The organism is Alcanivorax sp. IL3, from assembly GCF_047495465.1.
In the GTDB taxonomy this organism is placed as follows: Bacteria; Pseudomonadota; Gammaproteobacteria; order Pseudomonadales; family Alcanivoracaceae; genus Alcanivorax; species Alcanivorax jadensis.
In genome coordinates, this window is sequence record NZ_CP179931.1 from 1,997,731 (window position 1) to 2,111,157 (window position 113,427).

The window sequence follows — 113,427 nt, forward strand, 5'->3', positions numbered from 1 at the left end:
ACGGGGATGCGGATTTGCTGGGCTTTGGGGTCAGTGCCATCAGCCAGATCGGCAATCTTTACGCGCAGAACATGAAATCATTAAGTCATTGGTCGGATGCCATTGATCAGCACCAGTCCACCATTGAACAGGGTTATCTCCTGGATCGCGATGACCAGATGCGCCGCGACCTTATCATGCGCCTGTTGTGCGACCTGTACGTGGACATGAATCTGTTCAGTGAGCAGTGGCAAATCAATTTCCCTGACTACTTTGTGGATGCCCTGGCTTCCTGGGTGGAGTTTGAGGATCAGGGGCTGGTGCGCGTGGACAAGCAGCGGCTGGTGATCACCGAGCAGGGCCGGCTGGTAAGCCGGGCCCTGGTGATGCCTTTTGATCGCTATACCCAGAACGAGGCCCAAAATCGCTTCAGTCGCATCATTTGAACTATATTCGCTTGTTGTTCACCCTACCCTATACTGTAAGGTGAAATTTGCATTACGCAGCCATCAACCGGAGTCACACCGTGTCTCAACATGTTTCCTGCAATGATTGCAGTCTCAGCCCTGTCTGCCTTCCACTGGCAGTGGCGCCGACACAGCTCGACGAGCTGGATCGCATCATTCATCGGGGCCGACCCCTGAAACGCGGCGAACATCTGTTTCGCGCCGCCGACGAGTTTCAGGCGGTCTACGCGGTCCGCTCCGGCGCCTTGAAAACTTATGTGCTCAGCGATGAAGGCGACGAGCAGGTCACCGGCTTTTATCTCCCCGGTGAAGTGCTTGGCATGGATGGCATTAGCACCGCCCACCACATGTCCAACGCCAAGGCACTGGAAACCGCCACGGTGTGCGAGATCCCATTCTCCAAACTGGAAATGCTGTCCCAGCGCATCCCGTCGCTGCAGCACCATTTCTTCAGCCTGATGAGTAACGAAATTCGCTCAGACCGTGAGCTGCATATGCTGCTCAGCAAGAAAAATGCGGATGACCGGGTGGCATCCCTGTTGATATCCATGTCAGCACGTCACCAACGCCGAGGGCTTAGCGAGCGGGCATTCCGTCTTCCCATGTCGCGCTATGACATCGCCAATTATCTGGGCCTGGCGGTGGAGACTGTCAGCCGTATCTTTACCCGCTTCCAGCAAAATGGCTGGTTACGCGTGGAGGGACGTGAAGTGGAGATCCTAAATCGGCGAAGCCTTTGTGGAGAGCAGAGTCTGGAAGTAAGCCTGTGACCGCCCCGGTACTGGCCATTCTCGACAGTGATCTGAAGGCTCCCCAGCCTGCGCTATACAAAGCCAGACAGGTGGCGGATTCCACCAAGGCGCCACTGCATGTTCTGGTCAATGCCTATTCCTCCGCTATGGTTCGCGCCGTTGGCGTTGACCATGAACGACAGGACGCCGCCCGCGCACAGATTCACAAAGCCTGGCAAAACAGGATCAGTGAATTAACCGATAGGGAGCGCTGTCAGCTTTCCATTCTGTGGCACAAAGACAGCATGGCCGCATTGCGTGAGAGCATCCTCGACCTGCAACCCGCCATGGTGGTTGTGCATACCAGTGAAGAAAGCGGCCTGCGCCGGCATCTTTTCACCCCGCGGGACTGGCAATTGATTCGCAAGGCGCCCTGCCCGGTGCTGTGTGTTCATGGCCGTCAGTGGCCCCATGCACCGAGAGTTCTGGCCGCCCTGGACCCGGGTACAGAAGAGCAGCCCCAGGATGCCCTGGCGGTTAACGTGCTCGGTGCGGCAAATCATTTTGCCGGCAATCTTGGTGGCACCCTGCGCGCTACTCATGTGCTTGATGAAATGGACGACAGCCTGATTCTGCTGGTGGGCGAAGCGATTCCCGATTACAGCGGCGGCATGGAAAAGGTGCGCCAGTTTTACCGTGATCGCTTTCAGGCATTTGGTGCCGCCCACGGCCTGGGGCCGGACCAGATGACAGTGCTGACCGGCCCGGTGGCGCCGACCCTGGCGAAATACTGTGACGAACATGATATGGACGTACTGGTGGTAGGCACCGTGCATCGTAACCTGCCGGAAAGGCTGTTACTGGGCGCCACAGCAGAATCCGTGATTACCCGTGCCAGCACGGATGTGCTGGTCATCAAACCCCAAGGTTTCCAGAGTCCCTGGCAAGCCTGATCAGGAGCATAACGTAATGACAGACAAGAAAGACTTTGCCGACAACATTCGCCAGAAACTGGAAGACTGGGATTATCAGCTGGATCGCCTGACCGCCCGGTTGGGGGACAAGCGTGAAGAGTGGCGTAGCGACGCGAAGCAAAAAATTGCGGAGATTCAGGATCGTCGCGACGAGCTGGAAGCCAAACTGGAAAAACTGGAGTCTCACGGCGAAGATGCCTGGGATGACATCAAAGCCGGCGTGGAACTGGCCTGGGATGGTTTGAAAACCGGCTTGCTTGCCGCCCGCAGCGAGTTTGAAGACAGAGACTGACCCCGTTTCAGGAGCGCCCCAGTGGCGCTCCTTCACCAGGTCTACTGCTCGGCCCGACGAAACACCGGCTTGTCCGGGGTCGACAGATCCGAAGCAAAGCAATAACCCGCCACATCGAAATTCTTCAGTTTGGCCGGGTCCTTGATGCCCTTCTTGATAATCCACGCCGCCATCAGGCCACGGGCCTTCTTGGCGTAAAAGCTGATCACCTTGTACTTGCCGTTTTTCTCATCCTGGAAGACCGGTTCAATGATGCGGCCATTGATCCCTTTCTTGTTCACCGACTTGAAATACTCATTGGATGCCAGATTGACGAGCACGTCGGTTTTCGCCGCTTTCATATCCTTGTTGAGCTGTTCAGTGATAATGTCGCCCCAGAACGTATAGAGATCCTTGCCGCGTGGGGTATCCAGTTTGGTACCCATTTCCAGGCGGTATGGTTGCATCAGGTCCAGCGGGCGTAGCACGCCATACAGTCCTGACAGCATTCGGAAGGACGTCTGGGCCTCCTTGAGCTGGTTGTCCGTGAAGGTGTCGATTTCCAGGCCGGTATACACATCGCCCTTGAAGGCAAACGCCGCGGGCCTGGCATTCTTCTTGTTGAAGGGTCGCTGCCACTGGGCAAACCGCTCCACATTCAAGTGCGCGATCTTGTCACTGACACCCATCAGGCTGCTGACATCCGCCGGAGAAAGCTGGCGTGCCCGCTCGATCAACACATCGCTATCATCCAGCAATCGGGGCTGGGTGGTTTTCAGCGTTGGCAATTCGCTCTCGTAATCCAGGGTTTTTGCTGGCGATACAACAATCAGCATGGCCTACTCCTTTACATATGACTCCCGGGATTATATGAATCAGGGGGAGCGAGGTCTGCAATTCTGGAGAATAAATGCGCCTATTACTGGTATTGACTGTCATTATCGCGGTTACCGTTCTGCTCTGGGGTAGCTGGCAATGGGGGCGTCGACCGTTTTATCTGGTGCTGAGCCTGGTACTGGCCGGCCTCATGGTACTCGGCATCGGTGTCTGGCAAGGCGGCCGTGACGATCAGGTGCGGCTTCCCCCTGATGGGATCGAGGTAACGCTGAAAGAATTCCTTGCCTCTGAATCCGGCGTGCGCCTGACCGGCAACCTGGCCAACCGCAGTGAAATGAATGTGGCAGCGGTAACGCTTCAGGCCCGCGCCCTGTCCTGCCCGAAGGCGGAGAATGACTGCACTGTGATCTACCAGCAGACCATTGATGTGCAAATGTACCTGCCCGCTGGTCAGGATTACCCCTTTGCAGTTGTCAGTCGTCATCCGAAAGAAGACACCCCGGTGGATCGCTGGGAACTGGAAGCGATCGACAAGCTGGCCTACCCGCAGTCGTAGACTGGCATCCTGCAGGGTGAATCGTCACAATGCGGCCTTCAAATTCCCAGGAGTCATTATGGCATCACTGATTCCCGGCCAGCTCACCCCGATTGGCGATCATGCCTGGCGGGTTCTGGCGCGCAACCCGGGCATGATGACCGGGCCTGGCACCAACAGTTATCTGTTTGGCAAGGATAGCCTGACGGTCATTGATCCCGGCCCCGAGGATCAGGAGCATCTGCAGGCTCTGCTGCAGGCTGCCCGCACCCTGGGAAAACCCATCGACCAGGTGGTGGTCACCCATACCCATCGAGACCATTCCCCAGGCGCTCTGGCATTGGTGGCAGCCACCGGGGCTCGTTGTCTGGGCCCCTCGGTACCCGATGACGGCCTGCAAGACGAGAGCTGGCAGGCAGACCGTCTGTTGGCCGAGGGAGACCGAGTGGATTGCGGCGGCGTTTCGCTACAGGTAATTGAAACCCCGGGCCATGTGGGCAACCACCTGTGCTACCTCAGTGATGATGGCATGCTGTTTACCGGCGATCACCTGATCCAGGGCTCCACCGTAGTGATCGCTCCTCCCTCCGGTTCCATGCAGGCCTACTTTGCTTCGCTACGCAAACTGCAGCAGCGCGGCATAACACGGATGGCTCCTGGTCATGGCGATCTGATCAGCGACCCGGAAGAAACCCTGACCCATACACTGGCGCATCGACAGAAACGCGAAGACAAGGTGCTGGACGCCCTCTCCGGTGACCCGCAAACCCTGGCAGAGTTGGTGAAGGTGGTCTATGACGACGTGCCGGAATTCCTGCACGGTGTAGCCCAATTTTCTCTGCAGGCCCACCTGATCAAGCTGGCCGAAGACGGCAAAGCCGAAGAAACCGATCAAGGCTGGCACAAAACCTGATTGCGCCAGCGAGGCGAGTTACGAGAAGCGAGTTTCGAAAGGCGAAAAACAAACCGGCGCTACGATTTTGATTTTCGTGACTCGCTTCTCGCTCCGCCCTCTTCGCATCTCAAGCGATGCTCCTACAGGAGCTCAGCCGAAGGCGGTTTTCGCGGTTAACTATGCACCGTTAACTGCCCTTCACAGCCACCCTTTACGCTTGAAAAACCAGTAAGGCGTCATGCCGGATAGCAGCATCAGGCATATTGCCATGGGATAGCCATAAACCATGTCCAGCTCCGGCATGATCTCGAAGTTCATGCCGTAGATACTGGCAATCATGGTGGGCGGCAGGAACACCACCGCGGCGATGGAAAAGATCTTGATGATCTGGTTCTGCTGGATATTGATGAACCCCTGTGCCGCATCCATCAAAAAGTTGATCTTGTCGAACAGGAAGGTGGTGTGTGACATCAAGGTGTCCAGGTCATGCTGCACCTCGGCACAGGTGCGACGGCGAACCTTGTCGGTGCGGACATAGCGCTGAATAAAGGAAATGGAACGCTGGGTATCCATCAGGCAAAGGCGAATCTTGCCGTTGGTATCCTCCAGCCGGGCCAGTTTTTCAATATCGTCTTCCAACTCTCCGTTCTCCTCCTCCAGCACGCTGTACCCCACTTGTTCCAGGTCACGGTGCACATCCTCGAGGGCATCAGCCAGGTTTTCCACTTTTTGCTCGAGAATACTCAAGAGGATATCTATCGGCTGCTTTGCCTTTACCCAACCTCGGCGTACGCGCAGTCGCAGTAGCCGGAAATCAGGCAACCGGGAATCCCGGAATGACAGCAGACGACCTTCCTGGACGACAAACGCCACCGTGGACGTACGAGCGCGACCCTCGGACTGAAACAGAAACAGGGAGTGGACATGCAGCCCCTGCTCATCGCTGAAGAAACGGGCGGACGCTTCGATTTCTTCCATGTCATCAGAGGCCGGCAGTTCCGCTTCCAGAAACTGTTGCACCAGCTCGCGTTCGTTTTCCTCCGAGTCCACCAGATCGATCCAGCTGGCATCATCAGCCAGAGTGGGCAGGATGCTTTCCGTGTCCTTTTCACGCAGAACACCGTTTTCGATGCGGAAGATATGCAGCATGATGTTTCCCTGATCACCATCGCCGGCAAGATACCGGCAGCAATTTGATATAGCACGGAGCTTATGACTGTCAACGATTCCGGGTCCGCAGCCGGCCAGAAAATGCCGGAAGCGATTACCCTGGCCGGTCAGGCCAGGTTATGGCTTTGGCACCATGCCCTGCCCGCTGCACAGCACCGGCTATTACAAGCAGATCTGAATGCGGCACTGGACTGGCAGCAGCCACGGATTCAGGTATTTGGTCGTTATCATACCGTACCACGGCTCACGGCCTGGCATGGCGATGCGGGCATTCCCTATCGCTACTCCGGTCACCAACATATGGCGGATGGCTGGCCGGACGTGTTGAAGCCGGTGCGCGATACCGTGAGCGAACTGTGCGGGCACCCGTTTAACTCGGTGCTGGCCAATCGCTATCGCAACGGCAAGGATTGCATGGGCTATCACAGTGACGACGAACCCGAGCTTGGCCCCGAGCCCTGGATTGCCTCTTACAGCCTGGGGGCAGAAAGGGATTTCGTGTTTCGCCCCCGTGGTGGAGGCCGCCAGTGTTTCTCGCTGGCACTACCGGATAACAGCCTGCTGCTCATGAGCCCGCAGGTGCAGCAGCAATTCCAGCATGCGCTACCGCGGCGACAACGGGTTCAGGGTGAGCGTCTCAACCTGACGTTTCGCAGAATCTTCAGCGGCATCAGCCCCAGAACGCGTAACTGAGCAGAATGGCGGCGATCAGTCCCGCCGCATCCGCTGCCAGACCACACCATAAGGCATAGCGGAAATCACGGATCCCCACGCTGCCGAAGTACACCGCGAGCACATAGAAGGTGGTTTCCGTGGAGCCCTGCATCACTGCAGCCATACGCGCGGCCAGGGAATCCACACCCTGAGTCTGCATCACATCCACCATGGCTGCCCGGGCCCCGGAGCCGCTCAGCGGTTTAAGGAACGCCACCGGGAGTGCGTCCACAAAGCGGGTGTCCCAGCCAATAGCGGCGGCCCCGAAACGAATGCCGTCCAGGAACAGGTCCAGCACCCCGCCCGCTCGCAACATGGCAATGGCCGCCAGCATGGCCACCAGGTAGGGGATCAGCCGCACCGCCAGGGTGAAGCCCTCCTTGGCGCCCTCCACAAAGGTGTCGTAGCTATCTACCCCACCCCGCCAGGCAGCAACAAAGAAAGCACTCAGCACCAGCAACAGAATGCCATTGCCAAGCAAGCTCGACAGCGTGTTGGCGAGCTCCGTGGGCGCCAGCCAAACAATGGTCCCCAGCGCGGCCAGCATGGCCAGCCAGATACCGGCCACCACCAGCAACAACGGATCGCGCAGAGATATACGCTGGACCCGGGCGGTGACCAGAATGCCCACCAGGGTGGATACCGTGGTGGCCATCAGCAAAGGCAGGTAGACAGCAGCCGGGTCACTGGCGCCCTGCTGGGCCCGGAACATCAGCACTGTCACCGGCACCAGGGTCACTGACGAGGTGTTGAGCACCAGGAACATGATCTGACTATCCGTGGCCCGTGTCGGCTGCGGATTACCCTGCTGCAGGCGCTCCATGGCCTTGAGTCCAAGCGGTGTGGCGGCATTGTCCAGGCCCAGCATGTTAGCGGCCAGGTTCATGGAAACCGGTGCGGATGCTTCAGGAGTGCGCCGAACCCCCGGCATCAAGCGGGCCAGAACCGGCTCCACCCAGGACGACAACCGTGCGGCCAGATTGCTGGCCTCGGCCATCTTGAATAGCCCGCTCCACAGTGCCAGTACCCCGATCAGGCCCAGGCTGACCTCAACGGCCAGGTCGGCCGCCGACCAAAGGGCATTGATCAAACGCCCCGGCGCCGCCATGTCACCACCAATGAGCTGGGTCACCGCTCCGGCGATACCCGCAAGGAAAAACAGGCTGAACAGTCTGTGCAAAGCATCCCCCGTACGCTAGGGTCGTGGTAATTTGTTGAAAATCCGTAATTTGGCGACTTTTATGACGGTGCAACTTCGCGCTTTCACGGTAGTCTACAGGTTTTAGAGAAATTCAACCGCGAATGACCGCTTTCGGGCCGTCGTCTATACTGCAGGTAAACCGTTTGAGAAACAGCATGTCACTAGTTCGTAAGTTCTTCCCTCTGGCACTGGCACTGGTCCTGCTGGGGGGCGCCATTCAGGGAGTGAGTGGCCTTCGTTCCGAGCCGGAGGTTCAGGGTGACCTGAAACCCACCAGCGACCAGCTGGATGCCGCTGCGGAAATTGCTGCCAACTTGAAGCACCACTATCGGCGGTTGGAGTTCGACAACTCCTTGTCCAGCCAGGTGCTGGACAGCTATCTCGAGGACCTGGACCCCAATCGCCAGTATTTCCTGGCCAGCGACATTCGCGAATTCGAGCGTTACCGCAACAAGCTTGATGACCAGCTAAGCGATGGCCAGCTGGAAGCCGGTTACACCATCTTTAATCGTTTCCAGGAACGCCTGGAAACCCGATTGGAGAAGCTGCTGGACACCATCGAGAACGATCTGGAATCATTGACCTTCGATGATGAGGAAACCGTGCTGGTGGATCGGGGTGAAGCGCCCTGGGCAGCGGACGAGGCGGCGCTGGACACCATCTGGCAACGCCAGCTGAAAAATGCAGTGCTTTCCATGCGGCTCAATGACAGCTCATTGGACGACATTCGTACCCGTCTGACTCGGCGCTATGAAAGCCAGCTCAAACGAATTAACCAGAACACCCCGGAGGATGTGTTTCAGGTCTATATCAATGCCCTGACACAGACCTTTGATCCGCATACCAACTACTTCACACCGCATAACTCGGAAAATTTCGACATCAGCATGAGCCGCTCCCTGGAAGGTATCGGGGCAGTGCTGCAATACGAAGACGGTTATACCAAGGTGGTACGTCTGGTTCCTGGCGGCCCTGCCGCCAAAAGCGGCCAGTTGAAACCGGCGGATCGGATCGTCGGGGTTTCTCAGGATGGCGAAGCACCGGAGCCGGTAATCGGCCTGCGCCTGGATGAAGTGGTGGATCAGATCCGTGGCCCCAAGGGGACCAAAGTCAATCTGGAGATCATCCCTGCCGGCAGTGCCAGCGAGCACGACACCCGCACTATCACCATCGAGCGCAACAAGGTGGTGCTGGAGGAACAGGCCGCCAAGAAGGATGTGATCACCATTGAGCGTGATGGCGAAACCATGAAACTGGGCATTATCGAAATTCCGGCGTTTTACCTGGATTTTGCCGCCTTCCACCGGGGTGACCCCAACTACACCAGCACCACCAGTGATGTGGCCAAACTGTTGGTGGAATTACGCAAGGAAAACATCGACGGCCTGGTAATTGATCTGCGCAACAATGGTGGCGGCTCCCTGCTGGAAGTTAACAAGCTGGTCAGCCTGTTTATCAATCGGGGCCCCACTGTGCAGGTGCGCGAGTCCAGTGGCCGCGTCAGTATCGAAGGCGACAAGTTTCCCGGAGTGCTGTATGCCGGCCCCATGGCGGTGATGGTCAACCGCTTCAGTGCTTCCGCCTCGGAGATTTTTGCCGGTGCCATGCAGGATTATGGCCGCGCCCTGATTGTCGGTGACCAGACCTACGGCAAAGGCACGGTACAGACCCTGCTGGATCTGAATCACGGCAAATTGAAGATGACCAATGCCAAGTTTTATCGGGTCTCCGGCTCCAGTAACCAGAATCTGGGCATCGTACCGGACGTGGATATGCCTTCGCTGATCGACAAGGATGAGGTGGGGGAAAGCTCCCTGCCCAACGCCCTGCCCTGGGATGAAATCAACTCGGCTAAATACCAGCGGGTGAGTGATATTGTTCCCTACCTGCCTCAGCTGCGTGAAAAGCACTCCAGCCGCATTGATAAGGACCCGGAGTTCATCTACGTGGAGTCCCTGCGCAGGCTTCTTGAGGAAAATCGAAACCGGGTTGAGCTGTCACTGAATGAGAAGAGTCGCACCGCAACACAGAAAGCGCTGGATAGCGAACGCCTTGCCATTGAGAACAGTCGCCGCAAATCCCGCGATGAAGAGCCGCTGGGCAGCATCAAGGAACTGCGTGATCTGGAGGAGCAGCGGGCGCTGGACCCGGAAAGTGATGAGGAGTCCATCGACGAAGATCCCTACGTACGGGAAACCGGGGAGATCCTGGTGGATTACATGAGCCTGATACGAGAGAACCAGGTGGCCCGGCAGGGCTGATCTTGGCTGCTGTAATAAAAAACCGGCTTTCGCCGGTTTTTTTTATTTTTCAGGCCAGAGCCTTGAAGCCCCAGCGAGCCGGGTTGTCCCCCAGCCCGGCTTTCAGTGTTCGCCGGCCCAGTTGGTGATTCAGGTTTTCCAGGGCTCGCTTGGCCGGGTCTGGCAGAAACCGCACACCGAAACTGGCGGCACTGACAGCGGTCTTTACCACTCGCACTGCTGTGGCGGCCGGAACACTGCTGTTGATGCTGAGATCATCCGCCACCTTGTCACCGATAAGATAGCGGCTGAAGCCCAGCAATACCTCATAGGACAAATTGAATGGCGGCTTGCCGGCCATGTCGCGCAATAGCGCCTTGGCGAGGGACTCGCTGTCCGCAGTGGGCTCGTACAGATGAGAGGTCAACTGCATGGCGAGGATTTCCTGCTCTTCCAGGGTGGTTGTCAGCAGTGCCTCGTCGACTCCGAGCAGGTAACCCGCATAACGCCAGAAATAGTGCATGGATTCATGCTCATGCCGACTGATCTGCAGGCCAAGACGCTTGAGCCCCCTGACCACCATGAAATCGAACTCCAGGATGGTGCCGGCCATGTCTTCCTGATTGATTGGCAGGTCGTATTTGGCATTGTCCCACCGGGGATTCCGGGCAAGAAACTGGCGAACTGCCGCGTGTAGCAGGCGCACTTCCATCAGCGTGCGGTGCCCCAGGCCACCCGGCCGGATACCGTCGTCGCCGACGATGTTGTGGAGCATCTGTCCGGTTTCGTAAATTCTGCGGGAAACGTCTTTCTGCAGGCGACCGGTGGCCACCAGTACCTGGGAGGGCTTGTTGTGCGCGTAACCCTCCACAAGGCTTGAACACATCAGCACCAGACCCTGCAGTGCGCCATTGCGTCGGTACATGCGCCGACCCAGCTCCATGGCGTCGAAATCCACCCAGGATGGCACCGTATGGCAGTGGTCTAGAAAGGCCTGAAAATCCCCACCCTCTTCCCTGGCCCGTTTTTCTACCTCGTCGAGCAGCCCGGAAGGCCGGGTGAATGTGATTTGCGCAGCACAGCGATCTGCCAGCGGGTCCTGCACCTGCCGCCAGGCATTCAGACGTTCATGGGAATAGCGATCCCACCAGACCCGTTCGCGGGGACTCTGCGGGCCTCGCTCGAAGCGGATCAGTTCCTGCGGTGTTGCCATCATTACCTCGCCATTGTTGTTATCTCGGAACTCATGAGTTCTGGGATAACGCTAGGCTGCCAAGGCTATACGGTCAACACACTAAACAGTGAAATCTGTTACCCCTTCGATAAGGGTGTTGATCAGCCATTGAGGCGCATCCAGAGGCAGGTCATGGCCTGCCTGGGGGTGGCATTTGATGGGTAGGTCCCAGGCCTGCGAAAGAGCCAGCGAGCAGGCCGGGCTGACCAGACGGTCCCCTGCCCCATTGATGATCAGCACTGGAACGCTTTCCGGTAAAGCGGCCGGGGCGCGAAAACGCATGGCAGCAAGTAGCTGTCTCAGGCTGTTACGCAGCGATACGGGTTGTTCGCGCGCATATTCCGCCCAGGTTTCTGCAAGCTGATGCAGAAACGCCGGCTCGCGCAGATTGGAGGTAATTTCCAGAATCGCGGTTTCCTTGCGTACCCGGTTACGACTGAACACCGCATCGCTGAGCAGGAGCCGGTAATTGGCCGGGCGCAAGCGACGCCAGAACGGGCTGTAACGGCTGGCACTAGTATTGATCAGGCCCGCAAAGGCCACTTCACGGGGGGCCTGACACAACCATTGCACAGCCACCATCGCTCCCAGTGATAAAGCGACCAGGTGATAGGGGCCCTGATGCCCCTGCGCGGTCAACTGGTCGCGTAGATGGACTACCATGGCAGCAATCCGAGTGGGGCTTTTCTCTTCACAGAAGTGGCCATTTCCGGGCAAATCCACCGTTACCACCCGATCCTGTGGCACACTGGCCTGAAACTGTTCAGGAAAGTCCTCCCAGTGTCTCTGCTCACGAACCAGGCCCCGCAACAACACCCAGGTTCTTCCCATGCTGACTTACCTCCCGAGATACAGACAAAATCAAACAGTGACTTTCGGTGCAGCCAATGACCCGATATCCAATACCGGCTAGAATGCCACCGGCGTTAAGGATGGCAAATGGAGTTTCTTCGCGACTATGACACGAAAAACCGTAAAACGGGTTAAGACCGGCTCGGTAGAGCGACGCTTTTCCATGGCCAAAGCCGGATTTCTGGCTGGTGCCAAGTATGCGACCGCCAGTGCCGGGTCCATCTTTACCCCAAAAGACCAGCGTGAGGCTCGCCGCAAGGAGAACCTGTCCGCCCGTGCCCAGGAGCTGGTGGATGAACTGGGCAGGCTCAAGGGCTCTGTGGTCAAGATCGGCCAGATGATGGCCCTGTTCGGCGAGCATTTCCTGCCCGAAGAAGTGACCACGGCGCTGCATACGCTGGAAAACCAGACCACCGCCCTGGAGTGGCCGTCCATTGAGCGCCACCTCAAGCGAGAGCTTGGCGAGGTCAAAATGGCGGAGCTTGAGATCGAGGAGACTCCGCTGGGAGCTGCCTCCCTGGCTCAGGTTCACAAGGCGATTCGCAAATCCGACGGCAAGGAGCTGGTGCTCAAGATCCAGTACCCCGGCGTTGCGGATGCCATTGATTCGGATATGCGCGCCCTCGTTCGCCTGCTCAAGCTTAGCCGGCTGGTACCGATGACCGAGCAATTCAATCTGTGGCTCGATGAAGTGCGCGAAATGCTCCAGCGGGAAGTGGATTACGATCTGGAAGCCCACACCACCCGCCATTTTCGACAGGTGCTGGCCGAAGATACCCGTTTTGTGGTGCCGGAAATCGTCACGGAGTACTCCAGCCACAACATCATGTGCATGACGTTCGAGCGTGGCATCAGCGTCACCGACCCGTCCGTGCTGAAGCTGTCCCAGGAGCGCCGCAACTTTATCGGTCGCGCTATTATGGAGCTGTGCTGTCGGGAAGTGTTCGAATGGAACAAGATGCAGACCGACCCGAATTTCGGTAACTATCTGCTGCGTTTTGGTGATAGCCCAGAGAACGACCAGATTGTGCTACTGGATTTCGGCGCCATTCGGGACTTTGATAACGAGGTGCTGGGTCCGGGCCGGGAAATGATTCGTGCCTCTTTCCATCACGACGGCGACCGCCTGGTCCGTGCCCTCAACGCCCTGGATTTTCTGTCTCGTGGCGCCCCGCGCCGGCTGCTGGATGATTTCTGTTCGCTGTGCTTTGAAGCCATTGAAGTGCTGCAGGACCCGGACCGCTACCCACCCCCGGCAGAAGTACTCAATGACAAAGGGGAATACTGCTGGGGCAACAGCGATCTGCCGAATCGCATCATGAATCGGGCCAGCCGCAATGCCTTGTCGGTGCACTTTGACGTGCCACCCAAGGAGTTTATCTTCCTGGCCCGCAAGCTACTCGGCGCCTACACCTTTTTGCACGTCATTGAGGCGGAAGTGCGGGGAAACACTATTCTCGAGCCTTTTATTCACATGCAGGAAGAGGCTGATGCGATCCTGGTTGATCAAAAAACCATCAGTCCGGTAGATTAATTGCTCAGAAAGTGACAAAAATGCGGTTTTATCACCCGCTTATCGGTGCGATAACGAATTGTCATTTGCCAAGGTGGCATAGCCACAATAAGGTTAGCACCCTGCTGAGAGCCTGTTTCAGGCCTTTGCGCCACCGACGAAGATCGTCGTCCGGTTTGCCTCACTGCAAAGATTGCAGTATCAGGTCCACCGGCGGTATTCGACCTTCGCAGTGTGATGGATGACAGTAACGGCCAGCCGGCCCCGCTTCTCCAGCACACTCGGGACGCAAGGGCCTGAGACAGGCTCTTGTCGGTCGGCTCCCATGAAGCGACCGTTTAACGAGGCTTTCAAGGCGCCGGGTTGCCAACTCTGCCGCCCTGATAGCTGATTATTTGCGAACCACAACGGGGGTAACGCAGGTGATTATCGGTGTTCCCAAGGAAATCTGCCCTGGCGAGCAGCGCGTTGCTATAACGCCTGCCAATGTCAGCGCACTGCTGAAAAAACAAGGTGTCGAGATCATCATCGAGCGTGGTGCCGGTGATATTGCCGGTTACCCGGACAGCGCATTTGAAGCTGCCGGAGCCAAGCTGGTTGATCGCGACGAGATCTTTACTTCCGCGCAGGTGGTACTGCAGGTGCAAACGCCTGGCAGCAACACCCAGAACGGCAATGAAGATCTGGAGAAATTCAAGCAAGGCCAGATCGTTATCGGTATGACCGATCCGCTGGCCAACCCGCAATTTGCCCAGACCCTGGCCGACAAGAAAGTCACCGGCCTGGCGCTGGAGCTGGTACCGCGGATCACCCGCGCCCAGGCCATGGATGTGCTCTCTTCTATGGCGATGATTGCTGGTTACAAATGCGTCCTGTTGGCCGCCAACGAATCCCAGCGCATGTTCCCCATGAACATGACCGCTGCCGGCACCATGAACGCCTCTCGCGTGTTCGTAATGGGTGCTGGTGTGGCAGGCCTGCAGGCCTGTGCTACCGCCAAACGCCTGGGTGCCGTGGTCGAAGCCTATGACGTGCGCCCCGCGGCCCGCGAACAGATCCTGTCTGTCGGCGCCAAGCCGGTAGAGCTGGACCTGGATACCGGTGAAGCCGAAGGCTCCGGTGGTTACGCCAAGGCTCAGGGCGAAGACTTCCTCAAGCGTCAGCGCGAGCTGATGACGGAAGTCATCAAGGAAATGGATGTGGTGATCACCACCGCTGCCGTTCCCGGCGCCAAGAGCCCGATTCTGGTCACCGAAGACATGGTCAAGGCCATGAAACCCGGCTCCATTATCGTGGATCTGGCCGCAGAACGTGGTGGCAACTGTGATCTGACCGAATCCGGCAAGACTGTTGTGAAGCACGGCGTTACCATCGTCGGCCCGGAGAACGTCCCCTCCTCCGTGGCGTTCCATGCCAGCCAGATGTTCGGCAAAAACATGGAAAACTTGCTCAACCTGCTGCTGGACGATAACGGCGATCTGCAATTGGACTTCGAAGACGAGATCGTTGCCGAAACCGTGGTCAGCCACAATGGCGACGTACCCCAGGCTCGCCTGCGTGACTTGCTCGGCCTGCCCGCTCTGGCGAAACCTGAGCCCGAGGCAGACGAATCCGCGGATGCGGACTCCGACGCCACCAAGGAGGAGGAGAAATAATGGATTTCGTAGCCCAACTAACCCTGTTTGTGCTGGCGATCTTCCTCGGTGTGGAACTGATCACCAAGGTTCCGCCCACCCTGCACACCCCACTGATGTCCGGTTCCAACGCGATTTCCGGTATTACCGTGGTGGGTGCCCTGATCGCCGCCGGTTCTGATTCCGGCATGCTGATCAATGTGCTGGGCTTTATCGCTGTGGTGCTGGCCACCATCAACGTGATTGGCGGCTTCATGGTCACCAATCGAATGCTGGCGATGTTCAAGAGGAAGTAATTCATGCAGAACTGGATTGATATCGCCTACTTGATCGCCGCCTGCCTGTTTGTGGTGGGCATCAAGGGGCTAACCAAGCCGAAAACTGCCGTGCGCGGGAACCTGCTGGCTGCCGCCGGTATGGGTGTTGCCGCCGTGGTCACCCTGCTCAACGAGCATATTGTTACTTATGAAGTCATCATCGCCGGCGTCGTGGTCGGCGGTCTGATTGGCGCTGTCATGGCCAAGAAGGTGCAGATGACTGCCATGCCGCAGATGATCGCTCTGCTGAACGGTTTTGGTGGTGGTGCGTCCTTTTCCGTGGCTTCCGCCGAGTTCTTCCGCGGCTCTGCCAACGACACGGTGTCCATCATTGCTACCGGCGCTGCCGTATTGATCGGTGCGGTCACCCTGACCGGTTCCCTGGTCGCGTTCGCCAAACTGCAGGAACTGATTGATGGCAAGCCCATGGGCTTCCCTGGCATGAAGCTGGTCAATGCTGTCCTGTTCATCGGCTCCATCGTCGGCATCGGTTACCTGGTTGCCAATCCGGGCAATGAGATGGTGTTCTGGGGTCTGGTGGCTGCGGCCATGGTCCTCGGCCTGTTGCTGGTACTGCCAATTGGTGGTGCAGACATGCCGGTGGTTATCGCCCTGCTGAACTCCTACTCTGGTGTGGCGGCATCCGCTGCCGGTTTTGTAATGGGCAACAGCGCCCTGATCATCACCGGTTCGCTGGTCGGCGCTTCTGGTCTGATCCTGACCAGTATCATGTGTAAAGCCATGAACCGCTCCCTCACCAACGTTCTGTTCGGTGTGATGGCGGAAGCTGGCGAAGCCATGGACGAAGACGAAGTCTATGCTGGCAAGGTGAAGTCTACCTCTGCAGACGAAGTTGCCATGATGCTGGAAACCGCACGTCGCGTTGTCATCGTGCCCGGCTTTGGTCTGGCCATGGCTCAGGCTCAGCATGCGGTCCGCGAAATGGCGGATACCATGGAAGCGATGGGTATCGAAGTCGAATACGCCATCCATCCGGTTGCTGGCCGTATGCCCGGTCACATGAACGTACTGTTGGCGGAAGCCGAAGTGCCCTACGACAAGCTCAAGGACATGGATACCATCAACCCCACCTTCGAGCAGACCGACGTAGCCATCGTGCTGGGCGCCAATGACGTGACCAACCCCATGGCCCGCGAAGACAAGGGCAGCCCGATTTACGGCATGCCTATCCTCAACGTAGACAAGGCCAAAACCGTGGTTGTGGTAAAACGCTCTCTGAGCGCCGGTTTTGCCGGCCTGCCCAACCCGCTGTTCGCCAAGGATAACACTCTTATGTTGTTCGGCGATGGCAAAGGCGCGGTGCTGGATATCACCACCGCCCTGAAAGAAGGCTGATCGGTAAGCGGATCAGGAAAAGGGGGAGCTTCGGCTCCCCTTTTTTGTTTCCGCCTGCGCTTTCTCTGTGGACTTGGGTCAACCTGAAAGGCGCCACCCATAAACAACGCCGCAACGGGTGGATCACGCATCCACGCTACCCAGTCATGCGGCGTTGCTTGTTTGCTTCCAGGCGACTACCCACAAAAAAGCCCGCCTCGTTGAGGCGGGCTTTTTTGTGTTGCTGCAGCGGAAACGTGCTCGCATTACTTGAACGTATAAACCAGGCCTACAGTCACCTGATGATCCGTCTCCTTGCTGCCTGCCGGCACCTTGGATTCATGCTCCAGCAGATGGCGCAGCCGCAGAGCAAAGTGGCTGTTGATCTTGCTGGTCAGGGAAGTCTCCATCCGGGTGCTGGTGGAGTCTTCACCGACTTCACTGCTGATTTCTTCCTGGAACTCGGCGCTTTCACTGATCTGCCAGTGATACTTCAGAGCCAGACGGGCAATGGCGCTTTCTTCTGTGTCTGCACAGTCGCTGTAGGAATCTTCCGGCTCCAGGCACTGGACGCGATAACCGGGACCCGCTTCTATGTCCAGGGTATGCGCTTCGCGTTCGATGACGCGGCGACCCAAACCGACAGCGTAGCTGGCCTGATAATGGAAACCGGAGAAGTTGTCCTTCTCGTAGGTCACCACGTTAAACAGATAATTACGGGATTCCTCACCAAGCTTGCGATCCAGCTTATAAGAGGCAAAGTAATTCTCATCGGTACGGTTATATTCATCCGTCTCCTGATCCCGCTCTCTCTCATTGTTGGCATCAGCTTTGAAGTGATGACGCCAAAACGCGCTGTCACGGCTGGCGTTAGCGTGGGCGTTAACCGAATCAGACTCGGTGTTGCCACGCTTGAATAGCAGGCCAACGGAAACATCCCCGGACCATTTGCTAGCTTCGCTGGTGCCTTCCTCGGCCGCTACTGAAACCGCCGGCAAGGCGGCGGCAATCAGCATGGCAGCGAGATACTTACTGCGCATGAATCTCTCCTCTACTCACTTTTGTCCAGATGTACATCCATCTGTGGAAACGGAATGCCGATACCAGATTCATCAAAACGGCGCTTCACGGTTTCCGTGGTGTCCCAGAGTACCGGCCAGTAGTCGCCGCTCTTGACCCAGGGGCGGCACAGGAAATTGACGGAGCTGTCGGCCAGCTCGCCCACCACGATAGTCGGTGCCGGATCCTTCAGGACGCGTTCATCAGCAGCCAGAACCTCTTCCAGCACTTTTTTCACCACGGAAAGGTCCGCATCGTAAGCAACCCCGAACACCATATCTACCCTGCGGGTGGGTAATTCGGAGTAATTGGTGATGTTACTGGACATGATTGACCCGTTTGGCACGGTAATTACCTTGTTGTCAGGGCTATTCATCACGGTAGCGAATATCCGTATTTCCTTCACGGTACCGGAGGTGCCACCGGCTTCCACATAGTGACCAACCCGGAACGGCTTGAACATGATCAGCATCACGCCGGCCGCAAAGTTACCCAGGGAGTCCTTCAGGGCCAAGCCAACAGCCAGGCCGGCAGCACCGAGGATAGCTACCAGTGAGGTGGTTTCCACGCCCAGCTGGTCCAGAGAGGCGATGATGACGAAAACGAATAACAGGACATGAATGATGTTGCCCAGAAACTTGGCCACTTCCGTGTCCAGCTTTTTATCCATCACTCGGCCTAGCCATGCAGCCAGCTTGCCCACAATCCACTTACCGACAATAAAGATGACCAGCGCTGCGATGATATTCCAGGCGTAGGGCATCAGGTTTTCGTTGGCAAAGGTTTCAAGTTGAGACAGATATTGATCCATTAAACGTACTCCTCATCCAGTGAGCGCGAATTATGCCCATTCCTGTGGCTGGCCCAAGATGCAGACACAGACAAGTGCAGAATTTTACAAAGGTTTCACCTGACAACAACGACGTAAACAACCCGCCCGCTGCCAGCTTGCTACACATAATGAAACCTTCGTGCTCTGGTGACCAGTCCCGGCGCACACTCGAGTCCATTTAGCTGCCAATACGTCTCCATGTCTGGGTATCTGCCGAGCTGGCCGGTATAATGCCCGGTCACATTTGCTGTCCTGTCGGAGTCTTCAATGTTCAAGAGCGTTCGTGCGCCCCTGACCGCCCAACTGCAACAACGCATCCTGATTCTGGATGGTGGCATGGGCACCATGATCCAGGGCTGCAAGTTCACCGAGGAAGACTTCCGGGGCAGCCGCTTTGCCGACTGGCCCAGTGACCTGAAAGGCAACAACGACCTGCTCTGCATGACCCAGCCGGAGCGGATCAAGGAATTGCACAAAGGCTATCTGGACGCTGGCGCTGACATCATCGAGACCAACTCCTTCAACGCCACCTCCATCGCCATGGCCGATTACGACATGCAGGATCTGGCGCGGGAGATCAATGTGGCGGCCGCCCGCGTGGCCCGACAGGCTGCTGACGAAGCCTCCACCCCGGACAAGCCGCGCTATGTGGCCGGCGTACTCGGCCCCACCAACCGTACCGCCAGTATCAGCCCGGACGTGAATGATCCCGGCTACCGCAACACCAATTTCGACAAACTGGTCGAAGCCTACCTGGAAGCACTGGATGGCCTGGTGGAAGGCGGTATCGACCTGATCCTCATTGAGACCATCTTCGATACCCTGAATGCCAAGGCTGCGGTATTCGCGGTGGATCAGTACTGTTACGAGAATGATCTGGACCTGCCGGTGATGCTCTCAGGCACCATCACCGACGCCTCCGGGCGGACCCTCACAGGCCAGACCACCGAGGCCTTCTACAACTCCCTGCGCCACGCGAGACCGATCAGCGTCGGGCTCAACTGTGCCCTGGGACCCATGGAGCTGCGCCCCTACATCGAAGAGCTATCCCGGATCTCCGAGACCTATGTGTCCGCCCACCCCAACGCCGGGCTACCCAATGAAATGGGTGAGTACGATCTGGACCCGGCCACCATGGCCAAAGAAATCCGTGGCTGGGCGGAAAAAGGCTTCCTCAACATCATCGGCGGCTGCTGTGGCACCACCCCGGAGCATATCGCTGCCATGGCTGAAGCCGTGGCGGATTTGCCGCCGCGCCAGCTTCCCGAGATTGAGGTAGCCTGCCGACTGTCCGGGCTGGAGCCATGCACCATCAGCAAGGATTCCTTGTTCGTCAATGTGGGCGAGCGCACCAATGTGACCGGCTCCAAGCGCTTCCTGCGCCTGATCAAGGAAGAGGATTACGACGCTGCTCTGGATGTGGCCCGCGATCAGGTGGAAAACGGCGCCCAGATCATCGACATCAACATGGACGAGGGGATGCTTGAATCCGCCGAGTGCATGGTGAAATTCCTCAACCTGGTGGCATCGGAACCGGAGATTTCCAAGGTGCCGATCATGATCGACTCCTCCAAGTGGGAGGTGATCGAGGCGGGTCTCAAATGCATCCAGGGCAAGGGGGTGGTGAACTCCATCTCCATGAAGGAAGGCGAAGAAGCCTTCCTGCATCAGGCGCGCCTGCTGCGTCGCTACGGCGCCGCCGTGATCGTCATGGCCTTTGATGAAGAAGGTCAGGCTGACACCCGCGAACGCAAGGTGGAAATCTGCACCCGCGCCTACAAACTGCTCACAGAAGAAGTGAACTTCCCGCCGGAAGACATCATCTTCGACCCGAATATCTTTGCCATCGGCACTGGCATCGAAGAGCACAACAACTATGCCGTGGACTTTATCGAAGCCGTAGGGGACATCAAACGCACCCTGCCCCACGCCATGATTTCCGGCGGGGTCTCCAATGTCAGTTTCTCCTTCCGTGGCAACGACACCGTGCGCGAAGCGATTCACGCGGTCTTCCTCTACTACGCCATCAAGAACGGCATGGACATGGGCATCGTCAATCCCAGCATGCTGGCGATTTATGCCGACATCCCCGAAGAACTGCGTAACGCTGTGGAAGACGTGGTGCTCAATCGCCGTGAGGACAGCACCGAGGTTCTGCTGGATCTGGCGGAGAAATACCGTGGCAGCGGTGCAGAGAAGGTCAAGAAGGAAGACTTGGCCTGGCGCGAATGGGAAGTGGAAAAGCGCCTGCAGCATGCCCTGGTCAAAGGCATCGCCGATTACGTGGAAGAAGACACCGAGCTGGCCCGGCAGAATGCGACCCGCCCCCTGCATGTAATCGAAGGCCCGCTCATGGATGGCATGAACGTGGTCGGTGATCTGTTTGGCGAGGGCAAGATGTTCCTGCCTCAGGTGGTCAAATCCGCCCGGGTGATGAAGAAAGCAGTGGCCTATCTGCTTCCCTACATGGAAAAGGAAAAGGAAGAGCTGGGCACCCAGGACGAAGCCAATGGCAAGATTCTGATGGCCACGGTGAAAGGCGATGTCCACGATATCGGCAAGAATATTGTTGGCGTAGTGCTGCAGTGTAATGGCTACGACGTGGTGGATATGGGCGTCATGGTGCCCTGCGAAAAAATCCTGGAAACCGCCAAGGCCGAGAAGGTGGATATCATCGGTCTGTCGGGCCTGATTACTCCGTCACTGGAAGAAATGGTCCATGTGGCCAGCGAAATGCAGCGACTGGGCATGAACCTGCCATTGATGATCGGCGGGGCCACCACCAGCCGCATCCATACCGCCGTGAAAATCGACCCGGCTTACCAGGAAGCGGTAGTTCACGTAGCCGACGCCTCCCGGGCCGTGGGTGTGGCCTCCAAGTTACTCTCCAAGACCGCCAAGGCCGACTATGTCGCGGAGCTGAAGGAAACCTACGAAGGCCTGCGTGTCCGTCGTAAACAGCAACAGGTAGATCGCAGCCTGATTTCCATCGAGCAGGCCCGACAGCATCGTTTCCAGCCAGACTGGTCCGGCTACACCCCGCCCGAGCCGAAGGTAAAAGGGCTGAAGGTTTTCGACGACTACCCGCTGGAAGATCTGGTTCAACGCATCGACTGGACACCCTTCTTCCGCTCCTGGGAGCTGGCTGGCAAGTTTCCACGCATTCTGGAAGACGAGGTGGTGGGCACGGAAGCCACCAAGCTCTACCGGGATGCCCAGGCCATGCTTGAGAAAATCGTTGAAGAAAAGTGGCTAACTGCCCGTGCTGTAATAGGTTTCTGGCCAGCAAACTCGGTCATGGACGACATCGAGCTGTACCGTAACCCGGGTGACAAGGAGGCGTTTATGACTCTCCACCACCTGCGCCAGCAGCTCGACCGGAGCAAGAATGACAAACCGGATTTCTGCCTTAGCGACTTTATCGCGCCCAGGGAAACCGGCCTCACCGACTGGCTGGGCGGCTTCGCCGTTACCGCAGGCAGCGGCATTGACGAACACGTGGCCCGCTTCGAGGCAGATCACGACGACTACTCCTCGATCATGATCAAGGCCCTGGCGGATCGTCTCGCCGAAGCCCTGGCCGAGCGCATGCACGAAAAAGTCCGCAAGGAATACTGGGGCTATGCCAATAACGAGGCGCTCAGCAATCAGGACATGATCAGCGAAAAATATCAGGGCATCCGCCCTGCCCCCGGTTACCCGGCCTGCCCGGACCACACCGAGAAAGCCCTGTTGTGGGAGCTGCTGGACCCGGAACAGAATGCCGGCATGACGCTGACGGAAAGCTACGCCATGCTGCCAGCCGCGGCTGTCTCCGGCTGGTACTTCTCACACCCGGAGGCCAAATACTTCGGCACTGGCAAGCTGGCCAAGGACCAGATGGACGACTATGCCGCCCGCAAGGGAATGACCCGCAAGGAAATTGAGCGGATGGTGCCACATCTGCTGGGTTATATGGACGAAGAACAGAGATGATTTGTACAAGGAGCGCCTCGAGAGGCGCTCCTCAACTGAGCTATTTCACCCGCGCTGATGCGGAAGCTCGAAACGGGCTTCCCATTCACTGGCATCGATGGATTCCTGGTAACCATGCCAGGTGGCATAGCCGAGCACCGGAAGCAGCACAGCAAGCCCCAGATAGGCCGTCAGCAGCCCCACCAGCAAACACACCCCGATTAGAAACGCCCACAGGAACAGCGCCAGCTTGTTGCGCAATACCGCATTAATGCTGGTAATCACCCCGGTCACCATATCCGTGCGACGATCCATGATCATCGGCAGCGAGAACACGCTGGCGGTAAAGATGATGGCGCAGAAAACCGCACCAACACTGCTGCCCACGCCGAAAAACAGCAGGATGTCATTCCAGTGCCATTCATTGACCGGGTAGAAGATGTAAATCAGGTTGGCCGCCCGCGCCCAGATCAGAAAGACCACAATCATTATCACGGTGTAGGTCAGCGCATCCCCCATGCAATGGCGGGCCTGACGCAGGCTTTCCCTGAGTGTCGGGGTCTGATTCTGCTGGATTTGAATACTGATATCGTAGAGGTTCAGGGCAAGGATCGGCCCGAGAAAAACAAAACCGGAAATCAGCCCCAGGTAGAGGCCCATATTGCCGAACCACCAGGTGGCAGCCGTGATCAGGTAACTGAGTCCGACCATGATAAACCCGTAGATCAGGCTCGGCCCCGGCGCGGCACGAAAGTCCTGCCAGCCCTTGCGCAACCAGCGCAAAGGCGCCGAAGGGGCAATGTTATGACAGGGAGCCACAAAGGGGCGGGTATCTTCTTCCTGATGATGGTTATCGTTGTTCATGACATGCCCGCGTGGTGAAACGATACCAGCTCAATCTTCGGCAATCTTCGCGGACACATCAAGGCTGCCATGGGTGGCATCCAGATGACCGGGCAGTTCATCCTGAACACTGTGCATCACATCGCTGGCGGACCAGATGGCAGGAATCCCATAGCTGACCGCCAGGCTGGCAGCACCATTGCAGGGATCTTTCTCGGCGATAACCAGACCACCAGCCTGAACCAGCCAGGGCAACCAGGCAGGCTCAACCTGGTCGACGACCACAATATCCCCGGGGCAGATCCGATTCAGGCTCCAGGCACTGCACACCCGTCGTATCGGCCCCTCTACCCTGCCCGGCACCAGCGGCAAGCCCCGCAGCAGCGGACTAAGGCGTTGACCGCCGCCAAAACCGTAACCAATCTGATCCATTTTCCAGTCCGGCGCACCCTGCAAGCCGTCATCCAGGTAACGCAGTTTGCGGTCGCCAATCACCTCGCGATTGGCACTGGCAGGCAATTGCTGCGCCATCCAGAGCTGCCACAGTTCATCGAAGTACAGAAAATAAATATCATCCGGATGTTGCAGCCGTCCCTGATTCACCGCCACAGCACCCATGGCGCGCAGCAGACTACGCAGCCGGTTGCCGATGGCAAAGCGCAGGCCACGAGCCTGACGGGCCAGTGACAACCAGCGTGCATCTTCCACTGAAGGCTCGGCACAGCTGGGCAGATCCCCTGTGGCGCTGGCATACAAACCATTCAGATTGCCTGCCTGGGCCGGGCTTTCGTTCAACGGCGCGTGCACCGGGTCAGCCCCCGGGCGCAGGCCGGTTTCCCTTAATGCCTCGGACCGCCCCTTCACCAGAGCGTCAATGGCGTCTTTCTCCGCGCCGGTAACCAGCATTTCCAGGGGGAAAGGTGCCGTGTAGGAGTGACTGCGGTCCGGCAAGGCCAGGTATCCGACTTCCCCCTCCACACCACTGAGCCGCTCGCCCATGCCATCAAGCTGCATGAAGGCTCGCCATAGCCCTTCCTGGGTAGCAGCCGGATGCTGCCAGCGTTTCAAGTCCCGGCTCACCCTGGCCAGCGTCAACTGATGCCGGTAAACAGTGAATCTGTCCACCAGGTTGCTGCCCGGCACCGTATCGGCACGGCTCTCAAGCTGTTGCCATGCCGGCGGCAGGAAGCGGCTGGCCCCGGCGTGCTGACTCTGCAGCTCACGGAAAAATGCACAGTTGGTGTACAGGTGACTGTGCTGGCGACGGTAGGGTTCGACCTTGGCCAGCGATTGCCAGCCCTCACGGGCCACCAGAGGCTCCCAGAAGGCGGTCTTCAGCCAGCGCCCTGCCAGGGTGTACCACAACGGCGTTTCCACCTGAGTGAACAATCCGTTCCCTGCCCGGCGCGTCCATGCCTCCTTGGGCATGGGGAGCGACCCCACCGGCAGGGTTTGCAACAGCCACAACTGCTGCCCATCAAAGACCCATTCGCCCGCCTGGGGGCGCTGGAAATTTTGTTTAAGCTGCTCATGGAGCTCTCGCAACAGTGGCGCGCCAACCTGGTCACCAAGAGCCAGCTCCTCGTGGGAAGCATGCACCAGGCGGCCGTCATCATCGAAAATCAGCCGTTGGCGCTCGCTGCTACCATCAAGGACCCCTTCTACCACCATGTGAGGAAGGTCCTGTCTTAATGGGTGGCGGGTGAAGAGCACGCCGGCGGCCTGCTGGCGCGGCAATGCCTGGATCACCACATGATCCGGTCCCTGTTTACGCTGGAAGATGCTGCGTAACGCCGCCGCAAGAGATTCATCGGAATCCAGATTGAGCAGACTTTCACGCTGGGAATCCGGATTCATCGGGCCTTGTTGCAGAACCCAATAACGTTCTTCGCTGAACATGCGCGGCAAGGCGCGCAGTTGTTGTGCCAGGGATTCCGGGGAGCTGTCCTGCACCACGTCCCGTTTCACCCGCCAGCTCGGCGGCACAGGCAGCCCCATGGCCGCCCAGCGCTGCAGGTTTTCGCTGCCCTGCGCGTCAGCAGTCAGTACTTCAATGCCCATGACCTGATTCTTGTTTGACGATATTTTTCGACAGCCGCAGCCCTAACCAGTACAACACCGGTATCAGCAACAGCGCCCCAATAGCGATTGCCGCGGCAATTCCCCCGAACAGTACCGGCGCCTTCATCAAGGTGCTCATCAGCGAATCCTGCCAGTAGAAGAACCACTCATTTTCGGCAGGAAATAGCCACACGTGTAACTGATAGAAAACCTGAGTCGGCCCGGCAACGGCCAACCACGCTATCACAGCCCCTACCCCGAAAACAGTTATCCCCATGCGCTGCCGCATGGGCGGTATCCCCAGGCGGATGCACAACAAGGCCAGCGGCAGCCACAGCAACGCCAGGGCCAGCATCAACCAGCGTCCGATATCAATCAGGTCTGCCACATCCTGCAAATGGCGGACCTCCGCGTCATGCAGCAACGGTATCGGTGCCCTGCCCGGTAGCGTGTAGTGAATGTCTGCCAGGCCTTCGCCCTGCTGGTGAACGGCATCGCGGATTTGCTCGAATGCCCGATGGTGTTGCTCGCTCGGCAATTGCTCAAAACCGTAACGGAAGCGATTCTGGGGACCGTATTCTTCTATGTGCGCGCCGATATCGAGCTGCTGATACCAGAAGCCATACCCATAATTTGCCTGACTGTACAGCGCCCAACTGATCAGCACGGAAAGCAATACAGCCGTGACAGCGTAGAAGAACCACACTAAAGTGGCAGCGATCGGGCATTTTTGTACTGTTTTTTTCATAGTACCCCACAAGCATAAACCAGAATAATAAACAGAGGACGTAGCGCCATGCGACCGCTCTTCATGTCGATAGCCCTTTTTTTGGGCGCCATCGCCATTACCGGCTGTACCACCACACTTCCCAACACCAATGATCGTTTTGCCAGGCAAGCTCTGGAAGCCGATTACTACCAGGTTCGCATCCCGACCCGGGACGGCAAAAAACTGGCTGCCACGGTATATCAACCGGAGCTGCAGAGTGGCCAGAGTGCGCCACTGGTGATTGCCACCCATGGCTTTGGCGGCTTCCGCGCCAAGCGGCCGCTATCCGTGTACGGCAAGGCCATTCTCACTGGTGAAGCCGCCATTGCCGCCTGGAAAGCCGGCTACTGGGTAGTCTTCTATGACCAGCGTGGCTGGGGCCAGTCCGATGGCCGTGTGCATATGATGGACCCGGATTATGAAGTGGCGGACCTGAGTCAAGTGATCGACTGGTCCCTGTCCCATCTGCCCGGCGTTCAACGCCTGGAAGACGGCAGCCCGGCCATCGGCATGATCGGCGAATCCTACGGTGCTGGCCTGCAAACTCTGGCGGCATTTACCGAGCCTCGTCTGAAAGCCCTGGTGCCGCTCACCGGTTGGTACGACATGAATAGTATCGCTCCCAATGGCGAATTTCGCACTGCCTGGGGCGCAGTATTACTTGGCTTTGGCGGAATCAATAGCGGTTTTGATATTGGCGAGATGTTTGCCGACCCCTGGCGCAGCGCCTTCGATGGCACTGTCAGCCGAGACATGCAGGCACTGATGTACGAACGCAGCGCTGCCAGTTTCTGCGACCAGGGCAAGACACCCTATGCCGATGCCCTCTTTATTCAGGGTTTCAGCGACAGCCTGTTTCCTTTCCAGCAGGCAGAAATGAACTACGACTGCTGGCAGGCACAGGGTCGCGATGCCCGGATCATCGGTATGGAAAGCGGCCACGTGATGCCCTGGCCAATTCAGAAATGGCGTGGCTGGTTACCCTTTTACCAAACCGACGACATGGTTCACTGTGGCGACTATAGCGAAACCACCGTGGACACCATTATCAACTGGTGGGACGAGAAACTGCGCGGCGAAGAACCCAGCGTACCGCAATACTGCATCAATGTTACCAGCGACCGGGGACTTGCCATGGAGGGCGAAGGCATTATGGATGGCGGAAGCCGCTATGCTCTCTCCCCTACCCGCGTGACCATTCCCCTGGCCGGTGCCTTTGAGTGGTTGATGGCCGGTTTCGATATCGGTAGTGACATGTTCCGTGCCATGTGGCCCGGTGCCGACCTGCGGGAATTGAAACCCAATGGCGGCTTCGGGCGCCCCAAATTTGTTCCCCTCTATGTGGCTCGCGGCGATGATGAAGTTCTGCTGGGCAAGCCACGCATTGAGCTGAACCTGGCCGGTACCTCCGGTGGTAAAAGCATGCCGGTGTTTGTGGGGGTCGGGATTCAGCACGCCAATCGCCGTCGGGTACACGTTGCCAGCGAACAACTGACCCCCCTGCCGGAAAAGGGCATCCACAACATGGAATTACCGGCGGTTAGCCAGCCGCTTGAAGACGGGGATCGTGTTGGCCTGATTATTTACGGATTTACGGCCCAGTTCCCGCTGAACTCCGCCTTCCTGGCCAGAAACGCCACGGTCAAAGGGGATATATGGTTACCGTTGACCCGTGAAGAGGCTATTTCGCTGGTACCGGAGCGACCTTTCTAACCGCAAAAGTCGGTGGGAGAAAGAGGGTGCGGGAATACATGACGTAGTAAATTCCACGCCCTCTCATTGATTGACCTGTACAGGCACCACGGCGGACCGTTGGCGCGCGAACTCGTCCGCCGCAAAGCCTTCCAGGCCATCCTCGAAATACAGGCTTACCGTAAACCGCAGCTCTTCCGGCTGCGGCCATCCATGCAGAGAATATCCCAGGTTAGGCCACTGGCCGGGGAACTGCTCGGGTTCAACAGCCAGCAAAGCGTCATCCTGATAAATTAGCGCCAACGGCGTTTCCATCAGTTCATCAGGGACGGTCAGATGAGTGAGCAAGGCAAAATCCCGCTTGCTGTCAAACAGGATCCAGTTGGCATTCATGGTCATGGTCTGATCTGCAAAGGCCTGATCATCCGCCTTGCCGTCAACAATGACCGGATTATCGACAAAATTTGCCGTATACACAGCGGCCCCTGACTGACCATTTCCATCCACCGTCACCGACACTTCCGGCTCTTTTAGTGTAGCCCGGTAAAGATCCGGAATTTTGGCGTAGGTGTGGGCTTCGTAATGAGAGGCATAACGCATGGCTTGCACCTGGATGGTCATGACGGGAATCCCGGCCAGCACCACCCGGGTGCGCAGGTGCATGACCGAGCGGATCGGCCCCACAGAAAATCCCACACGTTTCGGCCGCAGATTATGGTTATCCAGTGTCATGCGGGTAAACCGGGACAGCACCCCTGCGCTCATGCGCATCTTCAAGGTATCAATGATGGAGCCTTCACCCTGATACCCGCGGTAGCCGAGATAATGCCAATTCAGTTCGTTGTCTGGATCCACGTCCAGCCGATAGAGCGCTGTACGGGTTTCCCCGCTATCAACATCGTGAGCCACATAATAATTGCCACTACGCTCATTGTTGCCTCGCACCAGATAAAAATGGCAACTATCGGCAACGGTGAGTTCGCTGATCACTTCGCCCTGTTCAGGCTCGAGCCCCTCCGGAGCGTGCGGTCCGGCATCTGTCAGCATCATCAAAAGCTGGTCATCTGCATCCAGCTGGCCCGGTGAACCGGCAAGCGCAAAGCCGGAATCCTCAAACCAGACCATGCCCTTCTGGTCCATTTCATCAAACTGATAGGCCACCGGGACAAAACGTCCCCCCTCAACCCGCATTACCGACAGTGCCGACAGCTCCATTGCGGATGCAGCCGGGAGCTGGGCACCGGAAATTTTCACCACTCGGCCGCGGTCAAGAGGGTCGAAGCGACACTGGGCGTCGGCCGTAGCGGCGAGAATCAGCGTACTGAAAGCCAGAAGGAGGCGAAGCGTCATATTATTGCTGCAGAGTTGCCCGAACAGTTGCAGTGCCGGATTTGCCTCCCGGCGTCATTTCCAGGTTCCCCAGCTGCACCCCCTTCTCTTGCAGGGACTGCAACCAGAGCACGGTCTGGGCGGCAGGCTGTTCTTCAAGCTGGATACGGACTGAGCGATTGCCATCCGGGGAAAAGCCTTTCAGGGTAAGGCCAAACTCATCCGCACTGCGGCTCACATCACTGACCCAGTTGTCGGGCAAACGGCTATTGCTGTTGCTGCCGGCACGGGCGGCCTGCACCGCGCCGCTGTTAGCGTTGATCCATTCCAAGGTCTGCATGTTAGCCACGTATTGCTGGCGGGCTTGATCCCTGGCAGCCAGTGACGGCGCCCAGATCAGCCAATACAGCACCACGAAAACCGCCACCCCGGCGAGCACTTTGAGTACCGTTTTTTCGCGGGCTTCTCGGCTGGCATACCATTGCTCCAGCTGCGACCAGCGTTCGGAAGCCAGTTTCTTCAATTCAGCAGATGTCATCCTGGCTGCTCCACCTTGATCCGCGCACTGACGCCCTGTGCGCCGTTGCGATAATTGGCAATGGAAGCATTGCCTCCCTGCTTCCTTATGGCATTCTGCAGGGCTTCAAGCTGGGCATAATCCTTGGCACCCACATCCACCAGCAACACATTCTGACGCTGATCATACTGGAGCCGCTTGGGCTCCATTTTCATGTCCTTGAGTACCTGCGCTACCGGCGCCAGCAGCGGGAAAAAGGCCGCTCCGCCACCATCAGCACCGCCACCGAGGCGGGCCAGGCGGCCCTGGAACTGGCGATTCAGTGCAGAGGTTGCCTTGTCTCCGGGAAATAACTGCTCGTAACGATTCTTGGCTTGCGCCAGGGCGGCATCCGCCGCCTGCTGGTAACGCCATTGCTGCACCCAAACAGCCACTACAGCAACCAGGAAGACGGCCGCGGCCAGATAGGCAACCGGACGCCAGGGCCCAAGCAGTGCACTTTCCCTGCGGTTCTGGCGTGGCATATAGGGGCCGGTAAGCAGCTCCTGGCCATGGCGATGGCGCAGGTCAGTAAACAGGGCTTGCAGGTCGACCTGACGGGCCTGATCCAGGCTATCGCCTAACAGGGGAGCAAACGCTTCCTGCTGGTCTTCGTCGATGACCAGACCCTGCTCCCGGTCAATTAACAACAGTTGTTGGCCATTCCCCAGGTCTGCAGTTAAAGGCAGCATGGCCTGCAGGCAATCCGCATCGACCTGTAAAGAGGCCAGGTGGGCACCGGCCTCCCCAGCCCATTGCTTGAGGTTGGTGATCAGTTCGCGACGCACCGCCGACACCTGATAGTCGTCGCCACTACCCTTGCGGGAAACGAACCAAAGGTCATCCGGATTATCGAGCAGCTGCTCTTCCAGCAAATAAGGAAGCACGCGCTGGAGGTGACGCGCCTGTTTCCGGCTGAGAGTGACATGGGTCAGCCTTGCACAGGAAACACTGACAACCACAGAGACGTTGCTGCCCTGACAGGCAGCCAGCGCCTCACCCAGCGCAAGCCATTGTACGGTTTCACCGTTGCGGGACTGGTAAAGCACCGGGTTGTCCGGTTGCCATTCGGTTTCCCCGGCGCCGGCAAGGTAAATCAAGGGAGCATCTGCCACGCTAATCCGTCCTTCCATCATTATTCTTCAGCATGCACCACGCTCTTGCGGGGCTACATCTGGCTTTTAATCAGGTACCGGCAGCATTGTAGAAGGGATTGCATGCCGGTTCGAGTGGCGTCAGCAGTGGACTGACCTGACGACTGAACACGGAGGTTGTTTTCCCTTGGCCATTGGCACGATGAAGGCGGCTGACCAGGCGACTGAGCTGGCCGTCCACTTCCACATCTACCATTACCTGAAAATACTCACTGCTGACACCCAATAGACTGGCAAGATCATTCTTCACATTGGCGGAAAGGCCATTGAAAGCCCCCAGCTGCATCATACTGTTTATATCGGTGATGGGCTCCTCCTTGCGCGCCTGCAGTACTGCCTGTACTGCTGCGGCGCCAGCCACGTCACCAATAACGGCATCCAGCACTTGCGGCGGCGCAGTATTCACATTCAACGTGGTGCCCAAGGGTAACGCAGTGAACAGCCCCCACACCATGGCGTCCTTGGGCTGGTTTGTTAGGCGGAAACTAAGCAACGCGCGCAACTCGGATTCGTGCGCCGCCGGCATATTAGGTGTGCGGCGGCTACGGTATTCCGGATCTTCCGCCCCTTCCACATTGTCGACAATATTGTTGCTGTCCAGCCAGTCGGCCATTTCATTGGCCAGCCGCGAAGCATTGGCCTCACCGGGAAAGGTCTGCTCGATCAGGCGGGTCAATTGAGAGATGGCCTGGGGGCTGCGAATAAACTCATCACCGGAAGCAGTGATCAGCCAGTTCAGATTAAAGCGACCCTGCAGATCCTGAACGCTGGCACTGAGCATGGCATCGTCGTAGGGCGTCGGCGGCAACTGCACTGCCCACTGCTCCTCGACACAGTCGTCCACCATGGCATTGTTATTGCGATCATCATCCAGATCATCGATCAGCCCCTGCTGGGCCACCACTTCAGCCGCCATGGCGTATTGATAGCGTTTATCCCATTGCAGCAGGTTATCTGCCCGGGTCAGGAACCGATCCTGGCGGAAGATAATTTCCAGGGTAATGGTGGTCAGAATAGCGAACAGCATCAGCACGATAATCAGTGCCACCCCCTGCTGCTTTCTTCGAGGCGTCAGGCCCATGGATTCACCACCGTACGGTAAAACCGGTGAATGGTATCGCCATCTTCCAGCTCGATTTCCACCTCGATGCTTTTCGGTAACCGTTGCTGCCAGACCGGAACGGCAGCCAGGGCCACGTCCGGCCACAGTTCCAGCCATTGCCACTCGCCCTGTGGAGTCTTGTCCAGATAACGCACCGTAAAACGGGCCACGTCGTCGATCAGCACGTCTTCCTGATATTCGGTGGCCACATTGGTATCAAGCACCGGCCAGTAACGGCGATAGAGTTTGCCATCTTCCAGGGTATAGATAACCCGCTGCATTTCGCTGCGCTGTCGCAGCCCGAAGGGGTTGGACCAACCCAGCCGGGTAAATTCCACATAATTGTCACGCCCGATGATGGCGGGCTGCGGGTCACCATAGGGGTCGCGGACCGGACGACTGATCAGCTGTTCGAAATCCAGGGTCAGGTAGGTGATGGCGCGCTGGTTGCGTTCCATGATGCTAGCGTTGGCATTGAGTTGCTCACGGCCCTGCAGCGCACTGCCGAGGAAACTGGCTACCCACACATAGATAAACGCAAAGATGGCGATAGTGACAACCATCTCCAGCAGCGTGAACCCTTTGTTCGCAGAGCGCCCTGTGATCATGACGCCGGCTTGCCGATCAAGCTAGCCAAGCGGTAGGCCATACCACCCTTGTCGTCACCCTGAAGCGGGCCCACTTCGATATCCACACGCCGGGTATCCGGGTAAGGGCCTTCTGAAATGGTGGTTTCTATCCACCAGTCACGGCCGTTACGGGTGACTTCACTGTCGGAGGTGCCCGTGGTTGGCCATTGCTGGTACACCTGCATTTCCACCAGTTTGTCAGACGCCACCAGGAACCCCAGATGGGTCTCGTTGATATTGGTGTAAGCCCTGGCAGTGGCGCCCATGCTCTGGCCGAGAGTGACCATAACCAGCGCCAGAATGGACACGGCGACCAGCACTTCGACCAACGTAAAACCCCGCTGTCCACTCCTCACTGTTCGCTCTCCTCGTCATCCCTGGCGTCGGGATCACTGAACTGGCCCAGGGCGGACACACGCAAACGTTGCTCGGCTTCCAGATCATCATAGGCACGAAGCGTCAGTGTCAGCGGCGAGACCTCACCACTGGGGAAGAAAAATACCTGGGGAAAAACCGCCTCGTCCTGATCGGAGTCGTCGCTTTGTTCGCCATCAAGCAATTCCTTGCCCGACCCGGCCATCACATCGTCCTGAACCAGGGTTTCGGCCACCTCACTCAGGCTGGCCTGATCTTCACCCAGATCATCCAGCTCCCAGACCAGTTCCAGTGAAGGCGGCAGTTTGTGAGCCTTCAGCGCCGTATCATCCACGGGCAGAAAATCACCCTCGATTCTGTCGTAGGCCAGTGGGGTCCAGCCGGTGGCTTCCAGTCGCAGGGCCAGCAATTGACCGGAGAAAAGGCTGCGCTCATTGAGTAGTGCCAAGGTGTCTTCCAGGCGGGCGGCTTCCTCCTCGAGCTGTCGGTCGTCGCTGGTCCAGTTGCCCTGGGACACCAGCACCGCCGTGAGCAGCCCCATCAGCATCACCACCACCATGATTTCCAGCAGTGTGAATCCAGCCTGACCGACGGGGCGTAGGCGCATGTTACTGAATGTCGCGCCAGTTGATGTCCGCATCAGAACCTTCACCACCCTCTACCCCATCGGCGCCAAGGGAAAGCAGATCGAAAGGCCCTTCGACACCGGGGCTGATATAGACATAGTCGTTATTCCAGGCATCCTCGGGTACGCTGGACAGATAACCACCGTCAGGCCATTTGCGGGCAGACGCCGGGCGCTCAACCAATGCATTGAGCCCTTCTTCACTGGAGGGGTAACTGCCGTTGTTGAACTTGTAGAGATCCAGCTGCTGGACAATCTTGCCCATGTTGGCCTTGGTCAAGTCCACTTTAGCCCCTTCACCCTGGCCGATAACATTGGGCACGATAACTGCGGCCAGCAGGCCGATAATGGCCACAACCACCATAATTTCCAGCAGGGTAAACCCCGACATGGCGCCTTTCGTTTTCATTCTTCCACCTATCCGGCTAGTAAATTGTTCATCTGCATGATGGGCAACATGACCGACAGCACGATAAGCACCACCACACCCGCCATGAACAGCAGCATGATGGGGCCCAGCAGGCCCACCATAGTACTGACAGTGCTACTCAGTTCCCGTTCCTGGTAATCCGCCGCCCGGGTGAGCATATGATCCAGCTCACCGCTGGCTTCGCCACTGGCAATCATCTGTACCAGCATGGGCGGAAAATACCCACTGGCATCCAGGGCCCGACTCAGGCTACCGCCCTCGCGAACCTTGGCGGCGGCATTCTTGACCGCGTTTCTTACCTCAAGGTTACCGACCACCTGGGCGGCAATAAACAGGGCATCCACCAGGGGGACCCCGGAACGACCGAGAATCCCAAGAGTGCTGGCGAGGCGGGCACTGTCGGCGGCCCTCAACATGGTGCCCACCATCGGCATGGTGACCAGCCTGCGGTGCACCCGCAAACGGAATGCGGGGTCGCGCATCGCCCGCATGAAAGCCACAATCGCGACTATAATCAGCAGCATCAGCAGCCAGCCCCAGTCGCGGGTAAAGTCGCTGAGAGCCATAACAATACGGGTCAATAACGGTAAAGACTGGTCCCGTCCTTCGAACACAGCCACCAGTTTGGGCACCACGAAGGTCATCATCAGCATGATGACAATGGTGGCAAACACCATGATAAAGGCTGGGTAGATCATCGCCTGAGCGACCGAGCGCCCGGTGTCATGGCGGGTCTCCAGGTAATCCGCCAATTGCTCAAGGACCTGTTCCAGGTGACCGCTCTGCTCGCCTGCCGCCACGGTGGCACGGTACATTTCCGGGAAAGCTCGAGGAAAAGATTCGAAGCTGTGGGCAAGACTGAAGCCCTCGCGCACCCTGGCGCGAACCGCCAGGATGATCCGTTCGATACGGTCATTGGCAGCCTGCTTGGCCACCGCCGAAAGGGCCTGCTCGACAGGCAGGCCGGATTTGAGAAGCGTGGCCAGTTGACGGGTCAACAATGCCTGCTCGGCGCCATTGAGCTTGCCGGAACCGGAAAAACGCCCCAGGCCGGCAGAGCTGCTGCTGTCCTGAGCCTCGTTGACCTCAATGGGAACCCAGCCCTTGTCACGGAGCTGTTGGCGTACCTGGCGAGCACTGTCGGCTTCCAGGGTGCCTTTCTTGATTTTGCCCCTGTGATCCAGGGATCGGTATTCGAATGCAGGCATGGATCAGGGGTCCGGTCAGTCTTCGCGGGTCACACGCAATACTTCTTCGACACTGGTGTGTCCACCCAATACTTTACGCCAGCCATCCTCGCGGATGCCACTGGTGAGGGTACGGGCGTGTCGGTTCAATGCCAGCTCGCCTGCCTGGTCATGGATCAGCTGGCGCATGGTTTCATCAATCAGTACCAACTCGTATATACCAGTTCGCCCACGGTAGCCCTGCTGATTACAGGCATCACAACCGTTTGGATGATAGAGCGTACAGGATTCCCCTTCCGGCAACCCTATCATTCTCAACTCGCTGGCACTGGGCTGGTACGGCGTCTTGCAGTCATCACACAAGACCCTCACCAGCCGCTGTGCCAGCGCGCCAAGCAGGGAGCTGGAGAGCAGGAAGGGCTCGATCCCCATATCCTGCAGCCGGGTCATGGCGCCCACGGCAGTATTGGTATGTAGCGTAGAGAGCACCAGGTGACCAGTGAGTGATGCCTGCACGGCAATTTCAGCGGTTTCCAGGTCACGGATTTCACCCACCATCACCACATCCGGATCTTGGCGAAGAATCGCGCGCAGCCCGCGAGCAAAGGTCATATCCACCTTGGTGTTGACCTGAGTCTGGCCGATACCTTCGAGTTGATACTCGATGGGATCTTCCACAGTGAGAATGTTACGGGTGCTGTCGTTGAGATCCGCCAGTGAGGCGTACAACGTCGTGGTCTTACCGGACCCGGTAGGCCCGGTGACCAGGATAATACCGTGGGGCTTGTGAATCAGCTCACGCATGTGCTGGTCGCACTCTTCGCCCATGCCCAGATGGGAGAGCTGCAGTCGCCCTGCCTGCTTGTCGAGCAGACGCAACACCACACGCTCACCATTACTGGATGGCATGGTGGACACCCGCACATCCACGTCCCGGCCACCGATTCTCAGGGAGATACGGCCGTCCTGGGGAATCCGTTTCTCGGCAATGTCCAGCCGTGCCATTACCTTGATTCGCGAAACCAGTAGTGGCGCGAGCTCCCGTTTCGGGGTGAGTATTTCACGCAATACCCCATCGACCCGCATGCGAACTACCAGGCGGCGCTCGAAGGTTTCAATATGAATATCGGAGGCATCCTCGCGGATCGCTTCCTGCAACAGGGCGTTGATCAGCCGGATAATCGGCGCATCATCTTCCTGTTCCAGCAAATCAGAGGTTTCCGGCAATGAATCCGCGAGACTGGCCAGATCCAGTCCTTCCAGATCACCGGCCGCCTCCGCGGCAGCGCCGCGCTGCTGCTCATAGGCGATGGCCATGGCAGAGGTAAAAGCAGCATCATCCATGGGTACCAGCGACGGCAGCCGACCTATATAACGCTGGACCTCACTAAGCGCGGACAGCGGCACATCCTTTCGGTAGCACAACTCGCGGTGGCCATCCTTTTCTCGCAACAGCACACCATAGCGCCGGGCAAACCCATAAGGCAGCAGCGACGGGGGAAGGTCTTTATTTTCCGGCGTCTCGATGTGCTCGCTCATTTCAGTATTTGTCCATCAGATTCTCGATCACATTCGCCGTGATCTCTGTCAGTTCCATGAACTGGAAACCCACCTGGTATTCCCCGGGAGCATCCAGAATTTCCGACCATACCACCCGGGCATCGAAGCTGATGGTGTTTACCCCGGCAATCTGATCCGGCAACACCATCCCCATATGCAATACTTCGCCATGGGGAAGCTCCCGACGGGTAAACAGCTTGAAGCCATCCAGGCTGATATTCATCAGACGGCCCACGTTACCACCGGTACTGCGATCGAACACCACCATTTCCCGAAACAGCTTCTTGCGCGGGTGGCGGCGATGATCCTTGCGGCTGTCTCTCACATCATTTTCGTCGTCAGCCCTACGCAACACAATGACGACACCGGTAAAATTGCCGGAATCATCGTTGATGGCGTTGCCACGCACCGACAAGGCTACCAGTCCGTCTTCATCCTGTGTGTACAGGCTGTGTTCGTTTTTCCAGCCCTCACCTTGCTGACAGGCCTGACGCAACGGCGAGTCCTTCCACTCCCAGCGACGCTTGCCGGTATCATCATTGAAGATCAGCGCCGCAATATCCTTACCTACCAGTTCATCGCGAGGGCGGCGCAGCAGCGCACAGGCTGCCTCATTGCAGAAAGACACCTTGCCGCGGGCATCAGCCCCTATCAGAGCCTCGCCGAGGGCGTGTAGCAGGCGTTCGTTTTCGTCCTTCAGGCGTTTCATCTGTACCACAGCCTGCTGCAGTTTCTTTCGCTGGCGATCCAGCTCAAGAAACACATTGACCTTGGCTTCCAGTATTTTCTGGTCGATGGGCTTGAACAGATAGTCCACCGCGCCACATTCATAGCCCTTGAACACGTATTTCTGCTCTTTGGAGAGGGCGGTAACGAAAATGATGGGGATATGGCGGGTTTTGTTGTTCTTGCGCATCAGCTCGGCGACTTCAAAGCCGTCCATATCCGGCATTTGCACATCCAGCAACACCAGCGCGAAATCATATTTCAGAGCCAGCGAGAGAGCCTCGTTACCTGATTGTGCCATAACGAGGTTACGCCCTTCCCCATCGAGAATTGCTTCAAGGGCGATAAGATTTTCCCTGTGGTCATCCACAACCAAAATGTTTTGCTTCATAGGTCTACTACCCTGGAACCTGTTCTGCCAGAAAGGGCCCGATTGCTTCAAGATCGAGCACTCTGGAAACCGCACCTGTTTTTATTGCCGCTTCGGGCATGGCCGGTGCTTCTGCACTTACCGGTGACTGGGCAATGGTGAACCCGCCACGACGGTGAATATAGTCAATTCCTTTTGCACCATCTTCATTGGCGCCGGTAAGAATAACCCCGACAAGCTGTTTTCCGTAAACCGCCCCCGCGGAAAGAAACAGCTCGTCTACCGATGGGCGAGAAAAGAGTACAGCCCTTCCAGCAGAAAAAGCCAACGTCCCATCCTCTTCTACCAGCATGTGGTACCCCGGTGGGGCCACATAGACACAACCTGGTTGTATTTCTTCCTTGTCTTCTGGCGCGATCACCGGCAGTTGGCAATAGCGGGCCAGCAACCACGGCAAACGATTTTCCGCGCTGGCATGTTGATGCTGAACCAGCAAGATCGCAGCCGGAAAGTCGGCCGGCAACGCCGACAAGATGCGAGTATACGCATTAAGGCCTCCCCAGGAGGCCCCCATGACAATCGCCTTTACCGGCCCGATTCTGTTTATCACGATGAGTTACCGCTGCCCTCCCCGCGTTGGGTTTTTCCGGCTTCGTAGGCGGCACGATGAGCCTGGGCTTCGCGCAGTTTCTCCTGCAATTCGCGCCGCTGTTTGTCCAGACTGAGAAAGAAATCCACTTTGCTCTTTAGGATCAATGGATCCAGGGGTTTAAACAGGTAATCCACAGCCCCAGCCTGGTAGCCCTTGAATACGTATTTCTTTTCCTTGCTGATGGCAGTCACAAAAATAATGGGGATGGTCTGCGTATCCTTGCGCTGACGCATCAATTCTGCAACTTCAAAGCCATCCATGCCTGGCATCTGCACATCCAGAAGCACCAGAGAAATATCTTCCTTAAGCAGAACCTTTAAGGCTTCCTGACCGGAATGCGCCTTGATCAGGGTGCGCCCCTCGCCTTCCAGGACTGCCTCCAGCGACACCAGGTTGGCGGGTTGGTCATCCACGAGTAGCAGCTTCTGCACTATCATTGGTTGTCTCTAGTCATGCGTGGTGAAGTAATTGACGCTTGCGGAAAATTCGCAGCGGTGTGTTGATCACATCAAAGGTCTCTTCCTGACCACTGAAACGCAGGCTTTCCTTGGTGCCGAGGCAGAGATAGCCGCCCATGTCCAGGCTGTCACTGAACAGTCGAATCACTCGGGCCTGCAGGGCGCGATCAAAGTAGATCAGCACATTGCGGCACAGGATAACGTGCATTTCACCAAAAACCTGATCCGTTGCCAGGTCATGGTCAGCAAAAACGATATTGCGCTTGAGGCGCTGCTCCATAATCACGCTGTCATAGCGCGCGGTGAAGTAGTCAGACAGTGAGTGTCGCCCCCCTGCCCTGCGATAATTGTCACCATACTGCTTTACCGCCTCAATGGAATAGATCCCTTTTTTGGCGGAGGCCAGCACATTCTTGTCGATATCGGTGGCATAGATCATGGCGCGGTCGTAGAGCCCTTCTTCCTCCAGAAGGATGGCCATGGAATAAATTTCCTCGCCGGTTGAGCAACCGGCATGCCATATCTTGATAAAGGGAAAGGTTTTCAATACCGGCACCACGTCCTCACGGAAGGCCCGGTAGAACTCCGGATCCCGGTACATCTCGGTCACATTGACGGTGAGATCGTTGAGCAGGGTCACGAAGAACGGCCGGTCCCGCAGTACCTTGTCGGTCATTTCCATGATCGAGGCGAAGCCGGACATGGTCATCCGATGCATGACCCGGCGACGAATGGAGGCCTTGCTGTAGGAGCGAAAATCGTACCCGTACATCTGGTAGATAGCCTCCAGCAACAGCCGGATCTCGATATCCTCCACATTGATCTCATCATCATCGATGGGGTACGGCTCAGCCATTTATTGATCCTCCAGGGCCTACTTGTGGAGCCAAACCCGCAACAGCGAGGTGAGTTTTGCCATATCAATCGGCTTGGAGCAATAATCGTTGGCGCCCGCCTGAATACATTTGGCCCGGTCGTCCTTCATGGCCTTGGCGGTGAGTGCCAGCATCGGCAGTTTCTGGAAGCGGGCCTGCTCGCGGATATGCGTCATGGCCTCATAGCCATCCATCTCCGGCATCATGATATCCATCAGCACGATATCCATATCCGGGTGCTCTTCCAGAACATCCAGTGCTTCTCGACCATTGTTGGCAATGGTGATATCGAAACCCAGCTCTTCAAGCTGGGCCGACAGCGCATAGATATTGCGCATATCATCATCCACCAGCAGTAGCTGCTTACCTTCGAAAATATCGTCACGATGCTCGATGGCATCCGTGCTGGTGCGGCGGTTGGCCGGCAACGTGGACTCCAGCCAGTGCAGGAACAGGGACGCTTCATTCAGCAGCCGCTCATGAGAGCGCTCTGTCTTGAGAATGATCCGGTCAGCGTATTTGCGCAGCTTCGCTTCTTCTTCCCGGGTCATGTCTTTGCCGGTGTAAATGACCACCGGAACGCTGTCATAGCTTTCACTGGCATGAAGGGTTTCCAGCAGTTCGAAACCGCTCATGTCTGGCAGAGTCAAATCCAGAATCATGCAGTCGAACACGGTTTCACGCAGGGCTTTCAGCGCCTCCTCACCACTGGTTGCAGCCGTGATTTCCACCCCTTTCTGGTCAAACAGCTCGCGAATACTCTCGTGCTGGATCTCGCTGTCTTCCACCACCAGCAAACGGCGCACATTGGTTTCGATGGCACCTTCAATCTTGGCAAAGGCAGAGAGGATGTCATCCTGCTTGGCCGGCTTGGTAAGGAAATCGATGGCACCCAGTTCGAGGGCTTTCTTGCGCTCATCACGTCCCGACAGAAAATGCACAGGAATATCCTTGGTGCGCGGGTCTGCCTTGAGTTTTTCCATCACTTCCCAGCCATCAATGCCCGGCAGGCCGATATCCAGAATGATGGCACTGGGGCGGTAGTGGCTGGCGTATTCAAGTGCTGCCTCCCCGTCCGAACAGATATGCCCTTCCAGCCCATAGTCGGCGGCCAATTCCAGCAAGACATTGGCGAATTCGCTGTCATCCTCGACGATCAGTACGGTCTTTTCGCGTACAACGAAATCATCCCGGGCTGTTTCCGCATGCGTCAGTGGTGCGGTATGCGCTTCCGCATTCGTGCCAATATCTGCTTCCTGGGTCGCACCGCTGGCTGACGCTTCCATGGACTCCTCGGAGCCTTCTGGCAGATACAGCATGAAGGTAGAACCCGTGCCTTCCCCGTCACTGTAAAGGCTGATCTCGCCGCCCAGCAGGCGTGCCAGCTCCCGGGAAATGGTCAGCCCCAGGCCGGTACCGCCATATTTCCGGCTGGTAGTCCCATCTGCTTGCTGGAAGGCCTCGAAGATCAGCTTCTGTTTTTCCGACGCAATGCCAGTCCCAGTATCGGTCACAGCAAACTTGATCGTCTGGTCACGCAGCAACTGGCGAGAAGGCAGTGATTCGTCTTCCTCCGGGCGGGCAATGGTCAGCGTCACCGAACCTTGCTCGGTGAATTTCAGGGCGTTGGAAAGCAGATTCTTGATGATCTGCTCCAGGCGCTGACGATCGGTGTAGAAGTAATCGGGCAGGTTGTCGCCCAGATTGACGTGAAAATCCAGATTGCGACTTTCCGCCACATGGGCAAAGTTGCGCCGGAAATGCTCACTAATTTCCTGCGGTGACAGGTCATCAATGATGACATCCATCTTGCCTTCCTCGATCTTGGAAATATCGAGGATATCGTTGATCAGGCTGAGAAGATCCGAGCCGGCAGAATGGATTACCTGGGCGTGTTCTACCTGTTTATCATCCAGATTGCCTTTCTTGTTCTGGCCCAGCGCATTGGAGAGAATCAGGATCGAGTTGAGCGGCGTCCGCAGTTCGTGGCTCATGGTGGAGAGGAACTCGGATTTGTACTTGGAGGACATTTCCAGTTCGCGGATCTTGTCTTCCAGCTCGTGGCGCAGCAGCTCAAGCTCGTCATTCTTCTGCGCCATCTCACTCTTCTGTTCAGTAAGCAAACGCGCCTGGGCTTCCAGCTCTTCGTTGGTAACGCGCAATTCTTCCTGCTGAGCCTGCAAACTCTCTTCAGACGCGCGCAAGGCCTGGGTCTGTGACTCCAGCTCCTCGTTGATCGCCTTGAGTTCTTCCTGCTGCTGCTGCAGGCGTGACTCCGAAGCAGACAGCTCCATGGCCTGCTCTTCCAGGTCTTCATTGACCTGGGCCATCTCTTCTTTCTGTCGCTCAAGAGCGACAGCCTGCTCCTGGGTCTGTTCAAGCATTTGCGCGAGACGCATGCGGCTTTGCACGCTATGCACAGACACCGCGATTACGGACACGCATTGTTCCAGGAATGTCAGGTCTTCGTCACTGAATTCACGGAAAGCGCCGATTTCGAGCACGCCCTTGATCTCATCATCATGGACAACCGGCATCACCATCACATTGCGAGCCTGCCCGGCGCCGGTTCCGGAAGCGATACTGATGTAATCCTCCGGCACCTGCTCCAGGAGGATACTTTTGCGTTCCAGTGCGCACTGGCCAACCAAAGACTCGCCCAGCTTGAAGGTGTTGGCCAGATGCTTGCGCCGCTGCATGGCATAGGAACTACTCAGGGTGAGCTGCTCGGTGGATGGGTCGAAGCTGTAAAACGCCCCCACCTGAGCTTCCAGTACCGGCACCAGGAAACTGAGCATGTTGTTGCCCAGCTGCTCAAAGCTCATCTCACCACGCATGCGGTTGTTGAGCTCAGCCAGATGATTCTTGATGGTTTCCTGGCGGCGGTCCTCGGTGTGGCGCTTTATCAGCGAGTCACGCATCTTGCGAATGGCGTGCAGCAAGTGGCCAGTCTCGTCACGGCCTCCCTTTTCAATCTTGGTATCCCACTTGCCATTGGCAATATTATCGGCCGCGTTCACTGCGCCTTCCAGTGGCAAGGTAATGGCGCGTGTGACACGCAGGGCAATCAGGGCCAATAAGGTAAAGGCAACCAGCCCAAGGAACAGGCCGATTTTCTGGGTACTGAGATTATCGGAACGACTGGAATTGAGCGTGTCGCGAAACGCTTCGTAGCGTTGCTTCTCAAACGCTTTCTGGTGGGTCTCGTAGGCATCCTGCAGGCTGCGAACATGGCTGATGCGCTGATACAGATCATCCGAAGCCGTATCGTTGTCAATCAGGCTGCGCGCCAGAGTGGTGGCTTCACCAATGTAGGCACTGAAACTACTGCGCAAGTCTTCAACGCTGCCCGACAGGCTGGGGTCGGTGCGACGGATATCCGCCAGCCGTTGCTCGAACTCGGCGGCACGACTCTGCGCTTCCTGTAAGAGATCCGGATCGGCCTGGGTGATGGCCGCAATAAAGGACTCACTGATGGCAATGAAATCCACATTGTTGGCGTTAACCAGCTCCAGAACCGGGAAGTCCTGACTCTCGATCCGTTTCAGATGATCAATATTGGTTTCGGCAATGTAGAAGCTGTAGGCCGCATAGACCACAAACAACACAATACCCAGTCCGGCCACAGACAGAATCTTCAGCCGCACAGACAGGTTCTGGAACCAGTTCATTCAGATAGCCCTCTCGCCTTTCCGGCTTTTTGTTCTCAGTGCCCCCCGAAAGGGCTAAGCCTGAATCTGCGATCAGATTGCAGAAGCAGGCTAAGACTAAAGTGTGAGGCTACCAGAAAGCCTGGCAACACGGCAATAAAGTGCCTGAAGTTGCGTAACCAGGTGGTTGATTTGGCTGGAATTATTTTCGACTAGCGGTGATGGCAAATGATACTGGAGATGGAGGGTATAGCAGGAAGGGTAAAGCTGGTGCCCGGGGCGGGACTTGAACCCGCACGACCAAAGGTCAACGGATTTTAAGTCCGTTGCGTCTACCAATTTCGCCACCCGGGCGGTGACCGTGCAGGTCAATAATTGGAGGCGCGGGTCGGAATCGAACCGGCGTTAACGGAGTTGCAGTCCGCTGCATAACCACTCTGCCACCGCGCCTTTAAACTGTTTACCAAGAAAAAACCTCGGCGGAACCGAGGTTTTTGAAAACTTGGAGCGGGAAACGAGATTCGAACTCGCGACCCCAACCTTGGCAAGGTTGTGCTCTACCAGCTGAGCTATTCCCGCTTTTTTCTGCCCCGAATCATGCGTCGTTGCGGGGAAGAATTCTACTCATCGCCCTCCCACTGTCAAGCCGGGCCTGATTGTTTTTTCTGATTTTTCAGCACTTTGACTAAAAAATCCCCGATTCGCACCGCCCTCGGCACCAGGCAGGCTGCCACGGCCGACTCAGTCCCCGCTTTTCAGTAACTCGGGGGCTGCCGCGCGCAGATAGGAGCCCATGGACCAGAGGGTCAACGCCGTAGCCAGATACAGCAGGCCATAACTGAGCCACAACCAGGGGGTCATGACGATATCGCCAAAAGCATCGAAACCAGGCTTCTGGGCCAGCAACAGGGTGATGGCTGTCATCTGGGTCACCGTCTTGATCTTGCCGAGCTGACTTACCGCCACTCTGCCCCGCTGCCCCAGTTCTGCCATCCACTCACGCAGGGCAGACACTGCAATTTCCCGGGAAACGATCACCATGGCGGGCACCGCCAGCCATGCCGTGGCATGAATCTGTACCAGCATCACCAGGGCCACGCCAACGATCAGCTTGTCCGCCACCGGGTCCAGAAAGGCCCCCAGGGGGCTGGTCTGATTCAGGCGCCGTGCCAGGTAGCCGTCCAACCAGTCGGTCACACCCGCAGCCAGAAACAGGGCCGCCGCACACATATCGCTCCATTTGAACGGCAAATAGAACACCAGAACCAGAACGGGAATTGCCAATACACGAATCATGGTCAGAATATTGGGCAAATTCAGGATCGGGCTCGTTTTCTGCATAGGTACTACCGCCAAAATAAGGGCCTGTTGATACGCTGCGCGGCCGTCGCATACCTGAAAAAAGCATGGGAAGCGGCACGAACGCAGGGCATGGCCAGCCTCAATACCCGCGGAACTGGAACACAGCGGGCACTAACAGGCCGAAAGGACCAGTATAACGGAAAGCCGACTGTGACTCATTGCCGATTTTGCGACCAGCGCCTAGTCATGAAACCAATCGTAGAGAGTTTGCGCCATCTGGGCATTGATACCCGGCACCCGCGCCAGCTCTCCGGCGGAGGCATTGCGCAACTGTTTGAGGCCGCCAAAATGTGTCAGCAGCGCCTTGCGGCGCTTCGGGCCAATACCGGGAATCTCGTCCAGGGAGGACTGCTTGCGAGTCTTGCCGCGTCGGGCTCGATGCCCGGTTAGTGCAAACCGGTGGGCCTCATCACGGACCTGTTGCAGCAGATGCAACGCGGAATGGGATGGCCCCGGCACCAGCTCCTGCCCATCAGGCAAATACAACACTTCAAAGCCTGGCCGCCGACTGGGCCCCTTACCAATGCCCATCACCCGAACCCGGTCTTGAAGACCCAGCTCCTGCGCCACATCCCAGGCGCGCTGCATCTGCCCCTTACCACCATCGATCAGCAACAGATCCGGCAATCTGCCCTGCTCCTTGATTACCCGCTGATAGCGACGTCGCACCGCCTCTTCCAGCGCTTCATAGTCATCCCCGGCATGGGCCGGGGCCACGTTGAAGTGCCGGTAGTCGGTTTTCCTGGCTCCCTGCTGATCGAAGACAACACAGGACGCCACCGCTTTCTCACCCTGGGTATGGCTGATATCAAAACACTCGATGCGACGCACCGGCTCATCCGCCCGAAGCAACGCTTCAAGAGACAGAAAACGCTGCTCCATGTGCTCGCGGGCCGCCAGTTCCGCTGCCAGGGATTGCTGGGCATTGGTCTGGGCCATGTCGATCCAGGCAGCCCGCTCGCCTCTTACTCGCCAGGCCAGACGAACCTTCTTGCCCCAATGGCCGCTCAAAGCCTGCTGCAACGCCTCCGCGCTGGTGGGCTCCAGACCCAGCAGGATTTCCTGAGGCTGCACCGGATCTTCCCGGTCGCCCAGGTAATACTGGGCCAGGAACGCTTCCAGAATTTCGTTTTGATCCTCTTCGCCACGGGTATCCGGCCGGAAGGTGCGGTGGCCAAGAATCCGGCCACCGCGAATCATCAACACTTCAACCACTGCCAGGCCATGACGGCTATCAATGGCCACCACATCCAGATTGCCCTGACCGGTTTCCGCGTATTGCTTCTGCTGTACAGATTGAATCGCCGCTAGCTGGTCGCGCACGATCGCGGCCCGCTCGAAATCCAGAGACTGGGACGCGGCATCCATTTCCGCACTAAGCTGCTCGACCACTTCCCTGCTGCGGCCATCGAGGAAGTCCATGGCCAGTTTCACCTGATGGGCATAGGCTTCCTCGCTGACCAGACCAACGCAGGGGGCGGTACAGCGATTGATCTGATGCTGCAGGCAGGGCCGTGTCCGGTTGCGGAAGTAGCTGTCGCTGCAATTGCGCACCCGAAAGACTTTTTCCACCAGGGAAAGCGCTTCCCGTACTGCACCACCACTGGGGTAAGGGCCGAAATAGTGACTGCCGCTGCGACGGCTACCTCGATGAAAGGTGATGCGCGGGAACCGGTCCGCGGAGGTGATACGAATGTAGGGATAGGATTTGTCGTCGCGCAGCAGAATGTTATAGGGCGGCCGCAGCTCCTTGATCAGCGATTGCTCCAGCAGCAAGGCTTCTGCCTCGCTGCCGGTGACCGTAGTCTGGACACTGGCAATACGGCCTACCAAAGCCCGGGTCTTCGCGCTGGTGATGTTCTTCTGGAAATAACTGCTCAGACGCGCCTGTAAATTACGCGCCTTGCCCACATAAAGGACGTCACCGCCATCATTGAGCATGCGATAGACACCCGGCTTGCGGGCACAATGATCCAGAAAATGTTGGGGATCGAACTCTGACAAGGGATAGGTCTCGGCCAGTTACTGCACCAAAAGTGTAACAGTTCCGGCCGGCCTATTACTCCCTTTTGCGTTCAGGAAACGGTGTTCTCTACCGCATCCAGCATGCCATGGCGCACTGCCAGCAACGCCATTTCCACATCGCTGGTCACGCCCAGCTTGTCGAAAATGCGATAACGGTAAGTGTTGACAGTTTTCGGAGACAGGCAAAGTTTATCGGCCACATCCTGCACTTTGTGGCAGTTGACGATCATCATCATGATCTGCAACTCACGCTCTGAGAGCATATCCAGCAGGGATGCATCATCGCCAGTGTAAGGCTTGAGGGCCATGGTCTGGGCAATTTCCGGGCTGATATAACGTTGCCCGGTGGTGACAATCTTGATGGCGCGGACCATTTCTTCCAGGTCCGCACCCTTGGTCATATAGCCTGCGGCACCGGCTTTCATCAGGCGGGAAGGAAAGGGCTCTTCCTCACACATGGTCACGGCGATGACACGAACACCCTCGTCCACGCGCAACAATTTACGGGTTGCTTCAAGACCACCGATACCCGGCATCTTGATGTCCATCAGCACCACATCCGGCACGGTATCCTTGGCCATCTGCACTGCCTGCTCGCCGGAGCTGGCTTCGCCAACCACCCGCAAGCCTTCCACTTCATCCAGCATTCTGGCAATGCCGGTTCTGACCAGATCATGGTCGTCCACTACCAATACTTTGATCATTACTGCTTCCCCCGGGTAATTCCTTTACCCACTTCTTTTTCAGTAAGGCACGAAGGGTAGCGTCTGTGCACCCGCATGCATAGGGTCTTGATATCAAACGATGACATTCCTCACGCCACCCCGGATATTTCCATTCTTGTATGCCCAGCATCCATGCAAAGCAACTATTTTCCAAATCACGACCCAGCCTCGCACAGACCCAAACCAGAACCTGTTAGCCATTGGTCGCGTTGACGCCCGGACTAAAAGCACTAACCATAGGCGTTAACCTGCGCCCCAACGGGCTACCAACAGCGACAATGACAAAGGACACCCCATGAGCGCAATCGTCCTGCTTCTGCTCGGCCTGGGTGGCATGGCCGCCGGCTATTTATTCTACTCCCGCTTTATCGCCACGCGCATCTACAAGCTCGACCCCAATTTTCGCACTCCGGCCCACGAATTCGAGGACGGCGTGGATTTCGTGCCCACCAACCGCTTTGTGCTGTGGGGCCATCACTTCACCTCTGTGGCCGGCGCCGCACCGATTGTCGGGCCTGCCATCGCGGTAATCTGGGGCTGGCTGCCCGCCTTCCTGTGGGTGGTTTTCGGCACCATCTTCTTTGCCGGCGTCCACGACAGTGGCGCCCTGTGGGCCAGCGTACGCAATAGAGCCAAATCCGTTGGCGCCCTGACTGGCGAGGTTGTCGGTCGCCGTGCCCGCACAGTGTTCATGATCGTCATCTTCCTGGTGTTGCTGATGGTCAACGCGGTTTTCGGGGTAGTCATTGCCAAACTGCTGATCAACAACCCCGGCGCCGTCGTGCCGGTGTGGGGCGCCATCGCTGTGGCACTGGTGATCGGCCAGTTGATCTACCGGCGGGTTATCGGCCTGGGTGTGGTTTCCATAGTCGGCGTCATAGCCCTCTACAGCCTTATCTATGTGGGCCCGCAGGTCCCGGTGGAATTGCCGGAACAGGTCGTGGGTCTGTCCGCCAATGCAAGCTGGATACTGCTGCTGTTCGGCTATGCCGCCATCGCCTCCCTGCTGCCGGTGTGGGTGCTGTTGCAGCCACGGGATTACATCAACGGTCTGCAATTATTTGTCGGCCTGATCCTGCTCTACGGCGCCGTGCTCATCGGCAACCCGCAAGTGGTGGCGCCGATGATCAATCATGATGTTCCCGCCGGCACGCCTTCCCTGCTACCTCTGTTGTTTGTCACCATCGCCTGCGGCGCCATCTCCGGCTTCCATGGCCTGGTGGCGTCCGGCACCAGCTCCAAACAACTGGACAAGGAGCCGGATGCCCGTTTTGTCGGCTATTTCGGTGCGGTGGGTGAAGGGGCCCTGGCCCTGGCAGCGATCATTGCGGCGACTGCCGGCTTCGCCACTCTAGCTGACTGGCAGGCCGTCTACACCGCCTTTGGTGATGGCAGCCTCACCGCCTTTGTTAATGGCGGCGCCAATATCCTGGCCGGCGGTACCGGCATGGATGTGGGGGTGGCGGCAACGTTATTGACCGTGATGGCTGCCCTGTTTGCCGGCACCACCATGGATACCGGCTTGCGGCTGCAACGCTATATCTTCCAGGAATGGGGTGAAATCTATCAGCAAAAATGGCTGACCCGCCCCCTGCCCGCCACCCTGTTGGCGGTAGCTAGCTGCCTGCTGCTGGCCTTTGGTGCCGGCGGTGCGGATGGCTCGGGGGGCCTGCTGATCTGGCCGCTTTTCGGGACCACCAACCAGTTGCTCGCCGGCCTCACACTGCTGGTGATTACCATCATGCTGGTCAAACGCGGCCGACCCGCCATTTATACCCTGGCGCCACTGGTATTCCTGCTGGTAATGACCCTGTACGCGCTGCTGATCCAGTTGAAGAGCTTCTATGACAAGTCCGACTGGTTCCTGCTGGGCCTGGACCTGGTAGTCCTGGTGGCAGCCCTGCTGGTCACACTGGAGTGCGCCGCTGCCCTGAAACGAGCCTTCAACGCCCCACCGGAGAGAATCTGATGCCAGGCAAGACGCGGCTGTTTTTCCGCCGCCTGGGAGAACTGGGCGCCCAGTACTACAACGCCCCCTACCGGGCGGCCATTGCCCGCGCCAAACGGGATGAGGAAGATCTGTTCATGTTGCTGGTATTTGCCGAAATGATGGGTGTGCCCAACCCCGCTGCCTGGAGCACGCTGGAGCTGCAACCGCTGCTCATGGACCGCTTCCACGACTGGCATACCCGTATGGGCATGGAACGTTCACCGCTTGACCATTTCCGCTGCTGCTGATGGCTGCAACGTTACTGGATCTGGATCGACTGCTGACGGAAAAATCCCTGCTGATGGTCGGCGGCAAGGGCGGCGTGGGAAAAACCACGACCGCCTCGGCCCTGGCCCTGCGCGCCGCCGACCAGGGACGCCAGGTGCTGCTGGTATCCACCGACCCGGCCCACAGTCTAGCCGACGCCTTCGACCGCCCCATCGGCAACCGCCCTACCCGCCTGGCCCCCAATCTGGTTGCCCTGGAGCTGGACCCGGATCAGGAAGTGGATGCGTATCTGGATCGGGTCAGCGCCCAGATGCGCCGCTTCGCCGGCCCGGACCAGGTGCGGGAACTGGAGAAGCAACTGCGCCTGAGTCGCCAGTCTCCTGGTGCTCAGGAAGCTGCCCTGCTGGAGCGTATCGCCCGCACCATTGACGAAGACAGCCGCGACTTCGACCTGCTGATTTTTGATACCGCGCCTACCGGCCACACCCTGCGGCTACTGAGCCTGCCGGAAGTGATGGCCGCCTGGACCGATGGTCTGCTGCGCCATACTGAAAAGGCACGGACACTGGGCAAGGTGCTCGGTCACCTGACCCCCGGCAAGGACCTGGACAGCCCGCTGCAGGACCCCACCGAGCACGCCACCGCCGATCTGGATCCCCGAAGCCGGGAAGTCGCGGAAACATTGATGGCCAGGCAGCGTTTATTCCACCGCACCCGCAGACAGCTCAGTGATCCGCTGCACACCGCCTTTCTGTTTGTGCTGACCCCGGAGCGGCTACCCATTCTGGAAACCGCCCGTGCCGTAGCGACACTTTCCGACAGCCATATCCCGGTAGCCGGGGCCATCGTCAACCGGGTGCTTGCCGATGCCGCTGACAGTGCCTTTTTCGCCGCCCGGCTGGCACGCCAGCAACGACATATGATCCAACTGGATGAGGCTTTCAAGGGGCTACCCAGAATCCACTTGCCGCTGCTGGAAGACGATATTCAAGGGCTGGATGCGCTTCAAAATTTCGCCGCCCTGCTGGGAGCGACGGTCTAGGTCGGCCTGTTTCGAGCGTTCCATTCCAGTTATGCGCTGCCCAGTTGACTGACCATAAAAAAGCCCACACTCATTTGAGTGCGGGCTTCTTGTTTGGCGGAGGGGGTGGGATTTGAACCCACGGACGGTCTCCCGTCGCCGGTTTTCAAGACCGGTGCATTCGGCCACTCTGCCACCCCTCCGAACAGGTCAGCAATAATACATGAGCAACAAAGTCAGTCAATCGCGGTACGCAAATCAGGATGGCAAATGGTTGAAAGTTAACCAAAACCGACGTTCACCGACGTCCTTTTGGTCTACTGAAGATAAATCCGTTATTGATAACCATGACGCTACAGATGCCGGCATCACGATGATGACGATATCCACTTTCTTGGCGCGACAAATTTCCCCAAAGGGCTGCCGCGGCTCTCCCCCTCGTAAAACCACAAAAAACAAGGCTTTTCGCCTGCTTTCATTGCTTGATTTTGACGCGGCCGCCCTTATTATCACAGGTACAATTCGCAGGATGAGTGCAAACACATGAATAACCAGACCAACCCCTATTCCGTATCCTCGCACGGTGCTGCCGTCACCGGGGAACGTGCGGCCCAGGTATTGAAGAACACCTACATGCTGCTGGGGCTGTCACTGATTGTAGCTACCGGTGCATCCTGGTTTGCCATGGCCAGCAACATCGGTTTTGTCAACGTATGGCTGACCCTCGGCGTCTACTTCGGCCTGCTATTCGCCACCAATATGCTCCGCAATAGCGCCTGGGGCATCCTGGCCGTATTCGGTCTGACCGGCTGGCTGGGCTTTACCACTGGCCCGATCATCAACATGTACGCGCAAATGCCTGGCGGCATGGAAACCGTGACCATGGCTCTGGGCGGTACTGCAGGGATCTTCGTGGCCATGTCAGCCATCGCTCTGGTGACCAAGAAAGACTTCAGCTTCATGACCAATTTCATCATGGTCGGTATTCTGGTGGCTTTTGTTGCGGCAATCGCCAATATCTTCTTCGCCATCCCGGCACTTGCCCTGGCGATCTCCGCCGCTTTCGTATTGCTGTCCTCAATGCTGATCTTGTGGCAGACCAGCGCCATCATTCACGGCGGCGAGACTAACTACATCATGGCCACGGTGACCTTGTTCGTGTCCCTGTATAACCTCTTCATGTCTCTGCTGCACCTGCTCACCGCCCTCGGCGGCGACGATTGATGCGGTTTGCCCTTCTGGTCAATGCGGCGGCGGATTCCGCCGCCGCACTGACCGCTCTCCACACCGCCCAAGCCCTGCTGGGCCACTCAGATCACCAACTTTATCGCCTCTTTTTCTACCGGGATGCCGTGCACCTGGCACATCGTCATGCTTGGAGTGCTGACGGAGCCCAAGCCAATGCGGCCCAGCAATGGCAGCAATGGCTGGCTGACAACCCGCTGGACGCGGTGGTTTGTGTGGGGGCGGCACAGCGCCGGGGAGTGGTAGCGGATACCCTGGCGGACGGTTTCTCCCTGGCCGGACTGGGACAGTGGGCAGATGCCCTGATTCACAGCGATCGGGTAATACAGTTTGGCTAATCAGATTCTCTATATCGCCAGTGGCAGCACACCGCTTTCCAGCCAGTTTCAGGAAACCCTGGATATGTTGTTGACGGGTGCAGCCTTCGGCCAGCCCACGATCCTGTGGCTCACCGAAGACTGCCTACAGCAACTGCAATTGGCACCCAGCGACAGCCTGGCACAGCTGCCGGACTTCGGCGTACGCTGTGTCACCGAGGGTCTGGCGCCGGTCGCTACAATCCCGGTGGAGACTCTCGACTCGCAATCTTTGCAGACGCTGCGCGACGAGTGCGGTCAGGTTCTGGTGTTCTAAGGCGATGATTCACCTGATAGGTTTCACCCCGGACAGCCCCCAGCGCCAGGTATTTGAAAGCCTGTATCGGGAAGGCGATATCTGTGTCTTCAGCGATGCTGGCCTGTTGTTTGCTTCACGGTTGTCTCTGCAAGGCGACGGTTACCTGCTTCAGCATCCCGCACTGGCCCTGCCAGACAGCCCTTTGCCGGTTATCGACCATGCCCGGCTGCTGGAGCTGGTCGCCGAACATGGCCCTTGTACCAGTTGGTATTGATATAACGCTCACACGCAGTACGCTGCTCGCAACTTGCACTCCTGCCGGGCATCTACGAGGTTGACCATGACTGAACATGCTTTTGCCCCCTTTGTACGGACGCTTGGCCGCGGCAAACGGGCCCGGCGCAGCCTCACCCGGGAGGAAGCCCGGGAGGCCATGCAAGCCATTCTGGATGGCCAGGTGGAGGATATTCAGCTTGGCGCTTTCCTGATGCTGCTACGGGTAAAGGAAGAAACCCCGGAGGAGCTGGCCGGCTTTCTGGATGCCTGCCGCCCGGTTTGTTATCAGGCACTGGAAACCCTGCCAGACGTGCAGCTGGACTGGCCCAGCTATGCGGGCAAGAAGAAACACCACCCCTGGTACCTGCTGGCTGCCTTGTTGCTGGCCAACCAGGGCATCCGCACCCTGCTCCACGGTGGCCCCGCCCACACTCCCAACCGGGTTTACAGTGACCAGCTGCTGCCACAACTGGGGCTGCCGGTAGCTGGTTCGCCACAGGAGGCCGCCGCGCATCTGGATCAACATGGCCTGGCGTATCTGCCACTGGAGACCTTCTGCGCGCCTCTATCGCGTTTGCTGACCCTGCGCTACTTCCTGGGCCTGCGCTCCCCCATCAACACCCTGGCGCGTAGCCTCAACCCGTCCAGAGCCCCCCTGTCCATGCAGAGCGTCTTCCACCCGGCCTATATCGAGCTGCACCAGGGCGCAGCCGACCTGGCCGGCGATCAGGACCTGCTGCTGTTCAAGGGCGAAGGCGGCGAACTGGAAATCCGCCCGGACGCCCGCACCCAGATCACCGGCATCCGCCACGGTGAACATCTGGAAGGCGCAGCCGTTCTGGACAACGTCATGCCACGGCAAAGCCCCCCTGGCGAGCCGGATGCACAAACGGTGCGGGCGGTATGGCGTGGCGAGCAGAGCGATGACTATGGCGAAAATGCAGTGATCCAGACCGTAGCGGTAGCGCTATGGGGGCTGGACCGGGCGGCTTCCCTGGAGCAGGCGCAGGAGCAGGCACGTGAGTTGTGGCAAAACAGGGACAAGGGACTAATTGATAATGGATAGTTGAGAATTGATAACTACGAATCAACGCGGCACCACCTGAAACACAAGAGGCCGCGCTCAAGCCATGAGCGCGGCCTCTTGCGTACGAGCGACTGATTCCCTCTCACGCGCCGTTATCAATTATCCATTCTCAATTATCAATTGCCCTTCCCAAACCATTCAAACTGCGAATGCAGGCTCACCACACTACCGACGATGATCAGCGTGGGCGCATGGATTTCCCTGCCTTCAATCTGGTCCGGCAGGCTGTCCAGGGTGCCGGTGATCACTTCCTGAAGATTGGTGGTGCCTCGCGAGACCAACCCTATCGGCGTATCCCCGCCGCGACCGTGCTCCATCAACTTGCTACAGATCTGTCGCAGACCGACCAGCCCCATGTAAAACACCACGGTCTCGGTTTCACTGACCAGATGCTGCCAATCCAGATCCACGGTGCCATCCTTGCGGTGGCCAGTGACGAAACGGACGGACTGGGCATGATCCCGGTGGGTCAGCGGGATCCCGGCGTAGGCGGCACAACCGCTGGCGGCGGTGATGCCCGGCACTACCTGAAAGTCGATACCCTCGGCCACGATCAGATCGATTTCCTCGCCACCACGACCGAAGATAAAGGGGTCACCTCCCTTCAGGCGGCACACCTTCTTGCCCTGTTTGGCGTAGTGGACCAGCAGCTCGTTGATGTTGTCCTGGGGTAAGGCATGCTTGTCGCGGGCCTTGCCCACGTAAACCAGCTCCGCATCACGACGGGCAAGATCCACAATGCCCTTGCCTACCAGTCGGTCATAGAGCACCACGTCCGCTTTCTGCAACAGGCGCAGAGCACGGAAGGTGAGCAAATCCGGGTCACCGGGACCGGCGCCAACCAGATACACCTCACCTCGACTCAGCCGTGAAGCATCCGCCGCCTCAATGGCCTCGGCAAGAATGACTTCCGCCTCGCTGTCCTTGCCGGCCATGACCTTTTCGACCAGCGGCCCTTCCAGGGCCTGCTCCCAGAACAGACGGCGTGCGCCCACATTGTTGAGCTTGTCCTTGAGGGGCTGGCGAAACTTTGCCATCAGGTCGGCAAGACGGCCCCAGCGAGCCGGCAACATGGACTCCAGCTGGCTACGTAGCTTGCGCGCCAGTACCGGCGAGGCGCCAGAGGAGCTAATGCTGATCAGTACCGGCGAACGATCCACGATGGCCGGAAAAATGAAGTCACCCAGGGAGGGGTTGTCCACCACATTGACCGGCAATCCCCGAGCCTGGGCCTGCTGGGCCACCGCCGCATTCACCGCCGGATCATCGGTGGCACAGATAACCAGTGTCTGCCCGCTCAGATCGGTACTTTCAAAGGCCCGCTCGTGGATGACACCCTGGCTCTGCACCGCAATGTCGCGCAGATCTGCGCACACATGGGGAGCAACCACGCTCACTTTCGCACCTGATCGGTGCAGAAGGCGCCCTTTGCGCAGGGCGACTTCTCCGCCCCCCACAAGCAGGGCAGATTTGCCCTGCAGTCGCCAGCTGATTGGTAGGAATTCCATCAATGCTCCCGGTTTCAATGAGCAGGAGCGTGCTACTGCAACCGCTCCAGGCCTCTCATGTAGGGGCGCAATGCCTCCGGTACGGTCACGGAACCATCGTCATTCTGATAGTTCTCCAGGATCGCCACCAGTGTACGCCCTACTGCCAGACCAGACCCATTCAAAGTGTGTACCAGTTCGGGCTTGCCGGTTTCCGGGTTACGCCAACGGGCCTGCATGCGACGGGCCTGGTAGTCACGGAAATTGGAGCAGGAGGAAATTTCCCGGTAACGCTGCTGGCTGGGCAGCCATACCTCGATGTCATAGGTCTTGGAGGAGGAAAAGCCCAGATCTCCACCGCACAGGATCACTACCCGATAGGGAAGATCCAGCTTCTGCAGAATCGCCTCCGCATGGCCGGTCAACGCGTCCAGGGCCGCATCCGACTCTTCCGGGCGTACCAATTGCACCAGCTCCACCTTCTCGAACTGGTGCTGGCGGATCATGCCGCGGGTGTCCTTGCCGTGACTGCCCGCTTCGGAGCGGAAACAGGGGGTATGGCAGGTATAACGTCTGGGCAGCGCCTCCGCATCGAGAATTTCATCAGCGGCCAGGTTAGTGACCGGCACCTCGGCAGTGGGAATCAGATACAGCTCGCGCTCACCTTCCATCTTGAACAGGTCATCGGCGAACTTGGGCAGCTGGCCGGTGCCGCGCAGGGCTTCCGGGCCCACCAAGTAAGGCACATAGACTTCTTCATAGCCATGTTCGCTGCTGTGAATGTCGAGCATAAAATCGATCAGCGCACGGTGCAGACGAGCCAAGCCTCCGGTCATTACCGCAAAGCGGCTGCCGGAGAGTTTGGCGGCGCGCTCGAAATCGAGACCGCCCTGCCCCAGTGCCTCGCCCACGTCCACGTGGTCTTTCGGCTCGAAGGCAAAGGTCTTCGGCGTGCCCCACTGGCGCACTTCCACGTTGTCATCTTCATCGTTGCCGGCGGGCACGGCCTCCTGGGGCACATTGGGGATGCCCATCAGGAAGTCACGGATTTCCTCCTGGATCGCCTTGGCGTTAGCCACTTCCTGATCCAGTTCCTGATCAATGGTCTTCAGGGATTCGGCCACCTGGGCCTTGGCCTGCTCCACATCCATACCGGACTGGATCAGCTGCCCCACCTGCTTGGACGCTTTCTTGCGTTCGGCCTGAAGATCCTGGGAGCGCACGTCCGCCTGTTTGCGGCGGGCATCCAGCGCAGCAAAAGCATCCAGATCCAGGTCAAAACCACGCTTGATCAGCGCCGCCTTGATGGCTTCACCGTCCTGACGCAGGGCACGAATATCCAGCATGTTTGTTTTACTCCAAGCAAAAAACGCCCGACGCCAGATGTCTGACGCAAGACGCTGATAAGATTCTTTCCTGTAGGAGCCATGCTTGCATGGCGAACCTTCTCGCGAGAGCGCCCTGACGGGCGGTTCGCCATGCGAGCATGGCTCCTACGGTGTATTTTTTCGGCGGTCGTTATTCGAACACCAACCGCCCCAGCAGCAACCCCAGCCCGCCGAGACAAAAACAGACCAGCACCGACGCCAGGCCGTAACCTGCCGCCATGCCGAAGGCTTTCACTTCCACCAATCGAACCAGTTCGAAGGAAAAGGTGGAGAACGTTGTCAGGGCACCGAGCATGCCGGTCATCAGGGCCAGGCGCCAGATCTCACCCACCGGCAGGCTGGACAAAGCCACCGCCAGAAAGCCGAACAGAAAGCTGCCCACCAGATTCACCCCGAAGGTGGCCCAGGGCCAGGCCGGCATGGACGGTACGCCAATCCACAGGGTGGTGGCGAAACGCAGGCAAGCGCCAATGGCACCACCGCCGGCAACGGCGAGCCAGGGCGCCAGGGTTGCCATGCTCATTGCTCGTCTCCGTAGCGCTTCCAGTTGCTCTGCTCGTTTAGTCCACGCAGGCGGGCCAGCTTTTCCGCCACCTTGATCTCCAGCCCCCGGTGGACCGGTTCGTACAAACGCGTGCCACTGAGGCTGGGCGGAAAGTAGTTTTCGCCGGCCACAAAGGCATCAGGAAAATCGTGGGCGTAATGATACTCGGCCCCGAAGCCTTCGTCTTTCATCAACTGGGTGGGCGCGTTGCGCAGATGCAGCGGCACTTCGTCAGTGGGATGGTCGCGCACAAGCGCCCGGGCCTGGTTGTAGGCCTTGTAAACCGCGTTGCTCTTCGGCGCCACGGCCAAATAGGCAATGGCCTGGGCAATGGCCAGCTCACCTTCCGGACTGCCCAGCCGCTCCTGCACATCCCAGGCCTGCAGGCACAGGGTGAGTGCCCGAGGGTCAGCGTTAGCCACCTCTTCGCTGGCCATCCTCACTACGCGGCGGGCAATGTACAGGGGGTCACAGCCACCGTCCAGCATGCGGGCAAACCAGTACAGGGCCGCATCCGGGTCGGACCCGCGCACGGATTTATGTAGCGCGCTGATCTGGTCATAGAACAAATCCCCGCCCTTGTCGAAACGTCGTACCGCATCGCGCAGCACTTCACGCATCAGTTCCGCATCGATCACCGGTGCCTCGCCGCCGGCCAGGTCTGCCGCCACTTCCAGCATGTTGAGCAGGCGCCGGGCATCGCCATCAGCGTAGTTGAGCAATAACTCGCGGGCTTCATCATCAAGCTGCATGCCCTTCAGGCTTGGCTCCGCCAGAGCCCGCGCCAGCAGACCGCGCAGATCATCCGAAGTCAGCGATCGTAGCCGGTATACCCGGGCCCGGGACAGCAAGGCGTTGTTGAGCTCGAAGGAGGGGTTTTCTGTGGTGGCACCGATAAAGGTAATGGTGCCCTCTTCCACGTGGGGCAGAAAGGCATCCTGCTGGGCCTTGTTGAAACGATGCACTTCGTCCACGAACAGCACCGTGCGGCGGCCCTGTCCCAGGCGAACCTGGGCCTGCTCCACCGCGGCACGGATATCCTTGACCCCGGACAGTACTGCAGAAAGGGTAATAAACGCCGCATCCACTGCCTGGGCCAGAATCAGGGCCAGGGTGGTTTTGCCCGTGCCGGGCGGGCCCCACAGAATCATGGAATGCAGTTGTCCGCGCTCAAGCGCCTGCCGAAACGGCTTACCGTCGCCCACCAGATGCTGCTGGCCCACGTACTCGTCCAGCGAGGTAGGACGCAGGCGCGCCGCCAGGGGCTGGGCCTGCTGGGCAGCATCGGTGGCGAACAGGTCGTTCATTGCTGTTGCTGAATGACATCCGTGCCTTCCGGCGGCACGAAGTTGAAAAGGGAGTCATCAATGCCGCTGTTAACGGTCAGATCGCGAAAATCAATCACGGTCTGCTGACCCAGGGCATCCTGGAGGCGCATGGAGCTGGGCTGGTCGCCCTGGAAGGTCACATCCAACTGGTCAAACAACGGATCCTTGCCTTTTGGCTTCAGCCGATAGGTAATCCTTTCTGCCTCCCGGCTGCGCTCGGAAATGGTGAAGGCTTCGGCCACATCCGCGGGCTTGCCACCAAACAGCAAGGCCGGCGTCTGACCCAGATCCTGGCTGAGAGGGCGCACGACTACCTGCTCCAGATCCTGGTCATAGACCCAGACGGTATTGCCATCGGACACTGCCAGTTGCTCGAAGGGCATCTCCGTGGACCAGTAAAAGCGGTTGCCCCGGGCCACCTGAAACTCCCCTTCCGCTTCCTGCATGTGGGTGCCGCCCTGATCCAGCACCATCTGTTCGAACTCACCCTTCATGGACTCCAGCTTCTGCAGCTTGGACAACAGTTCGTCAGTGGGTGCCGCCCACAGCAGGGTTGGCATGATCAATAGTCCGGTTACCAGATTACGCATCAAAACTCCTTGTTATACCGGCGGAGGTGCCAGCACTTCGCGCTGACCATTATTCCCCGCCTCAGTCACAACCCCGGCCATTTCCATGGCTTCCACCAGACGGGCGGCGCGGTTGTAGCCAATTTTCAATTTCCGCTGCACGGAAGAAATGGAGGCCCGGCGCGACTGGGTCACGTAAGCCACCGCCTCGTCGTAAAGCGGGTCGTTTTCGTCATCACTCCCACCACCGGCACTTTCCATACCGGGCATGGGCGCATTGAGGTCGCTGCCGCCATCGAGAATTTCTTCCAGATAGTTCGGCTCACCACGCTTGCGCCAATCGTCACAGACACGGTGTACCTCTTCATCTGAGACAAAGGCACCGTGAACCCGTTCCGGAACACTTTTGCCGCCGGGCAAATAAAGCATGTCCCCGTGGCCGAGCAGTTGCTCCGCCCCGCCCTGATCCAGCACCGTACGGGAATCAATCTTGGAGGATACCTGGAAGCCGATCCGGGACGGGACGTTGGCCTTGATCAGGCCGGTAATCACGTCCACAGACGGGCGCTGGGTGGCCAGAATCAGGTGGATGCCGGCAGCCCGGGCCTTCTGGGCGATACGGGCGATCAGCTCTTCCACCTTCTTGCCGACGATCATCATCATGTCGGCAAATTCATCGATTACGATGACGATATACGGCAAATGCTCCGCCAGAGGGGCTTCTTCCTCCAGATTCATGGGGTCGTCGGGCTTCCAGAGCGGGTCCTTGAGAGGCTGGCCGGCCTTTTTGGCATCCGCCACCTTGCGGTTGTAGCCGGAAAGGTTACGCACGCCCATGGAGGCCATCAGGCGATAACGCCGCTCCATCTCACCAACCCCCCAGCGCAGGGCTCCGGCAGCTTCCTTCATATCGGTAACCACCGGGGTTAGCAGGTGAGGTATACCGTCGTAGACCGCCAGCTCGAGCATCTTCGGGTCAATCAGGATCAGCCGCACATCTTCCGGACTGGATTTGAACAGCATGGACAGCAACATGGCGTTCACACCCACCGACTTACCGGAGCCGGTGGTGCCCGCCACCAGCATATGGGGCATTTTCGCCAGATCCGCCATGACCGGGTTACCAGCAATATCCTTGCCCAACGCCATAGTCAGCGGTGACTGTGACTGATCGAACATTTGTGTGCCGACCACCTCAGTAAAACGAATCATTTCCCGCTGTTCGTTGGGAATTTCGATGCCAACCGTGGTTTTGCCGGGAATCACTTCCACCACTCGCACACTGATCACGGCCAGAGAGCGAGCCAGATCCTTGGCCAGGTTGGTAATCTTGGACACCTTGATACCCGGGGCCGGCTGGATCTCGAAACGGGTAATCACCGGCCCAGGCTGCACAGCCACTACTTCGGCCTCGATATTGAAGTCTTTAAGCTTGATTTCCAGCAGGCGGGACATGCCCTCAAGCGCTTCCTCAGAGAAACCGCCCTTGGCCTCTTCCATCGGGTCCAGCAGCACCAACGGCGGCAGTTCGCCGCTCACTTCGGTGGTGAACAGCTTCTGCTGCTTCTCTTTATGAACTCTGGCGCTCTTCTCCACCGGCTTGGCAGGCTTGGCAATCTTCGGCGGTGTGCGGGTTTCCGCTTTCTTCTTGGCCTCGCTGATTACCTTGGCGCGCTTTTCATGGGCCTGTTTCTTCTGCTGGGCCTCTTCACGTTTCTTGCGTCGCGCCTGCCACCAGGCGGGGATTTTCTCGAACGCACCCAGCACCATGGCGCCAAGGCCTTCAGCCAGGGCAATCCACGACAGATCGGTAAAGATGGTGACCCCGATCAGGAACAGGGCAACCATAATCAGGCTGCCGCCAAGGGGGTTGAAGCTGGCCAGCGCCGCGGCGCCGACTTCGTGGCCGAGAATCCCGCCGGCGCCTTCAGGCAGTGCATCACCCACGGTGAAGTGCATGTAAGACAACGCGGTGCCGGCCAGCATGGTCAACACGAAGCCTACCAACCGCAGGCTGAATAGTGGCCAGCTGCCAGGCAAGCCCGCGTGACGTTCACGCAGCACCTTGGTGGCCCAGAAGCCCACCAGCACTGGAAACAGGTACGCCATATAGCCGAACAGACCCAGCAACAGATCGGCGCTGAATGCGCCGGCACGGCCGGCAGCATTGCGCACCGCGTCAACGTTGCCCACGTAGGACCAACCCGGATCACGGCTGTCGAAGCTGATCAGCGCCAGCAGCAGATACAGGCACAGGGCGATCAGAGCAATCACCATGCCCTCGATCAAGCCGCGCTTGAGATGGCGGGAAAACCCGGACTGTCCTTGCCCGGCAACCGTTTTACTCACGCCTTACCCCTTGAGTTGATAAAGTCTTAAAGAAGTGCCGATAACGAATTGAAATTATTGCGATTGTAGTCAATCCCGCTGGGAGCGGCCAGCTTTGTCGCCCCGCCACTGGCGGGCCGGCGGGGATTATCGCACAAATCCTCCCGACTGCCTGCCCGGGCTGGCTGCAGTTGGCTTATCCTATGACACTTATAGGCTTCACGAACCCCCTGTTTTACGGTAGTTTTCACACGCCTTGAATGCGAAGGGCCGCGCCCCCATTTGTGTGGGAGCCATCAGTACCTGACCTTACCTATCAACTGGAGTTCTCAATGAGCGACGTGCAGCACCATCGCCTGATTATCCTCGGTTCCGGCCCTGCGGGTTACACCGCTGCCGTTTACGCCGCCCGTGCCAACCTCAAGCCGGTGGTCATTACCGGGATTCAGCCGGGTGGCCAGCTCACCACCACCACCGAGGTAGATAACTGGCCCGGGGACGTGGAAGGCCTGCAGGGTCCCGACCTGATGGTGCGCATGCAGCAGCATGCTGAGCGCTTCGAGACCGAAATGGTCTACGACCACATCAACGAGGTGGATGTGCGCAATCGCCCCTTTACGCTCAAGGGTGATAGCGGCACGTACACCTGTGATGCACTGATCATCGCCACCGGCGCCACCGCCATGTATCTGGGCCTGGAATCCGAGGAAGCCTTTATGGGCCGAGGCGTTTCCGCCTGCGCCACCTGTGACGGTTTCTTCTACAAGAACCAGCGCGTAGCCGTTATCGGCGGCGGCAACACCGCTGTCGAGGAAGCGCTGTATCTGTCGCATATCGCTGAACACGTCACCCTGGTACATCGCCGCGACAGCCTCCGTGCGGAGAAAATCCTCCAGGACAAGCTGCTCGCCAAGGACAACATCAGCGTTGAGTGGGACCACACTCTCGAAGAGGTGCTCGGCGATGACAGCGGCGTTACCGGCATGCGCATCACGTCCACCAAGGGCGAAGGCAGCAAGGATGTTGAGCTACAGGGCGTGTTTATTGCCATCGGTCACAAACCGAACACGGATATTTTCCAGGGTCAGCTGGACATGAATGACGGCTACATCAAGATCCACAGCGGCATCGAAGGCAATGCCACTGCGACCACTGTTGAAGGCGTATTTGCCGCCGGCGACGTGGCGGATCACGTTTACCGTCAGGCAGTGACTTCCGCCGGGGCCGGCTGCATGGCTGCGCTGGATGCGGAGAAGTATCTGGACAACCTGAACCACTAAGGCATGGTGCCGTGGCTGGAACCGGGAACACCGTTCCCGGAGACCCGCACCGCCCTGACCGACCCGGAGGGCCTGTTGGCCGCCGGGGCGGACTTGAGCCCGGAGACCCTACTCCGGGCTTATTCGTTGGGTATCTTTCCCTGGTATGACGCGGACTACCAGCCAATCCTGTGGTGGTCCCCTGCCCCGCGCTGCGTGATCCATCCGCAAAAAATTCATGTCAGCCGCAGTCTTACCCGCCACCTGCGCCGTAGCGATTTCACCGTCACCCTGGATCGGGCTTTCGAGTCTGTGATGCGCCTGTGCGCTGCCCCACGCGCTGATGGCACGGGCACCTGGATCAGTGAGGAGATGATTGCGGCCTATGTGCGCCTGAATACCCTTGGCTATGCTCACAGCCTGGAAATCTGGCAGGACGGGCAGATTGCCGGTGCTGTCTACGGCATCAAGCTGGGCGGAGTGTTCTTTGGCGAATCCATGGTTTCCCCGCGGCCAAACGGTTCCAAGATGGCCTTTGCCGCCCTGCGCGCCCTGGCGGCCACCCTTGGCATCCAGCTTATCGACGCCCAGGTCGAGAACCCGCACCTGCTCACTCTGGGCGCCGAACTGATCGACCGCCCCACCTTCGAGGGATTGCTGAAACAGCTGGTCCCTGACACCCCGACAGCCGAACGCTGGCCTGACACCGAATGGAACCGATCACTGGTGCTGACGCCTGACGCCTGACGCCTGACGCCTGACGCCAATGATGCAGTTCCAGAGTACCAATGCCAGCAGTCATCAGCGCCTTATTTGGATTTCTGCTTCCTGCGTCTCGTATCTGGCGTCTGGCGTTATTTCCTCTACACTGAAGACATGACCGATCTGTCCACGCTGCGATTTTTCCGCACCCCGGCCCACAGCTGCAGTTACCTGGAGGACCGCCAGGCCTCTACCCTGTTTGTGGACCCACAGGCGAAACTGTCACCAGAGCTCTACAGTGAACTGAGCTTGCTGGGGTTTCGACGCAGCGGTGATTATCTCTATCGCCCCCACTGCGAGGGCTGCAACGCCTGCATTCCAGCGCGAGTAAGGGTGGCGGATTTCAATCCCCGTCGCCGCCACCGGCGCATCGAGAAAGCCAATCAGGATCTCACCGTCCACCGGGAGCCGGCTCGCTACACCCGCGAGTTCTACAATCTCTACGCGGCCTATATAGATCAACGCCATGGCGACGGGGATATGTATCCCCCTTCGGAGGAACAGTTCACCAACTTTCTGACCTGCGACTGGGCCGATACCCATTTCTACTGCTTTCGCCAGGGCCAAACCCTGCTGGCCGTGGCGGTCACCGACCAACTGAAAGATGGCCTTTCTGCGGTCTACACCTTCTTCGATCCGCAACTTCCTGAGCGCAGCCTGGGAGTGATGGCGCTGCTCTGGCAAATCCGCCACTGCCAGCACCTGGAACTCCCCTACCTGTATCTGGGCTACTGGATTAATCAATGCCAGAAGATGGAGTACAAGAGCCAGTACCGCCCCCTGGAAATCCTCCGCAGTGGCGCCTGGAAAGAGTTCGACCCGGACTGAATGGCCTCTCCGGGCCGCCTGCAACGGGCTGAATAACCCGCTTTTTAACCGCTTCCCAACTTCTTTTGCAGCCAGGCGTCTTTTCCGGCACAATTGCGCCCGCTAATAGCCGGTAACCCAAGGTATTCGTTGGATGGCGAAAGAAGAGCAGATTGAACTAGAAGGTGTCATCGTTGAAACCCTGCCAAACACGATGTTTCGTGTGAAGCTGGACAACGGTCATGTTATTACCGCCCATATCTCCGGGAAGATGCGTAAATTCTATATCCGCATTCTCACCGGCGACCGGGTCAAGGTGGAAATGTCCCCCTATGACCTGAGCAAGGGCCGTATTACGTTCCGCATGAAATAAGTGAAAGGCAGTTAACAGTTAATAAGTAACAGTTAACAGCTAAAAAATACCCCCGTCTTTTCACAGAGCCGGGGGTATTTTTGTTTTTTCTTAGCTATTAACTATTCACTGTTAACTTTTCACTGCTTCTCTTTATGCTGGCTCCGGTTCCGCCGCCTTTACGGCGAGCGACAGCTGGCCATCCTTCTCGGTCACATCGACCTGCCCACCGTTCTCGGACAATTCGCCGAACAGCAATTTTTCCGCCAGCGGCTTCTTGAGCTGCTCCTGGATCAGGCGTGCCATGGGGCGGGCACCCATATCCTTGTCGTAGCCCTTGTCTGCCAGCCAGGTTCGGGCGGCCTTGTCCACGTTGAGCACCACACCCTTCTCGTCCAGCTGCGCCTGCAGTTCCACCAGAAATTTGTCCACCACACCGAGAATAACCTCGCTGGTGAGCGGCAGAAACTGGATGGTGCCATCCAGGCGATTGCGGAATTCGGGCGTGAATACCTTCTTCAGCACCTCCATACCGTCCGTGCTGTTGTCCTGCTCGGTAAAGCCGATAGAACGCTTGTTGAGGACCTCTGCGCCGGCGTTGGTGGTCATGATCAAAATCACATTACGGAAGTCCGCCTTGCGACCGTTGTTATCGGTCAGGGTGGCGTTATCCATCACCTGCAACAGGATATTGAACACCTCAGGGTGGGCCTTCTCGATTTCGTCCAGCAACAGCACACAGTGCGGCGTCTTGGTGACCGCTTCAGTCAGCAGCCCGCCCTGGTCGTAACCCACATACCCTGGCGGCGCACCAATCAACCGGCTCACGGTGTGACGCTCCATGTACTCGGACATGTCAAACCGCACCAGTTCCACACCGAGAGCCCGGGCAAGCTGACGGCTAACTTCGGTCTTGCCGACGCCGGTGGGGCCGGCAAACATGAAGCTACCAATGGGCTTGTGCTCACCCTTGAGGCCGGCACGGGACAACTTGATGGCTGCCGAGATGGTGTCGATGGCCTCTTCCTGGCCGAACACGGTCATCTTCAGGTCCCGCTCCAGGTTGCGCAGCAGCTCCTTGTCAGACGAGGACACCTGCTTGGGAGGAATGCGGGCAATCTTCGCCACCATGTCTTCCACATCGGATTCGTCGATGGTGTGCTTGCGCTGATCTTCCGGGCGCAGGCGCTGCCAGGCCCCTACCTCGTCGATTACGTCGATGGCCTTGTCAGGCAGGTAGCGATCATTGATATAACGGGCACTCAGTTCCGCCGCCGCTTTCAGGGCCGCATCGCTGTAGCTCACATCATGATGCTTCTCGAAACGACTTTTCAGCCCCTTGAGAATCCCCACGGTATCTTCCACGGAGGGCTCCACCACATCGATCTTCTGGAAGCGACGTGACAAGGCACGGTCCTTCTCGAACACGCCCCGGTATTCCTGGAAGGTGGTCGAGCCCATGCACTTGAGTTCACCGCTGGCCAGCATCGGTTTGAGCAGATTGGAGGCATCCATAACGCCACCGGAGGCCGCGCCCGCGCCAATGATGGTGTGAATCTCATCGATAAAGAGAATCGAGTTCGGGTCTTTCTTGAGCTCCGCCAGTACCGATTTCAGGCGCTTCTCGAAATCGCCCCGGTACTTGGTGCCAGCCAGCAATGCGCCCAGATCCAGCGAGTAGACGGTGGCATCCAGCAGCGGTGCCGGTACCTTCTCTTCCACGATCATGCGGGCCAGCCCTTCGGCGATGGCCGTTTTGCCGACACCGGGCTCGCCGACCAGCAGCGGGTTGTTCTTGCGGCGACGGCAGAGAATCTGCGCTGCCCGCTCAATCTCGAAAGCCCGACCCACCAGCGGATCAATGCGATCAGCGCGGGCCAGTTCATTCAGGTTGCTGGCGTAGTTTTCCAGGGCACTGGCTGGCGCGCTCTCACCGCCGTTCTCCATGTCCTGTTCCGCCTCCATGGACGGCTCCGCGTCCTGCACCTGGGAGATGCCGTGAGCAATGAAATTCACCACATCCAGGCGATGGATATCCTGACAGTTGAGGAAATACACTGCCTGGCTTTCCTGCTCATTGAAGATGGCCACCACCACATTGGCGCCGGTCACTTCTTTCTTGCCGGAAGATTGCACGCTGAACACCGCACGCTGCAGCACCCGCTGGAAGCCCAGGGTTGGCTGGGTATCGCGGTCCGGGTCGCTTTCCGGCAATAACGGCGTGGAATCCTCGATAAACTGGCTTAACGAATCGCGCAGTTCCTCCAGATCTGCGCTACAGGCACGCAGAACCTCGACGGCCGCCTCGTTATCCAGCAGCGCCAGCAGCAAATGCTCAACGGTCATGAATTCATGCCGGTGGCTACGTGCGTGGCGGAACGCTTCGTTGAGCGTCATTTCCAGTTCTTTGCTGAGCATAAGGCTACCTCACTGCAGTACCCGGACATTCAGCTGGGGGGCCTGAATCAGGCCTTCTCCACCTGACACATCAGCGGATGCTGATTTTCACGGGCATATTCCACCACCTGAGTGGCTTTCGTTTCGGCGATATCCTGGGGATACACCCCGCACACCGCCTTTCCTTCAGTATGGACCGTAAGCATCACACGGGTTGCCTGCTCGCGGCCCAGATTGAAGAAGTCTTCCAGTATCTCTACCACAAAATCCATGGGGGTGTAGTCATCATTGAGCATCAACACCTTGTACATGGAGGGGGGCTTCAACTTCGGCCTGGCCTCTTCCACCGCCAGATCACCATGGCGATCCGGGTCGGAAGGGGAATCTGCAGGCCCGTTACGGAGATCATCTTTTCCGTGAGCCATCACCGAGTGCCCTTGTTGTTGCCAGTTCATAATGCCTCAAAACCGTTGTAACCCTGCTGGCGTCAGCAGGCAATGAAGAAATGATGGGCGGTAACGGATTTTTCAATCCCTAGCAGGCTGCTAAATAACCCCTTGCGTGCTCAGTCTTTCAGGCTGGCTCGTAATCTAGGCGCAATTTTGACGGTGTGTGTCCACCCATCTAGAAATTGCAACAACGAGTACGGTCCAGCCTGGAAGACCCGAAGGGCGCGGCCTGAAGCGCACATCTGCTGCGCCTTGTCTCTAGGAAAGGGAACCACCCTGCCCGTCGAGACAAGACACAACAGCTGCACGCTTCAGGCCGCGCTGAGCATGCAAGGGTTATTTAGCAGCCTGCCAGCCCGTAAATATTTCACGGGCTTGACACCCTGCGACGCATGTTTAAAAGTTGCACGATAACTCCGGTTACCAGTTTACCGTAGCAGTCGGCCCGGGGATAACAACAAACAATGACAGCCATTGGATAGGCAAGAGGGAAGGACCATGGCAACGGGACGAGTAAAGTGGTTTAACAATGCCAAGGGGTACGGGTTTGTCAGGCCAGATGAAGGGGGAGAGGATCTGTTCGTCCACTACTCCTATATCCAGATGGAGGGCTACAAGAGCCTGAAGGCAGGCCAACCCGTGGAATACGAGGTTCAGCCGGCCAACAAGGGCTTTCATGCCGTCAATCTTCGTGCTGATGGGGAATACGTGGAAGCCGATAACGAAGTAGGCGCCGCTGAAAAACAGTCGACGCCTTCCTGATAGCACCATGAGTGGGTATCTGGCTGATCAGATACCCATATGCTCAATCACTGCATCACCGAATTCAGAGCACTTCAGCAACGTGGCATCCGGCATCAGCCTCTCGAAGTCGTAGGTCACGGTCTTGGCGGCGATGGCCCCTTCCACACCATTGATGATGAGGTCGGCTGCATCATTCCAGCCCATGTGGCGCAGCATCATTTCCGCTGACAGGATCAGAGACCCGGGGTTCACTTTGTCCTGACCGGCGTACTTCGGTGCAGTACCGTGGGTCGCCTCGAACAGGGACACGGAGCCACCGATGTTGGCGCCCGGCGCGATGCCGATACCGCCCACTTCCGCTGCCAGGGCATCGGAGATGTAGTCCCCGTTCAGGTTCAGGGTGGCAATCACGCTGTAGTCGGCTGGACGCATGAGTATCTGCTGGAGGAAAGCATCCGCAATCACATCCTTGATGATGATTTCCTTGCCGGTACGCGGGTTCTTCATGGTCATCCAGGGGCCGCCATCCAGCAATTCAGCGCCGAAACGGTCCCCGGCAAGCTGATACCCCCAGTCTTTAAAGGCCCCCTCGGTGTACTTCATGATGTTGCCTTTGTGCACCAGGGTGACAGAATCCTTGTCGTTATCGATGGCGTACTGGATCGCCTTGCGAACCAGTCGCTGCGTCCCTTCACGGGACACCGGCTTGATGCCGATACCGCAACCTTCCGGGAAACGAATCTGGGTAACGCCCATTTCCTCACGCAGAAAACGGATCAGTTTGGTCGCTTCCGGGCTGTCCGCAGCCCACTCGATACCCGCATAGATATCTTCGGAGTTCTCGCGGAAGATGATCATATCGGTGAGTTCAGGGTGTACCACCGGGCTCGGCACCCCTTCAAAGTAGCGTACCGGGCGCATGCAGGTGTAAAGATCGAGTTCCTGACGCAGAGCTACGTTCAGAGAGCGAATACCGCCACCGACCGGGGTGGTGAGCGGTCCCTTGATGCCCACGGTGAATTCCCGAAGGGCTTCCAGGGTCTCTTCGGGCAGCCATACATCGGGCCCGTAAACCACGGTGGCTTTTTCCCCGGCGTAGACTTCCATCCAGGTAATGCCACGCTTGGTTCCATAGGCTTTTTCGATTGCAGCATTAACCACGTGCATCATCACTGGTGAGATATCAACACCAATGCCGTCCCCTTCGATATAAGGAATAATCGGGTGGTTGGGGACATTCAGGGACAGGTCCGCATTGACCGTGATTTTGTCACCGTCTGCGGGGACCGTGATCTTTTGGTATCCCATCTACACTACTCCCTCTGAATAAAAGCGAATTAGGCGCCTGTCGGCGAGTATAGCACCGACATTAAGCTTGCGGACATCCGGGGCAGACCCGGGTTCGCCGTGATGCTACCCCTCTTTGCGGGCGCTCTGATCTTTCAAATCCCTTCCCACAGAAGCGGAATCAACCTCAATAGAGATCAGAAATGCCAGCATGCCCGGAGTGGGCAAACAGGGACAGGCTCATCAATGCGATCACCGCATAACGGGTACCGCCTGGCAGAAAAAACCGGCTTTCGCCGGCTTTTTCTTTCGCGTCTGACGCTTACAGTTTGTCCATAATATTATTGAAGGTGGCACTTGGCCGCATGGCAGCGGAGACCTTGCTGAAGTCAGGGTTGTAGTAACCACCGATATCAATGGGGGAACCTTGCACCGCTATCATTTCCTTGACGATGTCATCTTCATTTTCGGTAAGTGCAGAGGCAATCTCAGTGAATTTGTCTTTCAACTCGGCATCATCGTCCTGTGCAGCCAAAGCCTGAGCCCAGTACATGGCCACATAGAAATGGCTTACCCGGTTGTCAGGCTCACCCACCTTCCGTGACGGTGACTTGTTCTGCTCAAGATACTGCTCATTGGCCTTATCCAGGGCAGCGGCAATGACACTGGCCTTCTTGTTGCCATACTTTTCGCCTAGCTCTTCAATGGACACCGACAGCGCCAGAAATTCGCCCAGCGAGTCCCAGCGCAGGTGGTTTTCTTCCGTGAATTGCTGCACATGCTTCGGCGCGGAGCCGCCAGCACCGGTTTCATAGAGACCACCGCCGGCCATCAAAGGCACAATGGAAAGCATCTTGGCGCTAGTGCCGAGCTCCAGGATCGGGAACAAATCCGTCAGATAATCACGCAACACATTACCCGTGACGGAAATGGTATCTTTGCCGCGAATCATGCGTTCCATGGTATAGCGGATCGCCTGGACCGGAGACATGATGCGTATATCAAGCCCTTCGGTATCATGATCCTTGAGGTATGCCCTGACCTTCTGGATAAGCTGTGCATCGTGCGCCCGCTCTTTATCCAGCCAGAAAATGGCAGGGGTGCCGCTTTGCCGGGCACGGTTAACCGCCAGCTTCACCCAATCACGGATAGGCAGATCTTTCGCCTGGCACATACGCCAGATATCACCCTTCTCCACGTCGTGGGTCAGTAGCACCTGGCCATCTTCACGGACGATACGCATAGTACCGTCTGCTTTTACTTCGAACGTTTTGTCGTGAGAGCCATATTCCTCGGCTTTCTGCGCCATCAAACCCACGTTAGGCACAGAACCACAGGTCACCGGGTCAAAGGCGCCATGGGTTTTGCAGAAATTGATGACTTCCTGATAGATGGTGGCATAGGTGCTTTCGGGGATGACGGCCTTGGTGTCTTTCAGCTTGCCGTCAGCGCCATACATTTTTCCACCCTGGCGAATCATTGCCGGCATGGAGGCATCGACAATAACGTCGGATGGCACATGCAGGTTCGAAATGCCACGGTCTGAATCAACCATAGCCAGTTCAGGCCGGTGCAGGTAACAGGCACGAATGGTGGATTCGATTTCCAGGCGCTGGGAAATCGGTAACTCCTCGATCTTCTGGTAGATGTGGCTCAAGCCGTTGTTCGGGTTGGCGCCGATCTGTTCCAGGGTGTCGCCATGTTGATCAAACAGCTCTTTGTAGAAACGACGAACCGCATAGCCGAACACAATGGGGTGAGACACCTTCATCATGGTGGCCTTGACGTGCAGGGAGAAAAGGATGCCGGTGTTCTTGGCATCGTCCAGCTGCTCGTCAAAGAAGTCACACAGCGCCTTTTTGCTCATGTACATGGCATCAATCACTTCGCCATCCAGAAGCGGCAGTTCCGGCTTCATGACAGTGACGTTGCCGTTTGAGTCCTCGAGCTCAATGCGGACCTTGCATGCCTTCTCTATCGTGGTGGAGGTTTCATGGGAAAAGAAGTCACCGCCACGCATATGGGCAACATGGGTACGGGATGCCTGGCTCCAGTAACCCATACTATGGGGATTCTTGCGTGCGTAATTTTTAACCGCAATCGGCGCGCGACGGTCAGAGTTGCCTTCGCGTAGCACCGGGTTGACCGCAGATCCCAGGATTTTGGTGTAGCGAGCCTGGATCTCCTCTTCTTCCTCGTTGTGAGGCTCATCAGGATATTCCGGCACACTGAAACCGTGTTCATTCAGCTCCTCGATAGCTTCCCTGAGCTGATGAATGGAGGCACTGATATTGGGGAGTTTGATGATGTTGGCTTCAGGATCTTGCGTCAAAGCCCCGAGTTCAGAGAGGGCATCTTCAACTTTCTGCTCATCAGACAGATATTCAGGGAACGTGGCGAGAATACGTGAAGCCAGTGAGATATCACTGCTTTCAACGTCTATGCCAGCGATCGACGTAAATTTTTCAATGATGGGTAAAAAGGAATAGGTCGCCAGCGCTGGCGCCTCATCAGTTATGGTATAGATAATTTTAGGGGTGGTCATAAAATTACAGGTCCCAATTGTATTGGCAGTGCTTCCCGCCCGACATGAGCCGGCTTTTGGCCGTCAGATCAGCGAGACCGAACAGGAGTGCTCCCTCCAGATAAACCGTATTCTGCATCAGCTGGCGAGTATAGCACCGACCGCCTACCCTTGTTAGCGTAGCCACCCGGTACCGCGACTCAAATCATCAATGACAGCCATCAGGAATGTCAGCCCATATGGCGCAACTGATTTTGCTCAACAAACCCTTTCAGGTCCTTTCCCAGTTCAGCGACGATCAGGGCCGACAAACGTTACGCGAGTTCGTGCCAGTACCCGGTGTGTACCCGGCCGGGCGGCTGGACTGGGATTCTGAAGGGCTGCTGTTGCTCACCGATGACGGTCCCCTGCAGGCACGCATCAGCCAGCCGCGCTTTCATCTGCCCAAGACCTATCTGGTGCAGGTGGAAGGTACGCCCGGGGAGCAGGAACTGCAAAAACTGCGCCAGGGAATCACTCTCAAGGACGGCCCATGTCGGCCAGCCCAGGTAGACGCCATCCAGCCCCCTGATCTGTGGCCGCGCCACCCACCTGTGCGGACCCGTAAAACGGTAACGGATAGCTGGCTGAAGCTCACCATAGACGAAGGTCGAAATCGCCAGGTTCGCCGTATGACTGCAGCTATCGGCTACCCCACCCTGCGCCTGGTTCGCTGGCAGATCGGCGACTGGGACTTGACTGGTCTGGCCCCGGGAAAATGGCGTTCTATGGCAATTCATGCGCCGAAAGCCCCTGCAACCAGGCGGCAGCGGCCTCGGCATCCCTCTCGCGGGCCTCGACCCAAAACCAGTGGCCGCCGATAAACTCTTTCTTCCAGAATGGCGCCCGGGTTTTCAGCAAATCCATGATAAAAGCACAGGCCTCAAAAGCGGCCTGCCTGTGAGCGGCACTCACCGCTACCTGAACGATGTCATCTCCAGGCGACATGGTGCCAACCCGGTGCACCACCCAGGCACCATTAAGGTGCCACTGCTTACCGGCCTGCTCGACAATGGTGCTCAGCACCGACTCGGTCATCCCCGGGTAATGCTCCAGATGGAGCGCCTCCACCCTGCCCTGCTCATCACGCACCTGCCCGGCAAACTGTACCTGGGCACCGCTAAGGCCGGCATCACGAAGCCAGACGGCCGGCTCGGCACTACCCAATGGCCCGTTACGAATCTCGATGCGCGTTTTCATCCGCCGGTCACCGGCGGAAACAGGGCAACCACATCACCGTCGGAAATCACCGCATCCTCAGTGGCCAGCACCTCATTCACTGCCACCATGCGGCGAGGCGTGGCTGTAAGGGCCTGAGCAACTTGCGGGTCCTGCTCTGTCAGCCAGTCCGCCAGCTTCGCCACGGTATTTACCGCTTCCGGTGGCGACACCGTCATACTGTCACTGCCCACCCGCTCGCGCAGGGCTGCAAAAAAATGCACTTCAATCATTGTTACGCCTCATGCTCCACGCTACACGCATAGCGCCATCACTCGGTCCGGACATAGTGACCACTGCGCCCGCCTTCTTTCTCCAGCAAACAGATCTCTTCAATCACCATGCCACGATCCACCGCCTTGCACATGTCGTAGAGCGTCAGCGCGGCCACCGAGGCCGCGGTAAGCGCCTCCATTTCCACACCGGTGACCCCCTTGAGCTTGCAGGTAGTGAGAATTTCCAGGCTATCCTGCCCCGCTTCTTCAATAGCTACCGTCACCTTGCTCAGCAACAGGGGGTGACACATGGGGATCAGATCCCAGGTTTTCTTGGCCGCCTGGATCCCGGCGATACGAGCGGTGGCAATCACATCCCCCTTCGGGTGGCGCTGATCGCGGATCATTGCCAGGGTTTGTGGCTTCATGCGGATGCGTGCCCGGGCCGTAGCCTCTCGCTGCGTTTCCGCCTTGTCCGTCACGTCCACCATCTGGGCGCGTCCCTGGTCATCCAGGTGGGTAAACCGGTCACCGGGCATTGATCACTCCTGTTGTCTGTGGCGCTGCTGCGCTACCATTCCCGCCTTTCATTATCATTGTGCCCCATTTGGACGGGGCCAGTACCGGTAGGGTTGCTATGAACAGCTTTGAGCCGCACATTACTGTGGCCTGTGTGGTGGAACAAGACGGGCGCTTCCTCTTTGTTCGGGAAATGAGCAAGGGCCAGGAAGTGCTGAACCAGCCCGCCGGGCATGTGGAATTCGGGGAAAACCTGATGCAGGCGGCCTACCGGGAAACCCTGGAAGAAACTGCCTGGCAGGTCGAAATCACCGACCTGCTGGGCTGGTATATCTTTCAGCCCTTCCGCGGTGCCGGGGTCTACTACCGCACCTGTTTCGTGGCCAGGCCGGTCAGCCATGATCCGGGCCAGAAGCTGGATACCGGTATTCTCGGCGCCGAATGGCTGACACCGGACGAACTGCGCAACCGTCGCCCTCAACACCGTAGCGCCCTGGTGGAAAAATGCCTGGACGACTATCTGTCAGGTCGGCGCCTGCCACTGGACACCATCTATCAGCACCCCTGGCCGCTGCAGCGCGGCTGACATGAAGGCAGCACCATGAGCCAAGTTTCTGCAAAAGCCCCACAAGACACCCATGTGATCGTCGGCATGTCCGGCGGTGTTGATTCCTCGGTGGCCGCTGCGCGGCTGCTGGATGCGGGTTATCACGTCGAAGGCCTGTTCATGAAGAACTGGGATGAAGACGATGGCACCGACTACTGCACCGCCCGGGAAGACCTGATGGATGCCATGCAGGTAGCGGGCGTACTGGGTATCGAGCTACATACCGCCAATTTTGCTGCGGAGTACTGGGACCGGGTATTCGAACATTTTCTGGCTGAATACAAGGCCGGTCGCACCCCCAACCCGGACATCCTCTGCAACAAGGAAATCAAATTCCAGGCGTTTCTGGACCACGCTATCACCCTGGGCGCGGACTATATTGCTACCGGCCACTATTCCCAGGTGAGCCACGACGGTAAGGGGCGCCTGCTGCGGGCCGTGGATACCAACAAGGACCAGACCTACTTCCTCCACGCCGTGGATCACCACAAGTTCGAGCGCACCCTGTTCCCACTGGGTGACCTGGAAAAGCCGGAAGTGCGTCGCATCGCCGAAGAAAAGGGCTTTGCCAACCACAAGAAGAAGGACTCCACCGGGATCTGCTTTATCGGCGAGCGCCGATTCAAGGATTTTCTTGAGCAGTACCTGCCCGCCCAGCCTGGCAAGATCGAAGACGACCATGGCAATGTGATCGGCGACCACGATGGTCTCATGTATTACACCCTGGGCCAGCGCCAGGGCCTGGGCATTGGTGGTCGCGCCAACGCCGGCGATGCGCCCTGGTACGTGGCCGGCAAGGACCTTGAGCGAAATGTGCTGGTCGCCGTCCAGGGCACCGATCACCCGCTGCTCTACAGCCGCGAACTGACCAGCGCCCCCATGCAGTGGGTCGCCCTGGCACCGCCGACCCTGCCCGCCCGGCTCACCGCCAAGACCCGCTACCGGCAACCCGACCAGGCCTGCACCGTCAGCGACGCCGGGGATGGCCGTGTTCAGGTGGTATTTGCCGAACCCCAGCGGGCCGTGACACCCGGCCAGTCCGTGGTGTTCTATGATGGGCCCGTATGCCTGGGCGGCGCAGTGATAGAGGAGACCGCATGAGCGAACGCTTCAGCCCGCAACAGCAGCAGCTACTGGCTCTGGCAGCCGTCTTCCAGGCCGCCCAGCTGGCCGACGACATTGCTCTTCGCGGCGATTGTGATCCACGGGCTTTCGAGGCCCTGATGCAGGGCGTCATGGCTCTGGATGCAGAAAGTTTTGACACCATTTACTCACAACCGGCCCTGCTCCGTGATGGCGTCAGCCTGCTCAACCGCAGCCTTAACCGGGATTCAGCCGGCGGCAACCTGCGCCCGCTCAATTACGGCCTGGCGTTGCTGCACCTGGCAGCCAAATTGCGCAAGAACGATGACACCGTGAACATCCTGCGCCACCGCCTCAAGGCCCTGGATGGCCAGCAGGCCCATTTCAGCAGTGTTCGAGACGACGCCTTTTGCCACCGGCTGGGCGGTATTTATGTGGACACCCTGGGCACCTTCCGTTTTCGTATCCAGGTAAAAGGCGAACCGGCCCACCTGCAGGACGAAAACAAGGCCGCCCGGGTCCGGGCACTGTTCCTGGCCGGCGTCCGCGCCGCCTTCCTCTGGCACCAGCTCGGCGGCCGCCGCTGGCAACTTCTGTTCCAGAGAAAGCGACTTTTGACTGCTATAGAATCTATAAATATCAATAACTTGTAATGTTTACCTAAAGTCACCTGTAGGAGCGGCGCTTGAGCCGCGAACCCCGCGGTAACGCGATAATCGACCGAAGGGCGATCAGGCGAATCAGAACCCTGCACATCTCCTGAAACGCTTGCCGCAGCCATCACGCTCTGTCGTCTCGCTTCGCTCGGTTCGCCCCTCAAGCGGGGCTCCTACGGGTGGCATCCGCTAACCCGGCAAACAACAACGCAGCCTTTGCGGTTTTACGGTATCATTGCGCCGCTTTTACCCTCACGGAAACGATTCGGGAGCCATTTCCATGTCCAGCCTTACCTCTCTGACTGCCATTTCACCGGTCGATGGCCGCTATGCCGGCAAGGTGGATGCCCTGCGCAACACCACCAGTGAATACGGCCTTATCCGCTTCCGCGTGCATGTGGAAGTGAGCTGGCTGGAACAGCTCGCCCACGACAAGAACATCCCCGAAGTACCGCTGATGAGCGGTCAGGCGGCCTGGCACCTGCGTGGCGTTACCCGCGATTTCGACGTCCAGCATGCCGAGCGCATCAAGGCCATTGAAGCCACCACCAATCACGACGTGAAAGCGGTGGAATACTTCATCAAGGAACAGATGGCCGAGCACGACGAGCTGGCCGGCATGAGCGAGTTTGTTCACTTCGCCTGCACCAGCGAGGACATCAACAACCTGTCCTACTCCCTGATGCTGAAAGAAGCCCGGGAAATCCTGTTGCCGAAGATGGATCAGGTAATCAGTGCCATTCGCCGCCAGGCGCACGCCCAGGCCGATCAGCCCATGCTGTCGCGCACCCATGGCCAGTCTGCCTCCCCCACCACCGTGGGCAAGGAAATGGCCAATGTGGTGGCCCGCCTGCAGCGCCAGCGCGACCAGTTCGCCGCCGTGGCACTGCTCGGCAAGATCAACGGTGCCGTGGGTAACTACAACGCTCACTTGTCCGCCTACCCTGACGTGGACTGGGAAGCCTTTGCCCGCCGCTTCGTGGAAGGCCTGGGATTGTCCTTCAACCCCTACACCACCCAGATCGAGCCCCATGACTGCGTGGCCGAGTACTTCCACGCCCTGATGCGCTTCAACACCATCCTGCTCGACTTCGACCGGGACGTGTGGGGCTATATCTCCTTGGGCTACTTCAAGCAGAAAACCGTGGAAGGCGAAGTGGGTTCCTCCACCATGCCGCACAAGGTCAACCCCATAGACTTCGAAAACTCCGAGGGCAACCTGGGCCTGGCCAACGCCATCATGGATCACTTGGCCGCCAAACTGCCGATGTCCCGCTGGCAGCGCGACCTCACCGACTCCACCGTGCTGCGTAACGTGGGGGTGGGCCTGGCGCACAGCCTGATTGCTTTTGAAGCCAGCCTGAAAGGAATCAGCAAGCTGGAAGTAAACCCGGCACGTCTTAACGACGACCTGGACGCGGCCTGGGAAGTACTGGCCGAGCCGATCCAGACGGTCATGCGTCGCTACGGCATCGAGAAGCCCTACGAAAAGCTCAAGGCACTCACCCGTGGCAAGGACGGCATCAACCAGGAAACCCTGACCGCCTTCATCAATGATCTGGCGATCCCGGATGAAGCCAAGGAAATCCTGCTGGCCATGACCCCGGGCAGCTACATTGGTAACGCGGCCCAGCAAGCGCGCAATATCTGATGAGCGACGCCCTGGGCCTGCCCACCTTCACGCTGCCGCTCACCCCGGCAGCGTTTTTGCGTGATTACTGGCAGAAAAAGCCCCTGTTCATGCCTGGCACTGCCAGCGGCCTGGATGAGCCAGACGCGGACACCCTGGCCGGGCTGGCGCTGGAAGAGAATGTGGAAGCCCGTATCATTCGCGGCGCTGCTGGCGGCACCTGGGAACTCAAACAGGGGCCGTTCGAGGAAACCGTGTTCGCCGAGGTGGGCGAGCGGGACTGGACCTTGCTGGTGCAGTCCGTGGACCATTATCTGACCGATGTGTCCCTGCTGCTGGACAGCTTTGCCTTCCTGCCCAACTGGCGGCTTGAAGACATCATGATGAGTTATGCCGCCAAGGGTGGCAGTGTGGGCCCCCATTTCGACCGCTATGACGTTTTCCTGATCCAGGCCGCCGGCAGCCGCCGCTGGCAGATCGGTGATGTCTGCGACGAAAAAACGCCGAAATTGCCACACCCTGACCTGAAGCTGGTGGCTGACATGCCGGTGCGCGAAGAGTTCGTGGCAAACCCTGGCGATGTGCTCTACCTGCCCCCCGGCGTGGCCCACCATGGTGTCGCCGAAGACAGCGACTGCATCACTTGGTCGGTGGGTTTCCGGGCCCCGGATTACCAGATGCTGATGGCGGAAATCGCCGGCGAATGCCTGGCCGATGCGGACAGCGAGCTGTTTACGGACGCGGACCGGCAGGTGCCCAAGGATCCGGCGGTACTGGCCGATGCAGACCGGCAGCAACTGGTTCGCGGCGCCCTGGACCTGCTCAACCCGGCGGCGATAGAGCGGGCAGTTTATCGCTGGCTGTCCACTCCCCGGCTGGATGGACTTGAATTTGCCGTCGATGATGCCCATATTCGCCAGCGCGATCCTTCGATCGCCCTGGTCCGCCATGGTAGTGTGCGCCTGATTTTGCAGGGCAACATTGCCTGGCTAAACGGTGAGCCCTACTCACTGACAGAACAACAACGACCACTGGTACAGCTGCTGGCCCGCCAGCGCTGCTATACCCGTGAAGCGCTGGATGCCGTACTGCAGCCAGCCGGGAGTGAATTGCTACATGACTGGATTGAACAGGGCTACTTCGCCCAACTATAACGAGACCCCTATGGCTATCAGCATTATCGAGACCCGCTGGGACGAAAACGACACTGCCCTGCGAGCCCTTCGCCAGAAGGTCTTCATCAACGAACAGCACGTCCCCGAAGAGCTGGAGTGGGATGGCGAAGATGACAAGGCCATCCATTTTCTGGCCCTGGACCGGGAGCAGACTCCGGTCGGCTGTATTCGCCTTCTTCCCAGCGGCCAGATCAGCCGACTGTGCGTCCTTTCCGAGCAGCGCAACAATGGTGTCGGCAGCTCCCTGCTGGTAGCCGCGGAAGAAGCCGCCCGGGCCAAGGGCATGGAAGAAATCTTCCTGCACGCCCAGACCCACGCCACCAGCTTTTACGAAGCGGCCGGCTTTGCGGTGTCCGGTGGCATCTTCATGGATGCCAACATCCCCCACCGGCAGATGTTCAAACCCCTCGCCTGATGCCTTTTGTCATCGGTGACGACGACACCCTGCTCCACCCTGAATTCGGCGAGGCCGGCGCTGCGCTCGCTTCGCTGATTTCCGCCTGCCGTCGCAGCCTCTGGCTGCGGGTCCCGGAGCTGGACGCCCTGACCGCCGACAGCGCTGTTTGCGATACCCTCAAGCGGCTGGCCCTGAGCAGCGCAAAAACCGATATCCGCATTCAGTACGACAGCCAGGACAAGGCCGTGCGTAACGGACATCGCTTGGTCCATCTGGCCCGCCGGCTTCCCTCTCGCATACAGATGCGCCAGAGCCAGGATGATGACCGGGACAACCAGCTCTGCTTTGCTATCGGCGATGGGACCGGACTGTTCGAAGCAGCGGGCTGGCCACGGCCCGGCCGACTCGACCTTTGCGGTCATCGTCTTCCCCGCGCGCCACGTCTGGCCAGACAGTTTCAGGAACACTGGGAACGCGCAGCCTCCTCAATAGAGTTACGAGAGCTGCGTTTATAGAATCTTGTAGGGTGGATTAGCCGAAGGCGTAATCCACCAGATTCCTGGTGCCAGACTTTCCACATTGTGACGGTGGATTACGCCTTCGGCTAATCCTCCCTACCCGCCACATCACAGACTGGCTGTCAGTCGCCAGTTTACCTGACCGCTGGCCTGGTATTTCTCCTCGAAATCCGTCAACGGTTCGCTTTGCAGCGGCAGTTCCGACAGCGCCGCATCAATGCCACTGATCGCCAGCGCGTCCCGCACCTCCTGCAGGTACAGCAACCAGTTACTGCGCATTTCCAGCACGCCACCCAGCGACAACATCGTGGGCCACACCGGATGACCGTGCCAGCGCCGCTTCAGATGAGCGCTTTTCGGCCAAGGATTCGGATAAAGAATCTGATGGCGCTGGAGTTGCCAGCCCTCCCCCGCCATGAGCCGCCACAAACCCGCGCAATCCGCCCGCAAGAGCAAAAGATTGTCCGGCAGTGCCTGAAAACGCCTGCCGGCACGCTCCAGGCGGGCAGCGGACTGATCCACCCCCACCACCAGAGCCTCCGGGTGCTGGCTGGCAAGCAGCAAGGAAGAGCTCCCGGTGCCACAGCCGGAATCTAGCATCAGCGGTCGCTCAGCGCCTTGCGCTTGCCGCCACTGCTGCAATTGCGCAAACGCCTGAGCATCATGGTCCGCAATAGGCGCCTGCCAGGGACTTTGCAGATGGCGACGGACCACCCGCTCAAGGTCATTGTGGATTCCGGTCTGATTCGAGGTAACGCTACGGCTGTTGGCGAACATGGCAACTCTGGGGCAACTTCAGGCGGACGCCATTATGCCTGTGATCCTGTAGAGATGCGTAATGCAGCGGCCATGATAGAGTGAGAAAAAGCCTGCCGGAGTCGATCATGATGCAACGACGAATACACCGCTGCCGACATCTCGTTCTGCTGCTCAGCCTGCTGCTGGGGATGATCGGCCAGGCCATGGCAGACTCCATGCGCATCCACGTATTACCCCGCCCGGATGCCCCGGCACTGGTGTCGGTGATCGAACCCCTACTGGCCCCCGGCGGCAGCGTCCGGGCCTATCAGGGCAAATTGATCATCCGCACCACCGACAGCAATATGGCTGAACTGGAAGGTGCGCTGGGCAGCCTGGAAGCCGCACCCAGCGCTCTGGTTGTTCATCTTCGTCGTCAAGGTACCAGCAGCGGCCAGCGTAGCGGAGTGGATACCCGTATCCAGGGCCGCATTCCCGGCGGGGTCTCCGGTGACATCCGCATTGAACAAAGCCGGCAGCACAGCAGCCAGCAGGACCATTACCAGATTCGCACCCTCAGCGGTTACCCGGCCCATATCAGCCAGGGCACCCTGCTCGCCCTCGGCGGCGGCTATTACGGCACCGTGCTTGCTGAGCTACAACAGGGTATCCAGGTAATCCCGCAACTGACCCCGGACGGCAGCGTGGTACTGCAGATCAGCCAGCGCTACGACCAGCCGGGCGGCCAGGGCGTGGCATACACCCAATCCAGCGGCACCACCCTGAGGCTACAGCCGGGTGTCTGGCAGCCCATGGGCAGCATCCGCGTAGACCGCAAACAGGACCAGCGTGGTTTTGGCGGGGTGCAGAGCAGCAGCCAGCAGGTCAATCTGCCGCTGGAGGTGATGGTGGAAAAGGAATAGCGTCGCACTCGAAGCCGCTGTAGGAGCGGCGCTTGAGCCGCGAACCGCGCGGAGCGCGGAATCGCCTGCAGGGCGATCAAGCATGGCAGTGTCAGGCAAACGCAGTAACACGCTCCCGGTCACGTTTCCCGCACCGTTATCGGGGACCATGCAGGCGCCGCACACAGTGCAGAAACCTGTCGAGCTCTGGGAGCCCTGATCGCCCTACGGGCGACTTCCTTGCTGCGCAAGGTTCGCGGCTCAAGCGCCGCTCCTACAGTAGCTTCGTAGAAAGCATTTCCAGCGAAGCGTAGCTTGTAGCGAAAAAAAGCCCCGCGATGCGGGGCTTTTTGTCTTACTGGGCTTTCAGCTCACGGCGACGACGGTGCAGGACCGGCTCGGTGTAGCCGCTGGGCTGGGAGCAGCCCTCGAACACCAGCTCCATCGCTGCACTGGAAGGCCACGGAGTTGTCAAAATCCTTGGCCATGGGCACGTAGGTGGGGTCGTTGGCGTTCTGACGATCTACCACTTCTGCCATGCGCTTCAGGGTTTCGGTCACCTGCTCTTGATTGGTGATGCCGTGGTGCAACCAGTTGGTTACGTGCTGGCTGGAAATCCGCAGGGTGGCGCGGTCTTCCATCAGGCCCACATCATTGATGTCCGGCACCTTGGAGCAACCCACGCCACTGTCGATCCAGCGAACCATGTAACCCAGAATGCCCTGCGCGTTGTTGTCCAGCTCCTGCTGGATTTCTTCGGCGGACAGCTCACGGGTCAGCAACGGCACGGTGAGGATATCGTCCAGGGAGGCACGCTTGCGGTTAGCCAGCTCTTTCTGGACTTCTGCCACGTTAATCTCGTGATAGTGGGTAACGTGCAGGGTCGCAGCCGTCGGGGACGGCACCCAGGCACAGTTGGCTCCGGCTTTCGGGTGACCGGCTTTGGTGGCCATCATTTCGGCCATTTCGTCCGGCTTGGGCCACATGCCCTTACCGATCTGGGCGTGACCCGGCAGACCACATTCCAGACCGATGTCCACATTCCAGTCTTCGTAGGCATTGATCCACGGCAGGGCTTTCATGTCGCCCTTACGCGCCATGGGGCCTGCTTCCATGGAAGTGTGCATTTCGTCACCGGTGCGGTCCAGGAAGCCGGTGTTGATGAAAATCACACGCTCTTTCGCCTGACGGATACACTCTTTCAGGTTGACGGTAGTGCGGCGCTCTTCATCCATGATGCCGATCTTCAGGCTGTTCTTTTCCAGGCCCAGGGCCTTCTCGACACGCTCGAACAGCTCAACAGCGAAGGCCACTTCTTCCGGACCGTGCATCTTCGGCTTCACGATGTACATGGAACCGGTGCGGCTGTTGCTCAGCTTGTTGAGTTTCTTCAGGTCATGAATGCCGGCCAGCACGGTGATCATGCCGTCCATGATGCCTTCCGGGGTTTCCTCGCCATTGAGCAGGATAGCCGGGTTGGTCATCAGGTGGCCCACGTTCCGCACCAGCAACAGGGAGCGGCCGTGCAGGGTCAGGGTGCCGCCGTCCAGCGCGGTGTACTCGCGATCCGGATTCATGGCGCGGGTCATGGTCTTGCCGCCCTTCTGGAAGCTTTCCTGCAGGTCGCCCTTCATCAGGCCGGCCCAGTTGCGATACACCTCGACTTTGTCTTCCGCATCCACGGCGGCTACGGAGTCTTCGCAGTCCTGGATGGTGGTGATGGCAGATTCCAGCAGCACATCTTTCATGTTGGCAGCGTCGTCGGTGCCAATCGGGTGGCTGGCATCGATCTGGATTTCTGCATGCAGGTTGTTGTGCTTGAGCAGGATACCGGATGGGGCAGAGGCCTCGCCCACATAACCCTGCAGCTGGCCTTCGTCTTTCAGGCCGGATTTTTCAGCGCCCAGGGACACTTCCAGTTTGCCATCAACAATGGCGTAACCGGTGCTGTCTTTATGGGAGCCGGAGGCCAGCGGGAAGTAGCGGTCCAGGAAGTTACGGGCCCAGGCAATCACCTTGGCGCCACGCTTGGGGTTATAAGCCCCGCCTTTCTCGGCGCCGCCTTCGTCAGAAATCACGTCGGTGCCGTAGAGGGCGTCATACAGGCTGCCCCAACGCGCATTGGCGGCGTTCAGGGCGAAACGGGCATTTTTCACCGGTACCACCAGCTGCGGCCCAGCGATGGTGCCGATCTCGTCATCCACATTCTCGGTGGTAACGTTGAAGTCCTCGCCTTCCGGCAGCAGGTAACCGATCTCGGTCAGGAACTGCTTGTACTCAGCCATGTCGATGGCCTGGCCTTTACGGGCCTTGTACCACTCGTCCAGCTGCGCCTGGATGGTTTCACGCTTTTCCAGCAGCGCCTTGTTCTTGGGCGCCAGGTCCTTGAGGATGCTTTCCAGCTCGGCCCAGAAGTGTTCCGGGTCCACGCCGGTACCCGGCGCAATCTCGTTGACTACCAGATCATGGAGTTCGGCAGCGATTTCAAGGCTACCCTTCTGAATACGATCGGTCATGGTGCTCCTACCCTTCTGGTCGAGAGAGTCTTGGTTAATCGGGACATTCGGCGAAAACCCAAGGGTCGACCCCGCTTGAAGGGGGTCGGAGGAAGTCGCAGAAGCCCGGGGAAACGGTTACATGGCGGCCTGACAGACCGCACCGCAAAAAGGCGCGGGTATTTTACCGGAAACGGCGCCGTGAATCATGTCTAGTGGCAAAATCGCCGAAACGATGCTTTTTTGATCAGCCGAACAGGTTGACCACGTCCAGTCGGTGAGCCTGCTCACCGCCCTGCTGCTGGCCGTCTTCCAGATTTTCGAAGTCGAACAGGCGCGTATCGGCCAGTTGCGAGGGGGCAATATTCTGGATGGCAGCAAAGATGTTCTCGATGCGCCCTGGCTGATCCCGGTCCCACTTGTTGAGCATCTCCTTGATCACCTGGCGTTGCAGGTTCTCCTGAGAGCCACACAGGTTGCAGGGGATGATCGGGAAATCCTTGAAGTTGGAGAACTCGATGATGTCCTTCTCGCGGCTGTAAGCGAGAGGACGGATAACAATATTGCGGTTATCGTCGCTGCGCAGCTTGGGCGGCATGGCCTTCATCTTGCCGCCAAAGAACATGTTCAGAAACAGGGTCTCGACGATGTCATCGCGGTGGTGGCCCAGGGCGATCTTGGTGGCGCCGATCTCTTCGGCAAAGCCATAGAGGCTACCGCGACGCAGCCGTGAACACAGCCCACAGGTGGTTTTCCCCTCCGGCACCTTCTCCTTGACGATGGAATAGGTGTCCTTCTCGAGGATGTGATAGGCCACCCCTTCCCGCTCCAGGTACTCCGGCAGTACATGCTCCGGGAACCCCGGCTGCTTCTGGTCCAGGTTCACCGCCACCAGCTCGAAATTCACCGGCGCCGAATGCTGCAGATTGCGCAGTATTTCCAGCATGGTGTAGGAATCCTTGCCGCCAGACAGGCACACCATCACCTTGTCGCCCTCACTGATCATATTGAAATCAGCAATGGCACGACCGACCTCGCGCCGCAGCTTCTTCTGCAGCTTGTTGAGGCGAGTCCGTTGTTTGGCGTCCAGCGTGTCCATGGGAACCCTTTCTCTCTCTGTGTAACAGCCACCACGCTTCACGCAACAGCAATGGCGCAAAAAGCAGATTTTGCGTGAAGCGTGTGGGCGATTATGTGACCTTCATTTTGCGGATCAATCGGCGGTACAGCGCGGGGCTCCAGCGTTTCAGGTAGATACCGGCACCCTCGCGGCCGGCGATGATAACCTGATCGCGGCCTTGCTGCACGGCCTTCACCATCCGTTTGGCGCATTCGTCAGGGGCAATACCGGCTTCCTGAGCCTCATCCATACTGCCTTGGGCAGAGCCATCGGCGGTGAGCGCGTTGAGGGAGACCTGGGTGCGGATAAAGCCGGGCATCACCAGGGTCACCCGGATACCAGCATCGTATTCCTCGGCACGCAAGGATTCGAAGAAACCGTGCAGAGCGTGCTTGCTGGCGCTGTAGGCACTGCGCAAAGGCGTGGGCAGCTCACCGACCAGCGAGGTCACCACCACAAACCGGCCTCGGCCCTGCTCTTTCAGCCAGGGCAATACCGCCTTGGTCAGCGCCACGGTGCCAAAGAAATTCACCTCCATGATTCGCCGATCCACCGCCAAATCGGTGTCGGCCACCAGGGAGCGCTGGGAAATGCCGCAGTTGTGGACCACCTGATCAAGACGATCAAAACGCTGCCGCACCGCCGCCAAGGCAGCAGGCATGGCTTCGACTTCCGTCAGATCCAGCGGCAACACTAGATGGTCATCACCGTTGACCAGACCCTCCTGGACCCGCTTCAGCTCCTCTTCCCGACGGGCGGAGAGCACCAGGGTTGCGCCCCGGCGCGCATATTCCTTCGCCAACGCCTCGCCAATCCCGGAGGAGGCCCCGGTAATCCACACCACCTTGCCAGCCAGCGTTTCGGCCATCTCAAACGCTCCTTGAAGTCAAAGACACCGCAAGGGTAATGCCATGGCCGGGAAATCCAAAGGCTGAAACAGCAAATACGCCAACTACGCAGCCGCTGTAGGAGCGCCTCTCGAGGCGCGAACTGGCCGTGGCAAGTTGCCTTCTAGCTTACAGACTAACCTCCATACAACTGGCGAGCCCTGAAACTCCTGATCGTCCTGCGGACGATTTCCGCGCAAGCGCGGTTCGCGCCTCGAGAGGCATTATTCGCTTCGCTCACCCTTAGGGCCGCACGGAACTACGTGCGTTACTCCACTACGCTCCGTTCCTACAGCGGCCTTGTCGACATATTATTTCAGCTCTCTGGACGACAGCCCCAGCAGGTGCCGTGCCACGATCAGTTGCTGGATCTGCTGGGTGCCCTCGAAGATGTCGATGATCTTTGAATCCCGAGCCAGCTTTTCCAGCAACGTCCGCTCGGAATAGCCCAGCTCGCCGCATAGGGCCACGCACTTGAGGGTTACCTCATTGCCCATGCGCCCGGCCTTGGCCTTGCACATGGAGGCTTCTTTGGAATTGGGCTGGCCATTGTCTGCCATCCAGGCGGCTTTCAGGGTCATCAGGCGGGCGGCTTCCAGGTCCGCTTCCAGCCGGTACAGCTCCAGCTCCCGCGCCGTAGAATTATAAGGTTGTTTCGAGAAATCAGCCTCAACCCCTTCTTTTTCCAATATTTCTCTGGTTATCTCTAGTGCCGCACGGGCCACGCCCAATGCCATGGCTGCCACCTGGGGACGGGTATTATCAAAGGTCTGCATCACCCCGCCGAAGGCCTTTTTGCGGGCCTCTTCGGTATCGCCAATTTCTGCCGAACCAAGGATATGGTCCTTGGGGATTCGGCAGTTGTTGAACGACAGGGCAGCCGTATCTGACACGCGCAGGCCCATCTTGTCTTCCACGCGCACCAGCTGCAGGCCGGGGTTATCGCGAGGAACGATGAATGACTTGATCGCCGCCTTGCCCAATGACTTGTCCAGGGTCGCCCAGACCACCACCGCATCACAGCGCTGGCCCGCGGTGCAGTAGATTTTCTCACCGTTGAGCACCCACTCATCACCGTCCAGTTCAGCGGTGGTACTGACCGCAGCGGAATCCGAACCCGCGCCGGGCTCGGTAATCGCCATGGCACAGTAGAGCTTGCCATACTTCTCTTTCTGCTCCGGGGTGCCCACGGCCATCACCGCCGCATTGCCCAGCCCGGAGCCGGGAATGGAGAGCATCAACCCCACATCGCCCCAGCACATGGCTTCCACCGCCAGGATGCCGGTCATGTTGCTACCGTTCTTGATCTCGTCACTGGCACCCTTTTTCCCACCGCCGCGGGGCATGGCTGCCATCATCTGCGCCACCGGCTTCAGCTCCTCCGGGGTATCGCAGTGTTCGATGGCGTCGTATTTGCGGGCAATGGGGCGAAACACTCCCGCTGCCAGTTGCTGGGCCATCTGCTGGACCTGTTCGAGCTTGGCCGGAATTTCCAGATTGATCATGACTCTCTCCTATACCATCAGGCTGCCGTGCAACACGGCAATGCTGCGCAGGTTGCGGTACCACATTTCCAGCGGGTAATCGCGCACAAAGCCGGCGCCACCAAAGAGCTGGATACCGTTGGTGCCGATCTCCATGGCTTTTTCCATGCACTGCAACTGGGCCAGATAGGCGTCCTTGTGGAAATCCAGGCCCTGCTCCGCCCGGCTGGCAGCGCGCAGCATCATCAGGCGCATGCCTTCAATTTCGATACCCATGTTGGCCACCATGAAGGCCACGGACTGACGCCAGGCAATAGGCTCCCCGAACGCCTTGCGCTCTTTCACGTAGGGGATGCTGTATTCCAGCACCGCCTGACAGCAGCCCACCGCCAGCGCGCATTGGCCGATACGGCTGAGGCCCAGCAGACGATTCAGGTCGAAGCGCGGTAACCGGTCACGGGCCGGGATGGCCACGTTTTCCAGGGTCAGCGTCGCCATGTTGGCACTACGCAACCCCATGTACGGCTCGGACTCAATGGTCAGCCCTTCCGCCTCCGCCGGCACCACAAAGCCCGCCACCTCGCCATCGATAGCAGCCACCACTACAAACCATTCACATTGGGCAGCCATGGGGACCAGACTTTTCACGCCGTTGAGGGTGTAGGTGTCGCCGTCTTGGCTGGCCATGGTGGCCGGCGCAGCAGGCTCGAAGGTGGCACGGGGCTCGTTGACCGCCAACGCTGCACCAGTAAAGGTCTCCGCCGCCAAGACTGGGAGCCACCGTTCCTGTTGCTGCTCGTCACCGAAATCCATCAGTGCATTCACTGCAGCCATCGGTTGCAGTGCGGCCAGGGTATGGGACATGTCTCCCTGGGCCAGATCTTCCACGGCCAGGGCATTGGATAACGGCGAACGAGGCATGGCAACGCCACCTAGGGCTTCCGGCATGGGCATCAAGGCCAGGCCGAAACCACTAATGGCATCCAGTAGCGCCGGATTGGCCTGCGCCGCATCGTCAGCAGCTCGGGCCTGGGACGACAGGGAATCGCGGGCAAGACGTCGCATGCTCTCGCGGGTAATGCGCTGCTCTTCGGTGAGCGTGAGATCAAACAGGGGGGTCGACATGATCGGGCCTCAGGAGGTCGAATTAACATAACCAATCAAACGATTGTTTCACTCGAGACAGTTTGTCAGGCCCTGTCTACCTCTCACAATGACATCCCTGTGACCTGGAATGAGAAAAACGGTAAAGTTGACCAAAAAGCCAGCAGGCAACCTACAGGATCCGATTACCTACGTGCTTACCCTGATTCCCGCCGAACCGCCGGAGCGCGCCATCCGCCTCCGCCGCCAGATCATGGCCGTTTACTCCTATTGCCTGCTATGGGTGGGCACCATCCTCGGCGTCGAGCTCAGTGCCTTTGCGCCCAATACACCGCACCTGATGATGTTCTCGGTGCTATTTGCCATCAACCTGGTGTTCTTTCTGCTCATCCGTAGTGGTCTCAGCGAACGCCTCGGCGACCCCAGCCTGACCATTTTGCAGATGGCCACCGGCATCATCCTGACCACGGTGATCCTGCATTATACCCGCGAGCTACGTGGCGCCATGCTGAGCATCTACTTCATGGTGATGACGTTTGGCATTTTTGCCCTGGACAGGCGCCGGCAAATGGCCATGGCCGGCTTTACCCTTTTCTGCTTCACCACGTTGCAGGTATACGAGTGGCTGGAAACCCCCCAACAGGCGATCTTTTCGTTTCTGATCGGGCACTGGATCATTCTTGCCCTGATCCTCTGCTGGTTTATCTATATGGGGGGCTACATCCACAACTTGCAGAACCGGGTCAGGGATCAACGTGAAAACCTGCGTGATGCCCACTCTCGCCTGGAAGCCATTGCGGTGCGCGATGATCTTACCGGGCTGTATAACCGCCGCCATTTTCTCGAACGACTGGAGGAAGAGCTTTCCCTCGCCAACCGCAACCACACCCCCCTTTATCTGGCGATTATCGATCTGGACCATTTCAAGCGGGTCAATGATAACTACGGCCATCATAGTGGCGACGAAGTGCTCAGCCGCTTTGCCCGCATTGCCAGCCAGGGCCTGCGCAAATCGGACCTGTTGGCCCGCTACGGTGGTGAGGAATTCGTGGTGCTGTTTCCCCATGCCACGGAAGCCGCCTGCGAAGCCGCTCTGGAACGCCTGCGCAGGCGCTTCGCCGAACAGGGTTATTCCTTTGCCAGTGACATCAAAACCACTTTCTCTGCCGGTTTGACCGCCTTCCAGCCCGGGGAAACGGCGGACCAGTTGATCAAGCGGGCTGATAGCGCACTGTATGAAGCCAAATCCCGGGGCCGGAACCAGGTGGTCCGGCTGCCGTTGAGCTGAATACCTGGAGACCGCCGATAACTCCCGGTATGCTTGCCGGCAGCGGAGGACTCCATGTCAGACATTACCAATCCCAGCCTGAAAAACACCGTTCGCCAGTACTTCCAGGACCTTGGCGAAGACGCCCCTACCTGGACGGAAATCCATGGCATGCTCTGTGCCCTGGCCGTCGGGCCAGACGTGGAAACGGTGAACTACAGCGAAGAGCTGGAAATGCCGGTTCCCGAGGACGTCACTGATGCTCTCAACCGGCTGCGCGAACGACTGGTAACACAGTTACTCGGTGGCGACGCCGTCAACCTGCCCTGCCTGCTTGACCCTTATCAGGAAGATGACGGCCAGGATCTGGCAAGCTGGTGTGCCGGTTTCATGACCGGCGTCTTTGTGGCCGAAGAAAACTGGTATCAGGATGATGAAGAACAGATGGCGCAAATGCTGCTGCCCTTCATCCTGATTTCAGGGGTGGATGATGACGAAGCCCTGGACACGCTCTGGGACAACAGTCAGGTGGTACGGCAAATGGCCCTGAGCATTCCGGAAATACTGGAAGAGCTCTACCTGGCGTTCCATGGTCCGGATCAGGGTGATGAATCCGCCTCGGCAGACTGATTGTCTTTACCCGAATGTTCACCGCTAACGTGACGCAGTTCTGCGCGTTGTTGCCGCTGTGCCACTAGTCTTGTTGTAGATGCTGCCGCTATCCAAAAACTATCCAGACAAAAGCGGCAGCCGGACAACATTCTGGGGGTATCAAGGTGCGTATCTGCATTGTCACCGGCCTGCTGATTCCGGCATTGGCCTTCGCTGAAACTGCCACCGACAACTCGTGCCCGACATTGGTCAGTGCCGCTTTCACCACTGCAGTGGAAGAACGGGAACCGCTCGCTCAGCTCACAACCGCCCCACTCTCAGTCAATGAGCTACTGTTCTTTACCGCCATCCAGGATGGTAATGGCGAGCAGCTGCACCATACCTGGTCCTACAACGGTGAACCCATTGTTGATGTGCCGCTGGCGGTGGGCTCGGATTACTGGCGCACCTGGTCGTCGAAAACCTTTGCCGGCCTTGATCTGGCTCCCGGAGGCCAGTGGCAGGTAAACGTCAGCACAGAAAGTGGCTGTGAGCTGGGCAACTGGACGTTGACGCTCACCGATGATAACGCGGCTACTCAGTCGCCAGCCCCTGCAGCATCCACGCCACCGGCGTCTGAAAAAACCTCAGAAACGCCCCTGAAAACGCCGCCGGAAAAAGCCAAGGGTGACGCGGTGGATCTCAGTGAAAATTACGCGGTAATTCGCCAGTTACTTGATCTGGGCGATACCCGCGCGGCCAAGGTGGCGATACGCCGTGCTCGCCAGCTCACCGCCAATCCGCAACAACTGGCTGAGCTGGATACCCTGGCCGCAGATAACGAGGCCTTTGCCCAACTGGACAAACTGATACGCCAGCGGGATGTGCACGGTGCCCGTGAACTAATGCAAACGCTGGTGATTTCCATCTCCCCCGACAGCCCGGTTTACCCGGCACTGCAAAGCCGCCACCGGCTACTGAAGCGCCTGGAAGGCAACGAGCGGGACACCGTATTCCAGGCCGCATCCAGCCCCTGATGCCACAACAGCACGGGCGTCAGTCGTCTTTCAGCGACAGATGGCTGATGTCCGGTGCCACCGGCATTTCCTCCGCTTTTTTCTGCCCCAGCACTTCCCCCGGCTGAGCCATAGTCAAGTGATCCACGTCCGGCGCAGGCGGAGGAGCGACCTTTTCCCTGTTATCCATTTCCGCCCCCACTTCCGCCACCGAGAAGGCCCCGGAAAAACCGGTTCCCCCGGTGCGGATGGTGCCCACCGTTTCCAGCTCGCCAGACGAGGGTTCTGTCGGTTCGCGACTGTCCGGGGCCGGAGACGCTGCGCGGGATTCGGGTGCCGGCGCAGATGCACCAGCGGATGCCTGGACGGGATCGGCTACCGGCCGCAGTTCACACTCTGCGCCGGCCTGTTTCAGCACTGCGCGGAATTTCATGGCGGTGGCCTGGTCGGCATCTTTCTTTAACACCACCGGCTGCCCGGAAAACAATTTCTCCACCCGGGCGGCATCCATCTTGAAGATTTTTCCCAGGTTGCTTTTTACCGTCGCAAGGTCCGACCCTTTCACCAGCTGACCGGTAAAGACGATATGGAAACGGGCATCGGCCATTATGGATTCCTCTCTGATTCTCTACTGACTACCAAGGTATCGTAGCCGCCAATGAGCAGCACGCCTGTCTTGCTGAAAACCCGCAAAATGCACGGTGTTCCGTCTCGCATAAAGTATGTGGCATGAAGCGAACCTCAACCCATTTCACTGGCGGCATACTCGGCCAGTGCGGCGATGGTCCGTGACGGGTTCAAACCCAGCGCCCGTGGCACCATGGCGCCATCAATCACAAACAGATTGGGATAGTTGAAAACTTCTCCCCGGTGGTCTACCACGCCCTGCTCCACAGAATCTGCCATATTGCAGCCGCCCAGCGGGTGCGGGGTCACCAAATCCTTGAACCAGTCCCAGGTGGCCGGCGTCATCGGATCACCGCCGGTCGCAGCGGTCAGCGACAGATGGCGGTCTGCCAGGCCCTGTACCGCCTTTTCCGCCTTGCGATAGTCCCAATCCAGTTTCAAGCGGTCTTTCTTCCAGGGCCAGTACCAGCGACGGCCCAGATAGAAACGGCCACCGGGATCGTCCATGGCCTGCCCGAACCAGGGCATCATCCTGGCAAAGGGATCACTGCTCTCTCCATACTTGAGCATGGCAGCACCCAGCCGAGTATTGGCGAAGCGGGGATCCTTGCCCAGTCGCTCCATCCAGCTGCCGAGAATATCGGGCACGCCGCCATCTTCCACAAAATAACGAGCGCCACCATCTTCACCATCCAGGTAATCAATGGCGCTGGTAATGGTCGGCCCCCGTGTGGGAGAAATCTGGCGCTCCTCATAAAATGCCATGGTGGCGAAGTCACCATTGCAGGACCAGTTGTGGCCAAGCTTGCGACTCAGTTTCGGCAGGGTCTTGTACTGATCCCGGCAGCGCAGTAACAGTTCCGTAGAGCCCATGGAACCGGCAGCCACGATCACCTTTTCCGCCTTGAAACGGCGCCAGCAATGGCTGTACAGGTCCCTGGCCAGCACTTCATAACCGCCGCCTTCCAGGGCACGAATGGTGCGCACATGATGCAGGGGACGGACATCAGCACCGGCATTCTCCGCCGCCGCCAAGTAATTCAGATCCAGGGTATTCTTGGCCTGCACCGGGCAGCCCAGATCGCAGTTACCACAATGCACGCAGGTGCCCTGGGTTTTGCCCTGAGGGTTTACCCAGGTCTGGCTGTGGCCATAGGAGTATGGATCATCCCGTTGTGGGCTCCAGTCGGGATCAAAGGTGATCGCCTGGGGCACAATACGAAACCGGTCACCGGCCCCGACGGCGTCAGCCCCTTCCTTCATCAGATGGGTTCGCGGGGTCCATTGATTGCCCGGCAGTTCCTGCACATTGAGCATGACGCCAGTGGTAGTGTAATGGGGCTTGAGCGTGACGTAATCGATGGCCTCCGGCCACCCCTGGGCAAAGGCCTCCGGCTTGGCCTCAATGCTGACATTGGCGTAGATCAGGGAGCCACCGCCCACCCCAGCGCCCATGGCAACACTCATGTCGCCGAAGTAGCGAAAATCGATCCAGCCGTTCTGTTTTTCCGGTTCGTCTTCATCCCAGAACCAATCGCGCTGGGACACCGATGGGTAATCGTCCGACAACCAGCGCCGCCCCCGTTCCAACACCACCACCCGACTTCCCTTCTCCGCCATCCGGCAGGCCATCACCGAGCCGCCAAAGCCGCTGCCGATGATCAGGACATCCACATTTTCCATCCTCTCCCCCAACCCCTGTTCTTATCGTTGCCTTTGCGACAACGCTTTTTTAATCAAGGTTTTGCACTATAAAATTAACTGCCAATCCTGTCTATTTGCAGCACTTTCCAGTAATCTGGCGACTGTCTTCGCCGGCCTCATTGCAGCACCCATGGAACAGATCGATTTCGTCACTATTGAAGAGCAGCAGCGCCCCCGCAAGCGTAACGGTGCCGCTCGTAAACCCGGTCCGAAGAAAGCCGCGAAGCCGCAGCGCCCGGGAGCCGTGCGTGATGGCTACCGCCGGCTCACTGCCGATATACCCGCCGATCTGCACAAACGCCTGAAAATGCAGGCCCTGATGGAAGACCGCTCCGTCACCGAACTGATCGTGCAAGCCGCCGAGTGTTTTTTGCGCAATCGAGATTAACCCGCAGCACATCCGTTAAGCATTTCTCTCTCGCGTTATTCAAGCATTGTCCGCGCTTCCTCGCATGTTGGCTGATGCCGCGTTTCACCTTCATGCAACCGTCACCCACCTGTCATTGATCCGCACTGATACAGCCGCATGCTCGGTCCTGACGCTACCGCTGAAGGAGCTCGCTATGGCTGTGGATTTGTTTCTGTTGGGGTGCGCCCTGATCTTCGGGGCAGGCTTTCGCTTTCTGTTCCGTCATCTGCCGGAAGAGCGCTGGCAATTCGTGGCTTCGTTACCGCTGAAAAAAAACCATGACGGCTCCTGGCAGGGTTTGAACCTGACCTTCTACGGGCTCTTTACCGGTATCGCCGGCGGGCTCGGCGTTACCTGCTTTATTCTGCTGACTGCTTCCGCCGGTGTGTCGCTGGGCACGGCACTGCTGCTGACCCTCGGGATACTGGCAATCTGCCTGCCCGCCGCCAAGATCATTGCCACCGTGGTGGAAAAAAACCGCCATGGCTTCACCGTCGGCGGTGCCAGCTTTGTCGGCATTATTATCGCCCCGCTGTTCCTGTGGCTGGCGGACCTGGCCAGCCAGCACTGGTGGCAGACTGCCTTACCGATTCTGCCCATGCTGGCCGCCATGTCGATTGCCTATGTACTGGGTGAAGGCATTGGACGGCTGGCCTGTATCAGCTTCGGCTGTTGCTACGGCAAGGCCCTGCGCCATTCACCGCGCTGGGCCCAACGCCTGTTCTGTACCCTGAATCATGTGTTTATCGGCAAGACCAAGAAGATTGCCTTTGCCGGGGAAATGGAAGCGGTAAAAGTGATCCCCATCCAGGCGGTCACCTGTGTGGTTTATACCGCGCTCGCGCTGGTCTGTAGTGCCCTCTTCTTCCACAGCCAATTTGCCCTGGCCTTTGCCCTGAGCCTGGTAGGAAGTCAGTTGTGGCGGGTATATTCGGAAACGTTGCGGGCGGACTATCGTGGCGGCAGCAGACTGTTCTCGGTATACCAGATGATGGCGTTGCTGGCCGCGCTCTATGGGATTGCCATCAGTCTGATCCTGCCTGCCCATGGGGGCCTGGCGGCGGATCTTGCTGCCGGCCTGGGAGCCCTCTGGTCACCGGGGGTTATTCTCAGCCTGCAGATCATCACCGTGGCCATGTTCTTCTTCTCCGGCACCAGCACCATCACCACCGGCGAACTACGCTTCGGCCTGGCCGCAGACTGGCGCAGCCAGGCGGGAGGAGAATAGCCTCTAGCTGCAAGCTACAACGCGATTGAAGGTTCTGTTTATTTTGAGAGCAAGAGGCCGCGCCCAAAGTTTGGGAGCGGCCTCTTGCGTTGAAAACACGCAAACCCATGCTCGCGTTATAGCTTGTAGCTTATCCCAACGCCACCGCCTTCACCTGCGCATAAAGCCGCGCACCGGGGAACACCTCAAGCTCCCGGGCGGAGCGGCTGGAGATGCGGGCGAGCAAACGCTGATCCCCCAGAGCCAGCTGTACCACAGCCTGTCCCGGCCCTACTTCGCGCAAGGCTGCCACCTGCACCGGATGGATATTAAGAATGCTGGAATCCTGCGGCGCCTGGCGGCACAGGCTCACATCCCGGGCGGCAATGCGAAGGCGTACCGGCTCTTCGCCAGACACCGGCTGCGCCGCCGGTAGCCAGAATGTCTGTTGTGCAACGGTCACCGCCTGCAGATGATCCCGGTTGTCGTAATCTCCCAGTTCACCGTACAGCAAGGCCGTGGCATCGCCACGCTGGGCCAACGGGCCATCCAGCCGTGCCAGTTCTTCGTGAGCCTTGCCTCTGGCCACGATGCGTCCCTGCTCCATCAGCCAGACCTGTCGCGACAGGGTCAGCAACTCATCCAGATCATGGGTGACATAAATCACCGGCACCTTCCTGGCGATATCGCTGATCATCTTCAGCAATTCCTGCTTGTGGCCGTGATCCAGAGCTGACAGGGGTTCATCCAGTAACAGTAGTTGCGGCCCGGCCAGTAACGCTCGAGCCAGCGCCACCCGCTGAGCCTCACCCCCGGAAAGTGTCTCCACGGAACGCCCCAGCAAATCCTCAATACGCGCCTGACTTACCACGCTGTCCAGGTCCCATGCTGCTCCCCGACGTTTCACCACATAGTCCAGATTGCCGCGCACACTCAAATGGCGAAACAGGGTCGGCTCCTGAAACATCATGCCCAGGGGGCGCTGCCAGGGCGGCAGCGTGACGTCGTCGGTTTGCCAGAGCTGGTCACCGAAGCGAATCTCGCCATCGCAATCCTGAAGCCCGGCCAGCATTCGCAACAACGTACTTTTACCGGACCCGGAAGGGCCGAACAGGACCGTCACACCATTGGCAGCAAGCTGCGCCTGCGCCTGCAAACGGCACGACCCCACCTGGCCGGACAGGGAGAATGCCAGACTCATGGCATCACCCCGGTGTTCTGCTTGCGTTGCCAGCGAAACAGGGCCCACAGCATTAACACCGACGCCACCAACAGCACCGCCGCCAACCGATGCGCACTGGCGTAGTCCCCGGCCTCTACATGCTCATAGAGAGCCACTGAGGCCACCCGGGTTTCCCCGGCCAGGCTGCCGCCGATCATCAGCACCACACCAAATTCCCCGAGGGTATGGGCAATACCGAGAATCACAGCACTGGCATAGCCATGTCGGGCCTGGGGAATCACCAGCGAGAAAAAACGGTCCATGGGACGGGCCCCAGAGACCGCCGCCATATCCAGTTGCCGTGGCTCAATGGCCGCAAAGGCATTCTTGAGAGGTTGCAGAACAAAGGGCAGCGAATAGACCAGCGAACCGATCACCAGGCCGGTAAAGCTGAACGCCAGAGAGCGGGCACCGCCCCATTGCGCCAGCCAGCCGCCCGGGCCACTCGGTCCCAGCCCGATCAGAAGATAAAACCCCAATACCGACGGCGGCAACACCAGGGGCAGTGCCAGCAAGGCTTCCAGTAGCGCCTGCCCCGGCAAGCGACGCCGGGCCAGCCACCAGGCCAGCGGCGTACATACCACAAGCAGGATGAGGGTGGTAACCACCGCCAGTTTGACCCCGACCCACAGGGCCAGCCAGTCGCCATCACTCAACATCATCGGCGACCTCATCGGTGCGATAACCCAGACTGCGTATCATTTCCTGAGCCTCGCCAGAAAACAGAAAATCGTAGAAATGCTGTGCTGCAGGCATACCCCTCAGCACACCACCCTGCTGACGTATTAGTGGATAGAGCGCGTCGGGAATACGCCACTGTCGCCCTCCCTGGTCCTGGACCTGGCTTAACCCCACAAAGGCAGCCTCTGCGGCGCCACTATGGGCAAAGTGATAGCTCTGCGCCACATTCTCTGCCTGTACCAGGGTCACCGAATCCGGAAGTGGAAATTGTTGCAGCACTGCCTCGGCGGCTTCGCCATAGGGTGCGGTACGGGCATTGGCCATGGCCACGGGGGTCACCATGCCGGCCACCAGTGAGGAGCCATCGAGAACGGCTCCGGCATCCGGAGACCATAGCACCAGCCTGCCAATGGCATAGGTGCGCACTGTGCCAGCCTGAATCCACCCTTCGGAAGCAAGCTCCTGCGGCCGCCGAGCATCGGCAGCCAGGAAAATATCGTAGGGCGCCCCCTGGCGAATCTGGGCCGCCAGTTTGCCGGTGGAGCCAACCGTGATCTGGATGTCTGCCCGCGGGTATTGCTGGTGATAACGCTGGACCAGTTGTTTCAATGGGGAGGAAAAATTGGCAGAAACAGCAACCTGCACGGGCTCAGCCCCTGCGATGGTGGAGGCCAACGCCAACAGGCTGACAAGCAAACACTTCATGGAAGCTCCACGACCACATCCGATGAGCGCCAGTCTAACCCGAATCCGTCACGCCATGGATGAGAGAAGCGCCAACAGTTCGCTAACGCTGGGGATAACCTTGATTCTCAGGACGGCTTGCGGGGGTTCTGGCCACGATGTTGGCGACCCCGGGCGCGGGCCAGTTCTATCTGCTTCTGGCGTTCGGCGAAACGCGCCTTCTGCTCTGGAGATGACTCGTCGTAGCACTTGGGACAAGAGACGCCAAGCTGGAATTTTTCCGATGCTTTTTCGTCGTCATTAATGGGACGACGGCAGGCATGGCACTGGTCGAATTCGCCAGGATTGAGATCGTGATCGACGGTGACTCTTTCGTCGAAGACAAAACATTCGCCTTCCCACAGGGAGTCTTCCTTGGGCATCTCTTCCAGATATTTGAGGATGCCGCCCTTCAGGTGATAGACCTCATCAAAGCCCTGCTCTTTCAGGTAGGCAGTGGATTTTTCACAACGAATCCCGCCAGTGCAGAACATGGCCACTTTCTTGTGTTTGGCCGGGTCCAGCGTGTCTTTCACATAGTCAGGAAACTCACGAAAAGTGCGGGTTTCCGGATTGATAGCGCCCTTGAAGGTGCCCACTTCCACTTCGTAATCGTTACGGGTATCGATCAGGAGGGTTTCCGGATCACTGATCACCGCATTCCATTCTTCCGGGCTCAGGTAAGTCCCCACGGTGCGGTTGGGATCGATCCCCTCCACGCCCATGGTGACGATTTCCTTCTTGAGTTTGACCTTGGTGCGCAGGAAGGGATGCTCGTCGTGGAAGGATTCCTTGTGCTCCAGATCCGCCAGTCGCGGATCCTCACGGAGCCAGCCAAGCACCGTATCAATGCCGGACCGTGGCCCGGAGATGGTGCCGTTGATGCCTTCCCCGGCCAGCAACAGAGTGCCGCGCACATCCTGCGCCAGCATCAGCGCCAGCAGTGGCTCACGCAACTGCTCGAAATCACCCAGACGGACAAACTTGTACAGGGCAGCAACGACAATGCTGTCCGACCTTTCCACTTTATGCTGACTCACGCCTTGAACTCCGGATATGGACTCTTGAAATTATTAAAACACGCCTCTGCCGAGGCTTTTCTCCCCGCTCCAGAAGGCGTGAAATTGAAAGCATGCTGGTTGCATGTTGAAAGATCACAACACACTGGAGCGGGAAGAAAAGCCCGGCCCGAAGGGTTATGCCTGGAATCCCGCTCAGCGGTGTTGCGGGTCTTGCCAGGGACAACCAGCCCTGCCTGCAACCCGCGCCTTGCTGAGCGGGATTCCAGGCGATAACAGAGACGCGTTTTAATCACTTCAAGAGTCCCGCTTGCTGCCGCCAAGACAGTCAGGAGATTCACTCACCTCGCCGCCTTTGGCCTGCCACTCCGCCACGGTATAGGTATGTAGCGCCAGTGCATGCACCGGGCCCGCCAGCTCGTCGGCCAGCACCTTGTAAAGCATCTGGTGGCGTCGTACCGGCAACATGCCGTCGAAGGCATCACTCACCAGCACCAGCTTGAAGTGGGTTTCCGAATTGGGCGGCACACTGTGTTTGTGGCTTTCGTTTTCCAGAGTCAAATGTGCCACAGGGACGGCCTCGGAAACCTTGCGCTCGATCAATGTTGCTACGCTCATGCCACTCACCACTCTTACTCACCCACATCCAAAATGTCGCAGATCACAACCAGTATAGCGCGGCACCGGGGCTGCGCGGGGGCGGTATTCTACGCGCTTTGGGTGATTCTGAGAAATGTCCGGCGGTCGGACACCACCCCCTTACTTCGGGACGGGAATGATGGTTTCCCAGAGGGCTTCGGCAGCATCATCCAGCAAACCGGCCATCTCATCGCCCGGTCCCAGCTGGCGCACCTGCCGCCCGACGGACCAGCCCTGCCAGCCTGGATCATCGCCGTGGGCAAACGCCCCCCAGGCATCCTGCACCTGTCGGGACAGGGCTCTGGCCGCATCACCGCCGCCGGTGAAATACATTCCCGCCGGAGTATCGGTGACACCAAACACAAAGGGCACATCCACCACATGGCAGGCCCCCAGCGGCAAGCCAAAGGGCTCGCTCTGCCAGGTGAACTGGAATCCCCAGCAATCCGGATTGTGACGGCTCTGGGCATCCAGCAAACGTACCGTGGGCACCCGGAACAGACGATCGGATTCCATGGCTGAAAACACGTCCAGCGGACTGCGGCGGGGGGCCGCCTTGACCGTGGTGCGGTAATAATCGAACGCCCGGGCACCATTGCCCGGCAGCCCCCGTTCAAAGCGACGCTGGATTTCCTGATCATCCACGTCCCGCACGGATGCCATTTTTACTGTTCCGGCCAGCACCCCGGCGTACTGGAAAAAGTGGTATTCATCCTGGCAGACTCCGGCCAGCAGCCGCTTGTCCGCGGCAGCGCCGGCGGCAATGGCTTCTATCGGTAGCTGCGGCAACAGATCCCCATCCACCATGGGCAGAAAATTCATGGCGAACTGTGGGGTTATCGTGCGCAGGCCGCGGTCCACCAGCACTTTTACCGCCTGATTCTGGGCCTTGATCCAGTCTTTGTCGGAGCAGTCGCGCAGCCTCTCTGCGGCACTGCCTTCGCCGGGCAGAGCGGCCACAAAGGCATCGGTGACCTTACGGACCTGTTCCGGCGCCAGAACAAAATCTGCCGCGCCGGACTGGACAATGGCAGCGTGGAACAGCGATGCCGCCCGCGGGCATGCCAGTAGCGCACAGACACTGAAGCCACCGGCGGATTCCCCGAATACGGTGACCCGATCGGCATCACCGGTAAAACCGCTAATGTTTTCCTGCACCCACTCCAGGGCTGCCACCTGATCCCGCAGCCCCAGATTGCTGTCGGCCTGAAGCTCCGACGCCACCGCCGTGAAATCGGCAAAGCCCATGGCCCCCAGTCGATAGGCCGCATTCACCACCACCACCTTCTGGCTACGGGCCAGTTCCGCACCGTTATACAGAGGCTGGGAAATGGAGCCGGCCAGATAGGCACCGCCATGGAACCAGACCATCACCGGAAAGGGCCCCTCTCCCTCAGGAACCCAAATATTCAGGTACAGACAGTCTTCACTGGACTCGTGAACTCCCATCAACGGGTTCTTCATCTGTAGCGAGGGCTGGGGATATTGATCCGCCGTCACCTGAGTATCAGCGTCCGGCAACGGCCGGGGCGCCTTGAAGCGATGCTCACCCAGCGGCGGCAAGGCAAACGGAATGCCTCTGTATTCGGTGACACCATTACTGGCAAGTCCTTGATAGTGGCCCTGGCGAATCACTGCTGACATGGATGGATCCTTTTCTGATTTCTGTCCGACAACCCTGCCGCGCCCAACGTGTTTCATTCGCCGGGAAATGGTTCTGCAGACGCCACGGTGGCTGAGCCCGCACAGGGGGGATGTAGACCTTAGCAAATTACCTACTGATGAGTAGGCCAAACCTCGTGTTTAATTGTTAGACAACATAAACAACACTGTCAGAATCCTGACTTACACTTGTTCACGCCCTCGCAGCCACCGCCAGAGGGCTTTGCTAATCCATTTTTTCTACGGAGGGAAGCCCCCTATGAGCAACGCTACGATCGAGCAACTCAACGAGCGCTATGAACAAGTTACCACCGAAGCCAAAGCGGCTCTGGAAAAACTGAACACCGCCGTACGTGGTGCTTACACCCGTCTGGAAGAAAACGGCAATGAGCTGTTCCAGACCCTGGTGAAAACTGGCGAGAAGCGTCAGAAAGCCGTGGCCAAGCCACAGAAAAAAACTACTGCCAAGAAGCAGCCGTCCCAGCTGGACGAAGTGCGAGGCAAGGTTGCTTCCGCTTTGGGTCTGCCCACCCGTGATGAGGTAGAAGCCCTGAACAAGAAGTTGGCCACCCTGACTCGCAAGGTCAACAAGCTGGCCAAAGAAGCGAAGTAATCGCTTTTTGCCAGTCTCAGGGGCGGTACCGCCGCCCCTGCTCTCTCCTCTTTGTCTCACCTGAACCGTTGACTTCCCCGCCCGCCTCTCGTTATCTAGTAGCCTCCGCAGATAACAAAAACGACGCGAGCCAAGATGTCCGCCAGCCTGTCTTCTTCACTGAAATTACGTACCGTCGCCCCTTTCTGGCTTGAGTTCCTGCTGGATGCCGCCCTGCGTGCCGGTGTCGATCTGAGTGGTGCCCTGGTGGATCTGGGTATCAGCAACGACGATCTGGAAAACCCCCAGTCCCGCATTGCCATGACGGTTGAGAACCAGCTACTCAAGCAGGCTATGCAGAAGAGCGGTGATCCGCTTTTCGGTCTGCACATGGGCGAAGGCATCCGCCCGCGCTTCATAGGCGAGCTCGGCTATGCCAGCATGTCCAGCGCCACCCTCGGTGACGCCATCGAGCTGATGATCCCCTTTACCAAGGTCACCAGTGAATGTGCCCAGCTGCGCTTCGAGTGGCGTGACAAGTCCCTGTGGCTGATCTGGGAAAGCGACCTGGAAGACCTGGCCACGTATCCGGCTCGCATAGATGCCAACTTCGCCGGCGCCATCACTTACGGCCGCTGGCTGATCGGCAAGGAAATGTCGCCGGCCAGGGTGCTGTTTCGCCACCCACCACAGGGCGAGGAGCAGGAATACCAGCGCATCTTCCGCTGTGAGGTCGCCTTCGAGCAGCCGCAGAATGCCATCGTCCTCGATGCCAGCCTGCTGGACCTGCCGCTGCGCGATGCAGACCCGGAAATGCACAAGGTGGCACGTTCTCGCATGCAGCGGGCGGTCACCCAGTACCATGCCCGCGACAATCTGCTGGAACAGGTACGCCTGGAGATTCAAAAACGCCTGCAGCAGGGGGTCCCGCAACTGGAACCTATCGCCGACCAATTAGGCATCAAGCCCTGGACCCTGCGCCGCCAGTTACGATCAGAAAACACGGATTTCTCCAGCCTGCTGGAAGATGAACGCCGCCGCCTTGCCTGTGACTGGTTATTGCACAGCGACCGCTCGGTAAACCAGATCGCTCTAGATCTGGGCTATTCGGAACAAAGCGCTTTCAATCGGGCCTTCAAACGCTGGTTCGGCGTCACCCCGGTGCACTACCGGGAACAGCAAGGTAGCGCGTTATCCCCCGACCATTGATGCGCCGCGCCAGCGGCGCTTGCACTGGCCCAGCGTAAGCCCACGGGCAAACCCCTCCACCAGGGTCTCCCCCAGATTGCCCTGCAGCATGCGGGTGGACAGAGGCATCAACGGGTAGAACAGCCGCGCCAGCTGCTCTACCGTCGCCATCTCTTCCCGCCAGCCCGCCAACCACCCGGAGTAGCTCGCCAGTTGCCCGGCAAGAATCGCCTGGGCGGCCAGCTGGCCGCTGAGAACGGCGCCATAAATCCCCTCTCCCAGCAACGCTTCGGTACAACCGGCCGCATCACCGGCAAACAGGATTCTCCCCTGACACAAACGGGCCAGTGGCAGCCAGGTGCCCAGCGGGTAGCCCTGCACCCCCGAGGGACGGACGCCCAGCTGTTGCTGACTGTAGCGATCAAGCTGCTCACGGCCCGGCGAGGCTATTCCCTGACGCCACACGTAAAGCCCTACGTTGACATGATCGCCCTTGGGAAATAGCCAGCCGTAGCCACCTTTGATTGCCGCAAAATCCAGTGTCATGCCCGGATACCAGGAGAGCTGCTCCCGAGGCACACATCCCTCGATAGCCACGGCGCCGCCATAACGGCACTCCCCCAACAGCTTGCGTACCGGGCTGTGGGCGCCATCGGCAGCAATCACTGCGCTGGCCTGAAAGCGCTCGCCCTCACGGGTGGTCAGGGTGACAGAGCGGCCATCCTGCCGCAGGGTCTGAATCCCCCGGGTTTCGGCAAAGCTGGCTCCCTGCTCCTGGGCCTGTTGGCGACAGAACGCATCCAGTTCGGCACGTTCGGTCATCACGCAGAAGGGGCTGGCAGCTTGCAAAGCCTGACTACCGGCAGGAAAGCGACCTACCCACAACGTGGACACCACTTCCCGAACCACCGGGGCGATGGAAAACCGGTAGCGATTCAGGGTCTTCGCCGTCACTCCACCAGCACAGGGTTTGCCCTGCCCGGCAGGCCGAGACAGGACCAGCACACGCTGCCCCGCCGCCGCCAGGTCCCAGGCGGCGGCACAACCGGCCTGGCCGGCGCCAACCACCACCACATCCCATTTCGTCATTCATTGCCTCGTGTCAAATCAGTTCGCTCCGGCTCAAGACCTCGGTCCAAGTATGAATAGGCCTGTGCTTCCTTTATAATGCGCCCCGTCCGGGACCCCTGACCCATGGCGGAATTCGCCATTGCTCAGTGGCTCCCCTGGTTTCAGCCCCATAAGTTCTCCCGAATTAAAGCTAGGAGATTGTTAATGAAAGCACCCGTACGCGTAGCCGTTACCGGCGCCGCTGGCCAAATCAGCTATTCCCTGCTGTTCCGTATCGCCTCCGGCGACATGCTCGGCAAAGACCAGCCCATTATTCTGCAACTGCTGGAAATCACCCCGGCCATGGAAGCCCTGAAGGGCGTTATCATGGAACTGGAAGATGGTGCTTTCCCGCTGGTCGCCGGCATTATTGGCACCGACGATGCCAACGTGGCCTTCAAGGACGCCAACTACGCGTTGCTGGTTGGTGCTCGTCCGCGTGGTCCAGGCATGGAGCGCAAAGATCTGCTGGAAGCCAACGCAGCAATCTTCTCTGCCCAGGGCAAAGCCATCAACGACAACGCCAGCAAGGACATCAAGGTGCTGGTTGTCGGCAACCCGGCCAACACCAACGCCCTGATCGCCCAGCGCAATGCGCCGGACATCAACCCCCGTCAGTTTACTGCCATGACCCGCCTGGACCACAACCGTGGCATGGCGCAACTGGCCAACAAACTGGGCAAGACGGTCAACGACATCACCAAGATGACCATCTGGGGCAACCACTCCTCCACCCAGTACCCGGATCTGCACCACTGCGAAGTGGACGGTAAAGTGGCCGTCGACCAGATCGAACAGGACTGGTACGAAGGCACTTACATTCCGGAAGTCCAGCAGCGCGGTGCCGCCATCATCAAGGCCCGTGGCGCGTCCTCTGCCGCTTCTGCAGCCTCTGCAGCTGTTGATCACATGCGTTCCTGGGCCCTCGGCACTGCCGACGGTGACTGGGTTTCCATGGGTATCTACAGCGACGGTTCCTACGGCATCCAGGAAGGCCTGATCTACTCCTTCCCCTGCACCTGCAAGGATGGTGACTGGAGCATCGTTCAGGGTCTGGAAGTGAACGATTTCTCCCGTGGCAAGATGGAAGCCACCGAGAAGGAACTGGCGGAAGAACGTGACGCCGTTTCCCACCTGCTGCCGTAAGGTTTCGCAGGAATAAAAAAGGGGCTCTTCGGAGCCCCTTTTTTATACCCGATGTAGCGCTCTTGCTCTATTGCTCAGTAGTCGTAGTCGTACTGCATTTCAGAAGCAGCTTGGGCACGCTCCACATATTGGTTGTAGGCCGGCACGGCCACTGCCATCAGTACGCCGATGTACCCCACGAACAACACCGCCACCACAACAAAAGCCGCTACCACACCGCCGCTGTTGGCAACCGGTTTGGGCCCGAATTTGTTCGGTCCCTTGGTGCCCGGCATGAAGATCAACAGCAACCCCATGATCAGGTTCACAATGGGAACCAGAAATAACAGCACAAACCAACCGCTGGCATTGATGTCATTCAAGCGGCGAATTGCATAGATCACCGTCATCACCAGAATAAACAGCATCACGACCATGGCCAGGAAGCCCAGCAGCATCGTGGCCCCGGAATTGGCAGAAGCGCTGTCAAAGCCGCCCATGATTGCCGCCAGAATGCCACCCACAATCGCAATCGCCAGGTAGGAGAGCATGGTCAAACCGAAGGCATAGACGACGTAGCGCATTCGGCCGATACGACCTGATGCGGCAAAGAATTTTGGCTGATAGCGCTCATCAACTTTGGCGATACAAACATCCGCCGATGGAGCTTGGTAAGGCTGGTTCATGCCCCCCCTTGCGATAGTGATTACTGATGAAAAGGTCAGCCTCTGTCATTGCTGCTACTTCCTGCAATAGCTCAGAGAAAGAGCCGAACAGAGAACTGCAACTTCGAATCTAGGTATTAGCTGTACCTTCCTGGAGCCGGCAGCCGGCCACTGTTGATTCCTTACAGGGTGTGCTTGCGACTGAAATCATCCATCGCCCGCAGTAGATCGCGACGGCTGATCTGACCGACAAGCTTACCCTTGTCCACCACCGGAAGACGACGCCGGTGATCGGCAATAAAGATTTCTGCCGCATCCAGTATTGAGCTATCCGGAGAGATAGTCTGAGGGTCTTGGGTCATGTACTCGGCAACCGAGCCAATTTCTGTTTCATGGTAGCTGGCCTGCAAAGCGCCCTTGAGACAGTCTGACTCGGAAAAAACCCCTACCAAACTTCCTGAATCATCCACCACTGGGGCACCGGAAATCCGGTTCTCCAGGAGGATACGAATGGAATCATTGACCGAAACATGAGGTTTCAGGGTAACCAGGTTGCGGGTCATGTAATCGGCAACCCGAATGGACTTCAGCATGAGAGAGAACTTTCCTGTGTATCGGACCGAAATAGGCCAATCGTTCCTTTTATAACAGATATTGCTCTGATCACCACGGACTCTGTTTAGCCTCTGAACGACGAATGGCTGTAGATGCAAACAGTTACGCAATGTTACCTTTTGAAAAGACTTATATGCAAAAAGGGAATTTTATGAAAGTCAGAGCCGAAGACATGGAAGCAAAGACGTGGTTTCGCAGCGATCGTTTTTTCAACGAAGGGGGACGTTGGTTCTTTTCGACCCGGGAGAATACCGTTGAAGGCCCTTTTGATACCCACTGGGAGGCAGAACAAGAATTGATGATGTATATCCGCGATATGCAAGCAAAAGCGTCATTTGGGCTAGCACCAGAAATCCGCGCCTGAGAGCTGCCCTCTATCAGGGCAGCTTACAAAGATGGGTTACAGCAACGCGTGGCGCGAGGTAATAATGCCGTTGTTATCCGCGTACACATACTCCCCCGGGTGAAAGGTCACGCCACCAAAAGTGATGTCGATATTGAGCTGCCCTTCATCGCGGCGCACGGATTTGATCGGCACGCAGCCCAGGGTGACAACACCGATATCCAGCTTGGCCAGCTCATCCACATCGCGGCATGCCCCATAGATGATCACCCCTTCCCAGCCATTCTTGACCGCGTTCTCGGCAATCATGTCACCGATCAGGGCATTGCGCAGGCTACCGCCACCGTCGACCACCAGCACTTTCCCTTTGCCGTCAGTGGCCAGGTGCTCCTTGACGCGGCTGTTGTCCTCGAAGCATTTCACTGTCACCACTTCCCCACCAAAGGCACTGCGCCCACCGTAGCTGAACCAGTTATGGCCGGTTACCACAGACACGCTGTCGGCATTCTCATCACAGAGATCGCAGGTCACAAAGGTCATACTGACTCCTTAAAACAGTAGTGAGAAAGGTGTTCCAGGGTGGCGGCCAGATTCGCGCCCTTGCATCCAACTCCCCTATTCGCCTTTCACTTCTCGTGGGTTACGGAACTTGCCGGCAAACACCAGAAAATCCCGGTAGCGTAGTTTGTAAAGACCGGTCTGCGGCCCCTCAAGGGCCATGCCTACCATGGCATCCGCCACCTTCTGGCTGTCAACTGGCAGCCAATGGGCATCAGTCCAGCGGGTTAGCGGCTCGATCACGCGATTGAAGATATTACCCCAGTCCTCAGCCGGCCGCCGGTCATTTCGCTGCCCGCGCAGCAGGGAGGGCTGGAGGATGGCCAGTAACGGCAATTCCAGTTTAACCAGCGCTTTTTCCATCTGGCCTTTTACCCGGGCATAAAAAAACGGAGAGCGGGCGTTGGCATTGACGGCCGACACCACCAGAAAACGCTGCACGCCGGCGCGCAGGGCCATCTGCCCGGCCAGTACCACCAGATCATGGTCCACATGACGGAAGTCTTGCCGGGACCCGGCCTTCTTCATGGTCGTGCCCAGGCAGCAAAACACATCATCTACCTGAAAATACGACTGGCAGGCTTCCATCTTATCCAGATCAACCACCTGAACATCCAGTTTGGGATGCTCTATGGAAAGGGGTCGACGGCAAAGTACCCGTACCTGTTCGTACTCATCACTTTCCAGCAGATTGGCAAGACAGTCGTTACCGACCAGTCCGGTGGCCCCCAGCAGCAAGGCTTTTCTTGTCATTCATCATCCTCATCAAGATCCGGCTCCGCAGGCAACCAGCGCCGTAGAACCGTTTCCAGTGCGTCCAGATGCACCGGTTTCGCCAGAAAATCATCCATTCCCGCCGCCAGACAACGCGCTTGCACGCCTTCCGCCGTGTTGGCGGTAATCGCCACAACCGGTGTACGCGCTCCATCGTTCTGCTTCTCGCGATCGCGCAGCCGCCGGGTCACTTCAAACCCGTCCATTTCCGGCATCATGCAATCCATCAGGATCAGATCAAACCCTTCCTGGTTCACCAGGGCCAGTGCTGTTTCCCCATTACTGACGGTTTTCACCTGATAACCCAGCTTGCTCAGCATGCCCCGAGTCACCAATTGGTTGACCTCGTTATCTTCGACCAGCATCAGCCGGAACTGCTTGCGCCGCTGGCGCTCCTCACGGGTCTGCATGGGCGCATCGCCGACCGGTTGCTGACGCTGCAGGCCCACCAGGCGAGCCAGGGCATTGCGCAGACTGCGGCGATGGGCCGGGCGCACCACCACCACCAGTTCGTGTTTGTCGATCAGCTTCTGCACCGCCGGGGTACCGCGCTCTTCGATAGTAGCCAGCAGCACCAACCGCACCGGTCGCAGGGAAGGATCTTCCAGCACGTTGCGGCACAGGTTCAGGGCCAGTTCCGGCCGCGTCCAGGTATCCACCAGTAGCAGATCAAAATCGCTGTGTTCACGGTGGCCGGCCCGCAGGGCCTGCAACGCATGGTCATAGCCCTGGGCGGAGGAACACTGACAACCAAGCGTCTCGAGCTCTTCTTGCAGGCAGGCTACGGTACCGGAGGCGGCGCCCACTACCACGGCCTCGGCGCCATCAAGGGCTCGTATCAGATCCTGGGCTTCGCGCATGTCCGGCTGCATCTGCACCGGCACGGTGAACCAGAAGGTGGAGCCCTCTCCAGGTACGCTCTCGGCGCCCAGAGTGCCTCCCATGGCATCAATCAGGCCCTTGCAGACCAGCAGGCCGAAGCCGGTATGGCGGCTGCTGTAGACATCCTGGCCCTCTTCGATAAAGCGGTCCTGGAACAGGTGGCGCAGGGTTTCCGGATCCATTCCCGAGCCCTGGTCGCTGAGCCGCACCCTCAACACACCGTTGCTTTCGCTTTCCACGGTAAAATCTACGTCGAGGCGGATCTCGCCGTTATCACTGAATTTGATGGCATTGCTGAACAGGTTGTTGAGCACCTGCATGAGGCGCTCACGGTCGCCGCGAATGCGTTTGGGGAGCAACCGGTCGATCACACAGGTAAGTTCCAGCCCCGTGGTCTGAGCCATGGGGCCGAAGGCTTCCAGCGCCTGCTCAATGGCAGTGCGGAAATCAAAGAACTCGGAATTGAGAGTGACCCGCCGGGACAGGATGCGGGAATAATCGAGTACGTCATCAATCAGCGACAACAGCAGCTTGCCGCTACGCCCGGCTACTTGCAGGTAATCCTTCTGCTCATCATCCAGACGGGTATCTTCCAGCAGGGACATCATTCCCATGAGGGAATTCATCGGCGTGCGCAGTTCGTGGGCCAGGCGGTAGACCAGACTGAGCTGCACCTCCGTGCTACTGCGCACTGGTTGCTGACTGCTGCTTTCGCCCCGTCCGCGGCGTTCGCGGGTCATGGCATGCCAGAAGGTTTCATACTGGCCGCGATAGAGCCGGAACAGGTAGAACGCATAGATGCTGATCATGATCGCGATCACCCAGTCGTGCAGCGACCCGGTGATCAGCAGTACCAGCACGGTGGGCAGGAACATCAGCACGATATACGCCTGACGCACCCGCAGACCGGCCATCCAGGAGCTACCCAGGGCCGTAGTGACACCGACGTTATAAAGCAGTACCGCGAAGAAGTTGAAACCGGAGCCAAGTCGCCAGGCCAGCCAGGCCGGCAGGATACCCCACAGCAGGGCATGCATGGCCAAACCTGCGCCAAACAGCTTGCGCCAGCGTGCCGGCCCCGAGCCGTAGAGGGCATCGAAACGGGCAACCAGCCATAGTCGATAGGCGGTGACAGCCAGAACGGCCCCGCCTCCGATGAGCGCTTCGAGTTCGAAACTCTGATAGACCTGCCCCCAGGCAAAAACCAGGGCATAAATCAGAAGGGCCGCCAACACCCCCATCAGGGAGTTCTTGGCGGCCCCGTAATCGACGCGCTTGAGAACCTTTCGATCTTTCTTGTATGACACCGTGTCGTGTTCCGTGGAACCTGATTGGACGTGTCGCGCTACGTTAGCACTGCTTTTCCGGGCTGGCTACTCCGCCGCGCACGATCCAGGGCAATCAGTAACGGTACAAAGAAGAAAAAGTCCACAAACAGCGCCATGGCAATGGTGATCGCCGATAGCAACCCCATGCTGGCATTGGGATAGAAGTGGCTAGTGCCAATAATCGCGAAATTGGCCACCAGCACCACGGAGGTGGCTACCAAGGCCACTCCCACGGTCCGGAAAGCATAGTCCACGGCTTTCTCCGTATTCAGGCCCAGCTCCCGTTTGGCACGCACATACTTGCTGAGAAAGTGCACCGTATCGTCCACCACGATCCCCAGGGTCATACAGGCCACCACCGATACCGCCAGACCGATTTCGCCATTGATCAGCCCCCAGAGACCAAACGCCATGGCCGCCGGCAACAGGTTGGGAATCAACGACAACAGACCATAGCGAACCGAGCGAAGTGCGAAGATCAGCAATAGCGAGACACTGATCAGTGCGATCAGGGCGCCGCCCAGCATGCTTTCGATATTACGCATGGTGACCCGGCCGAACAGGATATCCATGCCTGTCCCTTTGGTTTGCATGGCCGCGGGCCAGTTATCCTGCATCCACTGCTCAACCCGGTCGTTGAAATCCAGCACCGGCTTTGAGCCGATGTTTTCCAGTACCACGATGGCGCGAGCCTGGCGCTTGTCGATATCGAGCTGGTCTTCCAGTCCCAGCCCCTGGGGCAGGGACAACTCGTACAACAGTGTGTACTGGGAAATCAGTTCCCGGGAGTCCGGAATGCGATAGTAAGCAGGGTCACCGCCGTGCAAGTCCCGGTTAAGGCGTTTGATCACATTGGTATAGGAGGTGGCGTAGACCACTTCATCCTGCTGCTCCAGCCAGGTCATCAGATCATCAAGATGCTGAAGATATTCTGGCTCCATGGTGCCGCCGGACTCACCGGAGGGAACCGCATAATCAATACGGTGCATGCCGGTCATTTCCGACATGGCAAAATCGTTGACCCGCCTTACCTCGAAGGTCTCGTCAAAGTATTCGTTGAACACATCGTTGGTACGGTTAAGCCCCACGCTCGCCGTCAACACCACGACGACAACCGACATGCCTGCCAGCCAGCGCTTGTAATGACGGCTGAGATGACCGGCCAGTGCGCTCATCCAGGGGGCATAATCACGCTGTCTGCCCGGCTCGATGCGGTGCGGCAACAGCATCACGAGCGCCGGCAGCAGCAGTACCGAGAACACAAAGGCCAGCAGCACCCCGATCAGTACTACATTGCCCAGCGCCCGGAACGGTTGTGATTCGGAAAAATTGAGAATGGCAAAGCCGATCGCCGTTGTCAGGCTGGTCAACCAGATTGGTTGCAGATTGATACGCAGGCTTTCAAGCAGCGCCGGCGTCTTGGCAATTCCCTTGCAGACGCTCATGCCGATAGCTGGCGAGAAGATGCACGGAATCCGCCACCGCCAGGGTCAGGATCATGGCCGGCGCCATACCCACGATGGGCGAGAACTCGATACCCAGCCACATGGCAATCCCCATGGCCGAGGCAATCGAGAAGGCGATCACCACCACGGTCACCGCCACAAACATGGCACTACGCAGGATCAGCCAGAGACACAGCAGCATTACCAAAAATGCCAGTGGCAGCGTGGTCGCCATGGACTGCTCCAGTGGCTTCAGCAGAGGCCTGGGAGAACACCACGGTACCGGTCACCATGAATTCGATGTCCGGGTATTGCTCACCATAGGCCCGCGCCATTTCCCGGGCGGCGGCAGTGATTTCCGGGGCCTCGGTATTGCCCTCCCCCATGGTGACCGTGGCAACCACCCCGGCCACATGCCCCTTGTCCGAGACGAGTCGGCCGACCAGCGCGGGCTCGTTCAGGGCGATCTCACGGGCTTGCTCGATATCCTCCGCCGACATGGTAAGCGCATCTTCCACCAGTGGGGCCACAAAGAGGTCATCGCCCTCCACTTCCGTGTGCTGAAAGTTGGTCAGCGAGTCCACCCGGGTGGAATGTGGCAACGTCCAGGCATCATCGGTCAGGGCTTCAATGGCCGCCAGCGTTTGCGGTTCAAACACCCG

109 protein-coding genes, 4 tRNA genes and 1 pseudogene (2 of these 114 cut by a window edge) are annotated in these 113,427 nt (G+C 58.4%); 46 read left to right on the forward strand and 68 right to left on the reverse strand.

Annotation, left to right across the window (positions count from 1 at the left end; genetic code table 11):
- The 4 genes from hemN to ACMG4M_RS09310 form a co-directional block, all read left to right on the forward strand.
- Nucleotides 1-425, forward strand: partial view of an oxygen-independent coproporphyrinogen III oxidase gene (gene hemN / locus ACMG4M_RS09295; RefSeq protein WP_414429855.1) — the 3' portion only. It extends 949 nt beyond the left edge of the window; only the last 425 of its 1,374 coding nucleotides appear in the window; its start codon lies off the left edge, out of view; it ends in the stop codon at nt 423-425.
- An 80-nt stretch (nt 426-505) separates the two neighbouring features.
- Nucleotides 506-1,216, forward strand: a complete 711-nt coding sequence (gene fnr, locus ACMG4M_RS09300; protein ID WP_052042420.1) for a fumarate/nitrate reduction transcriptional regulator Fnr — start codon at nt 506-508, stop codon at nt 1,214-1,216.
- Nucleotides 1,213-2,130 (forward strand): universal stress protein, encoded by a 918-nt coding sequence (locus ACMG4M_RS09305; protein WP_035244420.1) that lies wholly within the window; start codon nt 1,213-1,215, stop codon nt 2,128-2,130. Before fnr ends, ACMG4M_RS09305 begins: the two co-directional genes overlap by 4 nt.
- 16 nt (nt 2,131-2,146) lie before the next feature.
- Nucleotides 2,147-2,443, forward strand: coding sequence for a hypothetical protein (locus ACMG4M_RS09310; protein ID WP_035244422.1), 297 nt, complete (start codon nt 2,147-2,149; stop codon nt 2,441-2,443).
- A 41-nt stretch (nt 2,444-2,484) separates the two neighbouring features.
- Here ACMG4M_RS09310 and yaaA read toward each other — a convergent pair whose 3' ends face one another.
- Nucleotides 2,485-3,258, reverse strand: a complete 774-nt coding sequence (gene yaaA, locus ACMG4M_RS09315) for a peroxide stress protein YaaA (RefSeq protein WP_035244424.1) — start codon at nt 3,256-3,258, stop codon at nt 2,485-2,487.
- Between the two features lie 74 nt (nt 3,259-3,332).
- Here yaaA and ACMG4M_RS09320 point away from each other — a divergent pair, with 74 nt between their 5' ends.
- The gene (locus ACMG4M_RS09320; protein ID WP_035244426.1) at nt 3,333-3,815 is read left to right on the forward strand and encodes a hypothetical protein; all 483 of its coding nucleotides are present in this window, start codon (nt 3,333-3,335) and stop codon (nt 3,813-3,815) included.
- 58 nt (nt 3,816-3,873) lie between these two features.
- Nucleotides 3,874-4,707 carry an MBL fold metallo-hydrolase gene (locus ACMG4M_RS09325; protein ID WP_414429856.1) on the forward strand — a complete coding sequence of 278 codons (834 nt, stop codon included), beginning with the start codon at nt 3,874-3,876 and terminating at the stop codon, nt 4,705-4,707.
- Between the two features lie 180 nt (nt 4,708-4,887).
- Here ACMG4M_RS09325 and corA read toward each other — a convergent pair whose 3' ends face one another.
- Nucleotides 4,888-5,838: a magnesium/cobalt transporter CorA gene (gene corA / locus ACMG4M_RS09330; protein ID WP_272961794.1), complete on the reverse strand. Its 951-nt coding sequence runs from the start codon at nt 5,836-5,838 to the stop codon at nt 4,888-4,890.
- Nucleotides 5,839-5,901: 63 nt separating this feature from the next.
- Here corA and ACMG4M_RS09335 point away from each other — a divergent pair, with 63 nt between their 5' ends.
- Nucleotides 5,902-6,552, forward strand: coding sequence for an alpha-ketoglutarate-dependent dioxygenase AlkB family protein (locus ACMG4M_RS09335; RefSeq protein WP_414429857.1), 651 nt, complete (start codon nt 5,902-5,904; stop codon nt 6,550-6,552).
- Here ACMG4M_RS09335 and ACMG4M_RS09340 read toward each other — a convergent pair.
- Nucleotides 6,530-7,753 (reverse strand): nucleoside recognition domain-containing protein, encoded by a 1,224-nt coding sequence (locus tag ACMG4M_RS09340; RefSeq protein ID WP_035244432.1) that lies wholly within the window; start codon nt 7,751-7,753, stop codon nt 6,530-6,532. The genes ACMG4M_RS09335 and ACMG4M_RS09340 overlap by 23 nt on opposite strands.
- Nucleotides 7,754-7,929: 176 nt before the next feature.
- Here ACMG4M_RS09340 and ACMG4M_RS09345 point away from each other — a divergent pair, with 176 nt between their 5' ends.
- A complete protein-coding gene (locus ACMG4M_RS09345; RefSeq protein WP_272961791.1) occupies nt 7,930-10,035 on the forward strand; it encodes a carboxy terminal-processing peptidase in 2,106 nt (701 codons plus the stop codon).
- 49 nt (nt 10,036-10,084) lie between these two features.
- Here ACMG4M_RS09345 and ACMG4M_RS09350 read toward each other — a convergent pair whose 3' ends face one another.
- Nucleotides 10,085-11,230, reverse strand: a complete 1,146-nt coding sequence (locus ACMG4M_RS09350; protein WP_414429858.1) for an oxygenase MpaB family protein — start codon at nt 11,228-11,230, stop codon at nt 10,085-10,087.
- Between the two features lie 78 nt (nt 11,231-11,308).
- On the reverse strand, nt 11,309-12,079 hold the full coding sequence (locus tag ACMG4M_RS09355) for an alpha/beta fold hydrolase (RefSeq protein ID WP_414429859.1): 771 nt from the start codon (nt 12,077-12,079) through the stop codon (nt 11,309-11,311).
- Nucleotides 12,080-12,206: 127 nt separating this feature from the next.
- Here ACMG4M_RS09355 and ACMG4M_RS09360 point away from each other — a divergent pair, with 127 nt between their 5' ends.
- The 4 genes from ACMG4M_RS09360 to ACMG4M_RS09375 all read left to right on the forward strand — a co-directional run bounded on the left by ACMG4M_RS09360 (nt 12,207) and on the right by ACMG4M_RS09375 (nt 16,920).
- The gene (locus ACMG4M_RS09360; protein ID WP_414429860.1) at nt 12,207-13,634 is read left to right on the forward strand and encodes an ABC1 kinase family protein; all 1,428 of its coding nucleotides are present in this window, start codon (nt 12,207-12,209) and stop codon (nt 13,632-13,634) included.
- 374 nt (nt 13,635-14,008) lie between these two features.
- Complete coding sequence (locus tag ACMG4M_RS09365; RefSeq protein ID WP_414429861.1) at nt 14,009-15,268, forward strand: Re/Si-specific NAD(P)(+) transhydrogenase subunit alpha; 1,260 nt, start codon at nt 14,009-14,011, stop codon at nt 15,266-15,268.
- Nucleotides 15,268-15,543, forward strand: a complete 276-nt coding sequence (locus ACMG4M_RS09370) for an NAD(P) transhydrogenase subunit alpha (protein WP_035244439.1) — start codon at nt 15,268-15,270, stop codon at nt 15,541-15,543. Before ACMG4M_RS09365 ends, ACMG4M_RS09370 begins: the two co-directional genes overlap by 1 nt.
- A 3-nt stretch (nt 15,544-15,546) precedes the next feature.
- Nucleotides 15,547-16,920, forward strand: coding sequence for an NAD(P)(+) transhydrogenase (Re/Si-specific) subunit beta (locus tag ACMG4M_RS09375; RefSeq protein ID WP_035244441.1), 1,374 nt, complete (start codon nt 15,547-15,549; stop codon nt 16,918-16,920).
- 245 nt (nt 16,921-17,165) lie between these two features.
- Here ACMG4M_RS09375 and ACMG4M_RS09380 read toward each other — a convergent pair whose 3' ends face one another.
- The gene (locus tag ACMG4M_RS09380) at nt 17,166-17,939 is read right to left on the reverse strand and encodes a YdiY family protein (protein WP_414429862.1); all 774 of its coding nucleotides are present in this window, start codon (nt 17,937-17,939) and stop codon (nt 17,166-17,168) included.
- A gap of 11 nt (nt 17,940-17,950) precedes the next feature.
- Nucleotides 17,951-18,769 (reverse strand): mechanosensitive ion channel family protein, encoded by an 819-nt coding sequence (locus ACMG4M_RS09385; protein WP_035244445.1) that lies wholly within the window; start codon nt 18,767-18,769, stop codon nt 17,951-17,953.
- 288 nt (nt 18,770-19,057) lie between these two features.
- Here ACMG4M_RS09385 and metH point away from each other — a divergent pair, with 288 nt between their 5' ends.
- A complete protein-coding gene (metH, locus tag ACMG4M_RS09390; protein ID WP_272961785.1) occupies nt 19,058-22,765 on the forward strand; it encodes a methionine synthase in 3,708 nt (1,235 codons plus the stop codon).
- A gap of 45 nt (nt 22,766-22,810) precedes the next feature.
- On the opposite strand, the gene ACMG4M_RS09395 is transcribed toward metH, so the two are convergent.
- The 3 genes from ACMG4M_RS09395 to ACMG4M_RS09405 are packed head-to-tail and all read right to left on the reverse strand — an operon-like array spanning nt 22,811 to nt 26,396.
- Complete coding sequence (locus ACMG4M_RS09395) at nt 22,811-23,608, reverse strand: DUF2189 domain-containing protein (RefSeq protein ID WP_035244449.1); 798 nt, start codon at nt 23,606-23,608, stop codon at nt 22,811-22,813.
- 30 nt (nt 23,609-23,638) lie between these two features.
- Nucleotides 23,639-25,648, reverse strand: coding sequence for a PEP-utilizing enzyme (locus ACMG4M_RS09400; RefSeq protein ID WP_414429863.1), 2,010 nt, complete (start codon nt 25,646-25,648; stop codon nt 23,639-23,641).
- Nucleotides 25,638-26,396 (reverse strand): DUF1461 domain-containing protein, encoded by a 759-nt coding sequence (locus tag ACMG4M_RS09405; protein ID WP_335625747.1) that lies wholly within the window; start codon nt 26,394-26,396, stop codon nt 25,638-25,640. The genes ACMG4M_RS09400 and ACMG4M_RS09405 overlap by 11 nt, the downstream gene beginning before the upstream one ends.
- A gap of 48 nt (nt 26,397-26,444) precedes the next feature.
- Here ACMG4M_RS09405 and ACMG4M_RS09410 point away from each other — a divergent pair, with 48 nt between their 5' ends.
- A complete protein-coding gene (locus ACMG4M_RS09410) occupies nt 26,445-28,130 on the forward strand; it encodes an alpha/beta hydrolase (RefSeq protein WP_335625748.1) in 1,686 nt (561 codons plus the stop codon).
- Nucleotides 28,131-28,193: 63 nt separating this feature from the next.
- Here ACMG4M_RS09410 and ACMG4M_RS09415 read toward each other — a convergent pair whose 3' ends face one another.
- The 21 genes from ACMG4M_RS09415 to uvrY form a co-directional block, all read right to left on the reverse strand.
- Nucleotides 28,194-29,459, reverse strand: coding sequence for a hypothetical protein (locus ACMG4M_RS09415; protein ID WP_414429864.1), 1,266 nt, complete (start codon nt 29,457-29,459; stop codon nt 28,194-28,196).
- 1 nt (nt 29,460) lies between these two features.
- The gene (gspM, locus tag ACMG4M_RS09420) at nt 29,461-29,976 is read right to left on the reverse strand and encodes a type II secretion system protein GspM (RefSeq protein WP_035244455.1); all 516 of its coding nucleotides are present in this window, start codon (nt 29,974-29,976) and stop codon (nt 29,461-29,463) included.
- Complete coding sequence (gene gspL, locus ACMG4M_RS09425) at nt 29,973-31,109, reverse strand: type II secretion system protein GspL (RefSeq protein ID WP_414429865.1); 1,137 nt, start codon at nt 31,107-31,109, stop codon at nt 29,973-29,975. Before gspL ends, gspM begins: the two co-directional genes overlap by 4 nt.
- A gap of 70 nt (nt 31,110-31,179) precedes the next feature.
- Complete coding sequence (gspK, locus tag ACMG4M_RS09430) at nt 31,180-32,229, reverse strand: type II secretion system minor pseudopilin GspK (RefSeq protein ID WP_414429866.1); 1,050 nt, start codon at nt 32,227-32,229, stop codon at nt 31,180-31,182.
- On the reverse strand, nt 32,220-32,858 hold the full coding sequence (gene gspJ / locus ACMG4M_RS09435; protein WP_035244460.1) for a type II secretion system minor pseudopilin GspJ: 639 nt from the start codon (nt 32,856-32,858) through the stop codon (nt 32,220-32,222). Before gspJ ends, gspK begins: the two co-directional genes overlap by 10 nt.
- Nucleotides 32,855-33,235 (reverse strand): type II secretion system minor pseudopilin GspI, encoded by a 381-nt coding sequence (gene gspI, locus ACMG4M_RS09440; protein ID WP_035244461.1) that lies wholly within the window; start codon nt 33,233-33,235, stop codon nt 32,855-32,857. Before gspI ends, gspJ begins: the two co-directional genes overlap by 4 nt.
- Nucleotides 33,232-33,861 carry a type II secretion system minor pseudopilin GspH gene (gene gspH, locus ACMG4M_RS09445; protein WP_272961776.1) on the reverse strand — a complete coding sequence of 210 codons (630 nt, stop codon included), beginning with the start codon at nt 33,859-33,861 and terminating at the stop codon, nt 33,232-33,234. The genes gspI and gspH overlap by 4 nt, the downstream gene beginning before the upstream one ends.
- 1 nt (nt 33,862) lies before the next feature.
- A complete protein-coding gene (gene gspG / locus ACMG4M_RS09450) occupies nt 33,863-34,288 on the reverse strand; it encodes a type II secretion system major pseudopilin GspG (protein ID WP_035244463.1) in 426 nt (141 codons plus the stop codon).
- A gap of 8 nt (nt 34,289-34,296) precedes the next feature.
- Nucleotides 34,297-35,517, reverse strand: a complete 1,221-nt coding sequence (gspF, locus tag ACMG4M_RS09455; RefSeq protein ID WP_035244465.1) for a type II secretion system inner membrane protein GspF — start codon at nt 35,515-35,517, stop codon at nt 34,297-34,299.
- A gap of 15 nt (nt 35,518-35,532) precedes the next feature.
- Nucleotides 35,533-37,035, reverse strand: a complete 1,503-nt coding sequence (gene gspE / locus ACMG4M_RS09460; RefSeq protein ID WP_414429867.1) for a type II secretion system ATPase GspE — start codon at nt 37,033-37,035, stop codon at nt 35,533-35,535.
- A gap of 1 nt (nt 37,036) precedes the next feature.
- A complete protein-coding gene (locus ACMG4M_RS09465; RefSeq protein ID WP_035244467.1) occupies nt 37,037-38,173 on the reverse strand; it encodes a response regulator in 1,137 nt (378 codons plus the stop codon).
- A 7-nt stretch (nt 38,174-38,180) separates the two neighbouring features.
- A complete protein-coding gene (locus tag ACMG4M_RS09470) occupies nt 38,181-38,762 on the reverse strand; it encodes a chemotaxis protein CheB (RefSeq protein ID WP_232221957.1) in 582 nt (193 codons plus the stop codon).
- Nucleotides 38,759-39,241 carry a two-component system response regulator gene (locus ACMG4M_RS09475; protein ID WP_035244471.1) on the reverse strand — a complete coding sequence of 161 codons (483 nt, stop codon included), beginning with the start codon at nt 39,239-39,241 and terminating at the stop codon, nt 38,759-38,761. The genes ACMG4M_RS09470 and ACMG4M_RS09475 overlap by 4 nt, the downstream gene beginning before the upstream one ends.
- A 13-nt stretch (nt 39,242-39,254) precedes the next feature.
- Nucleotides 39,255-40,118: a CheR family methyltransferase gene (locus ACMG4M_RS09480; RefSeq protein WP_035244473.1), complete on the reverse strand. Its 864-nt coding sequence runs from the start codon at nt 40,116-40,118 to the stop codon at nt 39,255-39,257.
- An 18-nt stretch (nt 40,119-40,136) separates the two neighbouring features.
- Nucleotides 40,137-43,808 (reverse strand): response regulator, encoded by a 3,672-nt coding sequence (locus ACMG4M_RS09485; protein ID WP_272961775.1) that lies wholly within the window; start codon nt 43,806-43,808, stop codon nt 40,137-40,139.
- Between the two features lie 247 nt (nt 43,809-44,055).
- Nucleotides 44,056-44,141, reverse strand: a tRNA-Leu gene (locus ACMG4M_RS09490).
- Between the two features lie 22 nt (nt 44,142-44,163).
- A tRNA-Cys gene (locus tag ACMG4M_RS09495) sits at nt 44,164-44,237 on the reverse strand.
- 53 nt (nt 44,238-44,290) lie between these two features.
- Nucleotides 44,291-44,366: transfer RNA gene (locus tag ACMG4M_RS09500), tRNA-Gly, on the reverse strand.
- A 162-nt stretch (nt 44,367-44,528) separates the two neighbouring features.
- Complete coding sequence (gene pgsA, locus ACMG4M_RS09505; protein WP_084573356.1) at nt 44,529-45,128, reverse strand: CDP-diacylglycerol--glycerol-3-phosphate 3-phosphatidyltransferase; 600 nt, start codon at nt 45,126-45,128, stop codon at nt 44,529-44,531.
- Between the two features lie 201 nt (nt 45,129-45,329).
- A complete protein-coding gene (uvrC, locus tag ACMG4M_RS09510) occupies nt 45,330-47,153 on the reverse strand; it encodes an excinuclease ABC subunit UvrC (protein ID WP_414429868.1) in 1,824 nt (607 codons plus the stop codon).
- A gap of 71 nt (nt 47,154-47,224) precedes the next feature.
- Nucleotides 47,225-47,878: a UvrY/SirA/GacA family response regulator transcription factor gene (uvrY, locus tag ACMG4M_RS09515; RefSeq protein WP_035244478.1), complete on the reverse strand. Its 654-nt coding sequence runs from the start codon at nt 47,876-47,878 to the stop codon at nt 47,225-47,227.
- Nucleotides 47,879-48,194: 316 nt separating this feature from the next.
- On the opposite strand from uvrY, the gene ACMG4M_RS09520 reads away from it, so the two are divergent.
- From ACMG4M_RS09520 to ACMG4M_RS09530, 3 genes are read left to right on the forward strand one after another with little or no spacing between them, the layout of a single operon-like run.
- Nucleotides 48,195-49,868 (forward strand): carbon starvation protein A, encoded by a 1,674-nt coding sequence (locus ACMG4M_RS09520; protein WP_414429869.1) that lies wholly within the window; start codon nt 48,195-48,197, stop codon nt 49,866-49,868.
- On the forward strand, nt 49,868-50,137 hold the full coding sequence (locus ACMG4M_RS09525; protein WP_052042422.1) for a cory-CC-star protein: 270 nt from the start codon (nt 49,868-49,870) through the stop codon (nt 50,135-50,137). The genes ACMG4M_RS09520 and ACMG4M_RS09525 overlap by 1 nt, the downstream gene beginning before the upstream one ends.
- Nucleotides 50,137-51,159 carry an ArsA family ATPase gene (locus tag ACMG4M_RS09530; protein ID WP_272961771.1) on the forward strand — a complete coding sequence of 341 codons (1,023 nt, stop codon included), beginning with the start codon at nt 50,137-50,139 and terminating at the stop codon, nt 51,157-51,159. The genes ACMG4M_RS09525 and ACMG4M_RS09530 overlap by 1 nt, the downstream gene beginning before the upstream one ends.
- A gap of 94 nt (nt 51,160-51,253) precedes the next feature.
- Here ACMG4M_RS09530 and ACMG4M_RS09535 read toward each other — a convergent pair.
- Nucleotides 51,254-51,341, reverse strand: a tRNA-Ser gene (locus tag ACMG4M_RS09535).
- Nucleotides 51,342-51,361: 20 nt separating this feature from the next.
- On the opposite strand from ACMG4M_RS09535, the gene ACMG4M_RS09540 reads away from it, so the two are divergent.
- The 6 genes from ACMG4M_RS09540 (at nt 51,362) to ACMG4M_RS09565 (ending at nt 54,340) form a co-directional block, all read left to right on the forward strand.
- Nucleotides 51,362-51,685, forward strand: coding sequence for a hypothetical protein (locus ACMG4M_RS09540; protein WP_272961770.1), 324 nt, complete (start codon nt 51,362-51,364; stop codon nt 51,683-51,685).
- A complete protein-coding gene (locus tag ACMG4M_RS09545; protein ID WP_035244483.1) occupies nt 51,682-52,362 on the forward strand; it encodes a Bax inhibitor-1/YccA family protein in 681 nt (226 codons plus the stop codon). Before ACMG4M_RS09540 ends, ACMG4M_RS09545 begins: the two co-directional genes overlap by 4 nt.
- On the forward strand, nt 52,362-52,721 hold the full coding sequence (gene tusD, locus ACMG4M_RS09550; RefSeq protein ID WP_272961769.1) for a sulfurtransferase complex subunit TusD: 360 nt from the start codon (nt 52,362-52,364) through the stop codon (nt 52,719-52,721). The genes ACMG4M_RS09545 and tusD overlap by 1 nt, the downstream gene beginning before the upstream one ends.
- Nucleotides 52,714-53,016, forward strand: coding sequence for a hypothetical protein (locus tag ACMG4M_RS09555; protein WP_272961768.1), 303 nt, complete (start codon nt 52,714-52,716; stop codon nt 53,014-53,016). Before tusD ends, ACMG4M_RS09555 begins: the two co-directional genes overlap by 8 nt.
- Before the next feature lie 4 nt (nt 53,017-53,020).
- Complete coding sequence (locus ACMG4M_RS09560; RefSeq protein ID WP_272961767.1) at nt 53,021-53,272, forward strand: hypothetical protein; 252 nt, start codon at nt 53,021-53,023, stop codon at nt 53,270-53,272.
- A gap of 66 nt (nt 53,273-53,338) precedes the next feature.
- Complete coding sequence (locus ACMG4M_RS09565) at nt 53,339-54,340, forward strand: glycosyl transferase family protein (protein WP_272961766.1); 1,002 nt, start codon at nt 53,339-53,341, stop codon at nt 54,338-54,340.
- Between the two features lie 137 nt (nt 54,341-54,477).
- Here ACMG4M_RS09565 and cysG read toward each other — a convergent pair whose 3' ends face one another.
- The 6 genes from cysG to ACMG4M_RS09595 all read right to left on the reverse strand — a co-directional run bounded on the left by cysG (nt 54,478) and on the right by ACMG4M_RS09595 (nt 62,026).
- Nucleotides 54,478-55,869, reverse strand: coding sequence for a siroheme synthase CysG (gene cysG / locus ACMG4M_RS09570; RefSeq protein WP_414429870.1), 1,392 nt, complete (start codon nt 55,867-55,869; stop codon nt 54,478-54,480).
- Nucleotides 55,870-55,901: 32 nt separating this feature from the next.
- Nucleotides 55,902-57,194: a serine--tRNA ligase gene (gene serS / locus ACMG4M_RS09575; RefSeq protein WP_414429871.1), complete on the reverse strand. Its 1,293-nt coding sequence runs from the start codon at nt 57,192-57,194 to the stop codon at nt 55,902-55,904.
- Between the two features lie 172 nt (nt 57,195-57,366).
- On the reverse strand, nt 57,367-57,759 hold the full coding sequence (locus tag ACMG4M_RS09580; protein WP_414429872.1) for a fluoride efflux transporter FluC: 393 nt from the start codon (nt 57,757-57,759) through the stop codon (nt 57,367-57,369).
- The gene (locus ACMG4M_RS09585) at nt 57,756-59,087 is read right to left on the reverse strand and encodes a replication-associated recombination protein A (protein WP_414429873.1); all 1,332 of its coding nucleotides are present in this window, start codon (nt 59,085-59,087) and stop codon (nt 57,756-57,758) included. Before ACMG4M_RS09585 ends, ACMG4M_RS09580 begins: the two co-directional genes overlap by 4 nt.
- Nucleotides 59,084-59,698, reverse strand: a complete 615-nt coding sequence (gene lolA, locus ACMG4M_RS09590; RefSeq protein WP_052042424.1) for an outer membrane lipoprotein chaperone LolA — start codon at nt 59,696-59,698, stop codon at nt 59,084-59,086. The genes ACMG4M_RS09585 and lolA overlap by 4 nt, the downstream gene beginning before the upstream one ends.
- Before the next feature lie 12 nt (nt 59,699-59,710).
- Nucleotides 59,711-62,026, reverse strand: a complete 2,316-nt coding sequence (locus ACMG4M_RS09595) for a DNA translocase FtsK (RefSeq protein WP_035244492.1) — start codon at nt 62,024-62,026, stop codon at nt 59,711-59,713.
- A gap of 311 nt (nt 62,027-62,337) precedes the next feature.
- On the opposite strand from ACMG4M_RS09595, the gene trxB reads away from it, so the two are divergent.
- The 4 genes from trxB (at nt 62,338) to infA (ending at nt 65,206) form a co-directional block, all read left to right on the forward strand.
- Nucleotides 62,338-63,285 carry a thioredoxin-disulfide reductase gene (gene trxB, locus ACMG4M_RS09600; RefSeq protein WP_272961763.1) on the forward strand — a complete coding sequence of 316 codons (948 nt, stop codon included), beginning with the start codon at nt 62,338-62,340 and terminating at the stop codon, nt 63,283-63,285.
- A 3-nt stretch (nt 63,286-63,288) separates the two neighbouring features.
- Nucleotides 63,289-64,011 carry a leucyl/phenylalanyl-tRNA--protein transferase gene (gene aat, locus ACMG4M_RS09605; protein WP_272961762.1) on the forward strand — a complete coding sequence of 241 codons (723 nt, stop codon included), beginning with the start codon at nt 63,289-63,291 and terminating at the stop codon, nt 64,009-64,011.
- Nucleotides 64,012-64,140: 129 nt separating this feature from the next.
- Nucleotides 64,141-64,854 (forward strand): arginyltransferase, encoded by a 714-nt coding sequence (locus tag ACMG4M_RS09610; protein WP_414431129.1) that lies wholly within the window; start codon nt 64,141-64,143, stop codon nt 64,852-64,854.
- 133 nt (nt 64,855-64,987) lie between these two features.
- Nucleotides 64,988-65,206, forward strand: coding sequence for a translation initiation factor IF-1 (infA, locus tag ACMG4M_RS09615; RefSeq protein ID WP_008929746.1), 219 nt, complete (start codon nt 64,988-64,990; stop codon nt 65,204-65,206).
- Nucleotides 65,207-65,338: 132 nt separating this feature from the next.
- On the opposite strand, the gene clpA is transcribed toward infA, so the two are convergent.
- Both clpA and clpS read right to left on the reverse strand, forming a co-directional pair.
- On the reverse strand, nt 65,339-67,603 hold the full coding sequence (gene clpA, locus ACMG4M_RS09620; RefSeq protein ID WP_414429874.1) for an ATP-dependent Clp protease ATP-binding subunit ClpA: 2,265 nt from the start codon (nt 67,601-67,603) through the stop codon (nt 65,339-65,341).
- Between the two features lie 47 nt (nt 67,604-67,650).
- Nucleotides 67,651-68,007, reverse strand: a complete 357-nt coding sequence (clpS, locus tag ACMG4M_RS09625) for an ATP-dependent Clp protease adapter ClpS (RefSeq protein WP_297763562.1) — start codon at nt 68,005-68,007, stop codon at nt 67,651-67,653.
- 522 nt (nt 68,008-68,529) lie between these two features.
- Between clpS and ACMG4M_RS09630 the strand changes: the two genes are divergently transcribed.
- Nucleotides 68,530-68,793, forward strand: a complete 264-nt coding sequence (locus ACMG4M_RS09630) for a cold-shock protein (RefSeq protein WP_414429875.1) — start codon at nt 68,530-68,532, stop codon at nt 68,791-68,793.
- Between the two features lie 27 nt (nt 68,794-68,820).
- Here the strand turns inward: ACMG4M_RS09630 and icd are convergent, their stop codons facing one another.
- Nucleotides 68,821-70,083: an NADP-dependent isocitrate dehydrogenase gene (gene icd, locus ACMG4M_RS09635; protein WP_414429876.1), complete on the reverse strand. Its 1,263-nt coding sequence runs from the start codon at nt 70,081-70,083 to the stop codon at nt 68,821-68,823.
- 301 nt (nt 70,084-70,384) lie between these two features.
- Nucleotides 70,385-72,607: an NADP-dependent isocitrate dehydrogenase gene (locus tag ACMG4M_RS09640; protein ID WP_272961758.1), complete on the reverse strand. Its 2,223-nt coding sequence runs from the start codon at nt 72,605-72,607 to the stop codon at nt 70,385-70,387.
- Between the two features lie 218 nt (nt 72,608-72,825).
- Here ACMG4M_RS09640 and ACMG4M_RS09645 point away from each other — a divergent pair, with 218 nt between their 5' ends.
- Nucleotides 72,826-73,449 carry a pseudouridine synthase gene (locus ACMG4M_RS09645; RefSeq protein WP_272961757.1) on the forward strand — a complete coding sequence of 208 codons (624 nt, stop codon included), beginning with the start codon at nt 72,826-72,828 and terminating at the stop codon, nt 73,447-73,449.
- Here the strand turns inward: ACMG4M_RS09645 and ACMG4M_RS09650 are convergent.
- Genes ACMG4M_RS09650 through moaC form a run of 3 tightly spaced genes read right to left on the reverse strand, consistent with a single transcriptional unit; the run spans nt 73,352 to nt 74,597 of the window.
- Nucleotides 73,352-73,825: a molybdenum cofactor biosynthesis protein MoaE gene (locus tag ACMG4M_RS09650; protein WP_272961756.1), complete on the reverse strand. Its 474-nt coding sequence runs from the start codon at nt 73,823-73,825 to the stop codon at nt 73,352-73,354. The genes ACMG4M_RS09645 and ACMG4M_RS09650 overlap by 98 nt on opposite strands.
- Nucleotides 73,822-74,076, reverse strand: a complete 255-nt coding sequence (moaD, locus tag ACMG4M_RS09655) for a molybdopterin converting factor subunit 1 (protein ID WP_414429877.1) — start codon at nt 74,074-74,076, stop codon at nt 73,822-73,824. Before moaD ends, ACMG4M_RS09650 begins: the two co-directional genes overlap by 4 nt.
- A 38-nt stretch (nt 74,077-74,114) precedes the next feature.
- Nucleotides 74,115-74,597, reverse strand: a complete 483-nt coding sequence (gene moaC / locus ACMG4M_RS09660; RefSeq protein WP_414429878.1) for a cyclic pyranopterin monophosphate synthase MoaC — start codon at nt 74,595-74,597, stop codon at nt 74,115-74,117.
- Between the two features lie 98 nt (nt 74,598-74,695).
- Between moaC and ACMG4M_RS09665 the strand changes: the two genes are divergently transcribed.
- From ACMG4M_RS09665 to ACMG4M_RS09695, 7 genes are all read left to right on the forward strand, one after another.
- The gene (locus ACMG4M_RS09665) at nt 74,696-75,163 is read left to right on the forward strand and encodes an NUDIX hydrolase (protein WP_272961753.1); all 468 of its coding nucleotides are present in this window, start codon (nt 74,696-74,698) and stop codon (nt 75,161-75,163) included.
- Nucleotides 75,164-75,178: 15 nt separating this feature from the next.
- Entirely contained in the window at nt 75,179-76,285 is a 1,107-nt protein-coding gene (mnmA, locus tag ACMG4M_RS09670; protein WP_414429879.1) for a tRNA 2-thiouridine(34) synthase MnmA, read from the forward strand.
- Nucleotides 76,282-76,920 (forward strand): high frequency lysogenization protein HflD, encoded by a 639-nt coding sequence (gene hflD / locus ACMG4M_RS09675; RefSeq protein ID WP_272961751.1) that lies wholly within the window; start codon nt 76,282-76,284, stop codon nt 76,918-76,920. The genes mnmA and hflD overlap by 4 nt, the downstream gene beginning before the upstream one ends.
- Before the next feature lie 283 nt (nt 76,921-77,203).
- Entirely contained in the window at nt 77,204-78,574 is a 1,371-nt protein-coding gene (gene purB / locus ACMG4M_RS09680; protein ID WP_414429880.1) for an adenylosuccinate lyase, read from the forward strand.
- On the forward strand, nt 78,574-79,707 hold the full coding sequence (locus ACMG4M_RS09685) for a JmjC domain-containing protein (RefSeq protein WP_414429881.1): 1,134 nt from the start codon (nt 78,574-78,576) through the stop codon (nt 79,705-79,707). Before purB ends, ACMG4M_RS09685 begins: the two co-directional genes overlap by 1 nt.
- 10 nt (nt 79,708-79,717) lie before the next feature.
- Complete coding sequence (locus ACMG4M_RS09690) at nt 79,718-80,143, forward strand: GNAT family N-acetyltransferase (protein ID WP_272997155.1); 426 nt, start codon at nt 79,718-79,720, stop codon at nt 80,141-80,143.
- A complete protein-coding gene (locus tag ACMG4M_RS09695; RefSeq protein ID WP_414429882.1) occupies nt 80,143-80,640 on the forward strand; it encodes a hypothetical protein in 498 nt (165 codons plus the stop codon). The genes ACMG4M_RS09690 and ACMG4M_RS09695 overlap by 1 nt, the downstream gene beginning before the upstream one ends.
- 111 nt (nt 80,641-80,751) lie before the next feature.
- On the opposite strand, the gene trmB is transcribed toward ACMG4M_RS09695, so the two are convergent.
- Entirely contained in the window at nt 80,752-81,420 is a 669-nt protein-coding gene (gene trmB / locus ACMG4M_RS09700; protein WP_414429883.1) for a tRNA (guanine(46)-N(7))-methyltransferase TrmB, read from the reverse strand.
- A 107-nt stretch (nt 81,421-81,527) separates the two neighbouring features.
- On the opposite strand from trmB, the gene ACMG4M_RS09705 reads away from it, so the two are divergent.
- Nucleotides 81,528-82,304, forward strand: coding sequence for a hypothetical protein (locus ACMG4M_RS09705; protein ID WP_414429884.1), 777 nt, complete (start codon nt 81,528-81,530; stop codon nt 82,302-82,304).
- A 334-nt stretch (nt 82,305-82,638) separates the two neighbouring features.
- Here ACMG4M_RS09705 and ACMG4M_RS09710 read toward each other — a convergent pair.
- The 5 genes and pseudogenes from ACMG4M_RS09710 to ACMG4M_RS09730 all read right to left on the reverse strand — a co-directional run bounded on the left by ACMG4M_RS09710 (nt 82,639) and on the right by ACMG4M_RS09730 (nt 89,394).
- A pseudogene (locus tag ACMG4M_RS09710) lies at nt 82,639-84,799 on the reverse strand (malate synthase G).
- A 226-nt stretch (nt 84,800-85,025) separates the two neighbouring features.
- Nucleotides 85,026-85,877, reverse strand: a complete 852-nt coding sequence (gene ttcA, locus ACMG4M_RS09715; RefSeq protein ID WP_035244526.1) for a tRNA 2-thiocytidine(32) synthetase TtcA — start codon at nt 85,875-85,877, stop codon at nt 85,026-85,028.
- A gap of 91 nt (nt 85,878-85,968) precedes the next feature.
- Entirely contained in the window at nt 85,969-86,766 is a 798-nt protein-coding gene (locus tag ACMG4M_RS09720; RefSeq protein WP_414429885.1) for an SDR family oxidoreductase, read from the reverse strand.
- A gap of 330 nt (nt 86,767-87,096) precedes the next feature.
- Nucleotides 87,097-88,290, reverse strand: a complete 1,194-nt coding sequence (locus tag ACMG4M_RS09725; protein WP_035244530.1) for an acyl-CoA dehydrogenase family protein — start codon at nt 88,288-88,290, stop codon at nt 87,097-87,099.
- A 9-nt stretch (nt 88,291-88,299) separates the two neighbouring features.
- A complete protein-coding gene (locus ACMG4M_RS09730; RefSeq protein WP_035244532.1) occupies nt 88,300-89,394 on the reverse strand; it encodes an acyl-CoA dehydrogenase family protein in 1,095 nt (364 codons plus the stop codon).
- 109 nt (nt 89,395-89,503) lie between these two features.
- Here ACMG4M_RS09730 and ACMG4M_RS09735 point away from each other — a divergent pair, with 109 nt between their 5' ends.
- The 3 genes from ACMG4M_RS09735 to ACMG4M_RS09745 all read left to right on the forward strand — a co-directional run bounded on the left by ACMG4M_RS09735 (nt 89,504) and on the right by ACMG4M_RS09745 (nt 92,268).
- Nucleotides 89,504-90,661 (forward strand): GGDEF domain-containing protein, encoded by a 1,158-nt coding sequence (locus ACMG4M_RS09735; protein ID WP_414429886.1) that lies wholly within the window; start codon nt 89,504-89,506, stop codon nt 90,659-90,661.
- A 54-nt stretch (nt 90,662-90,715) separates the two neighbouring features.
- Entirely contained in the window at nt 90,716-91,270 is a 555-nt protein-coding gene (locus tag ACMG4M_RS09740; protein WP_414429887.1) for a YecA family protein, read from the forward strand.
- Nucleotides 91,271-91,416: 146 nt separating this feature from the next.
- Complete coding sequence (locus ACMG4M_RS09745; protein WP_052042427.1) at nt 91,417-92,268, forward strand: DUF2914 domain-containing protein; 852 nt, start codon at nt 91,417-91,419, stop codon at nt 92,266-92,268.
- A 19-nt stretch (nt 92,269-92,287) separates the two neighbouring features.
- On the opposite strand, the gene ACMG4M_RS09750 is transcribed toward ACMG4M_RS09745, so the two are convergent.
- Both ACMG4M_RS09750 and ACMG4M_RS09755 read right to left on the reverse strand, forming a co-directional pair.
- Nucleotides 92,288-92,854, reverse strand: a complete 567-nt coding sequence (locus ACMG4M_RS09750) for a hypothetical protein (RefSeq protein ID WP_414429888.1) — start codon at nt 92,852-92,854, stop codon at nt 92,288-92,290.
- A gap of 134 nt (nt 92,855-92,988) precedes the next feature.
- Nucleotides 92,989-94,557, reverse strand: coding sequence for a GMC oxidoreductase (locus ACMG4M_RS09755; RefSeq protein ID WP_414429889.1), 1,569 nt, complete (start codon nt 94,555-94,557; stop codon nt 92,989-92,991).
- 151 nt (nt 94,558-94,708) lie between these two features.
- Between ACMG4M_RS09755 and ACMG4M_RS09760 the strand changes: the two genes are divergently transcribed.
- Complete coding sequence (locus tag ACMG4M_RS09760; RefSeq protein WP_035244540.1) at nt 94,709-94,966, forward strand: hypothetical protein; 258 nt, start codon at nt 94,709-94,711, stop codon at nt 94,964-94,966.
- A gap of 175 nt (nt 94,967-95,141) precedes the next feature.
- The gene (locus ACMG4M_RS09765; protein WP_035244542.1) at nt 95,142-96,215 is read left to right on the forward strand and encodes a prolipoprotein diacylglyceryl transferase family protein; all 1,074 of its coding nucleotides are present in this window, start codon (nt 95,142-95,144) and stop codon (nt 96,213-96,215) included.
- Between the two features lie 130 nt (nt 96,216-96,345).
- Here ACMG4M_RS09765 and modC read toward each other — a convergent pair whose 3' ends face one another.
- The 6 genes from modC to ACMG4M_RS09795 form a co-directional block, all read right to left on the reverse strand.
- On the reverse strand, nt 96,346-97,395 hold the full coding sequence (gene modC, locus ACMG4M_RS09770) for a molybdenum ABC transporter ATP-binding protein (protein ID WP_035244544.1): 1,050 nt from the start codon (nt 97,393-97,395) through the stop codon (nt 96,346-96,348).
- Nucleotides 97,392-98,075, reverse strand: a complete 684-nt coding sequence (modB, locus tag ACMG4M_RS09775; RefSeq protein ID WP_035244840.1) for a molybdate ABC transporter permease subunit — start codon at nt 98,073-98,075, stop codon at nt 97,392-97,394. Before modB ends, modC begins: the two co-directional genes overlap by 4 nt.
- Nucleotides 98,065-98,802, reverse strand: coding sequence for a molybdate ABC transporter substrate-binding protein (gene modA / locus ACMG4M_RS09780; RefSeq protein WP_035244546.1), 738 nt, complete (start codon nt 98,800-98,802; stop codon nt 98,065-98,067). The genes modB and modA overlap by 11 nt, the downstream gene beginning before the upstream one ends.
- Before the next feature lie 107 nt (nt 98,803-98,909).
- Nucleotides 98,910-99,860 (reverse strand): rhodanese-related sulfurtransferase, encoded by a 951-nt coding sequence (locus ACMG4M_RS09785; RefSeq protein WP_035244549.1) that lies wholly within the window; start codon nt 99,858-99,860, stop codon nt 98,910-98,912.
- Nucleotides 99,861-100,136: 276 nt separating this feature from the next.
- Nucleotides 100,137-100,457, reverse strand: coding sequence for a BolA family protein (locus ACMG4M_RS09790; protein WP_414429890.1), 321 nt, complete (start codon nt 100,455-100,457; stop codon nt 100,137-100,139).
- Between the two features lie 141 nt (nt 100,458-100,598).
- Nucleotides 100,599-102,122, reverse strand: coding sequence for a carboxylesterase/lipase family protein (locus ACMG4M_RS09795; RefSeq protein ID WP_414429891.1), 1,524 nt, complete (start codon nt 102,120-102,122; stop codon nt 100,599-100,601).
- 277 nt (nt 102,123-102,399) lie between these two features.
- Between ACMG4M_RS09795 and ACMG4M_RS09800 the strand changes: the two genes are divergently transcribed.
- Complete coding sequence (locus ACMG4M_RS09800) at nt 102,400-102,753, forward strand: poly(hydroxyalkanoate) granule-associated protein (protein ID WP_297763464.1); 354 nt, start codon at nt 102,400-102,402, stop codon at nt 102,751-102,753.
- Nucleotides 102,754-102,888: 135 nt separating this feature from the next.
- Nucleotides 102,889-103,941, forward strand: a complete 1,053-nt coding sequence (locus ACMG4M_RS09805) for an AraC family transcriptional regulator (protein WP_035244555.1) — start codon at nt 102,889-102,891, stop codon at nt 103,939-103,941.
- Here the strand turns inward: ACMG4M_RS09805 and ACMG4M_RS09810 are convergent.
- Nucleotides 103,924-105,009 (reverse strand): geranylgeranyl reductase family protein, encoded by a 1,086-nt coding sequence (locus ACMG4M_RS09810; protein WP_035244556.1) that lies wholly within the window; start codon nt 105,007-105,009, stop codon nt 103,924-103,926. The genes ACMG4M_RS09805 and ACMG4M_RS09810 overlap by 18 nt on opposite strands.
- A gap of 186 nt (nt 105,010-105,195) precedes the next feature.
- Here ACMG4M_RS09810 and ACMG4M_RS09815 point away from each other — a divergent pair, with 186 nt between their 5' ends.
- Nucleotides 105,196-106,176 (forward strand): malate dehydrogenase, encoded by a 981-nt coding sequence (locus tag ACMG4M_RS09815; RefSeq protein ID WP_414429892.1) that lies wholly within the window; start codon nt 105,196-105,198, stop codon nt 106,174-106,176.
- Between the two features lie 74 nt (nt 106,177-106,250).
- Here the strand turns inward: ACMG4M_RS09815 and ACMG4M_RS09820 are convergent, their stop codons facing one another.
- Both ACMG4M_RS09820 and ACMG4M_RS09825 read right to left on the reverse strand, forming a co-directional pair.
- A complete protein-coding gene (locus ACMG4M_RS09820; protein WP_035244841.1) occupies nt 106,251-106,841 on the reverse strand; it encodes a DUF805 domain-containing protein in 591 nt (196 codons plus the stop codon).
- Between the two features lie 161 nt (nt 106,842-107,002).
- Nucleotides 107,003-107,413 carry a CBS domain-containing protein gene (locus ACMG4M_RS09825; protein ID WP_035244561.1) on the reverse strand — a complete coding sequence of 137 codons (411 nt, stop codon included), beginning with the start codon at nt 107,411-107,413 and terminating at the stop codon, nt 107,003-107,005.
- A gap of 104 nt (nt 107,414-107,517) precedes the next feature.
- Here ACMG4M_RS09825 and ACMG4M_RS09830 point away from each other — a divergent pair, with 104 nt between their 5' ends.
- On the forward strand, nt 107,518-107,799 hold the full coding sequence (locus ACMG4M_RS09830; RefSeq protein WP_414429893.1) for a DUF6316 family protein: 282 nt from the start codon (nt 107,518-107,520) through the stop codon (nt 107,797-107,799).
- Nucleotides 107,800-107,835: 36 nt separating this feature from the next.
- Here the strand turns inward: ACMG4M_RS09830 and rraA are convergent, their stop codons facing one another.
- The 6 genes from rraA to ACMG4M_RS09860 form a co-directional block, all read right to left on the reverse strand.
- Entirely contained in the window at nt 107,836-108,318 is a 483-nt protein-coding gene (gene rraA, locus ACMG4M_RS09835; RefSeq protein WP_035244563.1) for a ribonuclease E activity regulator RraA, read from the reverse strand.
- Nucleotides 108,319-108,393: 75 nt separating this feature from the next.
- The gene (locus ACMG4M_RS09840; RefSeq protein WP_035244566.1) at nt 108,394-109,089 is read right to left on the reverse strand and encodes an NAD(P)H-binding protein; all 696 of its coding nucleotides are present in this window, start codon (nt 109,087-109,089) and stop codon (nt 108,394-108,396) included.
- Complete coding sequence (locus tag ACMG4M_RS09845) at nt 109,086-111,299, reverse strand: response regulator (RefSeq protein WP_035244568.1); 2,214 nt, start codon at nt 111,297-111,299, stop codon at nt 109,086-109,088. Before ACMG4M_RS09845 ends, ACMG4M_RS09840 begins: the two co-directional genes overlap by 4 nt.
- Nucleotides 111,300-111,337: 38 nt before the next feature.
- Nucleotides 111,338-112,765, reverse strand: coding sequence for an efflux RND transporter permease subunit (locus ACMG4M_RS09850; protein WP_414429894.1), 1,428 nt, complete (start codon nt 112,763-112,765; stop codon nt 111,338-111,340).
- Nucleotides 112,722-113,000 (reverse strand): hypothetical protein, encoded by a 279-nt coding sequence (locus ACMG4M_RS09855; RefSeq protein ID WP_414429895.1) that lies wholly within the window; start codon nt 112,998-113,000, stop codon nt 112,722-112,724. The genes ACMG4M_RS09850 and ACMG4M_RS09855 overlap by 44 nt, the downstream gene beginning before the upstream one ends.
- Nucleotides 112,936-113,427, reverse strand: partial view of a hypothetical protein gene (locus ACMG4M_RS09860; protein WP_414429896.1) — the 3' portion only. Its footprint extends 228 nt past the window's final position; 492 of the gene's 720 nt are visible here — the last part of the coding sequence; the start codon falls outside the window, past its right edge; the stop codon is at nt 112,936-112,938. Before ACMG4M_RS09860 ends, ACMG4M_RS09855 begins: the two co-directional genes overlap by 65 nt.

Coding starts and splice junctions, on each gene's coding strand:
- ACMG4M_RS09310 (WP_035244422.1), top strand. CDS start 2,147: ATGACAGACAAGAAAGACTTTGCCGACAACATTCGCCAGAAACTGGAA.
- yaaA (WP_035244424.1), bottom strand. CDS start 3,258: ATGCTGATTGTTGTATCGCCAGCAAAAACCCTGGATTACGAGAGCGAA.
- ACMG4M_RS09320 (WP_035244426.1), top strand. CDS start 3,333: ATGCGCCTATTACTGGTATTGACTGTCATTATCGCGGTTACCGTTCTG.
- ACMG4M_RS09325 (WP_414429856.1), top strand. CDS start 3,874: ATGGCATCACTGATTCCCGGCCAGCTCACCCCGATTGGCGATCATGCC.
- corA (WP_272961794.1), bottom strand. CDS start 5,838: ATGCTGCATATCTTCCGCATCGAAAACGGTGTTCTGCGTGAAAAGGAC.
- ACMG4M_RS09335 (WP_414429857.1), top strand. CDS start 5,902: ATGACTGTCAACGATTCCGGGTCCGCAGCCGGCCAGAAAATGCCGGAA.
- ACMG4M_RS09345 (WP_272961791.1), top strand. CDS start 7,930: ATGTCACTAGTTCGTAAGTTCTTCCCTCTGGCACTGGCACTGGTCCTG.
- ACMG4M_RS09350 (WP_414429858.1), bottom strand. CDS start 11,230: ATGATGGCAACACCGCAGGAACTGATCCGCTTCGAGCGAGGCCCGCAG.
- ACMG4M_RS09355 (WP_414429859.1), bottom strand. CDS start 12,079: ATGGGAAGAACCTGGGTGTTGTTGCGGGGCCTGGTTCGTGAGCAGAGA.
- ACMG4M_RS09360 (WP_414429860.1), top strand. CDS start 12,207: ATGACACGAAAAACCGTAAAACGGGTTAAGACCGGCTCGGTAGAGCGA.
- ACMG4M_RS09370 (WP_035244439.1), top strand. CDS start 15,268: ATGGATTTCGTAGCCCAACTAACCCTGTTTGTGCTGGCGATCTTCCTC.
- ACMG4M_RS09375 (WP_035244441.1), top strand. CDS start 15,547: ATGCAGAACTGGATTGATATCGCCTACTTGATCGCCGCCTGCCTGTTT.
- ACMG4M_RS09380 (WP_414429862.1), bottom strand. CDS start 17,939: ATGCGCAGTAAGTATCTCGCTGCCATGCTGATTGCCGCCGCCTTGCCG.
- ACMG4M_RS09385 (WP_035244445.1), bottom strand. CDS start 18,769: ATGGATCAATATCTGTCTCAACTTGAAACCTTTGCCAACGAAAACCTG.
- metH (WP_272961785.1), top strand. CDS start 19,058: ATGTTCAAGAGCGTTCGTGCGCCCCTGACCGCCCAACTGCAACAACGC.
- ACMG4M_RS09395 (WP_035244449.1), bottom strand. CDS start 23,608: ATGAACAACGATAACCATCATCAGGAAGAAGATACCCGCCCCTTTGTG.
- ACMG4M_RS09400 (WP_414429863.1), bottom strand. CDS start 25,648: ATGGGCATTGAAGTACTGACTGCTGACGCGCAGGGCAGCGAAAACCTG.
- ACMG4M_RS09405 (WP_335625747.1), bottom strand. CDS start 26,396: ATGAAAAAAACAGTACAAAAATGCCCGATCGCTGCCACTTTAGTGTGG.
- ACMG4M_RS09410 (WP_335625748.1), top strand. CDS start 26,445: ATGCGACCGCTCTTCATGTCGATAGCCCTTTTTTTGGGCGCCATCGCC.
- ACMG4M_RS09415 (WP_414429864.1), bottom strand. CDS start 29,459: ATGACGCTTCGCCTCCTTCTGGCTTTCAGTACGCTGATTCTCGCCGCT.
- gspM (WP_035244455.1), bottom strand. CDS start 29,976: ATGACATCTGCTGAATTGAAGAAACTGGCTTCCGAACGCTGGTCGCAG.
- gspK (WP_414429866.1), bottom strand. CDS start 32,229: ATGGGCCTGACGCCTCGAAGAAAGCAGCAGGGGGTGGCACTGATTATC.
- gspJ (WP_035244460.1), bottom strand. CDS start 32,858: ATGATCACAGGGCGCTCTGCGAACAAAGGGTTCACGCTGCTGGAGATG.
- gspH (WP_272961776.1), bottom strand. CDS start 33,861: ATGCGCCTACGCCCCGTCGGTCAGGCTGGATTCACACTGCTGGAAATC.
- gspG (WP_035244463.1), bottom strand. CDS start 34,288: ATGAAAACGAAAGGCGCCATGTCGGGGTTTACCCTGCTGGAAATTATG.
- gspF (WP_035244465.1), bottom strand. CDS start 35,517: ATGCCTGCATTCGAATACCGATCCCTGGATCACAGGGGCAAAATCAAG.
- gspE (WP_414429867.1), bottom strand. CDS start 37,035: ATGAGCGAGCACATCGAGACGCCGGAAAATAAAGACCTTCCCCCGTCG.
- ACMG4M_RS09465 (WP_035244467.1), bottom strand. CDS start 38,173: ATGAAGCAAAACATTTTGGTTGTGGATGACCACAGGGAAAATCTTATC.
- ACMG4M_RS09475 (WP_035244471.1), bottom strand. CDS start 39,241: ATGATAGTGCAGAAGCTGCTACTCGTGGATGACCAACCCGCCAACCTG.
- ACMG4M_RS09480 (WP_035244473.1), bottom strand. CDS start 40,118: ATGGCTGAGCCGTACCCCATCGATGATGATGAGATCAATGTGGAGGAT.
- ACMG4M_RS09485 (WP_272961775.1), bottom strand. CDS start 43,808: ATGAACTGGTTCCAGAACCTGTCTGTGCGGCTGAAGATTCTGTCTGTG.
- pgsA (WP_084573356.1), bottom strand. CDS start 45,128: ATGCAGAAAACGAGCCCGATCCTGAATTTGCCCAATATTCTGACCATG.
- uvrY (WP_035244478.1), bottom strand. CDS start 47,878: ATGATCAAAGTATTGGTAGTGGACGACCATGATCTGGTCAGAACCGGC.
- ACMG4M_RS09520 (WP_414429869.1), top strand. CDS start 48,195: ATGAGCGCAATCGTCCTGCTTCTGCTCGGCCTGGGTGGCATGGCCGCC.
- ACMG4M_RS09525 (WP_052042422.1), top strand. CDS start 49,868: ATGCCAGGCAAGACGCGGCTGTTTTTCCGCCGCCTGGGAGAACTGGGC.
- ACMG4M_RS09530 (WP_272961771.1), top strand. CDS start 50,137: ATGGCTGCAACGTTACTGGATCTGGATCGACTGCTGACGGAAAAATCC.
- ACMG4M_RS09540 (WP_272961770.1), top strand. CDS start 51,362: ATGAGCAACAAAGTCAGTCAATCGCGGTACGCAAATCAGGATGGCAAA.
- ACMG4M_RS09545 (WP_035244483.1), top strand. CDS start 51,682: ATGAATAACCAGACCAACCCCTATTCCGTATCCTCGCACGGTGCTGCC.
- tusD (WP_272961769.1), top strand. CDS start 52,362: ATGCGGTTTGCCCTTCTGGTCAATGCGGCGGCGGATTCCGCCGCCGCA.
- ACMG4M_RS09560 (WP_272961767.1), top strand. CDS start 53,021: ATGATTCACCTGATAGGTTTCACCCCGGACAGCCCCCAGCGCCAGGTA.
- ACMG4M_RS09565 (WP_272961766.1), top strand. CDS start 53,339: ATGACTGAACATGCTTTTGCCCCCTTTGTACGGACGCTTGGCCGCGGC.
- cysG (WP_414429870.1), bottom strand. CDS start 55,869: ATGGAATTCCTACCAATCAGCTGGCGACTGCAGGGCAAATCTGCCCTG.
- serS (WP_414429871.1), bottom strand. CDS start 57,194: ATGCTGGATATTCGTGCCCTGCGTCAGGACGGTGAAGCCATCAAGGCG.
- ACMG4M_RS09580 (WP_414429872.1), bottom strand. CDS start 57,759: ATGAGCATGGCAACCCTGGCGCCCTGGCTCGCCGTTGCCGGCGGTGGT.
- ACMG4M_RS09585 (WP_414429873.1), bottom strand. CDS start 59,087: ATGAACGACCTGTTCGCCACCGATGCTGCCCAGCAGGCCCAGCCCCTG.
- lolA (WP_052042424.1), bottom strand. CDS start 59,698: ATGCGTAATCTGGTAACCGGACTATTGATCATGCCAACCCTGCTGTGG.
- trxB (WP_272961763.1), top strand. CDS start 62,338: ATGAGCGACGTGCAGCACCATCGCCTGATTATCCTCGGTTCCGGCCCT.
- aat (WP_272961762.1), top strand. CDS start 63,289: ATGGTGCCGTGGCTGGAACCGGGAACACCGTTCCCGGAGACCCGCACC.
- ACMG4M_RS09610 (WP_414431129.1), top strand. CDS start 64,141: ATGACCGATCTGTCCACGCTGCGATTTTTCCGCACCCCGGCCCACAGC.
- infA (WP_008929746.1), top strand. CDS start 64,988: ATGGCGAAAGAAGAGCAGATTGAACTAGAAGGTGTCATCGTTGAAACC.
- clpA (WP_414429874.1), bottom strand. CDS start 67,603: ATGCTCAGCAAAGAACTGGAAATGACGCTCAACGAAGCGTTCCGCCAC.
- clpS (WP_297763562.1), bottom strand. CDS start 68,007: ATGGCTCACGGAAAAGATGATCTCCGTAACGGGCCTGCAGATTCCCCT.
- ACMG4M_RS09630 (WP_414429875.1), top strand. CDS start 68,530: ATGGCAACGGGACGAGTAAAGTGGTTTAACAATGCCAAGGGGTACGGG.
- icd (WP_414429876.1), bottom strand. CDS start 70,083: ATGGGATACCAAAAGATCACGGTCCCCGCAGACGGTGACAAAATCACG.
- ACMG4M_RS09640 (WP_272961758.1), bottom strand. CDS start 72,607: ATGACCACCCCTAAAATTATCTATACCATAACTGATGAGGCGCCAGCG.
- ACMG4M_RS09645 (WP_272961757.1), top strand. CDS start 72,826: ATGGCGCAACTGATTTTGCTCAACAAACCCTTTCAGGTCCTTTCCCAG.
- ACMG4M_RS09650 (WP_272961756.1), bottom strand. CDS start 73,825: ATGAAAACGCGCATCGAGATTCGTAACGGGCCATTGGGTAGTGCCGAG.
- moaD (WP_414429877.1), bottom strand. CDS start 74,076: ATGATTGAAGTGCATTTTTTTGCAGCCCTGCGCGAGCGGGTGGGCAGT.
- moaC (WP_414429878.1), bottom strand. CDS start 74,597: ATGCCCGGTGACCGGTTTACCCACCTGGATGACCAGGGACGCGCCCAG.
- ACMG4M_RS09665 (WP_272961753.1), top strand. CDS start 74,696: ATGAACAGCTTTGAGCCGCACATTACTGTGGCCTGTGTGGTGGAACAA.
- mnmA (WP_414429879.1), top strand. CDS start 75,179: ATGAGCCAAGTTTCTGCAAAAGCCCCACAAGACACCCATGTGATCGTC.
- hflD (WP_272961751.1), top strand. CDS start 76,282: ATGAGCGAACGCTTCAGCCCGCAACAGCAGCAGCTACTGGCTCTGGCA.
- purB (WP_414429880.1), top strand. CDS start 77,204: ATGTCCAGCCTTACCTCTCTGACTGCCATTTCACCGGTCGATGGCCGC.
- ACMG4M_RS09685 (WP_414429881.1), top strand. CDS start 78,574: ATGAGCGACGCCCTGGGCCTGCCCACCTTCACGCTGCCGCTCACCCCG.
- ACMG4M_RS09690 (WP_272997155.1), top strand. CDS start 79,718: ATGGCTATCAGCATTATCGAGACCCGCTGGGACGAAAACGACACTGCC.
- ACMG4M_RS09695 (WP_414429882.1), top strand. CDS start 80,143: ATGCCTTTTGTCATCGGTGACGACGACACCCTGCTCCACCCTGAATTC.
- trmB (WP_414429883.1), bottom strand. CDS start 81,420: ATGTTCGCCAACAGCCGTAGCGTTACCTCGAATCAGACCGGAATCCAC.
- ACMG4M_RS09705 (WP_414429884.1), top strand. CDS start 81,528: ATGATGCAACGACGAATACACCGCTGCCGACATCTCGTTCTGCTGCTC.
- ttcA (WP_035244526.1), bottom strand. CDS start 85,877: ATGGACACGCTGGACGCCAAACAACGGACTCGCCTCAACAAGCTGCAG.
- ACMG4M_RS09720 (WP_414429885.1), bottom strand. CDS start 86,766: ATGGCCGAAACGCTGGCTGGCAAGGTGGTGTGGATTACCGGGGCCTCC.
- ACMG4M_RS09725 (WP_035244530.1), bottom strand. CDS start 88,290: ATGATCAATCTGGAAATTCCGGCCAAGCTCGAACAGGTCCAGCAGATG.
- ACMG4M_RS09730 (WP_035244532.1), bottom strand. CDS start 89,394: ATGTCGACCCCCCTGTTTGATCTCACGCTCACCGAAGAGCAGCGCATT.
- ACMG4M_RS09735 (WP_414429886.1), top strand. CDS start 89,504: ATGAGAAAAACGGTAAAGTTGACCAAAAAGCCAGCAGGCAACCTACAG.
- ACMG4M_RS09740 (WP_414429887.1), top strand. CDS start 90,716: ATGTCAGACATTACCAATCCCAGCCTGAAAAACACCGTTCGCCAGTAC.
- ACMG4M_RS09750 (WP_414429888.1), bottom strand. CDS start 92,854: ATGGCCGATGCCCGTTTCCATATCGTCTTTACCGGTCAGCTGGTGAAA.
- ACMG4M_RS09755 (WP_414429889.1), bottom strand. CDS start 94,557: ATGGAAAATGTGGATGTCCTGATCATCGGCAGCGGCTTTGGCGGCTCG.
- ACMG4M_RS09760 (WP_035244540.1), top strand. CDS start 94,709: ATGGAACAGATCGATTTCGTCACTATTGAAGAGCAGCAGCGCCCCCGC.
- ACMG4M_RS09765 (WP_035244542.1), top strand. CDS start 95,142: ATGGCTGTGGATTTGTTTCTGTTGGGGTGCGCCCTGATCTTCGGGGCA.
- modC (WP_035244544.1), bottom strand. CDS start 97,395: ATGAGTCTGGCATTCTCCCTGTCCGGCCAGGTGGGGTCGTGCCGTTTG.
- modB (WP_035244840.1), bottom strand. CDS start 98,075: ATGTTGAGTGATGGCGACTGGCTGGCCCTGTGGGTCGGGGTCAAACTG.
- modA (WP_035244546.1), bottom strand. CDS start 98,802: ATGAAGTGTTTGCTTGTCAGCCTGTTGGCGTTGGCCTCCACCATCGCA.
- ACMG4M_RS09790 (WP_414429890.1), bottom strand. CDS start 100,457: ATGAGCGTAGCAACATTGATCGAGCGCAAGGTTTCCGAGGCCGTCCCT.
- ACMG4M_RS09795 (WP_414429891.1), bottom strand. CDS start 102,122: ATGTCAGCAGTGATTCGCCAGGGCCACTATCAAGGACTTGCCAGTAAT.
- ACMG4M_RS09800 (WP_297763464.1), top strand. CDS start 102,400: ATGAGCAACGCTACGATCGAGCAACTCAACGAGCGCTATGAACAAGTT.
- ACMG4M_RS09805 (WP_035244555.1), top strand. CDS start 102,889: ATGTCCGCCAGCCTGTCTTCTTCACTGAAATTACGTACCGTCGCCCCT.
- ACMG4M_RS09810 (WP_035244556.1), bottom strand. CDS start 105,009: ATGACGAAATGGGATGTGGTGGTGGTTGGCGCCGGCCAGGCCGGTTGT.
- ACMG4M_RS09815 (WP_414429892.1), top strand. CDS start 105,196: ATGAAAGCACCCGTACGCGTAGCCGTTACCGGCGCCGCTGGCCAAATC.
- ACMG4M_RS09820 (WP_035244841.1), bottom strand. CDS start 106,841: ATGAACCAGCCTTACCAAGCTCCATCGGCGGATGTTTGTATCGCCAAA.
- ACMG4M_RS09825 (WP_035244561.1), bottom strand. CDS start 107,413: ATGCTGAAGTCCATTCGGGTTGCCGATTACATGACCCGCAACCTGGTT.
- ACMG4M_RS09830 (WP_414429893.1), top strand. CDS start 107,518: ATGGCTGTAGATGCAAACAGTTACGCAATGTTACCTTTTGAAAAGACT.
- rraA (WP_035244563.1), bottom strand. CDS start 108,318: ATGACCTTTGTGACCTGCGATCTCTGTGATGAGAATGCCGACAGCGTG.
- ACMG4M_RS09840 (WP_035244566.1), bottom strand. CDS start 109,089: ATGACAAGAAAAGCCTTGCTGCTGGGGGCCACCGGACTGGTCGGTAAC.
- ACMG4M_RS09850 (WP_414429894.1), bottom strand. CDS start 112,765: ATGAGCGTCTGCAAGGGAATTGCCAAGACGCCGGCGCTGCTTGAAAGC.
- ACMG4M_RS09855 (WP_414429895.1), bottom strand. CDS start 113,000: ATGGCGACCACGCTGCCACTGGCATTTTTGGTAATGCTGCTGTGTCTC.